This is a genomic window from Hallella seregens ATCC 51272 (assembly GCF_000518545.1).
GTDB classification, from domain to species: Bacteria; Bacteroidota; Bacteroidia; order Bacteroidales; family Bacteroidaceae; genus Prevotella; species Prevotella seregens.
The window spans coordinates 1-90,363 of sequence record NZ_KI912453.1; the positions used below are offsets into that span (position 1 = coordinate 1).

At 60.8% G+C, this 90,363-nt stretch carries 68 protein-coding genes, 2 tRNA genes and 1 other RNA gene; 36 read left to right on the top strand and 35 right to left on the bottom strand.

The window, feature by feature from the left end:
- Nucleotides 1–154: 154 nt before the first annotated feature.
- Nucleotides 155–517 carry a VOC family protein gene (locus L888_RS0112510; protein ID WP_025882206.1) on the top strand — a complete coding sequence of 121 codons (363 nt, stop codon included), beginning with the start codon at nt 155–157 and terminating at the stop codon, nt 515–517.
- A 736-nt stretch (nt 518–1,253) separates the two neighbouring features.
- Here L888_RS0112510 and L888_RS13780 read toward each other — a convergent pair.
- Together L888_RS13780 and L888_RS0112520 are read right to left on the bottom strand one after the other, a co-directional pair.
- Nucleotides 1,254–2,339: a phage integrase SAM-like domain-containing protein gene (locus L888_RS13780; protein WP_245594891.1), complete on the bottom strand. Its 1,086-nt coding sequence runs from the start codon at nt 2,337–2,339 to the stop codon at nt 1,254–1,256.
- Nucleotides 2,340–2,868: 529 nt separating this feature from the next.
- A complete protein-coding gene (locus L888_RS0112520) occupies nt 2,869–4,119 on the bottom strand; it encodes a nucleotide sugar dehydrogenase (RefSeq protein ID WP_015310435.1) in 1,251 nt (416 codons plus the stop codon).
- A gap of 252 nt (nt 4,120–4,371) precedes the next feature.
- Here L888_RS0112520 and L888_RS0112525 point away from each other — a divergent pair, with 252 nt between their 5' ends.
- The 4 genes from L888_RS0112525 to L888_RS0112540 all read left to right on the top strand — a co-directional run bounded on the left by L888_RS0112525 (nt 4,372) and on the right by L888_RS0112540 (nt 10,696).
- Nucleotides 4,372–5,655 carry a D-alanyl-D-alanine carboxypeptidase/D-alanyl-D-alanine-endopeptidase gene (locus L888_RS0112525; protein WP_156925013.1) on the top strand — a complete coding sequence of 428 codons (1,284 nt, stop codon included), beginning with the start codon at nt 4,372–4,374 and terminating at the stop codon, nt 5,653–5,655.
- 342 nt (nt 5,656–5,997) lie between these two features.
- Nucleotides 5,998–8,709, top strand: a complete 2,712-nt coding sequence (locus L888_RS0112530; protein ID WP_027953131.1) for a TonB-dependent receptor — start codon at nt 5,998–6,000, stop codon at nt 8,707–8,709.
- A gap of 82 nt (nt 8,710–8,791) precedes the next feature.
- On the top strand, nt 8,792–9,871 hold the full coding sequence (locus tag L888_RS0112535) for a DUF4249 domain-containing protein (RefSeq protein WP_027953132.1): 1,080 nt from the start codon (nt 8,792–8,794) through the stop codon (nt 9,869–9,871).
- 36 nt (nt 9,872–9,907) lie between these two features.
- Nucleotides 9,908–10,696: a FecR family protein gene (locus L888_RS0112540; protein WP_027953133.1), complete on the top strand. Its 789-nt coding sequence runs from the start codon at nt 9,908–9,910 to the stop codon at nt 10,694–10,696.
- Nucleotides 10,697–10,772: 76 nt separating this feature from the next.
- Here the strand turns inward: L888_RS0112540 and L888_RS14725 are convergent, their stop codons facing one another.
- From L888_RS14725 to L888_RS0112570, 6 genes are all read right to left on the bottom strand, one after another.
- Nucleotides 10,773–10,928, bottom strand: coding sequence for a hypothetical protein (locus L888_RS14725; protein ID WP_005846967.1), 156 nt, complete (start codon nt 10,926–10,928; stop codon nt 10,773–10,775).
- 12 nt (nt 10,929–10,940) lie between these two features.
- On the bottom strand, nt 10,941–14,048 hold the full coding sequence (locus L888_RS0112550) for a leucine-rich repeat protein (RefSeq protein ID WP_027953134.1): 3,108 nt from the start codon (nt 14,046–14,048) through the stop codon (nt 10,941–10,943).
- Nucleotides 14,049–14,345: 297 nt separating this feature from the next.
- On the bottom strand, nt 14,346–15,515 hold the full coding sequence (locus L888_RS0112555; RefSeq protein ID WP_027953135.1) for a helix-turn-helix transcriptional regulator: 1,170 nt from the start codon (nt 15,513–15,515) through the stop codon (nt 14,346–14,348).
- Nucleotides 15,488–15,664 carry a hypothetical protein gene (locus L888_RS14730; RefSeq protein WP_169732680.1) on the bottom strand — a complete coding sequence of 59 codons (177 nt, stop codon included), beginning with the start codon at nt 15,662–15,664 and terminating at the stop codon, nt 15,488–15,490. Before L888_RS14730 ends, L888_RS0112555 begins: the two co-directional genes overlap by 28 nt.
- Nucleotides 15,665–16,321: 657 nt before the next feature.
- Nucleotides 16,322–16,404, bottom strand: a tRNA-Tyr gene (locus L888_RS0112565).
- Nucleotides 16,405–16,747: 343 nt separating this feature from the next.
- On the bottom strand, nt 16,748–17,773 hold the full coding sequence (locus L888_RS0112570) for a PrsW family intramembrane metalloprotease (protein WP_027953137.1): 1,026 nt from the start codon (nt 17,771–17,773) through the stop codon (nt 16,748–16,750).
- Nucleotides 17,774–17,920: 147 nt separating this feature from the next.
- On the opposite strand from L888_RS0112570, the gene L888_RS0112575 reads away from it, so the two are divergent.
- Nucleotides 17,921–18,298, top strand: a complete 378-nt coding sequence (locus tag L888_RS0112575; RefSeq protein WP_005846979.1) for a RidA family protein — start codon at nt 17,921–17,923, stop codon at nt 18,296–18,298.
- Nucleotides 18,299–18,388: 90 nt separating this feature from the next.
- Here L888_RS0112575 and L888_RS0112580 read toward each other — a convergent pair.
- The 5 genes from L888_RS0112580 to sppA form a co-directional block, all read right to left on the bottom strand.
- A tRNA-Phe gene (locus L888_RS0112580) sits at nt 18,389–18,461 on the bottom strand.
- 256 nt (nt 18,462–18,717) lie between these two features.
- Nucleotides 18,718–19,830, bottom strand: coding sequence for a thiamine-phosphate kinase (gene thiL / locus L888_RS0112585; RefSeq protein WP_027953138.1), 1,113 nt, complete (start codon nt 19,828–19,830; stop codon nt 18,718–18,720).
- Between the two features lie 75 nt (nt 19,831–19,905).
- Nucleotides 19,906–20,715 carry a purine-nucleoside phosphorylase gene (locus L888_RS0112590; protein ID WP_075261878.1) on the bottom strand — a complete coding sequence of 270 codons (810 nt, stop codon included), beginning with the start codon at nt 20,713–20,715 and terminating at the stop codon, nt 19,906–19,908.
- Nucleotides 20,600–21,772, bottom strand: a complete 1,173-nt coding sequence (lpxK, locus tag L888_RS0112595) for a tetraacyldisaccharide 4'-kinase (protein WP_027953140.1) — start codon at nt 21,770–21,772, stop codon at nt 20,600–20,602. Before lpxK ends, L888_RS0112590 begins: the two co-directional genes overlap by 116 nt.
- A 36-nt stretch (nt 21,773–21,808) precedes the next feature.
- The gene (gene sppA / locus L888_RS0112600) at nt 21,809–23,587 is read right to left on the bottom strand and encodes a signal peptide peptidase SppA (RefSeq protein ID WP_027953141.1); all 1,779 of its coding nucleotides are present in this window, start codon (nt 23,585–23,587) and stop codon (nt 21,809–21,811) included.
- A gap of 408 nt (nt 23,588–23,995) precedes the next feature.
- On the opposite strand from sppA, the gene L888_RS0112605 reads away from it, so the two are divergent.
- The 3 genes from L888_RS0112605 (at nt 23,996) to L888_RS0112615 (ending at nt 29,853) form a co-directional block, all read left to right on the top strand.
- On the top strand, nt 23,996–25,372 hold the full coding sequence (locus tag L888_RS0112605) for a rhamnogalacturonidase (protein WP_027953142.1): 1,377 nt from the start codon (nt 23,996–23,998) through the stop codon (nt 25,370–25,372).
- A gap of 25 nt (nt 25,373–25,397) precedes the next feature.
- Nucleotides 25,398–26,657, top strand: coding sequence for a rhamnogalacturonan acetylesterase (locus L888_RS0112610; protein WP_027953143.1), 1,260 nt, complete (start codon nt 25,398–25,400; stop codon nt 26,655–26,657).
- Nucleotides 26,658–26,760: 103 nt separating this feature from the next.
- Nucleotides 26,761–29,853, top strand: coding sequence for a glycoside hydrolase family 2 protein (locus L888_RS0112615; RefSeq protein ID WP_044249477.1), 3,093 nt, complete (start codon nt 26,761–26,763; stop codon nt 29,851–29,853).
- Between the two features lie 436 nt (nt 29,854–30,289).
- Here L888_RS0112615 and L888_RS0112625 read toward each other — a convergent pair whose 3' ends face one another.
- From L888_RS0112625 to L888_RS0112645, 5 genes are all read right to left on the bottom strand, one after another.
- Nucleotides 30,290–31,891: a DUF438 domain-containing protein gene (locus L888_RS0112625; protein ID WP_027953146.1), complete on the bottom strand. Its 1,602-nt coding sequence runs from the start codon at nt 31,889–31,891 to the stop codon at nt 30,290–30,292.
- A gap of 159 nt (nt 31,892–32,050) precedes the next feature.
- Nucleotides 32,051–33,586, bottom strand: a complete 1,536-nt coding sequence (gene rny, locus L888_RS0112630) for a ribonuclease Y (RefSeq protein WP_027953147.1) — start codon at nt 33,584–33,586, stop codon at nt 32,051–32,053.
- A gap of 46 nt (nt 33,587–33,632) precedes the next feature.
- The gene (locus tag L888_RS0112635) at nt 33,633–33,938 is read right to left on the bottom strand and encodes a cell division protein ZapA (RefSeq protein WP_005847001.1); all 306 of its coding nucleotides are present in this window, start codon (nt 33,936–33,938) and stop codon (nt 33,633–33,635) included.
- Between the two features lie 7 nt (nt 33,939–33,945).
- On the bottom strand, nt 33,946–34,239 hold the full coding sequence (locus tag L888_RS0112640) for a hypothetical protein (protein ID WP_027953148.1): 294 nt from the start codon (nt 34,237–34,239) through the stop codon (nt 33,946–33,948).
- Nucleotides 34,240–34,364: 125 nt separating this feature from the next.
- The gene (locus tag L888_RS0112645) at nt 34,365–35,015 is read right to left on the bottom strand and encodes a hypothetical protein (RefSeq protein WP_027953149.1); all 651 of its coding nucleotides are present in this window, start codon (nt 35,013–35,015) and stop codon (nt 34,365–34,367) included.
- A gap of 201 nt (nt 35,016–35,216) precedes the next feature.
- Between L888_RS0112645 and L888_RS0112650 the strand changes: the two genes are divergently transcribed.
- The gene (locus L888_RS0112650) at nt 35,217–35,681 is read left to right on the top strand and encodes a hypothetical protein (protein WP_044249496.1); all 465 of its coding nucleotides are present in this window, start codon (nt 35,217–35,219) and stop codon (nt 35,679–35,681) included.
- Between the two features lie 315 nt (nt 35,682–35,996).
- Complete coding sequence (locus tag L888_RS0112655) at nt 35,997–37,025, top strand: LacI family DNA-binding transcriptional regulator (protein WP_027953151.1); 1,029 nt, start codon at nt 35,997–35,999, stop codon at nt 37,023–37,025.
- An 80-nt stretch (nt 37,026–37,105) separates the two neighbouring features.
- Here L888_RS0112655 and L888_RS0112660 read toward each other — a convergent pair whose 3' ends face one another.
- Together L888_RS0112660 and L888_RS0112665 are read right to left on the bottom strand one after the other, a co-directional pair.
- Nucleotides 37,106–37,744, bottom strand: coding sequence for a DUF4230 domain-containing protein (locus tag L888_RS0112660; RefSeq protein WP_027953152.1), 639 nt, complete (start codon nt 37,742–37,744; stop codon nt 37,106–37,108).
- Between the two features lie 2 nt (nt 37,745–37,746).
- Nucleotides 37,747–38,418 carry a DUF4230 domain-containing protein gene (locus L888_RS0112665; RefSeq protein WP_027953153.1) on the bottom strand — a complete coding sequence of 224 codons (672 nt, stop codon included), beginning with the start codon at nt 38,416–38,418 and terminating at the stop codon, nt 37,747–37,749.
- Between the two features lie 284 nt (nt 38,419–38,702).
- On the opposite strand from L888_RS0112665, the gene L888_RS0112670 reads away from it, so the two are divergent.
- Nucleotides 38,703–39,275, top strand: coding sequence for a DUF4738 domain-containing protein (locus L888_RS0112670; RefSeq protein WP_027953154.1), 573 nt, complete (start codon nt 38,703–38,705; stop codon nt 39,273–39,275).
- A gap of 126 nt (nt 39,276–39,401) precedes the next feature.
- Here L888_RS0112670 and L888_RS0112675 read toward each other — a convergent pair whose 3' ends face one another.
- Genes L888_RS0112675 through L888_RS0112685 form a run of 3 tightly spaced genes read right to left on the bottom strand, consistent with a single transcriptional unit; the run spans nt 39,402 to nt 42,107 of the window.
- Complete coding sequence (locus tag L888_RS0112675; protein ID WP_052323312.1) at nt 39,402–40,277, bottom strand: DNA-methyltransferase; 876 nt, start codon at nt 40,275–40,277, stop codon at nt 39,402–39,404.
- 35 nt (nt 40,278–40,312) lie between these two features.
- Nucleotides 40,313–41,146, bottom strand: a complete 834-nt coding sequence (locus L888_RS0112680) for a type II restriction endonuclease (RefSeq protein WP_027953156.1) — start codon at nt 41,144–41,146, stop codon at nt 40,313–40,315.
- Nucleotide 41,147: 1 nt separating this feature from the next.
- The gene (locus tag L888_RS0112685) at nt 41,148–42,107 is read right to left on the bottom strand and encodes a DNA adenine methylase (RefSeq protein ID WP_027953157.1); all 960 of its coding nucleotides are present in this window, start codon (nt 42,105–42,107) and stop codon (nt 41,148–41,150) included.
- 214 nt (nt 42,108–42,321) lie between these two features.
- Here L888_RS0112685 and L888_RS0112690 point away from each other — a divergent pair, with 214 nt between their 5' ends.
- A complete protein-coding gene (locus tag L888_RS0112690) occupies nt 42,322–44,109 on the top strand; it encodes a calcineurin-like phosphoesterase C-terminal domain-containing protein (RefSeq protein WP_027953158.1) in 1,788 nt (595 codons plus the stop codon).
- A 317-nt stretch (nt 44,110–44,426) separates the two neighbouring features.
- Here L888_RS0112690 and L888_RS0112695 read toward each other — a convergent pair whose 3' ends face one another.
- Genes L888_RS0112695 through yihA form a run of 3 tightly spaced genes read right to left on the bottom strand, consistent with a single transcriptional unit; the run spans nt 44,427 to nt 48,905 of the window.
- A complete protein-coding gene (locus tag L888_RS0112695) occupies nt 44,427–46,472 on the bottom strand; it encodes a DUF5686 family protein (RefSeq protein WP_005847022.1) in 2,046 nt (681 codons plus the stop codon).
- A 13-nt stretch (nt 46,473–46,485) separates the two neighbouring features.
- Entirely contained in the window at nt 46,486–48,291 is a 1,806-nt protein-coding gene (locus L888_RS0112700; protein ID WP_027953159.1) for an ABC-F family ATP-binding cassette domain-containing protein, read from the bottom strand.
- Nucleotides 48,291–48,905, bottom strand: a complete 615-nt coding sequence (gene yihA / locus L888_RS0112705; RefSeq protein ID WP_005847026.1) for a ribosome biogenesis GTP-binding protein YihA/YsxC — start codon at nt 48,903–48,905, stop codon at nt 48,291–48,293. Before yihA ends, L888_RS0112700 begins: the two co-directional genes overlap by 1 nt.
- Nucleotides 48,906–49,005: 100 nt before the next feature.
- Between yihA and ileS the strand changes: the two genes are divergently transcribed.
- The 5 genes from ileS to L888_RS0112730 all read left to right on the top strand — a co-directional run bounded on the left by ileS (nt 49,006) and on the right by L888_RS0112730 (nt 56,366).
- Nucleotides 49,006–52,638, top strand: a complete 3,633-nt coding sequence (gene ileS / locus L888_RS0112710) for an isoleucine--tRNA ligase (RefSeq protein WP_027953160.1) — start codon at nt 49,006–49,008, stop codon at nt 52,636–52,638.
- Between the two features lie 72 nt (nt 52,639–52,710).
- Nucleotides 52,711–53,091, top strand: a complete 381-nt coding sequence (locus L888_RS0112715) for a TraR/DksA family transcriptional regulator (protein WP_005847030.1) — start codon at nt 52,711–52,713, stop codon at nt 53,089–53,091.
- Complete coding sequence (locus L888_RS0112720; protein ID WP_027953161.1) at nt 53,088–53,774, top strand: lipoprotein signal peptidase; 687 nt, start codon at nt 53,088–53,090, stop codon at nt 53,772–53,774. The genes L888_RS0112715 and L888_RS0112720 overlap by 4 nt, the downstream gene beginning before the upstream one ends.
- Nucleotides 53,771–54,691: a DUF4296 domain-containing protein gene (locus L888_RS0112725; RefSeq protein ID WP_027953162.1), complete on the top strand. Its 921-nt coding sequence runs from the start codon at nt 53,771–53,773 to the stop codon at nt 54,689–54,691. The genes L888_RS0112720 and L888_RS0112725 overlap by 4 nt, the downstream gene beginning before the upstream one ends.
- Before the next feature lie 28 nt (nt 54,692–54,719).
- On the top strand, nt 54,720–56,366 hold the full coding sequence (locus tag L888_RS0112730) for a dipeptidase (RefSeq protein ID WP_027953163.1): 1,647 nt from the start codon (nt 54,720–54,722) through the stop codon (nt 56,364–56,366).
- 113 nt (nt 56,367–56,479) lie between these two features.
- Here L888_RS0112730 and yfcE read toward each other — a convergent pair whose 3' ends face one another.
- From yfcE to L888_RS0112745, 3 genes are read right to left on the bottom strand one after another with little or no spacing between them, the layout of a single operon-like run.
- On the bottom strand, nt 56,480–57,028 hold the full coding sequence (gene yfcE, locus L888_RS0112735; protein WP_027953164.1) for a phosphodiesterase: 549 nt from the start codon (nt 57,026–57,028) through the stop codon (nt 56,480–56,482).
- A 7-nt stretch (nt 57,029–57,035) separates the two neighbouring features.
- The gene (locus L888_RS0112740) at nt 57,036–57,761 is read right to left on the bottom strand and encodes a sigma-70 family RNA polymerase sigma factor (protein WP_027953165.1); all 726 of its coding nucleotides are present in this window, start codon (nt 57,759–57,761) and stop codon (nt 57,036–57,038) included.
- Between the two features lie 26 nt (nt 57,762–57,787).
- Nucleotides 57,788–57,988, bottom strand: a complete 201-nt coding sequence (locus L888_RS0112745) for a hypothetical protein (protein ID WP_027953166.1) — start codon at nt 57,986–57,988, stop codon at nt 57,788–57,790.
- Between the two features lie 126 nt (nt 57,989–58,114).
- Here L888_RS0112745 and L888_RS0112750 point away from each other — a divergent pair, with 126 nt between their 5' ends.
- Complete coding sequence (locus L888_RS0112750) at nt 58,115–58,366, top strand: hypothetical protein (protein WP_005847042.1); 252 nt, start codon at nt 58,115–58,117, stop codon at nt 58,364–58,366.
- A gap of 38 nt (nt 58,367–58,404) precedes the next feature.
- Here L888_RS0112750 and L888_RS0112755 read toward each other — a convergent pair whose 3' ends face one another.
- A complete protein-coding gene (locus L888_RS0112755) occupies nt 58,405–60,570 on the bottom strand; it encodes an alpha-galactosidase (protein ID WP_027953167.1) in 2,166 nt (721 codons plus the stop codon).
- Nucleotides 60,571–61,344: 774 nt separating this feature from the next.
- On the opposite strand from L888_RS0112755, the gene L888_RS0112765 reads away from it, so the two are divergent.
- The 4 genes from L888_RS0112765 (at nt 61,345) to ssrA (ending at nt 65,741) form a co-directional block, all read left to right on the top strand.
- Nucleotides 61,345–63,279, top strand: a complete 1,935-nt coding sequence (locus L888_RS0112765) for a polysaccharide biosynthesis protein (RefSeq protein WP_027953169.1) — start codon at nt 61,345–61,347, stop codon at nt 63,277–63,279.
- Between the two features lie 11 nt (nt 63,280–63,290).
- Nucleotides 63,291–64,442: a nucleotidyltransferase family protein gene (locus L888_RS0112770; protein ID WP_027953170.1), complete on the top strand. Its 1,152-nt coding sequence runs from the start codon at nt 63,291–63,293 to the stop codon at nt 64,440–64,442.
- Nucleotides 64,439–65,137 (top strand): PAQR family membrane homeostasis protein TrhA, encoded by a 699-nt coding sequence (gene trhA, locus L888_RS0112775; protein ID WP_044249484.1) that lies wholly within the window; start codon nt 64,439–64,441, stop codon nt 65,135–65,137. Before L888_RS0112770 ends, trhA begins: the two co-directional genes overlap by 4 nt.
- Before the next feature lie 205 nt (nt 65,138–65,342).
- Nucleotides 65,343–65,741: a transfer-messenger RNA gene (ssrA, locus tag L888_RS14270) on the top strand.
- 159 nt (nt 65,742–65,900) lie between these two features.
- Here the strand turns inward: ssrA and L888_RS0112780 are convergent.
- Together L888_RS0112780 and L888_RS0112785 are read right to left on the bottom strand one after the other, a co-directional pair.
- Nucleotides 65,901–68,141, bottom strand: a complete 2,241-nt coding sequence (locus L888_RS0112780; RefSeq protein WP_027953172.1) for a DUF6055 domain-containing protein — start codon at nt 68,139–68,141, stop codon at nt 65,901–65,903.
- 110 nt (nt 68,142–68,251) lie between these two features.
- A complete protein-coding gene (locus L888_RS0112785) occupies nt 68,252–68,575 on the bottom strand; it encodes a cupin domain-containing protein (protein WP_027953173.1) in 324 nt (107 codons plus the stop codon).
- Nucleotides 68,576–68,767: 192 nt separating this feature from the next.
- Between L888_RS0112785 and L888_RS0112790 the strand changes: the two genes are divergently transcribed.
- Complete coding sequence (locus tag L888_RS0112790; RefSeq protein ID WP_027953174.1) at nt 68,768–69,997, top strand: uracil-xanthine permease family protein; 1,230 nt, start codon at nt 68,768–68,770, stop codon at nt 69,995–69,997.
- A 72-nt stretch (nt 69,998–70,069) separates the two neighbouring features.
- On the opposite strand, the gene pflA is transcribed toward L888_RS0112790, so the two are convergent.
- The 3 genes from pflA to L888_RS14595 form a co-directional block, all read right to left on the bottom strand.
- Complete coding sequence (pflA, locus tag L888_RS0112795; protein WP_156925014.1) at nt 70,070–70,846, bottom strand: pyruvate formate-lyase-activating protein; 777 nt, start codon at nt 70,844–70,846, stop codon at nt 70,070–70,072.
- A gap of 308 nt (nt 70,847–71,154) precedes the next feature.
- A complete protein-coding gene (pflB, locus tag L888_RS0112800; RefSeq protein ID WP_005847057.1) occupies nt 71,155–73,401 on the bottom strand; it encodes a formate C-acetyltransferase in 2,247 nt (748 codons plus the stop codon).
- A 621-nt stretch (nt 73,402–74,022) separates the two neighbouring features.
- Nucleotides 74,023–74,280, bottom strand: coding sequence for a hypothetical protein (locus L888_RS14595; protein WP_156925015.1), 258 nt, complete (start codon nt 74,278–74,280; stop codon nt 74,023–74,025).
- A 188-nt stretch (nt 74,281–74,468) separates the two neighbouring features.
- On the opposite strand from L888_RS14595, the gene L888_RS0112805 reads away from it, so the two are divergent.
- The 12 genes from L888_RS0112805 (at nt 74,469) to fmt (ending at nt 90,173) form a co-directional block, all read left to right on the top strand.
- Nucleotides 74,469–75,905, top strand: coding sequence for a sodium:solute symporter (locus L888_RS0112805; RefSeq protein ID WP_005847060.1), 1,437 nt, complete (start codon nt 74,469–74,471; stop codon nt 75,903–75,905).
- Nucleotides 75,906–76,056: 151 nt separating this feature from the next.
- Nucleotides 76,057–76,590, top strand: coding sequence for a sigma-70 family RNA polymerase sigma factor (locus L888_RS0112810; protein WP_027953176.1), 534 nt, complete (start codon nt 76,057–76,059; stop codon nt 76,588–76,590).
- 40 nt (nt 76,591–76,630) lie between these two features.
- Nucleotides 76,631–77,665, top strand: coding sequence for a FecR family protein (locus L888_RS0112815; RefSeq protein WP_027953177.1), 1,035 nt, complete (start codon nt 76,631–76,633; stop codon nt 77,663–77,665).
- Nucleotides 77,666–77,779: 114 nt separating this feature from the next.
- Complete coding sequence (locus tag L888_RS0112820) at nt 77,780–81,337, top strand: SusC/RagA family TonB-linked outer membrane protein (RefSeq protein WP_027953178.1); 3,558 nt, start codon at nt 77,780–77,782, stop codon at nt 81,335–81,337.
- Between the two features lie 12 nt (nt 81,338–81,349).
- The gene (locus tag L888_RS0112825) at nt 81,350–82,777 is read left to right on the top strand and encodes a RagB/SusD family nutrient uptake outer membrane protein (RefSeq protein ID WP_044249487.1); all 1,428 of its coding nucleotides are present in this window, start codon (nt 81,350–81,352) and stop codon (nt 82,775–82,777) included.
- A gap of 54 nt (nt 82,778–82,831) precedes the next feature.
- Nucleotides 82,832–83,998 (top strand): TlpA family protein disulfide reductase, encoded by a 1,167-nt coding sequence (locus tag L888_RS0112830; protein ID WP_027953180.1) that lies wholly within the window; start codon nt 82,832–82,834, stop codon nt 83,996–83,998.
- Between the two features lie 75 nt (nt 83,999–84,073).
- Nucleotides 84,074–84,424, top strand: coding sequence for a type II toxin-antitoxin system RelE/ParE family toxin (locus L888_RS0112835; protein WP_027953181.1), 351 nt, complete (start codon nt 84,074–84,076; stop codon nt 84,422–84,424).
- A gap of 2 nt (nt 84,425–84,426) precedes the next feature.
- On the top strand, nt 84,427–84,738 hold the full coding sequence (locus tag L888_RS0112840; RefSeq protein WP_027953182.1) for a helix-turn-helix transcriptional regulator: 312 nt from the start codon (nt 84,427–84,429) through the stop codon (nt 84,736–84,738).
- A 373-nt stretch (nt 84,739–85,111) separates the two neighbouring features.
- Nucleotides 85,112–85,993: a glucose-1-phosphate thymidylyltransferase RfbA gene (rfbA, locus tag L888_RS0112845; protein WP_027953183.1), complete on the top strand. Its 882-nt coding sequence runs from the start codon at nt 85,112–85,114 to the stop codon at nt 85,991–85,993.
- 64 nt (nt 85,994–86,057) lie between these two features.
- Nucleotides 86,058–88,598, top strand: a complete 2,541-nt coding sequence (locus tag L888_RS0112850; RefSeq protein ID WP_027953184.1) for a GumC family protein — start codon at nt 86,058–86,060, stop codon at nt 88,596–88,598.
- A gap of 4 nt (nt 88,599–88,602) precedes the next feature.
- Nucleotides 88,603–89,034, top strand: coding sequence for a BT0820 family HAD-type phosphatase (locus L888_RS0112855; RefSeq protein ID WP_005847076.1), 432 nt, complete (start codon nt 88,603–88,605; stop codon nt 89,032–89,034).
- 158 nt (nt 89,035–89,192) lie between these two features.
- The gene (gene fmt, locus L888_RS0112860; RefSeq protein WP_027953185.1) at nt 89,193–90,173 is read left to right on the top strand and encodes a methionyl-tRNA formyltransferase; all 981 of its coding nucleotides are present in this window, start codon (nt 89,193–89,195) and stop codon (nt 90,171–90,173) included.
- Nucleotides 90,174–90,363 lie beyond the last annotated feature (190 nt).

A 90,363-nucleotide genomic window follows, 5' to 3' on the forward strand; every position in this document is an offset into this window, starting at 1 on the left:
TTTTGGCCAAAAGGGTCAATCATATTATGGCCAAGGTGAGCAATCCTGTTTGGCCAAAAGGGTCAAAGTAGAGTGGCTTTTCCACTTGTGGATATTCAAGAGATAACTTCGTTCTTCGGTCTGCTGAAAATCAAACATCAATAATATCAAAAGAATGAAACCGAGAAAGATATACGCATGTTGGATTTATGTGAGTGATTTGCAGAGATCCAAACAATTTTATCAGGACATGGGCTTTGAGGTCAAACTGATAGATAGAGATTGGATTGAATTTAATTTTGGAGAAACCTCATTTGCCATTCTTCAAAGACCGGCACACAAAGGTGATGTAGTTGCAAGCAAAACAAGAATTATGTTTGAAATTGATGACATCGAACTTATATATGAGGAATTAAAGAACAAAGGAGTAAAGACGATCGGAGAAATAAGAACAGAACCTTATGGAAAGTTACTTACCTTTGAAGACCTCGACGGGCATTGGCTGGAATTTTACCAAAGACTTCCTTTTAGTGATTAAAAGGAATATGAGTATTTGATAATGGCTTTTTGTTACTTTTGAGCCGTCTCAACTCACTGTCAAAAGTAACGAGGTGTTTCTCATCGGGATTTCTTTGCTCCGTCTGTTCTTCTTGAACGGTTACCTGTTCCATCCTTACTTCAGAATAAATCATCTTGTCTGATTTTATGCGGATTCCAGAGGAGAGGGAGTTGAGTTTCCATTTTCTTTTTACCTGCTTCTCGCATATCCGACCTTTTTTTGCGTCTTTCCGTCGGGTCGGTCGTTTTCGTTTCAGTGGCGTAAAAAGGTAGGGCTTAGGACAAACACAAGGTTTTACGGCGAGAATACTACCTGCAATGAAATGGAAGTGTGGAGATTGTCGTCTAAACGGCTTGCCGCCTCGACCTTTTTTGTCCGTAAAAGCCCAGAACTACCTTTGCCGCTGACAACGAACAACCGATCCCGACATGATATATGGGCATAAGTAGAGGATTTGCAGACAGAGAAGCAGGGCGAAAACAGAAAACGCAGCCTTCGGAGACTACATTTATCATAAGAATAGAATACCCGGAAAACAAAAAGCAGCCCCAATGGACAGCTTTACGAAAATAACTCAGAGAAAATTCTTTTTTCTCACGATATACTCTTATCTTTGCAACAAACAAAGTGGTTCTTTGAAATGGCAAAACAAGGTAGAGTATAGAAGCTCGCTGGTTTCCTTATCGTTACCTCCCTTTATTGATAAACAATATAATCAGTTGATTATTTGACATTTATAGAATTGCCTATGCTTTGCCATATGCGTGGTGAAGGGAAACGAGATACCTGCACGAAGCCGCAGGGCTTTCAGGCAGGTCTGATAGGTCTTATACCCGATGAAAGGAAGCAGCGTACCCCTTTCATCGCTGTGGAGCTTCTCCATCAGCCTTATGGCTTCGGGCATCAGTTTGACACGACAAGGCACACCTGTCTTGTGGCGGTTGAACTTCAGCCAAAGGCTACCCTCGTCGTCACGCACAAGATGGGACTTGTCCAGTTCCATCAAATCACAATATGCAGCACCTGTATAACAGGCAAAGAGGAAAACATCTCGTGCAGTTTCCATTTCCTCCTCCAAGTACTCAAAGTTGAGAGCCTTCAATTTGTCTAATGCTTCCTTGTCTAATGCTTTGGGCAGTCTCTTGTCGCCCTTGCTGATTTTGGCTTTGTCAAACAGAAGTACATCAGCCAATCCCTCACGGTAAGCCAACCTGCATACCGTCTTCAAATGCGTGGCTGCATTATAGAATGTGCTTTCTTGAAAACCACACTCACCTAAGAAATACTGCCCAAACTCATAGATAAAGTTCTCTGTGAGCTGTGAGAAAGCCAAGTCTGTTACCTTGTACTTCCGTTGAATAAACTTCTGCAAATGAATTCGGGTAGAGTGATAGCCGTGTATGGCTCCTTCCTTAATGTCTATACCAACATGGCTTTCCTTCTCCTTAATGAGCATGTCCAGCCTTTCAATGAGCATGCATCGTGTCTGTACGCTCCCTTGGAACAGCTCTTTCACATCGGCTGCATCAAATGGGCAACCTTTGGATAGCAGAGATTGATAAGCTGACTGAACAGACAACAACAGATTTTCCAATTTACCGTTTATCTCCACCGCCTCACGACTCTTGCCGTCCATTCTGCTCTCTCGTGGATTCCACAAGTCGGGGTTGCAGGAGAGTTTACAACTGAACTGCGCAATACTCCTTCCAAGTGTAATACGTCCCATGATGGGAGCCTTGCCCGACTTGTCAAGACCGCTCTTTTTGAGGTAGAGCAACACCTTCATTTTCTCTTGTTTCATACGCTTTAATTTTTATGGGCAAAGTTACCCGAATTAAAGCGTTCCTCACTTATGCAGAAAACTGCCGACCGCAGCAACAGCCACACGAGCGAAAATAATTCAGTTACCGAACATTACTTCATCGTTACCTATCTCAAAATCAGGTAACACTTTGGTAACTGAACTTCTGCCTAAATCTGCATATTCCTGCCCTATATGAACAGAGCAGTTTTATGCAAATGACTCCGTTCCCTGCTCATTATCAGTCAGTTTACACCAACTTCGATTTTTCTTCCTTTTCAAGGATTAGTTGCATTCCGAAAAACCGTTTTTCGCCACGCGATTACGCCGCCATCGCCACGCGAGAAACGAGCCGTCGCAGCGCGACAAACGGACAAACGCAACAGGGCGAATAGTTTAAGGAAACTATTCGCCCTGTTTTCGGACACACACGGGCCGTGCCCTTACAAATCGGCAACACTTCGGAGTTTTGGCACACACCCGTCGCCCGCCGCGGCGGCAACGGCGGCGGGGCGGCAGAAGGCCGGGTTCAGTCGCGACGGAAGATGTCGCGGGTGTAGACCTTCTCGCGCACGTCGTCAAGCGCGGGCTCGTAACGGTTGGCAATGATGGCCTGGCTCTGCTGCTTGAAGGCGGCCAGGTCGTTCACCACGCGACTGCCAAAGAAGGTGGTGCCGTCCTGTAGCGCGGGCTCGTAGATGATGACTTCGGCCCCCTTGGCCTTGATGCGCTTCATCACTCCCTGGATGCTGCTCTGGCGGAAATTGTCGCTCTGGCTCTTCATCGTGAGCCTGTACACGCCCACGATGCACCGCCGCTCGGCCGCCTCGCTGTAGTCGCCGCGGTTGTAGTAGTCGTAGTAGCCGGCCTTGTGGAGCACCTGGTCGGCAATGAAGTCCTTGCGCGTGCGGTTGCTCTCCACGATGGCCTGGATGAGGTTTTCGGGCACGTCGGCATAGTTGGCCAGCAGCTGCTTGGTGTCCTTGGGCAGGCAGTAGCCGCCGTAACCAAAGGAGGGGTTGTTGTAGAACGAGCCGATACGCGGGTCGAGACACACGCCGCGGATGATGTCCTGCGTGTCGAGTCCCTTCACCTCGGCGTAGGTGTCGAGCTCATTGAAGTAACTCACGCGCAGGGCAAGGTATGTATTGGCAAAGAGCTTCACGGCCTCGGCCTCGGTGAGCCCCATGAAGAGCGTCTCCACGTCGGGTTTCAGGGCGCCCTCTTTCAGCAGGTCGGCAAACACGTGGGCCGCGCGGTCGAGGCGTTCGTCGCCGGCGGGCCGGCCGATGATGATGCGGCTGGGGTAGAGATTGTCGTAGAGGGCCTTGCTCTCGCGCAGGAATTCGGGGGCGAAGATGATGTTGCGGGAGCCGTACTTGCGCCGCACGGCCTCGGTGTAGCCCACGGGAATGGTGGACTTGATGACCATCACGGCCTCGGGGTTGACGCGCTGCACCAGCCGGATGACCTCTTCCACGTGCGAGGTGTCGAAGTAGTTCTTCGCCGAGTCGTAGTTGGTCGGGGTGGCAATGACCACGAAGTCGGCCCCGCGGTAGGCCGCCTCGCCGTCGAGTGTGGCGGTGAGGTCGAGCGTTTTCTCGGCCAGGTATTTCTCGATGTACTCGTCCTGGATGGGCGACCGGCGGCGGTTGAGCATGTCTACTTTCTCTGCCACCACGTCCACGGCCGTCACCTGGTGGTGCTGGCTCAGCAGGGTGGCGATGCTCAGGCCCACATATCCCGTGCCGGCCACGGCGATGCGATATTTCTTTTCCATCATTCGGTTGTTTCTGTTTTCGGTTTGTCGGCCTACCGTTTCTCGGTAAACGCGACAAAATTAGCATTTCTTTCCGACATGGCCAATCATTTGGCGGCAAATCTGCACCCGGCGCTACCGGGGCGGGCTTCACCGCAGACAGGGTGGGCTTCATCGCAGACGGGGCGCGGCAGACCGCAAAAACCGTCATTTTTAGCCGCCAAAGGGGCCGTCAAGCCGATTTTAATGCGTAACTTTGCAAGGAAACAACGCATGCGCAAACAAAAGAACCATATCTTGAAACTCACACACACGCTCCGCCCCTGCCTCATGGGGCTGCTGCTTGCCACGCTGCTGGGCTCGTGCAGCAGCGACAATTCCAAGGGCCGCCAGCCGGCCGCCGACACTTCTTCGCAACATACTCTGCCCGTCGATCCGGCCCTGCGCCGCCGGCTGGCCGACCTGGCCGCCGCCCCGCGCCCGCAGGGCCGGCTGGGCTTCCACGTCTACGACCTCACGGCCGACCGCCCCGTCTACGGGCTGAACGAGCGCAAGGCCCTGCCCTCGGCCTCGTGCCTCAAGTTGCTCAGCGGCGTGGCCGGCCTGCACCTGCTGGGCACGCGCCACCTCTATGCCACCTCCATCTACACGCGCGGACAGATCGTGGGCGACACGCTGCGCGGCGACGTGACGTTCAGGGCCGGCCTCGACCCGCAGCTCAACGGCCCCGACCTCGGCCAGTTTGCCGCCGCCCTGCGCCGCAAGGGCATCCGCCGCATCGGCGGCCGGCTGCTGCTCGACCTGCAACTGCACGACCCCGTGCGCAGCGAGGCCCACTGGTACCCGTGGGATCTGAGTTTCTCGCACTACGGACTGCTCTACAAAGGGGCGCCGCGCGTGCAGAAAGAGCTCACGGCCGCCCTGCGCGCACGGGGCGTCAGCGTGGCCGACAGCCAGGTGGCGCTGGGCCGCACGCCGCGCGGGTCGCACTGCATCTTCCGCTTCTACCGCTCCGTGGACCGCGTTACAGAGCGCATGTGGAAGCACAGTTCCAACACCCAAGCCACGGCCCTGCTCTACACCATCGGCCATCGCGCCGACCCCGGGGCCGAGCCCACGGCGGCCGGCGTGGCCTACCTGCGCCGGTTCATGCGCGAGGAGCTGGGACTGCGCGACAGTGCACTCGTCGTGCACGACGGCTGCGGCCTCTGCACCCACAACCGGCTCTCGCCCGAAGCCCTCACCACCGTGCTGCGCTACGCCTACCGCCACAGGCCCATCTACCGGCTGCTGCTGGCCCAACTCTCCATCGCGGGCGTGGACGGCACGCTGCGCCGCGAGCTGGCCGGGCCGAAGACGCGCGGCAAAATCCGCGCCAAGACCGGCACCCTCTCCCACCCCTACGGCATCAGCTCGCTGGCCGGATACTGCCGGGGCAGCAACGGCCACCTGCTGGCGTTCGCCATTATGGACAGCGAGATGTCGGTTCTCGACGCCCGCGTGCTGCAGCGCAAGCTGGGCGAAGCCCTCGTTGCCCGCCCCGAACCCGGCCGCTGACAGAGCAACATGAGGGGTTTAGACATAGTAACATAATAACAAAAGGCTGGCGCGGTGGAGTTTAGACATAGTAACATAATAACATATTGGCTGCGCAGTGATTTTTATTCCCCTAATCTCCCCCACCGCGCCAGCCTTTTGTTATTATGTTACTATGTCTATAACTATTGCGTTAGCCTATATGTTATTATGTTACTATGTCTAAACCCTACCGCGCCAGCCAATATGTTATTATGTCGGAACACCCAAGGATGAAGAAAGAAGAAAATTTTGTCCTGCCGGCATGGGGGTATTTACGGCCCGCCACGTTATAGCGGCAGAAACTTGCACGACACAAGCAAAATGAATATCTTCAAAATCGGTCTTTCGACCTTGCTTCTCTCTGTCGCCCTGCTGGCAGCGATGCCCGCAGGTGCGCAGGGCAAGCCACACGCCAACACCATCAAACAGCAGATGGAACAGCTGCACCGGCAACACCAAGTGAACTTTGTCTACGATGCTTCCATCCCTGTGACGCGGGCCTACGACGGCCCGTCGCTCTCGCGCATGCCGCTGCGCGAGGCCCTGAACACCCTCTTTCGCGGCACCGGCATCGGCTACGAACAGAAAGGCAGCTACGTCATGCTCAAGCCGGCAAGCCCCGACAAGCCCCGACAAGCCACTCCCACCGCCTCGCCCACCCCACAAAAGCGAGAGAAAGCACGCCGCTCGCACACCGTGAGCGGCTTTGTGCGCGATGCCGACGGCGAGACATTGATCAACGCCACCGTCTACGACCACACCACCGGACAGGGCACCATGACCAATGCCTACGGTTTCTTCTCGCTCACCCTGCCCGAGGGACAGCACCGGCTGCGCTACAGCTACATCGGATTCGAGGACTACGAACAGACCCTTGACCTCACCGCCGACCAGCGGCTCGACGTCAGCCTCAAGGAGAATGCCCGGCTGGGCGAGGTGGTGGTCACGGGCGACCTCAACTCGCCGCTGCTCAACACGCAGACGGGCAAGCGGTCGCTCTCGCGCCGCGACATCCAGACGGAGTTCGCCCTGCTGAGCAGTCCCGACGTGGTGAAGACGCTCCAGCGCACCAGCGGCGTGGCCGAGGGCATGGAGCTGGCCAGCGGACTCTACGTGCATGGCGGCAACAACGACGAGAACCTCTTCCTGCTCGACGGCACGCCGCTCTACCAAATCAACCACACCATGGGCCTGTTCTCGGCTTTCAACACCGACGTGGTGAAGAACGTAGACTTCTACAAGAGCGGGTTCCCCGCCCGCTACGGCGGCCGCCTGTCGTCGGTCATTGACGTGCGCACCAGCGACGGCGACTTCGAGCACACCCACGGCAGCTACCGCATCGGGCTACTCGACGGCAGCTTCCACCTCGAAGGCCCCATCGTCAAGGGCAAGACCTCTTATAATATAGGACTGCGCCGTAGCTGGATCGACCTGCTCACGCGCCCCGCCTCGGCCATTGCCAGCCGGCTGAACGACGAGGAAAAGATCAGCTTCAACTACTTCTTCCACGACCTCAACGCCAAGGTCACCCACATTTTCAGCCCCGTCTCGCGCCTGTCGCTGAGCCTTTACTCGGGTCAGGACAAGCTCAACACCAAGGACGACTGGCGCGACACGTACAACTCCGCCACCAATCGAGACCTCACCAAGAACAAGTTCAGCTGGGGAAACCTCAATGCTGCACTCAACTGGAACCGTATCTTCTCACCCAAACTCTTTGCCAACTTCACCGCCGTCTACACCTACAACCACGCCAAACTCCACACGCTCGAGGACGACCGGATGTATCGCGACGACAAGTTGTCGTATGCGTCGCACGACGAACACCAGTACCGGTCAACGATTAACGACCTGGGTTATCGCGTGTCGTTCGACTACCGGCCCTCGCCCCACCACCACGTCCGCTTCGGTCACGACTATACCTGGCACGCGTTCAAGCCGCAGACCCGCACGCAGTACAACTTCTCCAGCGACAGTTCGCAGAAAGGCGACACCCTGCGCACGGACAGCCACAACCGCCACACGGCCCACGAGTGGAACGTCTATGCCGAAGACGAGTTCACCATCAACAGCCGCTGGAGCCTCAACGGCGGCGTCAACGCGGCCCTCTTCAGCATTGGCACCAAGACCTTTGCCACCCTCGACCCGCGCGTAGCCATGAAGTATCAGCCCGCCGAGGCCCTCTCGTTCAAGGCCTCGTTCACCACCATGACGCAGTATGTGCACAAGATTTCCAACTCCATCCTCGAGTTGCCCACCGACTACTGGGTGCCCACCACCGAACGGCTGAAGCCCATGCGCTCGTGGCAGGCGGCGGCAGGCGTCTACGTGCAGCCGGGCCGGCACTGGCTGCTCTCGCTCGAAGGCTACTACAAGCAGAGCCGCCACCTGCTGCAATATGCCAGTTGGTCGAGTCTGGAGCCGCCCGCAGAGAACTGGGATCTGCTCGTCATGGACGGCCGCGGACGGTTCTACGGCATCGAGCTCGATGCCCGGTACACCACCCACCACCTGGAACTCCAGGGTGCCTACACCCTCTCATGGAACCAGCGTCGCTACGCCGACTTCTACTCTGACTGGTACAACGACAAGTTCGACAACCGCCACAAGCTGAACCTCACGGCCCGCTGGAAGCTCACTTCCAAGATTTCGGCTTTCGCCGTCTGGAGCCTGCACAGCGGCAACCGCCTCACCATGCCCACCCAGCTCACCGCCACACCCAACGTGCCCGACGGCAGACAGGTGGATTACCGGCAGCTCATCTATGGCGACGAACGCCGCACCATGTGGGTCTACGAGCGTCCCAACAACCTCACGCTCCCCGCCTACCACCGACTCGACATCGGTTTCGACTTCCACCACACCACCAAACACGGCCACGAGCGCATCTGGAACATCAGTCTTTATAATGTGTATTGCCACCTGAACTCGCTCTGGACCGAGATACGCCAGCACAAGGACGGGCGCTTCTACATCAAGAACCACGCCTACATTCCCGTCGTGCCCTCGTTCAGCTACACCATCAAGTTCTGACGGCGGCCCGCCCGGCCACATCCCCCGGGTGCCGCCACACCGCACCATTCATCCATCACACAACCCTCATCACCCAACCATCATGATCCGAAAACTCCTCTATATGGCCGCCGTCACCCTGGCCCTCGCCTCGTGCAAGGACGAGGTGACGCTCACTACACTGTCCGACACCCCGCGTCTCGTGGTCTACTGCATGCCCACCGTGGGCGACACCACCTACATCGGCGTGAGCCGCAGCATCCCCATCAAGGCTTACAACGACTCCGTGAAGGTGACCGTCGTGTCCAATGCCCGCATCAGCTACAGCGTGGACGGCCGCCAGCTCCAGGCCGAGCCCATGGGCAAGGGCTTCTATCGCGTGGTGGGCCGCCAGCAGGCCGGCGACCGCGTGAGCCTCAGCGTCGAGGCCGACGGCATGGCTCCTGTGAGTGCCTCCACCGTCATTCCCGACACTGTAGCCGTGGGCAACCTGCAGGTGGCAGAGAACATACCCGTCTATATCCCCGACGAGGGCCAGTCGCGCCGCTTCGATCAAGTCATGGCCACGTTCACAGACGACCCTGCCACCCGCTGCTACTACGCCGTGCGGGTGCGCGTGAAGCACTATCGCGGCAGTGCCACGGGCTATACCGACGGGGGCCACTCCACCTATTACTTCTACGACTACGCCGACTACGTGCAGAAACGCGACCAGCTTTCACTCGACTCGGCTCGGGTGGAGTTCCGCGATTCCATCTATACTTACCCCGAGGTGAACACGCAGAGCGAGCCCCTGCTCATGCCGCCCACGGAGATAGACGACAACTTTGGCTTCTCCAACTCTTTCTACGGCAACCTCTATATCTTCGACGACGCCACCATCAATGGGGCCACTTACACGCTCCATCTGAACGTGACCCCTTCCAGTTCGGCATCCTATCATGACCCCGAGACCGGCTACGTCTACTCCTACGACTTTGCCCGCGCCTACCAGGTGGAGCTGCTTCGCATCACGCCCGAGTACTATCGGTTCATGCGTTCGCTCAACGAGCTCGACAATAACGAGATGGCACGCAGCGGCCTCTCGCAAATCAGGCCCATGCAGAGCAACGTCATGGGTGGGCTGGGACTCGTGGGCGGCTGGAACACGGGCCGCACCGGCTGGGTGCTCAAGCGTTCGTAGGCCGGCCGCCAGACTCATCTTTCAATCTATCATACCATGCACACTGACAACGAACGGCAATTCGTTTTCCGACATTACCTGCCCGGCCGCCTCGACACCCGGGCGGCCCTGCACCGTTTCCACGCGGCCACCGGCACCGGCCCCAACCGCCGGCTGCGCCGCTGGGCCGTGGCCGCCGTGCTGCTGGCCCTCGTGACGGGCGGGGCTTGGACGCTCTACGCCCACCGCGAGGTGACGCTCGGCACACAGCGTCAGGACGTGGCCGAGACCTACACGCTGGCCGATGGCACACGTGTCACCCTCGCCCCCTACTCCACCCTGTCCTATCGCGGCGACTGCCGCCACGTGCGCATCCGGGGCCGCGCCTATCTGGAGATACGCCACGACCCGCGCCATCCCTTCGTCATCAGCAATGCCGACTACGAGATTCGCGACATCGGCACACGCCTGCAAGTGGACGAGACCAGCCGCGGCACCACGGTCTACGTGTCCGAGGGCTCCGTGAGCTTTGCCTCCACACGCGGCCGTCACCGCGCCATCGTGCTGAGCCGGGGCATGGGTGCCCTGTTGCCCGCGGGCGGTGACAGTCCGCGTCGGCTCCCCGACATCGACGACAACAGCATGGCCTGGGCCACCGGCCGCTTCCACTTCGACAATACGCCGCTGCCCGAAGTGCTGCACCAGCTCTCGGCCAACTTCCATGTCGCCCTCTCGTGCAGCGACACACAGAAACGCCTCTCGGGCGACTTCGAGGCCACGCAGCTCGACAGCATTCTGCCCATCATCGAGCAGACGCTCGACGTGACCATAACGCGCAAGCCGTGACCACCCCTCCAGAAAAAACTGGAGCTGCACCAATAATAGCGCAGCTCCAGTTTTCTGTTATGACGTGTGACAGCCCTTACCAGGCGCAATTGCCATCTATGGCTTTGTCGTCGTCGAGATATATATCGACTTCCTCGGTCTTGGTTTCCTTAAAATTGCCACTCATGGCAATCATCTCCAGCGGGCTCATCTGTATCACCTTTATCGCTGGTCTTAAATAAATCTTCTTCATACACATGTGTTTTTATTTGACATAAACTTTCTTGCCCTTGACAATGTAGACGCCGCTTGGCAGATGGGCTCCCTCAAGCCTGTCCGCAACCCTGCGTCCATTAAGGTCGTAGACACCCTTGCCAGCCACGTCATCGATGTGCACGCGGTCGATTCCCGTCGGCTCATCGTCGGTGAAGCGTATCATCAGGCAAGATTTGGAGCCGGCCATGCTGGTGGGCACTTGCAGGTAAGCCTTCTTGGCGGCGACCTCGCCCGTGCCCGAAGCCTTGTAGAAACCTGCAACACCATTGTTCTCTCCGTAAAGGAAATTGGTGTAGCTCTCTTCGGTGGCAGGCACCACCTTGGCCGTGAGAACCGGCTTCAGCAGGTTGACGTAGTAAGAGGTTGCCGTTGCATAAGGCACTTTGTAGGTGGCACCCTCTGTTCCCACGAGGAACAATCCGGTGTTTGCCGGCACGACGTCCACCTTTGAGAGCAGCACCGTGCCATTCCGGTCGAAGCCGCTGGCAATATACGCAGCGAGCCCACTGACTTCCGAGAAGTCCAGGTCGCGGTCACAGCTGAAGGTTGCCTGGCCATGAGCCATGGTGATGAATTCCTTGGTGGAGTTCCAAGTGGCGGCGACTGTCACATTGCCACTGACGTTGCTGATGGTGTACTTGTTGTCGGCAATCTGCGATGTCACCTCAATGCCGTTTACAGTGAGGCTGGCGAGTGTAGCATCGGGATCTTCGGCAATGGTCAGCACTACATCCGTACCATGCTCGGGGGCGTTGTTGTCGGCGGTCACGCCACCACCGGTGATGGTCACGGTGTAGCGGTTGACCTGCCATGTGGCGGTGTAGGACTTGTTGCCGGTGCTGCCCTTGGCAATGGTGACGCTCATCTGTGCTTCGCCCTCGCCACTGAGTTTCCAACCCTTGAAAGTGTGGCCCACCTTGGTGGGCGCGGCAAGGACGATGTCATCGCTCTCGATGGTGTATGTGGCGGGATTCTCCGTGGCCACGGTGCCACCGGCGAGGTCGTAGGTCAGCGTGTAACTGATGGGGCCGAAGGTGGCGACGAGCGTCACGTACTCCTCGCCCTCGCTGTTGGCGCGGCTCTGGGCTGCGCCGAGGGCGGGCAGCGGCGAGACGGCGTTGCCATTGTCGGTCAAGGCAGTCGGCTCGTAGCCCGTGTCGGCCGTGAGCGTGTAAGCCACGGCGGCGGCCTTCGGCTGGCGATACTGCGCCGAGCCGTCGGTGGCCGTGGCCTTTTCGTTGGCGATGGTGCCGTGGGCCGAGGCCGTCAGGGTGACGAGCGTGCTATGGTGACTCATGGTGGTGAACTTCTTCCATATATCCGCGGCTTGATAGACTTCCTTGGTGCCGCCAGGAACCCACAGCGTGATGTTGCTGTAGTTGCCGCTGCATATATCCTCCGTCTGTTCAATGGGGGTAGTCCATGGTACGTATATGTCCGATACGTCGCCTGTTCTGGGCATCAGATAGCCCAGCGACGTAACCTTCTCGCCCAATTCCACAACTTTTGCCTGAGCGATGATGCTGTTGGTGAGTTCATCGTTGCGCACGATGTTGCGGCCCACGTAGATATGGTCAAGCGCGTAAGCCGGTGTCATGTTCGGGGTGCCGTAGTTGTAGCCGCTGGTTTCAAAGGACAGCTCTGTGTCGCTGTCGGCGACAACCATCTTTTTCAGGGCTTCATTACGATGGAACACACCTTTGCCAATCTTCTTCAACGAAGCCGGCAAGGTTATCTCCGTGAGTGCCTTGCAATCGTAAAAGGCGCCGTGGCCTATCTCCTCAAGACCTTCGGCAAGCGTTACGGTGGTCAGCGAGTAGCATTTCTCGAACGTCTCCTGCGGCAGCACCTTGAGGCAGGACGGCAGAGACACACTTGTCAGACCAGTTTCTCTGAATGCGGTGGCACCCGCTATATTTACAATACCCTCGCCGATCACGAGTGTCTTGAGCGTACTTTTACCCCTGGCGAGACTCTCTGGGATAGTGGTCATGTTGCCACCGAGGGTGAGCGTTTCTACGTCGTTGAACATCGACGTGCCCTCGGCAAACGTAAGATTGCGGCCTATGTAGAAGTTCTTGCCGGGGATGTTTGCGTTGGCATCGACAGAAAGTTCCGTCTCACTGTCGGAGATGTGAAATCCTTCTATTGGGCAGCCATGAAACACGTTTTTGCCCACCGACGTAACTGACGCTGGCAAGATGACGCTGGTAAGGCCACAATTGTAGAACGCCCATTGATCCACAGTGGTGAGCCCCTCGTGCAGCGTGACGCTTGCAAGACGGGTACATTCTTCGAACATGCTCTCGGAGAGCGTGGCGATGCTTGCGGGAATGTCAATGCCCGTGAGCGCCGAACAGCCGTAGAAACATGCTTTGCCCACCTCCGTCAGATTGCTGCCAAGGGTCACGCTGGTGAGCTGCTTGCAGTCCTTGAACATATTCTCATGCAGCTTTGTCACGTGGTTGCCCACGACGAGCGTCTGCACGGTAGGAAAGTCGGCACTTGTCGATCCCTCTATGTTGCGGTCAAGGTTGACTGTTGTGGCGGGGCAATTTCCAAATACAGCATAGCTGATATGGTCCAGCGAAACGGCGGCATTTCCGCCGCTGAAGGTAATCTCGGCCAAGGCCGTGCAACCGTAGAACGCGCCTCGACCGATGGATGTCACTGTGGACGGAATGGTGACGGTCGTGAGTTTGGCGTTGCTGCTTTCACCACTCCGCATCCAAAGCAGATAATCGCCTATGGTCTCCAACCCCTCGTTGAGGGTGATGGATGCGATGTTTTTACACTCTTCAAAGCAGGACTCGCCGGTGCTGCGCATGCTGGCAGGAAACACCACCGACGTGATGTTGGCATTGTACTTGAAACCACTCTCTGCGATAGAGGTGACGCTGTAGCTCACTCCGTCGTTCTCCACCGTGGTGGGGATGACGAGCGCGCCGCCGACTTGGCTGTTGGCCTGCTTCACCGATACGGTCTTTGCGTCGGCATCGGTCACGGTGTAGGTAAGGTCACCTGCCGTGAACGTTGTCTGCGCCCAGGCTGTCGTGGCTGCAACGGCAGACAACAAAAGGAAGAAGATTTTTTTCATACGCTTTGGTTTTTTAAATTATTTGAACTTGCACCTTACATTTTATAGGTGCACAAGTTACAGCTGTTCGTCTGAACGCGTTTTGCATATTCACAAATGTTCGTCCCATATTCACAAAAATACGTTGCAGACGTGCTTTTCTCCCTCGATTCAAAAAGAAAATTGCGCTATCCTGTGCAAGCATTAAGGTATTGTGTTGTACCGGCAACAAGCACGAAAAAAGCGCGTATGCTTTCCAGTACGCGCTCAAGGTGATGGTGAATGTGGTTCCGAAGAAAGCTGCCTGGCGGCCATATCCTATAAGGCTGCGGCATGGTCTGCGTCCTTATCATAAAGCCGGTAGTTGCGGTAGAACGTGGAGAGCGAGTTGTAGCCCGACGCCGTGGCTGCCTCGGTCATCGAAATGCCGGGGGTGTCCTTCATCAATTGCATGGCGTAGGCAATGCGGCGGCGGTTGACCAGTTCGGCGAATGACATGCCCATCTGCTTGTTCACCACCTGATAGACGTATGTGCGGTTGGTGTATGCCATGGCAGCCACGTCGTCGATTTTCAGGTTGGGCCGTAAAAAAACCTTCTCCTCGTCAAACAGCGCAAGGATGCGTTGGCAGATGGCGTCGCCCCCGGGTGTGGACGCGCCGTTGGACGATTCGGCACGCATCTCGCCACGCAGTTTCTCCAAGTCCACGATGGAATACGTGCGGTGCAGCCCCACGTAACCGAAAGCAAACAGCAGGCCGGTAAAAAGCAGCGAGGGAATGGCCAGAGCCGCAGTAGAATCGGCAAAGCAGTGGCGGCCTACAACGTTGAACACCAACGACACGCAGGATATGACGACCACGAGTAGCAAAACGTTGCGCACGCTGCGCATGGCCATGTGCTCGGTGTCGGCGAAATACTGCTCGAGGGCCTTGTCGTATTCGCGTAGCCGACGCATGGCTGTCACAAGCACATAAACCACGATCAGGGCAAAGACCACCTTGCATGCCACATGGACGCAGGCCTGCCACAACGCCGCCCCTTGAAGTCCGTCCAGACTGTTCCCATAAAGGTATGTGTCGAAGAAGACATGAGTCTCTGCCTTTGGCATAAAGGCATACAGAACTCCGACAGCAAGCGCACCCACCGCCGCCGGAGCCAGCAGCCAGTAAATGCCGTGCGAGCGATGCGCCACGGAGAGGCGGGTGACGTAGATGAGATAGAGGGGATAGACGGCAAGATTCGCAAAGACATACAGCGTGTCGGTGAGGGGCAACCATGCCTCGGCGCGCAGAAAAAAGACGTAGTGACCCGCATACAGCATGGCGCTCACGAGCATAAAGCGCAACAGCGACGGCAGTTCGCGCAATCGGCCACAGCGCAATTCCAGTGCCATGATGGCCGACATCACCAGGCAGGTCAGCATCGGCAGGTTGGCAAGTAATCCTTTCAGCATTTGTTCTAAATCGTCGTGTATGTTCTTTGCCATCTGGCCACCAGCCTGTGCTGCGCCAGACGGCTCTCTTTCATTCCCTGTGCCTTGTGTTGGCGTGCCATTCCCGTGGTCATGCCACTCCATGCCTTGACCCGTACATTTGCCATAATGGGGTAGTGCAAGTTGAACAGTGTCAAGGCCATTCTCCCTTATGATTTAACCTCAGAGGGGAGACACAGTTTTAATCATGTTTTCCAGATGAGGAGCCTTCTTGGCTTCAAAGTTACATCATTTCACACCCACCACCAAATTTTATGGCCAATTGCTGTGAGATGAGCGCCCAGTTTGCAAGGGGCATAGTCCACCTCCCACTGATATTACGGTAAGCCAAAGGCTTGTTTCCAGACCATGCCTTTGGCGTTTAGTGGCGCCCACGAAAGTCTCCCGACCTTTCCTTTGGCCTTTAGTGGCGCCCACGAAAGTCTCCCGACCTTTCCTTTGGCCTTTAGTGGCGCCCACGAAAGCCTCCCGGACATTCCTTTGGCACTTAGTGGGGCCCACGAAAGCCTCCCGGCGTTTCCTTTGGCACTTAGTGGGGCCCACGAAAGCCTCCCGGACATTCCTTTGGCACTTAGTGGGGCCCACGAAAGCCTCCCGGCGTTTCCTTTGGCCTTTAGTGGCGCCCACGAAAGCCTCCCGGACATTTCCTGCATGGATATATTTCCGTGCGGCCCGGCATCCTCCCCACACGGCGACCCCACACCAAAGCGCCCACAGCCCCGGCTGTCTGTGACGGACTGCCGGGGCTGTGGCTAAAAACAGAGCGGGGGTTGCGCCATGGCGCAACCCCCGCATGCGAGTGGGTGGTGATGGATTCGAACCACCGAAGGCAAGAGCCAGCAGATTTACAGTCTGCCCCATTTGGCCACTCTGGTAACCACCCGCGGCTTTCCTTGGGAAGCGGGTGCAAAGGTAAAGGCTTTCGGCGACAACAGCGAATTATCATCCGAGTTTTTGCATCATTTAACAACTATGAGTGCCGTGCGGAATCTCCCCTAAAACGCGTCTCTGCACACGGTTTCACGCCGAGGCGCAGAGAAAAGGAGGATGCGCACCATGACTTAGAGAACTTCCAAAAACTCCTTTGCTCCGCGCCTCTGCGTGCAATCAACCCGGCACGCACCTCCTTTTCCCTCATCTTCGCGTGCAGCCAACCGTCCGGCAGGCTCCCTGTCTCCGCGCCTCCGCATGAGAAAGAGGAGGCGCGGGCACTCCGCGAACTCTGACTACAAGCGCAGCCGCTCGCGGAAGTTGCCGCTTTTGCTGAGATAAGTCATCAGGGCCAGCACGCTGCCAAAGGCCACGAGCAGCGAAACCACATAGGCCACGCCGGCAAAGGCATCGTAAAGACCGTGGAGCGTGGCGGGGATGGCCAGGGCCAAGGCATAGAGCGACTTGCGGTAACGGGGGTAGAGATGGGCGAAGCCCACGAAGTAGCCGCAGATGCCGCCCCACAGGGCATGGAGGAAAGGCAGCGACGTGAGCCGGGCGATGTTGAGCAGGAACGCCGTGGTGTAGTCGGCCTGCACGTTGACCGTGGTCTGATACTGCACGCCCTCGAACACCCCGAAGGCGATGCCCGACATGAGTCCATAGTAGACCAGCGTCTGGGGCAGCATGGGTTCGCGGGCCCGCCGCAGCAGGATGAGCAGGGGCAAGAGCTTGACAAACTCCTCGGTGAGCCCCACGCCGAGCACGTAGCCCACGATGTTGAGCGGAAAACCGGCCTCTGTGAAGATATAGAAGAAGTTGAGCCGGTTGAGCCCCGAAAAGATGATGAACACGCCCAGTTGGGTGAGAAAGAATACCGACACCGTGGTACGGGGGTTGACCTGCCGCGTGCGGAACAGGTAATAGAAGAAGAGTCCCCAGATGACGGCGAAGTAGAGCGACACCGCATAGAACACCAAATAGCCGCCGACAGGCAGCAACATCAGCACCGAGAGCGACAGTCCCACCACGGCCAGCACCAGCAATCGCTTGTCCTGAAGCCAGCGGCGGTGGGCCATGTCGTCCTTGGGGAAGATAAATTCCGAGCCGATGGCCCGCAGTTGCTGCACCAGCGAGCCGCGATCCCTGACACGGGGGCGCAGCCCGCTGCGCTCGAGCAGCATGCCCACGGTGGTTTCTTCGCCCGTGGCGGCATCGCGGGCGCGGTCGTGCACCAGCAGTTTGCCTTCCTCAACATACCGGGCCACCACCTCTTCCGGATAAGGGCCGTAGGTGTGGCGGTTGCGTATCACGTATATCATAGCTGTTTGTCGGCCTCGGTGCACGGCGACATTGCCGGCGCGTAGCCGCGGCAAAAGTAAGCATAAATCCGCAAAAAGGGGCCCCGGAACCAAACTTTATTGCTACTTTTGCAGCCATCCATTCATTCTTTAAAACATCAACACACCATGAACGCTATCCACACCGAGCAAGCACCGGCCGCCATCGGCCCTTACAGCCAGGCCATTCACGCCGGCCGGCTGGTCTTCGTGAGCGGGCAGTTGCCCGTAGACCCTGCCACCGGCACCTTTGCCGAGGGCGGCATCAAGGAGCTCACGCGCCAAAGCCTTACCAATATGAAGCACATTCTCGAGGCCGAAGGCCTCACCATGGCACAGGTGGTGAAGACCACCGTGTTCCTTGCCGACATGGCCGACTTCGCCGAAATGAACGAGGTCTACGCCCAGTTCTTCTCGCAGCCGTTCCCGGCCCGCTCGGCCATCGCCGTCAAGACGCTGCCCAAGAACGCCCGCGTCGAGATAGAGTGCATCGCCTCAGAGGATTGAGCCAGCGTGCCCTGCACCCACGGCTCCCGGATGCAGGGCACGAAAAAGCCCGGCCTCCTTGCGGAGAAACCGGGCTGGTGAAAGGAGGAGTGGTGCCTCTTGGAGTTGAACCAAGGACACATGGATTTTCAGTCCATTGCTCTACCACCTGAGCTAAGGCACCTCTTGCTTGCCATTTCTTGGTTTTGTGAGTGCAAAGGTAGACTTTAATATTGAAAGGAAAGAACAATCGGGGGAGAATGTGTTGCGGCTTAATGTTTGTTAACACATTCTCTCCCGTCGGTATTACAGGCGGCCGACGCACGACCGCGGGCAACTGCCGGACGCTCTGACGACGACCGTCGGACGCTTCACGGACTACTGCCGGGCACCCCGCCGACGGTTGCCGGGCGGGCGACAAGGGCTTGCAGCGCGGCGTGTCAGCGCAGGGGGTTCCAGCCTTGGGCCGTGATGTCGAACTCCTGGCCGTCGCGGGCGATGAGCCGCGTGCCGAGCGACTCTTTCGTGATGTAGCCTATCTGCTTGATGCCAAGGCTCTCCAGCTCGTCGAGTTTCGCGTGGTCGCCGATGGGGCAAGTGAAGAGCAGCTCATAATCCTCGCCTCCGTTCATGGCACAGGTGGTGACGTTCATGTTGAATTCCTCGGCCATGACCGCCGTCTGATAGTCTATCGGGAGCTGCTTTTCATAGATGCGGCAGCCGCAATGGCTCTGCCGGCAGATGTGGATGAGCTCGGAGCTGAGTCCGTCGGAGATGTCCATCATGGCCGTGGGACGGATGCCCCGTTCGCGCAGCAGGGCCACCACGTCGCCGCGTGCCTCGGGCTTGAGCTGGCGTTCGAGCAGGTATTCCTTGCCCGCGAAGTCGGGTTGGAAGTCGGTGAGCCTGGCGCCCTCCTGCTGCAGATGCCTCACCAGCACGTCGTTGCCGGCTTTCTGCGCCTCGCGAATCTTGCCGTTCAGCTCGTCTATCTGCCGGTAGTACACGGTTTTCTCGCGTTCGAGCAGCTGCAGGCCCATGTAGGCCGCGCCGAGGTCGCCCGACACACACACGAGATCGGTCTCGCGGGCGCCGCTGCGATACACGATGTCGGCCTTCGGGGCATCGCCGATACAGGTGATGCTGATGGCCAGGCCAGTGAGCGACGAGGTGGTGTCGCCGCCCACGATGTCGACATTCCACTTGTCGCAGGCCGCCCGCAGACCGCGGTAGAAGGCCTCCAAGTCCTCCACCTTGAACCGCTTGCCCAGGGCCAGCGACACCGTCAGCTGGCGCGGCGTGCCGTTCATGGCAAACACGTCGGAGAGGTTTTCCATGGCCGCCTTGTAGCCGAGTTCCTGCAAAGTGATGTAGGTGAGGTCGAAATGAATGCCCTCCATGAGCATGTCGGTGGTGACAAGCACCTCCGTGTCGGGGTAGTGCATCACGGCGCAATCGTCGCCCACGCCCCGAAGCGAGGACTCGTTCTTGAGCTGTATGTCGTTGGTGAGCCGGTCTATGAGGCCGAACTCACCGAGCTTGGCGATTTCCATTCTTGGGAGTTAAAGGAGTAAAGGAGTTAAAGGAGTCAGAAAACACGCCCCAAGGAGACGGTGAAGGCAGGTTTTCTACGCCCTCCTAATCATCTCGCGCATGATTTCCGTCATCTTGGGCTGGGCGGCATTGGCGGCCCGCTGCACGTCTTCGTGGCTCACCTCGGCGGGCACGTCGAAGCCGCCCAGGTCGGTAATGATGCTGATGCCGAACACTTTGATGCCGCAGTGACAGGCCACGATGACCTCGGGCACGGTCGACATGCCCACGGCGTCGCCGCCCATGAGGCGGTACATGCGGTATTCGGCCGGCGTCTCGAACGTGGGGCCCTGCACGCCCACGTACACGCCGTGCTGCAGGCGTATGTTTTTCTCGGCCGCAATGTCGTCGGCCAGGCTGATGAGTGCGCTGTCGTAGGCCTCGTGCATGTCGGGAAAGCGCGGGCCGGCAGGGAAGTTGGGCCCGTTGAGCGGGTGCTCGGGGAAGAAGTTGATGTGGTCGGTGATGACCATGAGGTCGCCTATGGAGAAGTCGGGATTCATGCCGCCGGAGGCGTTGCTCACGAAGAGCGTCTCGATGCCCAGCTCGTGCATCACGCGGATGGGGAACGTAACCTCCTTCATGGAGTAGCCCTCATAGAAGTGGAAACGGCCCTCCATGGCCATGATGTCCTTGCCGCCGAGCCTGCCAAAGATGAGTTTTCCGGCATGTCCCTCCACCGTAGACACGGGGAAGTTGGGGATTTCCTGATACGGGAACTCGTAGGTATCAGTTATCTCTGAAGCTAATTGTCCCAGGCCGGTTCCCAGCACGATGGCCGTCTTGGGGCTTGTCGTCATCCTTTCTCTTAACCAGGATGCTGTTTCTTGAATTTTTTCGCACATAGCTTATGATTTTATTGTTGAAGTATTCCTCCTGTCCGAGCATGAAACGCACGCGGATGGGCAGCACGTAGAGGCCGGCACGCACCTCGGGGCTGAGCCCGTCAAGCCCCGCAAGACGCGCGGAATCTTTCTCGGTGGTGACGACAACCTTGGGCGAGGGCATGGCGGCGAAGGCGGCATTGAGGCGTTCCACGTCGCGCCGGCTGAAGAGATGGTGGTCGCCGAAGGCCATGGGCACGACGGAACGGCAGCGTGGCCGCAGGTCGTTGTGCATCTGCTCGGGCGAGGCTATGCCCGTGAGCAGCAGCACGTGCTTGCCCGCCAACTCCAGCCGCGGCGGGGCCCCGGCATGGACAGGACGGGGCTCGTCGTAGTCGATGCAGGTGAAGAAGAGCTCCTGGTAGGGGTAGAGGTCCATGGCTTTGGTAAGCACCCGGAACTCCATGGGCTTGAGGTCCTTGGGGCATTTGGTCACGATGACGATGTCGGCGCGGTTCTTTCCGCGCATGGGCTCGCGCAGATGGCCGGCCGGCAACAGCCGGTCGTAGATGATGAGTCGGTGATAGTCGACGAGCAGGATGTTGATGCCGGGCTTGACATAACGGTGCTGAAAGGCGTCGTCGAGCAGGATAACGTCGACGTCGCGCGTCGCCTCGTCGCCCGTGAGACGGTCTATTCCCTCGCAGCGGCTGCGGTCCACGGCCACGTAGATGCCGGGAAACTTCTGCTTCATCTGGTAGGGCTCGTCGCCGATGTCGGGCATGGGAGTGTCGGGCGAGGCCAGCACATAGCCACGGCTCTTGCGCTTGTAGCCACGCGAGAGCACGCCCACGCGCACCACGTCCTTGAGCAGCCGCACGAGGTATTCCACGTGGGGCGTCTTGCCCGACCCGCCCACGGTGATGTTGCCCACGGAGATAACGGGGATGTCGAAGGCGCGCTGCCGCAGCAGCCCCAGGTCGAAGAGCCGGTTGCGCAGCCCCACGCCCAGCCCGTAGAGCCAGCTGAGGGGCAGCAGCCAGTCGTTGATCCTGATGAGGTCGCCTTCGGTACGCATGGTGCAGGGGGTATTATATAATAAGGTGTAGCCGCCCTACCGCGCGCGCAGCAGCAGGGGCATGCGAGCCTGGAGCCACGACTGGCCCTCGGCGGCGCGCATGAGCATGAAGGGTTCGTAGAGGCTGCCGAGCGTCTGGCGCAGCTGGCCGTCGAGCACGGAGCCGGTGGACGAGCTGCCCTCGTCGAGCAGCTGCTCCCAGAAATCCTTGGGGGCGGGGTAGCCGGCGGTGTAATAGTCGTCGAGACGGGCCAGCCGGGCCGCCTTGGCCACGGCCTGGTCCACTCCGCCCAGCGCGTCGACGAGTCCCAGTTTGAGCGCGTCGCTGCCCAGGAACACGTGGCCCTGGGCCCGCTCCTCCACCTGGGCCATGGTCATGCGGCGGCCCTGCGCCACGCGGCTCTTGAAGAGCAGGTAGCCCCGATCCACGGCGGCCTGCACGTAGCCGGCCTGTTCGGGCGTCATGGGTTTCACCTCGGAGCCCATCGTGGCGTTGCGGTTGGTCTTCACTTCGTCGTACTTAAAGCCCAGCAGCCGCGTCATGAGCTCCGAGCGGTCGCGGAGGATGCCGAAGATGCCGATGCTTCCCGTGATGGTGCCGGGCTCGGCAAAGATGTAGTTGGCCCCACAGGCCATGTAGTAGCCGCCCGATGCCGCCGCGCCGCCCATGGAGACCACGACGGGCTTCTTGCTGCGCAACTTCCCGATTTGGTGCCACAGTTGCTCGGAGGCATACGAGCTGCCGCCGCCCGAGTTGATGCGAATCACGACGGCCTTCACCTGGTCGTCGTCGGCCAGCGAGGCCAGGTCGCGGCACACGTCCTTGCCCACGATGAGGTGACTGGAAGTGAAAAGGCTCTGCGTCGGAACCTCGTCCACGATCTCGCCATAGGCGTAATACACGGCCACCTCGTTGTCGCTGTCGGTGGTTTCGGGCTCGGGCACGTCGGCCATGTCGGCCACAGTGAGCTGGTTGATGTCGTCGTCGGCCTCCTGTTTCAGCAGTTTGTTCACAAGGGGCTTCACTTGGTCGTCGTAGACCAGCGCGTCGACCATCTTCAGCCGCACCATGTTCTTGGGGTCCTCGAGCGACACCACGCGGTCGGCATAGGCGTTGAGCGAGTCCACGCTGATGCCCCGGCTGCGGCCCACGGCCTGGCAGATGGTGCTCCACCAGCCGCCAAGATAGCGTTCGGTCTGCTGGCGGCTGGGCTCGCTCATGCGGTCTTCGGTGTAGGTCTCGGTGGCGCTCTTGTACTTGCCACACTTGAACGGCACCATCTTGATGCCAATCTTGGCATAGGCGTCGCGCAGGAAAGTGACCTGCCCGCCCAGTCCGTGCCAGTCCACGAGGCCCTGCGGGTTCATGTATATCTTGTTGGCGGTGGTGGCCAGATAGTAGCAGAGCTGGGAATACTCCTCGCCGTAGGCCACGATCCACTTGCCCGACTTGCGGAAATCCATCAGTGCGCCGCGCAGTTCCTCGGCCTGGGCCATGTCGGCATCCAGGTCGCCGGCCTCGATGTAGATGCCCTTGATGTCGTCGTTGGCCTTGGCCTTGCGCACGGCGGCGAGCATCTCGCGCAGCCCCTGCGGGCTGTCGCCCGTGAGTTGGTCGCGCAGCGTGCCCTCAGACTGCTCCGCGAGGGGCCCGTCGAGGGTGAGCACCAGCACCGAGTTGGAGGCCACGCTGCGCGTGCTCGAGGCGGAGGCCACCATGCCCACCACGGCCATGATGCCGATGCCGGCCACGACCACACTAAAGAGGAAGAGGCCCACCACGGTGGCGCCCACGTGTTTCAGAAAGTCTTTCATTCGTTTGTCGTTAAATCTCTCGTTGGTTGATACAATGTGCAAATATACACGATTTTTCCGAAACTTCCTGCCGTTCTGCTTGGTTTTCTTTGGCAAATTGCTTATTTTTGCCACATGAAACGCAGCCCTCGGGCCGCAGGGGCGGCTCCGGGGTGCGGCGGCAGCAGGGCGGCCCTGCGGCCGGGACATCGCCGCCACACCATAATCGCGCAGCCACCACGCCATAATCGCGCGGTCAAAACGGCGTAATCGCCACGCCGTTACGCCGCAATCGCAGGCCCGTTACGGCGCCATCGCAAGGCCCCCACGCCGCCATTGCCCGGCCCGCGTCGCGACGCCGTGCCGACCCGGGCCGGGCACGCTACCTGAATCCACTCTAAAAACAAACTCATTGATACACCAAACACTATGAAACAAATCCTCCTGGGAGCCCTCATGCTCCTCGCCTGCCTGGGCGCAGAGGCCCGGCAGAAACCGCAGCTCTGGCCCGACGGCACCCCCATCGACGCTTGGTTCGACGACACCACGGCCGTGGACGTGGCCACGCTGGGCCGCCGCTACGTGGTGACCGACTACGGCTGCCGCCCCGACACCCTGCGCGTGCAGACGCGCGCCCTGCAAGCCGTCATCGACCGCGCCGCGCGCGAGGGCGGCGGCGTGGTGGTGGTGCCGCGCGGAACATTCGTCTCGGGCAGCCTCTACTTCCGCCAGGGCACCCACCTGCTCGTCGAAGAGGGCGGATGCCTCAAGGGCTCTTCGCGCATCGAGGACTTCGATTTGAAGCAGACGCGCATCGAGGGCGAGACGTGCCGGTACTACACGGCTCTGGTCAATGCCGACTCCATCGACGGCTTTGTCATGGCCGGGCCCGGCACCATCGACGGCAACGGCTACCACTACTGGCGGCAGTTCTGGCTGCGGCGCGAGTGGAACCGGCAGTGCACCAACAAGGACGAGCAGCGGCCGCGGCTGGTCTACATCTCGCGCTGCAAGAACGTGACGGTGCAGCAGCTGCGGCTGCAGAACAGCCCGTTCTGGACCAACCACCTCTACAAATGCGAGCGCGTGAAGTACCTCGGCTGCCACATCTACTCGCCCACAGAGGGCGTGAAAGGCCCCAGCACCGATGCCATCGACATCGACGTGTGCCGCGACGTGCTCGTCAACGGCTGCTACATGAGCGTGAACGACGACGCCATCGCCCTCAAGGGAGGCAAGGGAACCTATGCCGACAAGAACCCCGACAACGGGGCCAACCGCAACATCATCGTGCAGAACTGCCGCTACGGCACCGTGCACGGCTGCATGACGCTGGGCTCGGAGAGCATCGAGAACCGCAATATCATCCTGCGCAACATCGAGGCGGGCAGCGTGAGCCGCGTGCTCTGGCTCAAGATGCGCCCCGACACACCCCAGCACTATGAATACGTGACGGTGGAAAACGTCACGGGACAGACCAAGTCGTTCCTCGTGGTGCGCCCCTGGACACAGTTCTACAAGCGCGAGGAGCGTGCCGACATGCCGCTGTCGCGCTGCAACAACATCACCCTGCGCAACGTGAACATGGCGTGCCGCAACTTCTTCGACGTGGGCACGTCGGACAAATACGCGCTGCGCGACTTCACCTTCGACCGTGTCACCGTCACCGACGAGGCCCGCGCCTTCTCGCCCACGCTCATCCCCGGCACCGTGGTCAGGGGTCTCACCGTCAACGGCGAGCGGCTGCCCGACACCCCGGCCGCCGCTGCCAAGACCCCTAAAAACCCTAAAAACACCAAACGCTGAACCCCGACCCCATCACCCATACCCCATGAAACGACTTCTCCTTTCGGCCCTCTGCCTCGCGGCCACGCTCGCGGCCGGGGCCCAACAGTTCGACTTCGACATGACGCAACCCCAGCCCGCCTACTCCGACGCGCGGGGCTACGGCTGGGACATGCTGCAATACGCCCCCGCGCCCACCGCTGCCGAGAGCCGCAACGGGCTGGGCCGCCCGGCCTATTTCTCGGTCAGGGTGCCCGATGGCAACTACCGCGTCACCCTCACCCTTGGCTCGCGGCGCAAGGCTGCCTTGACCGTGGTGCGCGCCGAGAGCCGCCGCCTCATGGCCGAGGCCACGCCCACGCGCCGCGGCGAGCTGCGCGAGCTGTGCTTTGTGGTGAACAAGCGGTCGCCCGCCATCGGCGACAACGGGCGCGTGAAGCTCAAGGAGCGCGAGCGCGACTACCTCGATTGGGACGACCGCCTCACGCTGGAGTTTAACGGCCCCGCCCCAGCCGTGAACCGGCTGCGCATCGAACGCGACACGACGGTCCGCACCGTCTTCCTCTGCGGCAACTCCACCGTGGTCGATCAAAACATGGAACCGTGGGCCAGCTGGGGGCAGATGATACCGCGATGGTTCGGTCCCGGCGTGGCCGTTTCCAACCACGCCGAGAGCGGGCTCACGGCCGGCACGTTCCTTGCAGCCAACCGTCTGGACAAGGTGCTGGACATGATGCGGCCCGGCGACTACGTGTGCTGCGAGTTCGGACACAACGATCAGAAAGAGCGCGCGGCCGGCTCGGGGGCGTGGTACAACTTCTCGTACAACCTGAAACGCTTCGTCGACCAGGTGCGCGGCCGGGGCGGGCACCTCGTCTTCCTCACGCCCACGCAACGGCGACGCTTCGAGGGCAGCCGCATCGTCGAGACCCACGGCGACTATCCCGACGCCATGCGGGCCGTGGCACGGCGCGAGGGCGTGCCCCTCATCGAGCTGCACGACATGACGCGCACGTTCTTCGAGACCCTGGGCGAGGAAGATTCCAAGCGCGCACTCGTGCACTATCCGCCCCATACCTTCCCCGGACAAGAGAAAGCACTGGCCGACAACACCCACTTCAATCCCTACGGCGCCTACGAGATTGCCAAGATGGTGGTCATGGGAATGAAGCAACTCGGGCTGCCCATGGCCTCGCAGCTGCGCCCTGACTGGCACGACTACGACCCCGCACGGCCCGACGACTGGCGGGCTTTCCGCTGGTACAACGCCCCCGTCTACCAAATCATCAAGCCCGACGGCAACTGACGCGGCAACGCCGGGCCCGAAAAGCTGCCGTTACGGGCAGTCCGGGCCACGGCAAAGCCCTTGTTTGGGCCGCATCATTCACCGTAAACAAACTCACTGAAACATGCACATCAAACACCTGCTCCTGCTGCTCGTGCTGGCTGCGGCCGGCCTGGGCACCCGCGCCGCCGGGCGGCAGAAACTCAATTTCAACAGCGGATGGCTGCTCCGGCTGGGCCCCGCCGAGGGGGCCGAGGCCCCCGACTACGACGACCACACGTGGCAGCGCGTCACGCTGCCACGTGCCTGGAACGAGGCCGAGGCCTTCCGCCGACCCATCCACCAACTCAGCGACACCACCATGTGGTACCGCAAGCACTTCCGTCTGCGGGCCGTCGCGGGCCGAAAGTTCTTTGTCGAGTTCGAGGGCGTGCGCTTCGGGGCCGAGGTCTACGTCAACGGGCATCGGCTGGGACTCACCGAAAACGGCGTGATGGCCAGCGGATGGGACCTCACGCCCTACGTGCACGAGGGCGAAAACGTCATTGCCGTGTGGGTGGACAGCTCGTGGCGGTACCACGAACGCTCCTCGGGCAGCCCCTATCAGTGGAACGACCGCAACTTCAACGCCAACTACGGCGGCATCCCCAAGAACGTGTGGCTCCACGAAACCGACCGCCTTTACCAGACGCTGCCCCTCTACAGCAACCTCCGGACCACGGGTGTCTACATCTATGGAACCGACTACGACATCGCCGGACACGCCGTGACGCTGCACGCCGAGTCGCAGGTGCGCAACGACGACGACCGTCCACGCTCGTTCACCTACCGCTGCGAGGTGGCCGACAAGGACGGCCGCACCGTGGCCCGCTTCGGCGGCCGCCGCGTCACCATGCAGCCGGGCGAGACCTGCAACGTCGCCGCCGAGGGACGGCTGACCGGCGCCCACTTCTGGAGCTGGGGCTACGGCTACCTCTATACCGTCACCACACGCCTCATGGACGACGACGGAACGCCCGTGGACGACCACGTCGTGCGCACCGGATTCCGCAAGACACGCTTCGCCGAGGGCCGCATCTGGCTCAACGACCGCATCATCATGATGCACGGTTACGCCCAGCGCACGAGCAACGAATGGCCGGGCGTGGGCATGAGTGTGCCGGCCTGGCTCTCCGACTACAGCAACCGTTTGCAGGTGGAGTCGGGCGGCAACCTGGTGCGGTGGATGCACGTCACGCCCTGGAAACAGGACGTGGAGAGCTGCGACCGCGTGGGGCTCATCCAGGCCATGCCCGCCGGCGACGCCGAGAAAGACGTGACGGGACGCCGCTGGGAACAGCGCGTGGAGCTCATGCGCGACGCTATCATCTACAACCGCAACAACCCGTCCATCCTGTTCTACGAGGGCGGCAACGAGAGCATCTCGCCCGAACACATGGCCGAGCTGCGCCGGCTGCGCGACCGCTACGACCCACACGGCGGACGGGCCATCGGCAGCCGCGAGATGCTCGACGTGGACGAGGCCGAGTATGGCGGCGAAATGCTCTACGTCAACAAGAGTAAAGGCAAGCCCTATTGGCAGATGGAATACTACCGTGACGAGGGGCTTCGCAAGTATTGGGACGACTACAGCTACCCCTTCCACCGCGAGGGCGCAGGGCCGCTCTACCGTGGCGCGCCCGCGCCCGACTACAACCACAACCAGGACCGGCTGGCCTGCGGCATGGTGGAACGCTGGCACGACTACTTCGTGGACCGGCCGGGCACGGGCCGGCGCGTGAACAGCGGCGGGGCGAAGATTGTGTTTTCGGACACGAACACTCACTTCCGAGGCGAGGCCAACTACCGCACGTCGGGCGTTACAGACGCCATGCGCATTCCCAAGGACGCGTTCTTCGCCCACCAGGTGATGTGGAACGGATGGGTGACGCCCGAGCACGACGGCACCCACATCATTGGACACTGGAACTACGAACCGGGCACGGTGAAGCCGGTCTACGTGGTCTCGACCGGCGACGACGTGGAACTGCTCGTCAACGGCCGTAGCATAGGCCACGGCCGACGCAGCCATGAGTATCTCTTCACCGTGGACAGCGTGGCCTTCGAGCCGGGCCGTCTGGAGGCCGTGAGCCGCCGCGACGGTCGGGTGGTGGCGCGCCACACCATCGAGACGGCCGGCCCCGCCGACCATCTGCGGGCCACCGTCATCGGCAATCCCCTCGGATTCAAGGCCGACGGGGCCGACATGGCCCTCGTTCAGGTGGAAGTGGTCGATGCCGAGGGCCGCCGCTGCCCACTCGACAACCGCATGGTGAACTTCAGTCTCAGCGGCGAGGGCGAGTGGCTGGGCGGCATCGCGCGCCCCGTCGGCCCCTGCACCAACGACGATGCCGCGGTTCCCGCCCACACGGCTAGCGGCCCGACGACCCGGCCCAACGGCTCCGCCGCCACCGGTCAAGGCCGGCCGGGACTGCTCGACGGGCCTGCCACCACGTCGGCCTTCGGCAATTACATCCGCGAACTCAGCCTGCCCGTGGAGTGTGGAGTGAACCGAGTGCTCGTGCGCTCCACCCCAACGCCCGGCGTCATCACCCTCCACGCCCTGGCCGACGGACTGAAACCCGTCACGCTGGAGCTGCACACCACGGCCCTCGACACCCGTGAGGGCGTGAGTTCCTACAATCCCGGGCTGGCGTTGCCGCTCTGCCTCGACCGCGGCGAGACGCCCGCCACACCGTCATGCCGCGACGTTCGCCGCACGCTCGACGTGGCCTCGGTGCAGGTGGGCTCCAACGCCGCCGACGCTCTAAAGGCCATTGACGACAACGAGCTGTCGGAATGGAAGAGTGACGGCACGCCCGCCAACGCGTGGGCCACGTTCACTCTCGCCCATCCGGCCCGTGTGGACGAGGTGGTGCTCAAGCTCACGGGCTGGCGCAACAAGGTGTATCCGCTCGCCATCTACGCCGGCCGGCAGAAGGTGTGGGAGGGCTGGACCTACGCAACACTGGGTTATGTGCACATCGACATCCCGCGGGGCGTGAAGAGCCGCAGCCTCACCATCAGGATGCTGGGGCCCAGCCGGGACAGCACGAAGTTCGGAGAAATCAAGGAACTGGCCGGCGGGGCCACGGGAGAACTCGACCGCACCGCATCGGCCAAAGGCAGGACAGAACTGCGCATCGTCGAAATCGACCTGCTGCAAAAGACAGAATAACCTCCCGCCCGGCGGTGGACAAACCAACATGCTGCGGATATGGCTGCGCGGTGGGTTTAAAGACATAGTAACAGAATAACATATTGGCTACGCGATGAGGGATTAGACAGAACTACATATTAGACATAAGGCTGCGCGGTGGGTATGAGTTTTGACGTAGGGGTCGGCCTCTGTGTCGGCCCGCATGCCCGTCAGAACATTCATCGAGCAGCACATTCTCATTGCCACGACCCATATACTGCACGGCCAGTTCCTAATATTCCCATTGTCACGACCCCTGAACGTTTGTTCCAAACGTAGGGCCGGCACAAAGGCCGACCCCTACGTCAAAACTCATACCCACCGCGCAGCGAACATGTTATTCTGTTACTATGTCTTTAAACCCACCGCGCAGCCTTATGTTTAATATGTTGTTATGTCTAAAAATCACCCTCGGTCATCGCAGCGACTCGCGGATGAGCTTGATGAGTTTGTCCTCGCCGAGGCCCGAACGCTCGGCTGCCATGCCTACCGTGACACGCTGGAGCATGAGCTTGCCCAGCGGCGAGTCGAGCATCTTGAACTGCGGAACGGCAGCCACGAGGTTCTTTTTCAGGTTGGGGTAGCGGCCGAAGAGCGTCTTCAGCCGGGTGGAACCTGTAATCTCCATGTCGTTCCCGGCGGTGTCTTCGGGGCAGGTGCCCGCGTCTTCAGGGCCAGAGGCAGTGTCGGCGGGGCCCGAAGCAGCAGTGTCGGCGGCCGCCGGAGCAGGGTCTGGGGCAGTGCCGGCCTCCCCATTGCTCCACGTGAGCAGGGTCTGCGAGCCCTGCATCTCGCGGATGCGGGTGCAGTCCTGCATCATTTCGAGCACTCCGCGGAAGCGGCCCTCCTTGTCGCGCACGGCCACGTAGACGATGTAGATGAAAAGTCCGGGCTTGTTGATCCAGAACTCCGCCTTGTCCTGCTCGCCCGAGCGGAACTTCGCGACGATCTCTTTCACCACGTGCACGCTCTTGCGCGGGTGGCAGTTCTCGACCTTTCGGCCGATGACGTTCCTTGAGCGGGGGAAGATACGGTGGTCGGTGTCCGAGTAGAACTTCACCAATTCGTTCTCGTCGACGAACGAAATATCGACTGGCAGGTGCTGGTAGATGAGGTTCACCTGCTCCAGCGAGAGCTTGCCGGTGGCCACGTCGAGCAGCTGCGTGTCGCCGCCGGCGGCGTATCCGTACTTGCCCAGCAGGGCCTGCAGGTCGCGGGCAAGGCCGTCGGGTGCGGGGGCCGCACCGTCGGCCGGGGTCGTGGAGGGGGTGGCGGCAGGTGCGGGAGCCACGGTGATGAAGGCGAAGCCTATCTCCTGGTCGCCGCTCTTCATGTCGTCGAACTCGGCCGGAGTGATGAGCGCCAGGGCCGTGGGGTAGAGAATGGTCTCCTCTTTCTCCATGAGGTCGCGGCAATGGGCCACGAGTTCCTGCTGCAGGGCGATGAAATCCTCCTCGGGCGTGTCGCCCGCGAGCAGCTGTTGCGACCGCCGTATCTCGTCGCGCACGATGTCGTCGAAGTTCCACATCGTGGTAGTGGGGCGGTCGAATCCCTTGTGCTCGAGCAGCGGGTAGAGCTGATTCTGCTTGCGGGCGTAGTGTATGGGGTAGAGCTTGAGCCGGTCGTAGAGCTCGAGCCACTGGTTCTTAATCATCGGATACTGCACCAGATCCTCCACGGCAAGCAGTAGCCGGCGCATCTCTTCGTTCTCGCTGTAGTAGTGAGTGAGCGGGTGGTCGGCGGGCAACTCCGGGCGGCTGTTGTCCATAAAGCCGTCGAGCAGCTGCATGGTCTTGCGCATATCCACGCGGATGCACTCGTCGGCGTCGCCGCTTTTGAGGTTCTGCTCCATGTAGGCCAGGTGGTAGGGGCGCAGCCTGCCCACGCGCTCGGCGAGCTGTCGGCGGGCCTCTTCGAGCGTGAGGCGGCCCGATTCGTACTGTGCTTCTATCTGGTAGAGGGCTTCCATTTTTGCCATCTCAATCTGTGGGAGATGGTCTTTCATGCTGTTTGTCATGTCTGTAGAGTTTGGATTCTGCGTACAAAGGTAGGGGTTGCGGGCCTTGCGGACGGGTAACAATTGTGCCCCGACGTGGTTAATTAATGCTAAAACCTCAGGGCCCCGCATGCAATTACATGCGGGGCCCTGAGGTTTCTGCTTGGTTCGGACCGCCGTTTACTTGGCGTAGGCCACGGAGCGGGTCTCGCGGATGACGGTGATCTTCACCTGTCCGGGGTAGGTCATCTCGTTCTGTATCTTCTCGGCGATCTCGTTGCTCAACTTCGTGCTGTCCTCATCGTTCATCTTATCTGCGCCGACAATGACGCGGAGCTCGCGCCCTGCCTGTATGGCGTAGGTCTTGGTAACGCCTGGATAGCTCATGGCGATGGCCTCAAGGTCGTTGAGCCGCTTGATGTAGGCCTCGACAATCTCGCGTCGTGCACCGGGCCGTGCGCCCGAAATGGCGTCGCACACCTGTACGATGGGGGCCAGAAGCGTCTGCATCTCCACCTCGTCGTGGTGGGCTGCGATGGCGTTCACGATGTCGGGCTTCTCCTTGTACTTCTCGGCCATCTTGCCGCCGAGCAGTGCATGGGGCAGTTCGCTCTCCTCGTCGGGCACCTTTCCGATGTCGTGGAGCAGACCGGCGCGCTTGGCTTTCTTGGGGTTGAGCCCGAGCTCGGCTGCCATGACGGCGCAGAGGTTGGCCGTTTCGCGGGCGTGCTGCAGCAGGTTCTGCCCGTAGGACGAGCGGTATTTCATCTTGCCGACGATGCGGATAAGGTCGGGGTGCAGACCGTGGATGCCCAGGTCGATGGCCGTGCGCTTGCCGGTCTCGATGATTTCATTGTCGAGTTGCTTCTTCACTTTGGTCACCACCTCCTCGATGCGGGCGGGATGGATGCGGCCATCGGCCACCAGCTGGTGCAGGGCGAGGCGGCACACCTCGCGGCGCACGGGGTCGAAAGCCGAGATAACAATGGACTCCGGCGTGTCGTCGACCACGATTTCCACGCCGGCCGCGGCCTCCAGGGCGCGGATGTTGCGGCCCTCGCGACCTATGATGCGGCCTTTCACCTCGTCGTTGTCAATGTGGAACACGCTCACAGAGTTCTCTATTGCCGTCTCCGTGGCCACGCGCTGGATGGTCTGTATCACGATTTTGCGGGCCTGTTGGGTGGCGTCGAGCTTGGCCTGGTCCATCATTTCGTTGATGTAGCTGGCAGCGTCCATCTTGGCTTTGTCCTTCATACTCTCCACGAGTCGGTTCTTGGCCTCCTCCGCACTCAGGCCCGAGAGCTCCTCGAGCTTGGCCCGTTCCTGGTCCTGCATCTTCTCGAGCTCGGCCTGTCGCGAGGCGAGGAGCTTCTTTTCATTGTCTATTCGCACCTGCTCCTGCTCCACTTCCTGCTTGTGCCGGCCCAGTTCCTCCTGCCGCTGGTTGAGGGAGATCTCGCGTTGCTTGAGTCGGTTCTCGCTCTGCTGTATCTTCTGGTTGCGCTGCTGCACCTCCTTTTCGAGCTCGCTCTTCTTGTTCAGAAACTTCTCCTTCACCTCGAGCAGCTTCTTTTCCTTGACCACGTCGGCGTCTTTTTCGGCCGCCGCCATCATCTGCCTATATTTGCCGGTCATCACATACCGAAAGAGGCCATAGCCTCCAAGGCCTCCGACAACCAGGGCTGTCAGGGCCACAATCGCTGTTGCTATCATGAATGCTGTATTGTTAGTTGGTTATTCATATTCTCTTGTTCGCGCGTCACTTCTGTGTCAGCTCGGATTCGATTTCGGACGTCAGCTTCGAGAGAATATCATCATAGGGTTTGGTGTCGTTGCGCAGGAGCTGGCGTTCCAGCCTCAACGCAAGGTCTATCATCGCAAAATAGGTAATCTCCTTGTCGCCTTTCCTGCCTTTGAAGTTGGAAAAGTAGGCGTTGAGGAGTTCATTGATGAGTTTAGTTCCCCTGCGATACAGTGCTTCCTCGTCACGGGGCACCGTGACGCTGATCTCTGTATCGTAGATATGTAACCGTATTTTGATTGTATTCGGGTCTGCTTCTGCCATCGCGCTGTTATTTTTCACTCAGCAGGGTGATGCATTTATTAACGTCTCGAATGAGCTTGGCCACTCGTTTCTTGGCCGTTTCCAAGTCGCCGTCGGTCACTTCGAGCATCTTGGCCATCTTGAGCGACGCATAATCGTTACGGGTTTGAGCCAGCTGAGCCTCCAGTTGCCTGATGCGGCCGTCGCGCTCGTCCACCATAGCGTAGAGCTCTACATTCTCCTGCTTCACCTCGTGATACTGGAGAATCATCTGCCTTACACGGGTAGCGAACGTGCTGATGAGCTTCTCATTGGCGTCCATGACGATTCAATTTTCTGCAAATTTATGTTTTTTCGGCGAGATTTGCAAGCAAAAACGCTGAAATCTTTACCCCCGGCCTACATTTTGGTACCGCATGCCAAGGGTGCGGCGGCCTGTCCCGGAACCTATCTCTTCTGGCCTTTCCGGGCGGCTTCTTCCTGTTGCTGCGCGGGGGTGGGCTCTTTCTTGGCCAGCATCACCACCCGATAGGCGAAGTTGGTGACCCACTGCTGCGAGAAGCCCAGCCGCTGGTTGTACTGCCGTATGCCCATCACCGTCTTGACGGTGCCGGCATCCGAGAAGTTGTTCTTGGTGAAAATGTCGCTCACGGTCTTCTCGGTCATGGTGTAAATCACCTTTCCGAACATGGCGGGCACGCGGAGCTTGAACTTCATCAGGTTGCCGATGAGCATCATCAAGTCCTGTGAAAAGTTCTGGAACTGCACGAGATACACCTGCGCATCCTGCAGTTTCTTGCAGTTTTTGCGGACACTTTGGTCTATCTCCTTGAAGAAGCCGTCGTCCGTGTCGTAGATTTCGTGCATCATTTTCTTGCAGTGCGCCTTCTCGCCCACACCGAGTTTGTTGTTCTGCGTGGGCACGCGGAGGGTGGTTTTAAACATGCGCAGGTCGGGCAGCATGGCCAGATTGGTGATGCCCAGCTGGGCAGCCATCGAGGCTTGGAAGTAGACACGCACGAGCGTCATGTAGTCCTGCATGCCACCGGTCTTCTCTTCCAGCTGCTTGTTGCCGAAGATTTTGGATAGTATTCCCATGTTGATTGGTCTGTTATGAAAGGCCGCAGAGGGCCGAATTTACCTGCAAAATTATAGCTTTTTGCCGAGAAACGCAAGCGAAACCGCCGAAATCACGCCGCCGGCCCCGCAGTTTGCCCGTTCCGGGAGAAAAGTTTCGCACGCCGTGCAAGGTTTTGCCGGGCCACGCGTTTACCGGATATGAACATCGATGCAAGAATCATGAGAACGGCTATGCGCCATGCCGTGGCCCTCGCCGCCCTCTGCTTGCTGTGGAGCTGCGCCTGCCACCGCACGCGAACGGCCGCTGCAGCCGGCAGCGTGGCCTACAGCGAAGCCCGCCACTACTTCTTCAACAACGACGCGCAACTGCCTTCCAGCCCCGTGGTGACCACGCAGACCGAGTTCGACCGCCTCTATGGCGCGGCCGCCGTGATGGGTTCCGACGGGCAGCCCACGCCCGTCGACTTTGCGCGGCAGTTTGTCATCGGCATCGTGTTGCCCCTCACCAACGACTACACCGAGGTGGTGCCCGGACGGCTCACACGCGAGGGCGACACCCTGACGCTGCACTACACGCTGCGCGTGGGCGAGCGCAACATGTCGTGGACCATGCGTCCCATGGCCCTCGTCGTCGTGGATCGCAGCCAGCTTGCCGCCCGCTGCGTGCTGCAGCAAGACCGATAGACGAAGGCCGCAGGGCGGCCCTGCCGCCGCCGCTTCGGCCCCGTCGCCCCCGGGCCGCCGCCCCGCGGCGCAACCAAAAAAGCCAGAACTGTCTCCCGACGGTTCTGGCTCGTTGTTTTCTTACTAACTTATTATCAACTATTCATTGTTATATACAAAATATGCTGCAAAGATAAGGCTATTCGTTGCAAATCTTGTCGCACGGCGGCGAAAAAGCAACGTAAACGTTTGCGGGGCTCCGACAATTTGCGTAAATTTGCCGAAAACTGACGGTCAAACCCAATTTTTTCATTGGTCAACCCCACTTTTTCGCCCGTGAAACAGCATCGCACATCCCTCAAAGACCTGGCCGCGGAGCTCGGCGTCAGTATGGCCACGGTGTCGCGCGCGCTTCATGGCAGCCACGAAGTGAGCCAACAGATGCAGGAACGCGTCAAGGCGCTGGCCCAGGCACGCAACTATCGGCCCAACCCCTTCGCCCAAAGCCTGCGCAAGGAGGCCCCCCGCATCATCGGAGTCATCGTTCCCAACCTCGTGACCCACTACTACGCCTCGGTGCTCGACGGCATCGAGGACTACGCTTCACGCAACGGTTACTCCGTGTTTTCGGCCAACAGCCACGAGAGCCACGTGCTCGAGGAGCGTGCCGTCGACAATTTTTTCTCGCTCCATGTGGACGGCATCATCGCCTGTCTGGCGCAGGACACCATCGACTACGCCCACTACGAGATGCTCGCCGAGGCCGACATGCCGCTCGTGTTCTTCGCCCGCACCTGTCTGCCCGACCGTTTTTCGCAGGTGGTGGGCAACGGCGATGTGGCCGCCTACGACGCCACACGGCACCTCCTCGAGGGCGGCGCGAGGCGCATTGCATTCGTCGGAGGGCCCAACCATCTGGACATGGTGAAGCGGCGCAAGCACGGCTACCTGCAGGCCCTGCGCGAGGAGCGCATCCCCATCGACCGCGAGCTCGTGGTGTGCGACAGGATAGATTTCGACGTGGCCCGCCGCGCCACCGTCGCCCTGCTGCAGCTTCCCGACCGCCCGGATGCCATTCTTGCCTTCAACGACATCCTGACCTACGCCGCCTTCGACGCCATCAAGAGCCTGGGGCTGCGCATTCCCGAGGACGTGGCCATCATCGGATTCACCGACGGCGACAACGCCGCCTTTGTCACGCCGACCCTTTCGGCCATCATGGACCAGGCCCACGAGCAGGGCGTTGCCGCCTGCGAGCTGCTCATCCGGCGCATCCGCGGCGACCGGAAAATCTACAGGAAGATTGTGCCCATGATACTGAAATACCGGGAGAGCAGCGAGAAAAAGAGAAAGGAGAAGAAGTAGCATCGCGGCGGCCGGCCATTGCCGCCGTGCCCCGCAGACCGTCCGCCCGGGCCCGGCTATGGCCGTCACTGGGCGGACGGTTATTTTTTGCCGTCGCGCGGAGCGAACCTTACGCGCACCTGCGCGAAGCCCATGGCCCGCAACAACTGGCTCATCTGCGCGGAGGCCTGCCGTTCGGCGCTGGCGATGTTGGCCGGCGTGAGGCAGCGGTCGCGCATGGCCGCCTCGGCGCGGCGCGTCAGCCGGGCGCGGTCGGCCTCGGTCCAGCGGCCGTCTTCGTAGAAAGAACGCGTGCGGGCCTCGTCGAGAAAACGCTCGTCGAGCAGGCGCACGGGCGGCAACGTCACGCTCACCGTGTCGTGATCCATCCGTATCCAGCCCTCCTGCGCCTCGCCCAGGTCGATGCCCAGGCGCAGCGTGCCGTAGTAGATGCGGGCCAGACCGTCGTCGCCGAAGAAGCCGTGGCGCACGGTGTCCACCAGTTCCTCGTCGCTGATGGAGAGAAATTCCCACTCGCCGATGCTGCGTATGCGCTCTATCTGCACGGGCGTGATGTCGATGCGGCTCGTATGCGACAGCCCCACATGTGTGCCGCGCAGCCACCAGGCGGCCGCGCCCAGCACGATGGCGACGGTCGTAGCCGTGGCCACTACGGCGATGCGCGTGGTGCGTGTCGAGGCCCAGAGGGCCCGCAGGAGTTTTCCCGGCAGTGCGGCCATGGCTATTCGGTTTTGCGGATGAGGCCCGCGAGGTCGGCGGGCGTGAACTTCTTGCGGAACGTGACGGTCACATCCTCCGGCCGCCAACCCATTCCGGCCACGATGGGGATAAGCTGGCGGGCCGCGTTCTGACGCGCATTCTCCACGATGCCCAGCCGTGGCAGCGAGCGGATAATGTCCTCCCGGCCCTGCTGTTGGATGCGTGTCAGTTCCTCGTCGGAGAAGCGGCTGCGCAGCAGCGACACCCTCTGGCGCACGGCGTCGTGGTCTATCTGCGTGGCGGTGAGCTCTATCTGCGGGTCGGGCAGCACCAGTTCGATGCGGCGTCCGCGCCGCCGAATGTCGCGCTCCGTCAGCTGCCCCATGTCCACGTAAGCCTTGACCGTGGCCGTGAGGGGGATAGCCACGCGTCGCTGGCCCACGGGCAGGTTGATCTTGAAACGATGTTGCAGCAGCGAGCCGCTCAGGGCAAGCGTGTCGCCGAAGGTGACGATCTTGTGCAGTTGGTACTCCGAACTGTAGAGCCGCGAGCACTTCTGTATCTGCATCACCAGTATCGGCACGGTGTCTGTGGCCGCCGGCGCGCCCTCCCGGCCGGAGCCGTCGCCACACCGGCTGCAGGCGGTGAGCAGCAGCAGGGCCGGCAGAGCGAGGAGGAGGAGACGGTGGAACATGGGCGGATGGCGGTTTGCGGGTTTGCTTAAATGTGCTGCAAAGTTAGTAAAAAAACGCAGAATCTTCCGTCGTCGTCCCATTTTTTAACTCCGGCCGGGCCTTTTCGCGGCGCGTGCGGCCTGCCGGGGGAGGAGTGTGCCTTGCACTTTGATGTCCGTACTTTCAGCTTTCGCGGCGCGTGCAGCCTGAACCGTGCATGCCTTTTTGCCGTTTTCGCGGCCCGTTTTCAATCTTTTTGCTTAACTTTGCACACATCCCGCCTGGGAAACACAACGAAAACGCAATGAAAAGACTACTCGCAATAGGCCTCATGGGCCTCACCCTCGTCATGGTTTCCTCCTGTGCCAAGAAGAAGACCGACACCATCATCATCACCAAAAAGCCGGCCCCTGCGGCCCGCAAGCCCACTATCCACAAGATGGGCGACTACACGCAGACGCGCCCCGTGGCGTGGATGGGCAACAAATACACCGTGGAGTCGAGCCTCGCGGCCGACGACTCGCTGCCCCTGGCCAGCGACGGCGCAACGCGTTACTACGATAACCGCATCCGTCTGCGCATCGTCCGGGCCGACGGCTCCGAGTTTTTCAGCCGCTCGTTCACCAAGAGTTTCTTCCGCGACTACGTGGACGACGCCAGCTATCGCGACGGCGCCCTGCTGGGCATTGTCTTTGTTCGGGCCAGCGGCAACCGTCTGCTCTTCGCCGCGAGCGTGGGCAACCCCGACAAGTCGAGCGACGAATACGTGCCCTTGGTGCTGCGCATCGACAACTTCGGCAACGTCACCGTGTTCAAAGACACGCGGCTCGACACCGAGTCGGACACGCAGCAAGAAGAGGACGACGACGGGGTGTAGCATGGCGGCCTCCCGGCCCTCGCCCTGCGATTGCGCCGTGACGGCCTTGCGTTTGCGCCGTTTTCACGCTGCGATTACGGCGTCATGGCAACGCGTTTACGGCGTGATGATTTGGTGAAGAAGGGGTTATCGTGTGAAAGGCAGATAGCCGCCGCATGGTGTGTCTTCGCAAACAAGGTGGTCAAGGATGCATTCCCGGAGGTCGGGAATGTGCCTGACAAGGTTGTTTCTGGCCTCCAGCATGTCTATTTCCTCACGTCTTGCCCTGGACATCTGGCAGAACTCTTCCTCCTGCTCTATGCCCGCAAACCGTCGTCCGCAGAGATTGGCAGCGATGCCCGTGGTGGAACTGCCGCTGAAAGGGTCAAGTACCCAGTCGCCGGGCTGGGTGGATGCCAGGACGATGCGCGTGAGCAGGCTCAGCGGTTTCTGGGTAGGATGCTTGCCCTGCGACTTTTCCCACCGGCCGATGGCCGGGAGCCGCCACACATCTGTCATCTGTTTGTCGCCGTTAATATGCTTCATCAGTTCGTAGTTGAACCGATGCGGCTTCTTGGGCCACTTGCGTGCCCACACGATGAACTCCGTGGAATGGGTGAAAAAGCGGCATGAGATGTTGACTGGAGGATTGGTCTTTTGCCACGTTACCACATTCAGAATCTTGTAGCCAAGAGCGGTCAGACTGTTGGCCACGGAGAAGATATTGTGGTACGTCCCGCTAATCCAGATGGTGCCGTTGTCCGTGAGTTTGTCGCGGCAGAGCCGCAGCCACTCCATGTTGAAAGCCGTCATCTCTTCGGGGGTGCGGCCTTTGTCCCAGTCGCCCTTGTCCACGCACACCACTTTTCCGCTCTGCAACGAGATGCCCCCGTTGGAGAGAAAGTAGGGCGGGTCGGCAAAAATCATGTCGAATTTAAAGTTGAACGCCTTGAGCAATTCAAGGCTGTCGCCTTGGGCCAAGAGAAAATCGCTGGTCCGGGATTTGTAGAATGGGACTATCATAAACGTGTGCAGGCTGGTGTTGTGGCTGTGTGCCGCTATGGGTTGGACGTGGAGAGCTGGCGAATGAAGTCGGCCATGTTGGTCAGATTGTAGATGTGTGGAATGATGCCGTAGGCCTCCTGCAACTTGTTTCGGGCCGACTTCCAGCCCACACCGTCCGTAATCCAGACAAACTCGAAGCCCGGCACGGCATTGATCTTGGGTGCAATGTCAGAATAGGAACGGGCTACTTCGTTCAGTTTGGATCCGCCACTGCTGTAGAAGTTTACCTCGATGAGATAGGTCACAGCCTGGGTTTCGACCACGAAGTCGAATCGTTTCTCGTCGTCGCCCAGTGCTTTGGTGATGTCGGGCCACTCGCTGGAGTAGACCTCCTGGCGGAAGTTGATGTGGTTTTGTCCTAACAAATCGGCCACCCTCCGTTCCATCACGTGCCCGCTTCTGTTCTTGCGGGCGTTGGTGTCAAGGCCTGTTTCGATGCCGAACACATAGTCCACGAGGTCCTTAATCACCCCGTCCATGAAGATACGGGCCAGTCCGGTGCCTTCCAGAAATGCCATAACACCGTCCACGCTCTCAAAGAAACGTTCGACAACCACGCACTGTCCCCGTGCATCCAGCACAACTTTCCCGCCTCCGCTGCGCACGGCTATCAGGATGTCCATGACGGCAAAGGCCGACTTGTCGCGCTTCCAGATGGTCTCAACGCTCTTGCGAAGATCCTTGCTGCCGATGAGACTGTTCAGCATGCAGAGGCTCAATTTGATGTCGTCAACGTTGCGGGCAATCTTCTTGAAGTCGCAGAAGAAGTCCAGCGTCTGGTTAGTCTCTTGAAGCTGAGACATGAAAAGAGAAAAATCCTTGGCCATATTATGCAATGTGATTGGAGACATAGGGAGACGGCCGTCCGAAGGATTCTCCGTGGGCCATAGCTCTTGTCTGCCGGTAATTGTGGACCAGTATCTCCGTCAGTCTGCCCCTCTTGCTGGGATTGGCATTGACACTGCGCGCGGCCCATACCCTTTCAATCTGGTATCGGGCGTACAGGATGTCGAAGAAGCCGGTGGTTTCGTCCTGCCCTTTGCTGTCCGAATTGCTGAGCATGAAGTGGAATCCGGCAACGTCCACCTTGTCGCAGAATAGCTTGAGGCGTATCTGGGCGTCGTCGTTGAATGCTTCTTTGGTGTAGTCGTTGAAGCTGGACGTGTCGCTCAACGGCCGGTAAGGAGGGTCGAAATAGAACAGCGTGTGTCCTTGGGCAGCCTCGAAAGTTTGCTCAAAGTCGGTATTGCATATCTCCACACGTTGCAAAAGCTGGCTGTCTTCCCGGATGGTGCCGGCATCGCAGATGGTGGGATGCGCATAGCGGCCGAATGGAACGTTGAAGGCCCCCGACTTGTTCACGCGGTACAGACCGTTGAAGCAGGTATGGTTCAGGAAGATGAAGCATGCCGTGTTGGCTACGGGAGAGAGGCCTTTTTGGTTGTATCGTGCCCGGATGTCCAGGTAATAGGCCTTGCGTTCGGCCTCGTCTGGCAAGGCCAGATAGGCCGTTTCGATGGCTTGCAGGGCGGCAATCAGGGCTTCCGGCTCGTCGCGCACGGTGCAATAGCATGTGGAAAGATCGGGGTTGATGTCGTTCACGATGGCGCGCCCGATATTGGGATAGCGTTGTAGCATATAGAAAAGCATGGCCCCGCCCCCCACGAAGGGCTCGATGTACGTCACGTCGGCCCAGCGGTCAAAGCCCGCCGGAAGCAGCTTGTCCAGTTGCCCGATGAGCTGTCCCTTGCCGCCCACCCACTTGATAAAGGGTTTCGCTTTTGCCATAAATCTCTTTTGCTCGATGAATCTATATGTTAACAGCCCACAAAAATAGCATTTTTATTTGTGAACCACGCGTTTTCGGCCCAATCATTTATAGATTTTGTGGGATATTCTAAAAAGATATGGCAGTCTGTCGAGCGTCTCGGAATAAATTCATAATTTTGTTGCGGATGAAGTCCGGGGGCGTTCCCGAATCTGGATTCCAATCATTTTTCGCATGCAAGACATTAAACCGAACAAGATATATTTGGCTGCCACGCTGCTCGTGGTGCTGGCCCTCGCGAGCATGGGCGTGGTCTCGATGGTGGAACAGGGGCGGCGCAAGGCGGCGCAGGCACGGGCCGACTCCATCGCCCGCCGCGTGGCCCTGGCCGATTCGGCGGCACGCGCCCGCTTCGTGGCCGACTCGCTGCGCCGCGTGCGCACCCTGGCCGTGGACTCGATACGCGGCACGCTCACCGACTCCACCGGCACGCCGATGCCCGGCGTGGTGGTGAGCGACAGCTACGAATGCACACTCACCGACTCGATGGGCCGCTACGCTCTGCGCCGCAAGCCCAAGGCGCGCTTTGTTTACTACACCGTTCCGGCCGACTGCCGCGTGCCCACCCACTCGGACGCCGACCGCACGGCGTGCTGCTACCGGCCGATTGTGGAGGGCGACTCGGTGTACGACTTCACGCTCACCCGCCTGCCCGGCGGCAAGGAGACGGCCTATCGCATGATCGTCATCGGCGACCCGCAGGTGACCAACGCTTTCAGCCCCTACTATACAGGCCCCGACGACAACCCGGTGAAGAAGAGCGACGTGGCGCGGTTCACCGACGAGACGATGGCCGACATCCGCCAGACGCTCGCCGAACTGCCCCCGGGCACGCCCGTCTACGGCCTCTCGATGGGCGACGACGTGCAGTATTACGGCGGCTACAACGCCTCGCTGGAGCGCCAGATACGCACGGCGCTGGGGTCGGCAGACATGACCGTGTTCTCCGTCATCGGCAACCACGACCAGGACGGCAAGCGGGTGTACAAGCAAAAATGGGAGGAAAACTGGGGCCCCACGGACTACAGCTTCGACCGCGGCGAGGAGCACTACGTGTGCTTCAACGACTGCAACTTCTACCACGGCAGCCTCTACTACCAGCCCGGAGAGCTCTCAGACGCGCAGATGGAGTGGCTGCGGCAGGACCTGGAGCTGGCCGACAAGCGCAAAAAGGTGGTGCTCTGCTACCACATCCCCCTCACCTTGGGCAACCGGCCCGCCGAGGGGGCGCAGCCGCTGGGCATCGCGACGGAGCAGGGCCACTACTCCTCGTCGCGCCTCGGGGAGCTGTTGCAGCTGGTCGACGGCTTCGAGGGCGGCGCGGAACTCTTCTGCGGGCACACCCACTTCGCCCTCAACCACGAGATTGACTACGAGGGCCGCCACCTCATGGAGCACTGCCACGCGGCGGCCTGCGGCAACATCTGGCAGTCGAACATCAACATCTGCGGCACGCCCAACGGCTACTACGTCTACAGTTTCGAGGGCACGGCCCTGGCCAATGCCTATTACAAGGGCACGCGCTGGGAGCGCACGCGGCAGATGTCGCTCTTCCGCGCCGGCACAAACTTCAACGAAGAGAGCTACGCCGCCGACTGGAACCTGGCGCGTGGGGCGGGCGTGCTGGTGGCCAATGTGTTCAATGCCGACTCGCGCTGGCGGGTGGTGGCCATGGAAAACGGCGTGGAACACCCCATGACGCGCATCAGTTCGCTGGGCCAGGACGCCTTTGCCACGGGCTATCACCACCGTTACAGCCAGTCGGTGAGCTACTGGTTCGTGAGCAAGAAGAACGGCTACCTCATCATGAACCACCTTTATTATTATGTGCCGCGGCGTGCGTCGTCGGTGGTCTTCGTCAAGGCCGTCGACCCTTACGGCAATACTTATACGGCCAGCAGCACCGACACCGTGACCCAGCCTTTCTTCAACTACGCCCATTTCTATGGCCGCCAACCGTAGTTGGGACAGGGCAACAGAGAGATAGACATGGTAACATGCTTTGGATGTGGCTGCGCAGTGGGTTTTTAGACAGAACAACATATTGAACATAAGGCTGGCGCGGTGGGTTTAAAGACATAGTAACAGAATAACAAATAAGCTTCGCGGTGGAAGTTATTCCCTTTGCGAGTAGGGCAGTTGCGGAGCGCAGCCATGTGTTCAATATGTTGTTATGTCTAAAAACCCACCACGAAGCCTATTTGTTATTCTGTTACTATGTCTAAAAACCCTCTGCGAAGCCACATCCAAAGCATGTTGTTTTGTCTGAAACCACGCCCTTACCACCGCCGGAAGAGCTCGAAGCCGAACTTGCAACCGAAGACGCGGCTACCCTGTCCGCTGCCTACAAAGACACCGCAGGAGAAGAGGCGGGTGGTGAATCCGTAGCCCAGCTCGACGTAAGGATGCACCGACTTGACGTCGAGCACCGACACATACACGCGCTCCATCTCCATGTAATGGCCCAGCCAAGGCAGCCAACTGAGCAGCAGCAGCGGACTCTCGTAGGTGGCGTTGGCCCGCACGTAGTAGGCCGAAGTGTTGTAGATGTCGCTGCGCAGCAGCTCGAACTCGCCGCTCCAGTCGTCGTTCCAGCCGCCGGGGATGTTGTTCTCGCGGAAGTTTTCGTAGTCGAGGAAGTAGCCGCGCGCGTCCTTGCGCGTGTAGAAGCCCGTGCCCACGCGCATCTGCCACGACTGCAGGCGGTTGAGTCGGTGGATGTATTCACCGTTGAACTCCATGCGCTCGTAGTCCGTGTTGGAGCCCATGACGCCGCGAATACCTCGGTCGTAGTCGGCCGTGAACACGGCACCCCGCCAGCCCCAGGGCCGGTATTGCAGCTCCACGATGGGGGCGAACGAGTGGTAGACGCCCGCGCGGCCCAGACGACGGAAGGCTTCGCGGTGGACGGCCTCGCGCCGCTGGAACAGGGTGCCGAGCTGGAAGCCCAGGCGGTCGGACAGGTTGATGTTGACCATCAGCCGGGTGTCGGTCTGCCGGAACTCGTGGAGCAGCCCGAAATCGGGCAGCCCCAGGCCCGCCGTGTCGGGATACTGCCGCTCGATGTCGCGGCGCACGGAGAGCGATCGGATGTGGTTTCCGTTGCCCACCTCGAGCTTGAAGTAGCTGTTGCGTCGCTTATCGAAGTAATAGTAAAGGGGCAGCCGGAAGTAAAACTGCTTCTGCCTGAAAGCGTAGCCCGCCTTGAGCCGGGTGGAGAGTTCGCTGTTGGGGCCGAACTGATAGCTCATGCGCAGGTCGAATTTATAGGTGAATCCGCGGTGGTGGTCGTAGCCCATGTAGAGCGGATTGAGGATGGGGTTGAGACGGATGTAGCCCTGATTGTTGATGCCGAAGTTGCTTTTCACGCGGTTGAGCATGTTGTCGCCGATGATGTCCCACAGGATTTTGCGGGCCAGATTGGGTCGGCGGGCCTCGGGCGGACGGCGGGCGAGGGCCGAGTCGCGGGCCATGCGGCGGGCGGCCATGGTGCCGTAGAGCGCGAGGGCGTCGTAGTCGAGCGTGTCAGGGCGCACGCGGCACATCAGCTCCATGTCGTCCTCGTTGGCGATGGTGTCGGTCAACACGCGGGGCAGGCCGTAGAAAGCCGTGAAGCGGCCGCTCACCTTGCTGCGGATAAAGCGGAAGCGCGTGCGCAGGTCGCAGCGGGCGGGCAGTAGCGTGCGCCAACCCTCGGCGCCCATTTGTAGGGTGATCCAGAAGTTGACCATGTCGTATTCGCCCGTGAGCGAGCAACGGATGATGCGCCCCGTGTAGTAGTCCACGAGGGCCTGGCCGCCCACGAGCTGCGTGTTGCGGCGGCGGGGCGTGAAATTGACGCGGGCCGTGCCGTTGAGCAGAAAGGTGACCCGGTAGCGGTAGAACCGGCGGTTGGCGCGGTGGAAGGGCGAGAGCAGCGCGTTCTCGAAGAGCGTCTCGCCGTAGACGTGGGGGGTGAGGTAGCGCAGCATCGTGGTCATCGTGCGGTGGCGGCGGGGCACGGTGGTGACGTGCAGCAACTGCTGCGACTCGTAGCGGCCGAAGCTGGGCATGGTGATGCGGCTGTAGGTCTCGCCCACGTACTGCCGCTGGCCGCTGTGCGCGATGGCATAGACGGTGGGAACGAGCATCAGCGTGGGGTTCTTGCGGTCCACGCTGAGGCGGAAGCGCGTGTAGGCATACTCGGCCGTGTCGGCCGCACGGGTGGTGTCGACGGTGGCGGCATAGTCGAAGATGCGGTGCAGCAGGGCCGTGTCGGGGCGTTCGCGGCCCGCGGCGGCGAGCGTTAGGGCCAGGGCCAGGAGGAGTAGAGACGTGCGTGCCATGCCGTCGGGGTGATTAAGCCAGCTCGTCGAGCTCCAGCCAGCGCATGCCCTTCTCGTCGAGGGCTTCCTTGACCTGGGGCAGCCTGCGGCTCATGTCGGTGATCTGTTCCACGGTGAGCGTGCCACTGCAGAGCGCGTCCTCGATTTGCTTCTGCTCGGCCTCGAGGGCCTCGATGTCGCGCGAGAGCTGCTCGTACTCGCGCTTCTCCTTGAACGTCAGCTTGCGGCGCGCGTCTTGGCAGCGCTCTCTCCGCTCTTCGCCGGCCGGGGCCTTGGAGGGCTTGGGGGCCTTGGCGGCCTCGGCCGCGTCGGCTTGGCTCTGCAGCGCCTTCCACTCGCGGTACTGCGTGTAATTGCCCGGGAAGTCCTGCACCGCGCCTTCGCCTTGGAACACCAGCAGGTGGTCCACCACCTTGTCCATGAAATAACGGTCGTGGCTCACCACGATGACGCAGCCCGGAAAGTCTTGCAGATACTCCTCGAGCACCTGCAGCGTCTGGATGTCGAGGTCGTTGGTGGGTTCGTCGAGCACCAGAAAGTTGGGGTTGCGCATGAGCACGGTGCACAAGTAGAGCTTGCGCCGCTCGCCTCCGCTGAGTTTATAGATGTAGTTGTGCTGCTGTTCGGGCTCGAACATGAAGTGGTTGAGGAACTGCGAAGCCGTCATTTTGCGGCCGCCGCCCAGGTCGATGTAGTCGGCAATGTCGGTGACGGCGTCGATCACCCTGTCGTTTTCGTCGAACTTCATGCCCTCCTGCGAGAAGTATCCGAAGCGCACGGTCTCGCCAATGTCGAAGCGTCCGCCGTCGGGGGGCACGATGCCGAGCAGCATCTTCACGAAGGTGGACTTGCCCGTGCCGTTGTTTCCCACGATGCCCATCTTCTCGAACCGGGCAAAGTTGTAGTAAAAATTGTCCAGTATCACCTTGTCGTCGCCACCCGGGTTGTCGAATTTCTTGGACACATACTGGCACTCGAATATCTTCGACCCGATGTAGACGCCGCCCGCCTTGAGCCTCAGCTGCCGGTCTTCGATGCGCTGCGTGGCCTTGGCCTGCAGCTCGTAGAAGGCCTCCTCGCGGTAGCGCGCCTTGTGCCCGCGGGCCTGGGGCATGCGCCTCATCCACTCCAGCTCGGTGCGGTAGAGGTTGTTGGCGCGCTGAACCTCGGCCCGCCGGTTGTCAATGCGCTCCTGCCGCTTCTCCAGGTAGTAGCTGTAGTTGCCGCGGTAGGTGTAGATGGTGTGGTCGTCGAGCTCAAGGATGAGGTTGCACACACGGTCAAGGAAGTAGCGGTCGTGGGTCACCATGAGCAGCGTGAGCGTGGAGCGCGAGAGGTATCCCTCGAGCCAAACAATCATCTCCAGGTCGAGATGGTTGGTGGGTTCGTCCAAAATGAGGAAGTCGGGTTCGGTTATCAGGGCGTTGGCCAGGGCCACGCGCTTCTGCTGTCCGCCGCTCAATTCGCGCATGGGCTGGTCGAGTCGGGTGATGTGCAGCTGGGTGAGGATCTGGCGTGCGCGGAGCACCCGCTCGGGGTCGCCCCGGTGGTTGAAGCACGCGTCAATGACACTCTCGTCGGGATCGAAGCGTGGAGTCTGGTCGAGATAGCCCATCCGGATGTTGTTGCGGAAGATGATGGCACCCCCGTCATAGCCCTCGTGGCCGGCGATTATCTCGAGCAAGGTGGACTTTCCCGTGCCGTTTCGCGCCACGAGCCCCACCTTTTGGCCCTCGCCCACCGAGAAGTTGATACCCTCGAAAAGCACCTGCGCGCCAAAGGTTTTCGTCAGATTCTGTACGTCCAAATAGGGTGCCATCACATCGTCTTTGGGTTGCTCACGTCGCGGATGACGCCCTCGATGTAGTCGAGCACCTCGTCGCGGCCGGTCTTCTTCTCCGAACTGGTGATGAAATAAGGCGGCAGCTCCTCCCAGGTGCTGTGCAGCAACTTCATCCATGCCTCGGCATTGTCGCGCGCCTTGACGCGGCCCAGCTTGTCGGCCTTGGTGAAGATGATGGCAAAGGGCACGCCGCTGGCCCCCAGCCAGTCCACAAATTCGCGGTCCACGAGCTGCTGCTCGTGGCGCACGTCAACGAGCACAAAGACGCAAGTGAGCTGCTCGCGCTGCAGCATGTACGAGTGTATCATCCGGTCCAACTGCTGCTGCACGGTCTTGGAACGCTTGGCATAGCCGTAGCCGGGCAGGTCCACGAGGTACCACTCGCCGTTGATGATGAAGTGATTGATGAGCAGCGTCTTGCCCGGTGTAGCCGAAGTCTTGGCCAATCCCTTGTGATTGCACAGCATATTGATGAGGCTCGACTTGCCCACATTGCTGCGGCCGATGAATGCGAACTCGGGTTTCGTATCGCCGGGACACTTCGACACCGTCGGGGCGGAGACGACAAATTGTGCTTGCTTGATGTTCATGGGCTTGCGTTTACGGTGCAAAGGTAGTTAAAAATTTGTAGAATCTATATTTTTTGATTACCTTTGCGCAAAATTTTAATCAGGTAAAGAAAGACAAATTATGGCTAAGAAGTTTGCCGAACATCAGGGTCTTGACCTCACCCGGACAAACGAAGAAGTGTTGGCAGAATGGAGGAGGAACGACGTCTTCCTCAAAAGTATAAGCGAACGGGAGGGCTGCCCGCAGTTCATTTTCTTTGAAGGCCCGCCCTCTGCCAACGGACACCCGGGCATTCACCACGTTCTTGCCCGAGCCATCAAGGACACATTCAACCGATACAAGACGATGCAGGGCTTCCAGGTGAAGCGCAAAGCCGGCTGGGACACCCACGGACTGCCCGTGGAGCTGGGCGTGGAAAAGGAGCTTGGAATCACCAAGAAAGATATTGACAACCGCCAGTCGGACAAGTATATCTCCGTGGAGGAGTACAACCGACGCTGCCGCGAGAACGTGATGAAGTTCACCGCCGAGTGGCGCGAGCTCACGGAGAAGATGGGTTACTTCGTTGATCTGGACCATCCCTACATCACTTACGACAACAAATACATTGAGACGCTGTGGTGGCTGCTCAAGCAACTCTACACCAAGGGGCTGCTCTACAAGGGCTATACCATCCAGCCTTACTCGCCCGCAGCCGGCACCGGGCTGTCCAGCCACGAGCTGAACCAACCGGGTTGCTACCGTGATGTGAAAGACACGACGGTGACGGCGCAGTTCCTCGTCCGCAATCCCAGGGCTGCCTGGACGCGCCATGGCCGCCCCTGCTTCGTGGCCTGGACCACCACGCCCTGGACTTTGCCCTCGAACGTGGCCCTCTGCGTGGGCCCGAAAATCGACTACGTGGCCGTCGAGACCTACAACCTCTACGACGGTTCGCCCGTGACGCTCATCATGGCCGAGGGCCGCGTGAGCGCCTATCTCGACCCCGCACAGGAGTGTCGGGAGGGCCAGCTGCCGCCCTTCGACAAGGAGAAGAAGCTGTGCCCCTGGCGCATCGTCGACCGTATGAAGGGCGCCGAGCTCGAGGGCATGCACTACGAGCAGCTCATGCCCTGGGTGAAGGCCTGTGAAAAGACGGGCGACTTCGCCCCCGCTTTCGTCAATGCCTACGCCGAGGCCCACCCCGAGAAGGTGTTCCGGGGCGAAGACGGCCGCGACAGCTTCGTGGAAATGAACGACGAAGCCTTCCGCATCATCCTCGGAGACTACGTTACCACCGACGACGGTACCGGCATCGTGCACATCGCTCCGACCTTTGGCGCCGACGACGCCAAGGTGGCACGCGACGCCCATGTGCCCGCCCTCTACATGATTTCTCACCGCGGCGAGACCCGCCCCATGGTGGACTTGCAGGGCAAATACTATGCCGTCGACGAGCTCGACACCCATTTTGTGGAGCACTGCGTCGCCCTCGAGGCCTACGGACGACACGCCGGCGACTACGTGAAAAACGCCTACGACCCGCGGTTCAACCCCGACGGAGTGTGGGACTCCAAGGCCTCGGAGAAGGCCGAAGACCTGAATGTGGTGCTCTGTATGGAGATGAAACAGGAGGGCACGGCATTCAAAATCGAGAAGCATGTACACAGTTATCCCCACTGTTGGCGCACGGACAAGCCCGTGCTCTACTACCCGCTCGACAGCTGGTTCATCCGCGACACAGCCCGCAAGGAGCGTATGGTGGAGCTCAACAAGACCATCCGCTGGCAGCCGGAATCCACCGGAACGGGCCGCTTCGGCAACTGGCTGGAGAACCTGAACGACTGGAACCTCTCGCGGTCGCGCTTCTGGGGCACGCCGCTGCCCATCTGGCGCGACGAAGACCGCCACGAGAAGTGCATCGGTTCGGTGGAGGAACTCTATGCCGAAATAGAGAAAGCCGTGGGCGCCGGCGTGATGCAGTCCAACCCGCTCAAGGACAAAGGCTTCGTGCCCGGCGACTATTCGCAGGAGAATTACGACCGCATCGACCTGCACCGACCCTATATAGACTACATCGTTCTCGTGAGCGACGAGGGCAAACCCATGCGTCGCGAGAGCGATTTGATCGACGTTTGGTTCGACAGTGGCTCCATGCCCTACGCCCAACAACACTATCCTTTCGAGGGCGAAATCGAAGCCAAGGGGCTGGCTGCAACGGGTCGCACCGAGGCCGAGTACCGGGCGTCGCTGGTGCACGGCACCTACGAGGGCACGCCGGTGCCGCCCGCTTTCTTCCCCGCCGACTTCATCAACGAGGGCGTCGACCAGACGCGCGGCTGGTTCTTCACGCTCCATGCCATCGCCACGATGGTGTTCGACTCGGTGGCTTTCCGCAATGTCATCTCCACAGGACTGGTTCTTGATGCCAAGGGCAACAAGATGAGCAAGCACGTGGGCAACGTCACCGACCCGTTTGAAATGATTGGAAAGTACGGCGCCGACCCCGTAAGGTTCTACATGATGACCAACAGCGAGCCCTGGGACAACCTGAAATTCGACCCCAACGGCGTGGACGAGGTGCGCCGAAAGTTCTTCGGAACGCTCTACAACACCTACAGCTTCTTCGCCCTCTACGCCAACGTGGACGGCTACGACCCCGTTGCGGCACCCGCCGGCGAGGCCCTGACGGAGATCGATCGCTGGATTCTCTCGAGCCTGAATACGCTCGTTGCCGGCGTGACGCGCGAGTTGGAGAACTACGACCCCACGCGTGCCGGCCGTCTGATCGACGGTTTTGTGAACGACGATCTCAGCAACTGGTACGTGCGGCTCAACCGCAAACGCTTCTGGGGCAAGGACATGAGCCCCGACAAGCTCGCCGCCTACAACACGCTTTATACCTGTCTCACCACGGTGGCCAGGCTGTTGGCGCCGTTCGCCCCGTTCTTTGCCGACCAGCTTTACCACGACCTTGGCGGCCGGATGGCCTCGGTACATCTGGAGCGGTTCCCCGTGGCCGACGCCTCGCTGGTGGACAGCGGCCTGGAAGAGCGCATGGGCATGGCCCAGAAAATCACGTCGATGGTGCTGGCCCTGCGCCGCAAGGTGAACATCAAGGTGCGCCAGCCGCTGCAGCAAATCATGGTGCCCGCCGTCGATGCAGCCCAGCGCGCCCACATCGAGGCCGTGCAGGACCTCATCATGAACGAGGTGAACGTCAAGGAGCTACGCTTTGCCGAGGGCCAGGGCATCCTGGTGAAGAAAGTGAAATGCAACTTCCGCGTCATGGGAAAGAAGTTCGGCAAGCTCATGAAAGACGTGGCCTCCACCATGTCCGCCCTGTCGCAGGAAGACATTGCCACGCTCGAACAGACCGGCAGCTACAGCTTCGAGCTGGGCGGCCAGACGGTCTGCGTGGAAGCTGCCGACGTGGAAATCATCTCCGAAGACATTCCCGGATGGCTCGTGAGCAACGAGGGCAACCTCACCGTGGCCCTCGAAGTGGAGCTCACCGACGAGCTGCGGCAGGAGGGCATGGCCCGCGAACTCATCAACCGCATCCAGAATCTGCGCAAGGACACGGGGCTGGACATCACCGACCGCATCCGCGTGACGGTGGCTCCCAACGCCCAGACCGACGCCGCCGTGGCCTCCTTCGGCGACTATATCAAGGCGCAGGTGCTGGCCGACGAGCTTGCCATCGCCCCCAACGACGGCGAAGAGACCGACTTCGACGAGTTCAAGCTCAACATCAAAGTCGAGAAAAACTAACCCGCAAAAGGCCCGTCCCCGCTGCCCCATCCCCGGGACGCAGGGCCGGGCCTCTGCTTTCACATCCCCACCATGGAAACCAAGACACGCTATTCCGACGAGGAGCTCGAAGAGTTCCGCACGATTATCAACGAGAAACTCCGGCTCACGCGCGCCAGCTACAGCGACGCCATGCGCCGGCTGATGAATGCCGACAGCAACTCCGACGACGACACGGCCCCCACCTACAAGGTGCTCGAGGAAGGCACACAGGCCATGGAGCGCGAAAACCTCATCCAAATGGCCCAGCGCCAGCAGAAATTCATCCAAGGACTGGAGGCCGCACTCATCCGCATCGACAAGAAAACTTACGGCATCGATCGGCTCACGGGGGAGCTCATTCCCAAGGAGAGGCTGCGCGTGGTGCCCCACGCCACACTCAGCGTAGCGTCCAAAAACGCCAGAAAGAAATGACGATGAAGAAGAAAGCAAGGGAGTTTATGACCGACGGCCGCATGGCCTGGCTGCTCGTGGTGGCCATCATCGTCATAGACCAGATTATCAAAATCGAGGTGAAGACCACGATGACGCTGGGCGAATCCATCCGCATCACCGACTGGTTCTACATCAATTTCATCGAGAACATCGGCATGGCCTACGGCATGACCTTTGTCAACAAGCTCCTTTTGAGCGTGACACGGCTCGTGGCCATCGCGGTCATCGGTTGGTATATCCACCGCATGGTGAGGCGCGGGGCCCGCACGCGCTACGTGGTGTTCCTGTCCTTGATTGTGGCAGGAGCCGCCGGCAACGTCTTCGACTCCATGTTCTACGGGCTCGTTTTCAGTGCCTCCTCACCTTATTATATATCTTACGTGGTGCCTTTCGGCACCGGCTACTCCAGCTTCCTCATGGGCAAGGTGGTGGATATGTTCTATTTTCCCATCATCCAGACCCAGTGGCCGGCGTGGGTTCCCGTGCTGGGCGGCGACCCATTCATCTTTTTCTCGCCCGTGTTCAACTTTGCCGACGCCTGCATCACGGTGGGCGTGGTCTGCCTGTTCCTCTTTTGCCGCAAGGACATGGAGCTGACGGGGGGCTGGAGAAAGCGGAAGGACGACCCGGCCGCGGCCGGCAACGACGGAGGCAACCCATGAAAACGCTGCTCGTGGCCGCCGTCGCGGCATGGGTGTGTGTGCTGGCACTGGCCCTCGCGGGCTGCAAGCCCGGCGTGCCGTCCACGTTCATCCAGGAGGACGACATGGAGGATTTGCTCTACGACTACCACCTGGCCGACGCCATGGCACGCGACGCCAAAGGCGACTATAACGAGAACATCATGGCCTACCGCGCCGCCGTGTTGCGCAAGTACGGCGTGAGCCAGGCCGAGTTCGACACGTCGATGGTCTACTACATGCGCCACACCGACCGCCTGCACGCCATCTACGAGCACGTGGCCCAGCGCATGCAGGACGACGCCCGCGAGCTGGGCTCGTCGTCGGACGACCTTGCAGCCCTCGCGACAACCAGCGCAACGGGCGACACGGCCGACATCTGGAGGGGCGAACGGAGCATTGCCCTCATCCCCAACCAGCCCTACAACGTCTACAGCTTCGCCCACACGGCCGACTCCTCGTTCCGCCGCGGCGACGCGTTCATCCTCTCGCTGCAGAGCGACTTCATCTTCCAGGACGGCGCGCGCGACGGCGTAGCGGCCCTGGCCGTGGTCTACGCCAACGACAGCGTGGCCTCGCGCGTCGTGCATATCTCCGCGGCCGGTCCCTTGACACTCACGCTCGACAACCCCGACAGCCTGGCCGTGAAGGCCGTGCGGGGCTTCTTCCTGCTCAACAAGGACAACCAGGCCAACGCCTCCGCCACCACGCTCCACCTCATGGCACTAAGCCGCATCCGCCTCTTCCGCTGCCATCCCAAGCCCAAGGCCGCAGCCGCCATGCAGCCGGGAGCGGCCGCGGGGCAGCCCGCCGACACCATGCCCCGCCCCGACGGCTCCGTGCCCCTGCCGCCGCCCGGGCACACCGGCGCACCGCAACTCCGGCAACCCACGCGATAACACCCCCAAACCCATCAACACATATAGCATGAAAAAACAAATCACACTGGCCCTGCTGCTCCTCGCCGCCGTGGCGGCACCGGCCTGCACCAATTTCATCGTGGGCAAGAAAGCCTCGGCCGACGGCTCCGTCATCTGCTCCTACAACGCCGACGACTACGGCATGTTCACCGGTCTGTGCCACTATCCCGCCGCCCACCACGCCAAAGGCGCGATGCGCGACATTGTGAACTGGGACACACACCGGTTCATCGGCCGCATCCCCGAGGCGGCAGAGACCTACAACGTCATCGGCAACATCAACGAATACCAGGTCTCCATCGGCGAGACCACCTACGGCGGGCGCGAGGAAATGGTCGATCCCCAGGGCGGAATAGACTACGGTTCGCTCATCTACCTGGGTCTGCAACGCTCCAAGACGGCCCGCGAGGCCATCCGCGTGATGACCACACTGGCCGAGACCCACGGCTACTGCTCCGAGGGCGAGACCTTCACCATCTGCGATCCCAACGAGGCTTGGGTGATGGAAATGATGGGCAAGGGCCCCGGCTCCAAGGGCGTGGTGTGGGTGGCACAGCGCATTCCCGACAACGCCATCTGCGGACACGCCAACCAGAGCCGCATCGGCAAGTTCGACATGCGCGACAAAGAAAACGTGATCTACTCCCGCGACGTGGTGAAGTTCGCACGGCAGAAGGGCTGGTTCACGGGCAAGGACGCCGACTTCAGCTGGAAAGCCGTCTACGCCCGTCCCGACTTTTCGGGCCGGCGCATCTGCGACGCCCGCGTGTGGGCCTTCTTCAACCGCTTCGCCAAGGGCATGGACCGCTACCTGCCTTGGGTTCTGGGCAAGGACGCAACGGCCGAGGACATGCCCCTCTGGGTGGTGCCCGACCGCAAATTGAGCGTGCACGACGTGGAGACGGCCATGCGCGACCACTACGAGGGCACGCCCATGGCCATGGACAGTGCCGACATGGGGGGCGGCGTCTGGCAGATGCCCTACCGCCCCACACCGCTCTTTTTCAACGTGGACGGCAAGAAATACTTCAACGAGCGACCCACGAGCACGCAGCAGACGGCCTTTAGCTACGTGGCCCAGCTGCGCAGTTGGCTGCCCCGCCAGGTGGGCGGCGTGCTGTGGTTTGGCAACGACGACGGCAACATGGTGGCCTACACGCCCGTCTATTGCGGCAACACCGTGCAACCCGAGTGCTACAACACGCCCGGCGCCGACGCCCTGACGTTCTCGATGGACAACGCCTACTGGGTGTGCAACTGGGTGAGCAACATGGTCTACCCGCGCTACTCGCTGCTCTTCCCCAGCCTCGAAGCCGTGCGCGACTCGCTGGAGCAGAGCTACTTTGCCCAGCAGCCCGAGGTGGAGCAGCGCGCCGCCGCCCTCTGTGCCACCGACGAGGCCGCGGCCGTGAAGCTGCTCAACGCCTACAGCAACGAGAAAGCCCAGCAGATGCTGGCCCGCTGGAAGCAGCTGGGAACCTATCTCATCGTGAAGTTCAACGACATGGCCGTGAAGCCCGAAACGGGCGGAGCCTTCGAGCGCACGCCCGAGGGGCTCGGCGCGGCCGTGAAGCGGCCCGGCTATCCCGAGGCCTTCCGCAAGAAATTGGTGGAGCAGACGGGCGACCGCTACCGCTGCCCGGAGGGCTTTTAGCCCGCCGGGGCAAGGATGCGAAAGGAGGAAAAAAGGATGTGAAAGGAGGAAAAGGAAAGGATTGGGGACAGAACCCACACAAGCAAAAGGCTTGCCGCGATTGCGGCAAGCCTTTATTGGTTGAGGTCGAGCGAGGCCAGCGGGTTGCCGTCGAGCGTGTACATGGTGACCACGCCGCCGTCCATCACGCCCAGCGTGGGCGGGTTGCCGCCCTTGGGAAAGGTGATGGAGCCGGTGTTGCAACAGGCAGGGCTGTCGTCGCCCCGGCGCAACTCCCACAGATGGGTGTGGCCCGAAACCACCAGGTCGAAGCGGCCGGGCGGCAATTGGGCCGGGCCGTAAACGTGGCCGTGGGTGAGCAGCACGCGCCGCCCCTCGTCCACGAGCAGCGCATAGTCGGCCATCATGGGGAAGCGGAGCAGCATCTGATCCACCTCGGAGTCGCAGTTGCCGCGCACGGCCACGATGTCGGCGGCCATGTCGTTGAGCAGGGCCGCCACGCCCTGGCCGTCGATGCCCTCGGGAATGCGGTTGCGCGGGCCGTAATTGATGACATCGCCCAGCAGGAGCAGCATGTCGCACCGCTGCGCGCGGTAGAAGTCGAGGGCGTGCTGCAACCTTGGCAGCGACCCGTGGATGTCGGAAAGGAGCAGGTATTTCATGGGCGCGTCACTGCTTGAGGTAGTCGCGCAGCTCCGTGCTGCGCGTGAGCCGGCACACCCGGCGCACGGCCTTGTCGCGAATCTGGCGCACGCGCTCGCGCTTGAGCCCCATCTCCCGCCCTATCTCGGCCATGGTGAGGTGGGGCGTGCCGAGGCCGTAGAAGCGTTCCACCACCTGCCGTTCGCGCGGCTCGAGGCGGGCCACGAGCTGTTGCAGCTCGGCCAGCAGGGTGCCCTGCTCGAGCTGCCGGTCGGGGTCGGGCGCGTCGGCGTCGGCAATGATGCGGCCCAGGCTCAGCTCCTGGCTGCCTCCCACGGGTGCGTCGATGGAGAGGGGGTGGCTGCGTTTCTTCTCCAGCCGCGTGTCGGCCACGTTGCGCGGCACGCGGTAGAGGCCTCCCTGCTGCTCCACGGCCTGCTCCATGGCCTGGCGAATATAGGGTGCGGCAAAGGCGACGAAGCGTTTGCCCTGCCGCCCGTCGAACCTGGCGGCGGCGCGAAGCATGCCGATGTTGCCCTCGCTGATGAGGTCTTCGGCGGGCAGTCCGCGGTCTTGATACTGGCGGGCCATCGCCACCACGAAGGTGAGGTTGGCCGAAACGAGCCGGTCGGTGGCCCGTTGGTCGCCGGCCTGTATGCGGTCGGCGAGCTGCCGCTCCTCCTCGTCGGTGAGGAGCCGCTGCTGGCCTATCTCGTCGAGATAGGCGTGGAGTGCGTTCTTGTCCTTGTCCATGATGTGTGGTTTGCGGGGGCGGGCGTTCAGGCCAGGCCCGATTCGAGCAGCAGCTCGGCCACCTCCTCGGGGGTGTTGAAGTCCATGCCGGCCCTCAGGTCTTCGTTGGTCAGCTCGCCCATGAGCTGCCGGGCCTGCCGCTCGGTGAGGCGGGGCTGGCCGTCGGGGCCGGTGGTCTGGAGCAGAAGCCGGAGTATGCGGCTGCGGTATTCGGTGATGTCGTCCATGCGTCGTGGGTTGATGTTTGCGGGGTAAAGGTACGCATAAAAAACGAAAACGCCCTGCTTTTTAAGCATCATTCACGTGCGGGCCTCGGTTTTTTTACTTACTTTTGCCGGCAAAAACCCCTACCCATGATTAGCAAGGACAGCATTGAACAGACCTACGCCTTTCTGCACCAGAAGTGGCGCGTCTATGCGCACTCGCCAAGCGCGCGGCAAAAGGACGAAATCGAGTATGCCATCAGCTCGTATGTGGAGCAGATGAACCCCGCGCTCTACGCCCTTCTGGCCGCGGGCCGGCCCGACTACCTGCTGGCCCACGCCACCTTTGCCGCCGACATGGCCGAAGCCGTGGAGCGGTTGGAGCGGATGGCGTTGGGATAGGTACAGCCGGAGCGGCCCCTGCGGCCGGCCCCGTCGCCTCACTCGAGCAGCAGCACGCGGCTGGCCCAGGCCGTGCCCGTGTCGTGGGTGTAGGGCATTTCGAGGCCGTGCTCCATGAGATAGGTGCCGCTGTACTGCCTCCCCTCGCACGCCAGAGGCTTGCGGTCCACGCGGTTCAGCTCGCGCACGGTGTACGTGCGCGCCGGGTCGAGGCCGGCCATGGGGATGCGCGGCAGGTGCTGGTTGACGAAGGTCTCCGTCTTCCACCAGTACCACACGGCCTTGTCCCTGGCCTCCGTGACATACATCAGCGAGGCCACGCCCTTGTTGTCGTAGGGGCTCTGCAGCCGATAGATATTGCCCAGCTGCACGATAGGCCGTATCTGCTTGTACTCGCCAATGGCCTTGCGGCAGAGGTCGCGCTCCGCATCGGTCATGTTGCGGGGCTGTATCTCCATGCCCAGGCGGCCACTCATGGCCACGTCGATGCGGTATTTGAGGGGGATGACGCGGGCCGTCTGGTGGTTGGGGGCGGCCGAGATGTGCGAAGCCATGGCCATGGCCGGGAAGAAATAGCTGGTGCCCCACTGCATGTAGACGCGCTGCAGGGCGTCGGTGTCGTCGCTTACCCAGAACTCGTCGAAGTAGGGCAGCACGCCCCAGTTGGCCCTGGCGCCGCCGCTGGCGCATGCCTGCATCACGAGGTCGGGGTATTTGGCGCGGATGCGCCGGAAGACGCGCTCCAGTCCGCGGTGGTAAGCGATGTTGAGGTGGCTCTGGTCGGCCATGGGCAGATACTGCGAACCGTGGTTCATCACCGGCATGTTGGCGTCCCACTTGATGTAGGCGATGTCGGGATGGGCCGTCATGAGCCGGTCGACGACGGAGAAGACGAAGTCCTGCACCTGCGGGTTGCCCAGGTCGAGTACCAGCTGCGTGCCGCCGCGTCCCGTCACGGCGTCGCGCCGCGGAGCCTTGACAACCCAGTCGGGATGCTTCTCGTAGAGCTCGCTGCGGGTGTTGGTCATCTCGGGTTCTATCCAGATACCGAACTTCACGCCGTGCCGGCGCGCGTCGCGCAACAGGCCGTCGATGCCCTCGGGCAGCTTCTCACGGTCCACCACCCAGTCGCCCAGCGCGGTGTCGTCGCGCTTGCGCGGATACTTTTGGCCGAACCATCCGTCGTCCATCACGAAGAGCTCGCCGCCCAGGTCGGCCAGGTCGGCCATCATCTGGTCCATGCCTTTCTGGTTCACGTCCATGTAGACGCCCTCCCACGAGTTGAGCAGCACCATGCGTTCGCGGTCGCCGTGCATGAGCCGGTACCGGCGCCCCCACCTGTGGAAGTTGCGGCTCGCGCCCGAAAGGCCCTCGCGCGAGAAGGTGAGGGCCAGGCAGGGCGTGGCGAAGGTCTCGCCGCGGCGCAGGTGGTACTCGGAGTTTTGCTCGTCGATGCCGGCCATGAGGTAGTGGTAGTCGCTGTCGTCGGTGATGGCGCGGAGGCGGTAGTTGCCGCTGTAGCACAGGGCGGCGCCGATGACGCGGCCGCTGTTCTCGCGGGCCTTGCCGTCGAGCGAGAACATCAGCTCGGCGTGGGCGGTGGCCGAGTTGCGCACGCCGTCGCGGTTGGCCACCACGATTTCGCCGGGCCGCAGCGGCTCCTCGGCCACGCGCCCCTCGTTGCCCCACGAGCCGTAGAGGTGGCTCATCCACACGTCGCCGCGGCGGATGGGGAGCGTGGCCGAGGCAAAGCCGGTGAGCGTCACCGTGGCTTTCTCGCCATTGGTGATTTCGGCCCAGGCCTCAATCATGTCCACGTCGGCCAGCGCACGGTATTTCAGATCCACGCGCAGGTCGTACACCGGGTCCCTGAGCCGCACGGTGGTGAGGTCGCCCTGCTGCGACGTGCCGGTTACGACGAGCTGCGTGCTCAGGTTGCCGTCGGCGTGGCGGCAGGCCAGCGCGGCCGGGGCCGGACAGTTGAGGCCGTAGGCCGGGTAGGCGTCCATGCGGCCGCCCCGCGGCACGGGCAGGGCCCGGCTCTCGGCGTCGCTGAGCCGCGAGCCGAAATAGACATACTCGGGTTGCCGTCCCTCGTCGGCACTGACCACCAGCGAGAGGTTGCGCGTGCAGATGTTCAGCCGGTCGGCATGGGCTGCCAGCGAACAAGTCACGGCGAGCGTAGTGAGAAGTTTGCAATACATATAGCGTTTAGGTTTAAAATGATTTGTCGTTGCGCGGCCCGCCGACGGGTGCTGCCGCTGCGGGCGCGGCCCGCGGGCGTTGCCTTCACGCCGCCATCGCCGCGCGTCTACGGTGCCATCGCACGCCCGTTACGGCGCAATCGCCAGGCCTTTGCGGTGCAATCGCGCGGCCTCAAGGCCGTCATCGCGCAGCCCCGGCGGCGGCAGGGCGTGCGTGCGGCTGGGGCAGGGGCAAGACTCTGCGGCCGCAAGGCCGACCCACAGCCGGGTCGTGACGGGGCCACCGAGGCGCGGGGCATGGTGCAAAGATAGCCTTTTTTTGTCGCACGGCCACCCCGCGCGGCTTGTTTTTATGGCCCGGAGACCCTTTGCAAAACTTTTGCCACAACAAAAAACAAAGCCGGCCATCCATCACGGATAGCCGGCTCGTAAAGTCAGTACTTATTAATGTAAGAAATCTAATAAAATAATATATAAACATGAAACAAAAGACGGCCCTCGCGGGTGGCCTGATTTTCGACTCACAAAGGTAAGTAAACTGCCCGGGAAACGAATGTGTGGGCACACAAATTTACACCTTTTTAACGCGCATTCTTGCGGTGGCGGCCCCTGCTGCGCGGGCATCCGGAGGATGAAAGGCCGGAAAACGCAGATTTAACACTCCGCAATGGTCTTTATCCCGCAAAATGTAGTACCTTTGTCCCGCTTTGCACACACGGTTGCGCAGTGCATCCAGTCAGTAAAAAAGATTGTAAGACCATCGACTGAAAACACATGAGAATATTTCATAAAATAGCCAATTGGTACTTCACCAAGAACGCATTGCCCTACTGGACGGTGCTCGCCATCGACTGCCTCATCTGTTACCTCTCCGGAATCCTCGTGTTCTGGCTCTACTACCGCGGGGCCGTCACGCTGGGCAACATCGTTCTTCTGTCCAAGACCATCCTGATCTACATGTGCTTCAACCTCATCGGGTTCCGCGTGTTCCACACCTACAGCGGCGTCGTGCGCTACTCCTCGTTCGTCGACCTGCAGCGCGTGGCCTATGCCATGGCCCTGAGCTGCGCCATCGCCGAGGTAGCCCACTACGGGGTGTACTACCTTGACCTGCACTTCGTGAGACTGGAAGGGCGGCAGATTTTTCTGATGTACTTCATCGCTACCATCCTCATGTGGGCCGTTCGCATCATTGTAAAGACGCTCTACGACGTGGCCTTCAGCTCGGATCGAGGCGTTCGCACCATGGTCTACGGCGCGCGCGAGGGCGGCGTGGCCATGGCCAAGATGATGCGAAACATGAAGCCCTCGCCCTACCAGCTCAAGGGATTCATCACCCACGAACCCACGCTCAGGGGGCGCATCATCCTGGGAGTCAAGGTCTACGAGGCCGACGACGGGCTGCCCTCGCTGCTCAAAGCCATGAACATCCAAGCCGTGCTCGTGTCGCCGTTGCAGACGGCAAAGTTCCGCGAAGACCAGTCGCTGCAAGATGCTCTCATTGATGCAGGCATCCACATTTACATGATGCCCGAGTCGCAAGTGTGGCGTCCCGGCGACAAGATGGAGGCGGAACAGCTCAAGGAAATCAACATCGAAGACCTGCTGCCACGCGACCAAATCCAAGTGGACATGGACGCCATCGGCGCCATGCTCCGCGACACCCGCGTGATGATTACCGGTGCCGCGGGCAGCATCGGCTCGGAAATGGTGCGCCAGGTGGCCGTCTACAAGCCCGCACGGCTCATCCTCATCGACCAGGCCGAGACGCCGCAGCACGACATCCGCCTGATGATGGCCCACGAGCATCCCGACATTCCCTGCGAGACCATCGTGGCCAGCATCACCCAGCAGGAGCGCATGGAAGAGATATTCGCCCGCTTCCGTCCTGACTTCCTCTTCCACGCGGCCGCCTACAAGCACGTGCCCATGATGGAAGACAACCCCGGAGAGGCTATATATAATAATGTGTACGGCACGAAAGTCATTGCCGATCTCAGCGTGAAATACGGCGTGAGGAAGTTCGTCATGATTTCCACCGACAAGGCTGTGAACCCTACCAACGTGATGGGCTGCTCCAAACGTATCTGCGAAATCTACTGCCAGAGTCTCAGCCGGGCCATTGCCGGCGGCACCGTCAACGACGGCGAGGGGCGCCAAGCCGCCACGCAGTTTGTCACCACACGCTTTGGCAACGTGCTGGGATCGAACGGTTCGGTCATCCCCCTCTTCGAGAAACAGATCAAAGCCGGCGGTCCCGTCACCGTCACCGACCCCAACATCATCCGCTTCTTCATGCTCATCCCCGAGGCCTGCAAGCTGGTGCTCGAGGCCGGCACTCACGGACAGGGCGGCCAAATCTTCGTGTTCGACATGGGACAGCCGGTAAAGATAGCCGACCTGGCCCGCCGCATGATACGCCTGAGCGGCGTGACGGGCGTGAAAATAGAATACACCGGGCTGCGCGCCGGCGAGAAACTCTACGAGGAAATGCTCGCCAACACGGAGGAGACGTTGCCCAGCTTCCACCCCAAAATACGCATCTCGAAAGTGCGCGAGTACGACTTGGCCGACGTGCAGCGGCAGATGGAGCGGCTCTTTGCCGTGGCCCACAACTTCGACGACATGGAGATTGTGCACACCATGAAACAGATAGTGCCCGAGTATCACCCCAACAACACGGTCTATTCCGTGCTCGACAAATCCTGAACACCCGCCCCGTGGAAGAGAAATACAAGCACTACCTGGCTTTCCTGCGGTTTGCCATCGACGAGGAGGCCCCCGTGCCGCCCTGCCTCGGGCAGATAGACTGGAACGATATGCTGAAGTTTTCACGCAAGCAGGGCATCGTGGGCGTGATGTATCACGGCTTGCGCCGCCTGCCCGCCGACCAGCCCGGCGGGCCCGACAAGTATGTGGCTGCCGCCTGGTTTGCAGCCGACGGGAAGAATGCCGCCAAGGCCCGACGGGCCGACCGCGACACGGCACTGCTCGTCAGCCGGCTCCACCACGAGGGCCACATCGAGGCATGCGTGCTCAAAGGGCAGGGCAACGCCCTGATGTATCCCGACCCACACATGCGGTCGCCGGGCGACGTGGACCTCTGGACCGACCAGGACACCCTCTCGCTGCTCTGCTTCGTCAAGACCAACGCCCCCCGCGCCGAGATAGGCTACCACCACGTGGACTTCTCGGGATTCACCCGAACGCCGGCCGAAATCCACTTCTTCCCCTCGTTCATGGGCAACCTGCTCCACGAATACCGGCTGCGATGCTACTTCAACCGCGTACGGGCCGAGCAGTTTGCCCGGCGCGTGAGGCTGCCCGGCGCGGCGGGAAGCGTCCCCGTGCCCACCGACGACTTCAACCGCATCTTCCAACTGTCGCACATCATGCACCACTTCTTCTTCGAGGGTATAGGTCTGCGGCAGCTCATAGACTATTATTACCTGCTGCGCCGCGGCTTCACGTCTGAGGAGCAGCGGGCCGACGCGCAGCTGCTGCGCCATACAGGCATGCTCAAGTTCAGCCGCGGCGTGATGTGGCTGCTGCACGAGGTGCTGGGGCTACCCGGCCGCTACATGCTCGTGGAGCCCAACGAGCGCGTGGGGCGGCTGTTGCTGCGCGAGGTGCTGCTGGCCGGAAACTTCGGCCATCACGACAAACGGTACAACTTCAAGGGCAAGTCGGTCTACACGCAGTACTTCATCGAGACCTGGCGCAACCTGCACTTCGCCCTCGAATTTCCCAGCGAAACCATCTGGGGGCGCCCCGTTTCGCGCTGGTGGCACATGGCCTACAAGGCTTATCTGAGGCGGCGCGTGGCCCGAAAAATCGCCAACGCCCGCACTCATCCCCACCGCCCGTCATGACCTCGCCCGATTCCCGCCACCGCCACACGCCCTCGCGCCTGCGCGACCGGCTCTTCTTCAGCCACCGCGAGGAGCTGTGGAACGCCTGGAGCCACGCCGGAGGCATCGTCATGGGCGTGGCCGCGGGGGCGGTGTTCCTCCTGTGGTGCTTCCGTGTGCGCAACGGCTGGGCCACGGCCGGCGTGGCGCTCTACCTCTTTGGCATGCTCGGCTCCTACGCGGCAAGCACCCTTTACCACGCCCTCAGCGCGCGCAGCGTATGGAAGGAGCGGCTGCGACGCTGGGACCATGCCGCCATCTACTGGCACATCGCCGGCTCGTACTCACCCATCACGCTCATCGCCCTGCGCCAGCAAGGCTGGTGGGGGTGGTCGCTCTTTGGCTTCGTGTGGCTGTGTGCAACCGTGGGAACGGTGCTCTCGTTCCGTCGGCTCAAGGGCCACAGCAACGTGGAGACGCTCTGCTACGTGGGCATGGGGCTCAGCGTGCTGGTGGCTTTCAAGCCGCTCATGGCCGCCGTGAGCGCGGGAACGGTGGCGTGGATCGTGGCCGAGGGCGTGGCCTACATCGCCGGGGCCCTGTTCTACACGCTCCACCGCCGCCGCTACATGCACACGGTGTTCCACTTCTTCGTGCTCCTCGGCTCCGTCTGCCACCTCGTTGCCGTGTGGGATATCCTCATGCAATACCTCTGATCCCTCCTCCTCCCCTCCCCCGAAAACAAACCTCGGATGGTCGGCCGAAAATAAATTCGGCCGAAAACATGGCACTTTCAAAAAATAATGGTATCTTTGCCGCCGATAGCGGATTATCCGGCAAGGCCCGCAACCCTGCGCCCCGCCCCCCGGCATCCGCCGCCGTCACCTGGCATCGACAGACGGGCATGGCCCGAAAACGCTGGGGGCTGACTGGATTTGACAGCAGGATGAGACGGTATGTAAGCACGCGGAGGCTCGTTGGCTACCTCCTTAAACTGAGTGAACAACAATTTAATTGGCGAAAACAATTACGCTCTCGCTGCCTGATCGAAGCATAGTAGATCACTGGCTTTATCGCGTCACCAGGTGATGCGACGAGACATCGCTCCAAGGATGTGGTTCCGAATCCAAGGATTCAGCGGTGCAGGAAAATCGGAAATAGCGCGGGCAAGCCTCGTTGCCCGTGTGAAATTCAGAGGATAAGGTGCCGGTTGGTGGTCCAGGTCTTGCCGTCACACGAAAACAAAAGGCTGGAATAAGCGTGTAGAAAGCGTATGGTTTCCCTGTTTGGACGTGGGTTCGAATCCCACCAGCTCCACACTCGAGGGCTTTGGACAAGAGCCTGGGGAAGAAGATTGAGAAACGTCATTGCCGCAACTCCTCGGAGTTGCGGCAATGATTTGTTCTGGGCCAACCCTACACGGGCTCACTTGCAGGGAGCGGCCATTCCTGACGGGAGCCCGTTTCGGCGGCGTATGGACTACCTGCGGCCGCGCGAAACGCACTTGCGGCCGTTCACAATATAGACTCCGGCCGGAAGCTGCTCCACGCTTTTCGCCGTGATGCGCTGGCCGCCCAGCGTGTAAATGTAGGGGGCAGGGGTGACGGGAACCGAGGCGGGCTTGCTGATGCCGGTGCTCACCTTCACTGATTTTTCCGTTCCCAGCGTCACATGGAAGACGAAAGTGGCCACCGCCTCCTTGTTGTGGTTATCGCGGTAACGGAGGGCCTGCCGGATGGTGTACTTGTCGCCCAGGCGGCATGTGCCCGGTTTCTGACCGATGCTGAATGTCAGAGCATTGGCATTGAACTCGGAAAACACCCTGGCATTGCCGTCGTAGAACCCACAACGAAACCCATGAATGTCATACCAATGGCCGTAGCCATTGGCCGTGGAGCCCGCATCGTTGAGCCTTCCGTTGGGATTGACCGCGTAGAACATGATTTTGCCGGTGGCCGGCCCGCCCTTGGCCCATGCGGTCATTCGACCGCCTATGTCGGCGGGGAGCAGCTGGAAGGCGGTGCCCAACGCCGCGGCGGCCTGACCTGAAAGCGTGACGGTGCAGCCGGAATAGTCGCCCGACGAGGCCGACGTGGCGGGGAAGGTCAGGTCGTAAGTGATGGTTGTGTTGCTGATTTCCCGGCCGTCGAGGGTCGGGTTGACGTAGACATTGGCCGCATCGCCGAGAGTTGTGCCGTCGATGGAGAAGCGATAGGGCCACTGATCGTCGTCGGCGGGCTCGTCGTTCCACTGATGCTGGTAGTAAACAGTGGGTGCCGGAACGACGACAAACCAGAGTTTGGCCGTGTTGTCGGGTACGGTCATGGTTGCTTCTTCGGTCGATTCCTTTTTGCCTGTGCATACGACGTTGTCCTGCTGGAAGTATTTCCGGGTGCCGTCTTTCAGCAAAGCCACGAAGCCGAGCCGGAATCCGCGGAACCGGGGGTTGACTTTATTGTTGTAATGGCGTTCTCCGGCCGGTAGCGTTGCATAGTCGTTGATGCCCTTCATGTACTGTCCGGGGTCGCTTTCGGCCAGCGGACTTCCGGCGGGCAACGCTGTGAAACGCACCGTAACGGGCGTGCCGGCCTCGGGAACTTCCAGGGGAATCACATTGAATCCGGTGGATTGCGGACAGCTGCGCATGGCCACCTGATAGCTTCCGTCGCCCGCAAGGGCGCAGTTGTACTGGAAATCGCCTATATATTTGTCGCGGTAGGGGCTGCAAGCATCGAAGTCCCAGGTGACGCAGCGCAGGGCATAGTCGAAGTATAGCTTGTACAAATCGGCCGACTTGAGCTTTTTCAGGGCCATGAGCGACTGGTTGAAGTCCACCGCCCCGTTCATAGGCTGGTTCCAAACATCGGCTACTGTTCTGATGTCGTTGTAGTGCTGGCAGAGATAAAAGAGGAACCAATAGCTCTGGTAGCGGTGTATCTCATGCGTGAAGGCCAGTGTGTGGGTGCTGCGGAAGGCGTTGATGCTCTCGTCGAACATGCTCGCCGGATAGCATTGGCAGGCCTGCCACTGTGCGGTTTGCTCCCATATCGTCGCGCCTTTTCCCACGGGCAGGTGGAAGCCTGTCCCTATCGTGGAGGAGGAAACGGGGTTGTTGCCGGAGGCGTCAGCGTAGCACATGTAGTGAAAAGCATGCCCAACCTCGTGCGCCACCGAGAAGCCCACAGGCTTGCAAGTGGCCGGATTGAGCCACAAAGCGTTCACTACAAAGTCGTATCCCGCGCCAAAGCATGTCCAATCCCTGGTATGACAGAGGCACACAATGGTCTTATACTTGTTCAAACTGGTGGTCGCAGGGTTCACAAAACCCAGCTTGTTGTAGTAGAGATTGTAGAATTGCTGGCACTTATTAAGCAGGTCTTCGAGGTCGACATAGAAGAAATCGTCTTTCCTCAAGTCGGACGGCTTGGTGTCTCCATAGCCTTTATCCCAGTAGATTATGATGTCGTCGTTCTCGATGGAACGCGACTTCGACCAAGTGTACTCGTTTCTTGGATCCTGTTCTGCATACAGTTTGTTGGCACCTTGGTTGCGCCATTCCAAGGGAATGTAGATGGATTTCTGGGCCTTGCCGGGGTTTGCCGCGGCGGAGGCAGAGCTTGTTGGGGAGGCGGCACGGGTTGTTGGGGCGGCCCAAACGCCGGCAGACGTGCCAAACAACAGAATGGACAAAAGGGCAATTAGTAGATTTCGCTTCATCATGGTTTATTTTAAGTGATGGGGCAAAGGTAACGAATTATTCCGTATGGCAGCCCATTCCCGCAGGTTTTTTCCCGCCATGACGTAAAAATACACCCAAAAGCCCCCGCCGCTTACCCGCGAATCATCGTAATCATCATCTTGAACCGGCGGCCGGCATGCACCGAATGGGGCGCGCCCGAGGGAATGACGAAGCACCGGCCGGCCGTCACCACATGCCTCACACCGCTCACGGTGAGCTCCATCTCGCCGTCGAGCACCTGCAACAAGGCATCGAACGGCGCCGCGTGCTCGCTCAACCCCTGACCGGCATCGAACGAAAACAGGGTGACCGAACCGGCATCGTTGTGCACAAGTTCCTTGCTTACCACGCCGTCCTCGGCATAATCCACCAACTCACCGGCCTGAAATGTCTGGCCTTTCTCGAATTTTTTCATGATTGCATCTCTTTGATTAAACATATTTTGCTACCGTTCGCCCTGCAAACACCGTGCCCGGGGCCAATCACAGACGCATCGGGCACAAATGTGACGGGCGTCTTGCCCATCTCGCAAATTCTTTTTACCTTTGCGCGGCAATGGCAAAGCCTTGACCTCTATTTACCCAACACATTCCATTTTCACCATCCCATGGACAACGCAACCCTCTCTCCGGCCAAGAAAACGATACTGGGCGTCCAGTTTCTGTTCATCGCTTTCGGCTCCACCGTGCTTGTACCGCTGCTCGTCGGCCTCGATCCGGCCACGTCGTTAATGACTGCCGGCATCGGCACTTTCATCTTCCACTTCGTCACCAAAGGGCGCGTACCCATCTTTTTGGGCAGCAGCTTCGCCTTCATCGCCCCCATCATTGCGGCCAGCAAGCAGTGGGGCATGCCCGGCACACTGGCCGGCATCATCGGCGTTTCGCTGGTCTATTTTGTCATGTCGGCCCTCATCCGGTGGCAGGGCAAGCGTCTGCTCGACCGCCTCTTCCCGCCGGTGGTCATCGGTCCGGTCATCATTCTCATCGGCTTGTCGCTCTCCACGGCGGCCGTCGACATGGCCAAGACCCACTGGCTGCTGGCTTTTGTGGCCCTCGCCACGGCCGTGCTGGTGCTCTCGCTGGCCCGCGGACTCCTCAAGTTGGTGCCCGTCATCTGCGGCATCATCGTGGGCTACGTGGCGGCTCTGGCCATGGGACTGGTCGACCTCACGGCCGTAGAGGCCGCCCCCTGGTTCGCCTTGCCGCCCTCGATTGTCCACTTCCACCTGCCCGAGTTCGCGTGGGAGCCGTTCCTCTACATGATTCCCGTGGCCATTGCCCCGGTGATTGAGCACATCGGCGACGTGTACGTGGTGAGCGCCGTGGCCCACAAGGACTTCGTGGCCAACCCCGGACTGCACCGCACCATGCTGGGCGACGGGCTCGCCTGCCTGGCAGCCAGCTTCCTCGGAGGGCCTCCTGTGACCACCTACTCCGAGGTAACGGGGGCCATGAGCATCACGAAGGTGACCAGTCCGCAGGTCATCCGCATCTCGGCGGCCACGGCCATTGTGTTCTCGGTCATCGGCAAACTGTCGGCGTTGCTCCAGAGCATTCCCTCCGCCGTGCTGGGCGGCATCATGCTGCTGCTCTTCGGAACCATCGCCACCGTGGGCATCCAGAACCTCATTCACCACCATGTGAAGATGGGCGAGACGCGCAATATGATTATCGTCTCCGTAACCTTGACGCTGGGCATCGGCGGCGCCGTGCTCAGCTGGGGCAGCTTTGCCATCAGCGGCATCGGCCTGAGCGCGCTGGCCGGCGTGGTGCTCAACCTCTGTCTGCCCCACGACAAAAAGGCGGACAAGGAGAAATCCTCGCCCGCCCAATAGGCGCCGGCTATGGCTGCGGCCGCCACGGACGCGCCGGCCGCAACCCGTTTCTTCAACCCGCTGCGGGCCGAGCTACTCTCCCGACCGCAGGATGCGCGTGGCATTTTCCACGCGTTCCGGCGTGGGCGAGCCGATGCTCCGGAGCGGATAGTCCATTCCCAGCTTCTCATATTTATATACACCGAGCGTGTGATAGGGCAGCACCTCGACGCGTTCCACGTTGTTGAGCGTGCCGATGAAGCGTGCCAGCTCGTGGAGCAGCGCGTCGTCGTCGGTGATGCCGGGCACGAGCACGTGGCGTATCCACACGGGCTTGCCCGTGTCCGACAGGTAGCGGGCGCAATCCAGAATGTTGCGGTTGGTGTGGCCGGTGAGCCGCCGGTGGCCGTCGTCGCGGATATGCTTGAGGTCGAGCAGCACGGTGTCGGTGTGTCGCATCAGTTCTTCAAACTTCGAGAACCACGGCTCGCGCCGCGTGAAGGGCTGCGCCGAGGTGTCGAGACAGGTGTTGATGCCGCGCTTGTGGGCCTTGGCGAAGAGCTCGATGAGGAAATCCATCTGCAGCAGGGCCTCTCCCCCGCTCACGGTGATGCCGCCCTCGCGGCCCCAGTAGGCACGGAAACGTTCGGCGCGGTCGAGCAGCTGGTCGGCCGTCATGCGCTGCGCGCCCTCCGTCGACCAGCTGTCGGGGTTGTGGCAGAACTGGCAACGCATGGGGCAGCCTTTGAGAAAGATGATGAAGCGCACGCCCGGCCCGTCGACGGAGCCGAAAGATTCGATGGAGTGGACAAGGCCCTCGCCGCCGCCGCCGGGGGCAGAAGTGGAGAGCGTGTCTTGGGTATTCATCATGTTTTTGTTCCTTTCATTGTATGGTTTGCACCTTGCAGGGTGCCGTTGGTTTCCTCCTTTTTCACATTTTCCTCCGTCCGCAGCGTTTCCTTTCTCCCTGCATCACAGACAAGGAAACAGGAGGATGGAGGGGAAAGAAAGGGGCCCCGCCTCGTGCCACAGCACAGGACGAGGCCCCTTTTGTGGATATTCGTGAGCGGCACACCCCGCGGGTGTCCGCCTTTCAGCGGTCTGCCCCCGCCATTTCAGCGCGCAGGCGGACACGCATGGGGCGTGTGCCTACACCAGCGAAAGGGGGATCCAGGGGGTTACAGCCGCTCGTGCGCCTGCCGAGCAATCACATCCTCCTGCTGTTCGCGCGTCAGGTCGATGAACTTCACGGCGTAGCCGCTCACGCGGATGGTGAAGTTCTGGTACTCTTCCTTCTCGGGATGCTCCATGGCGTCGCGCAGCTTGTCCACGCCGAAGACGTTGACGTTGAGGTGATGTGCGCCCTGACCGAAGTAGCCGTCCATGACATGCACCAGCGTCGAGGCGCGCTCCGCGTCGTCGTGGCCCAGTGCCGAGGGGCTGATGGTCTGTGTATTGGAGATGCCGTCGAGAGCATACTCGTAGGGCAGCTTGGCCACCGAGTTGAGCGAGGCCAGCAGTCCGGCCTTCTCTGCGCCGTAGCTGGGGTTGGCTCCCGGGGCGAGCGGCGTGCCGGCCTTGCGTCCGTCGGGCATGTTGGAGGTGTACTTGCCGTAGACCACGTTGGAAGTGATGGTCAGGATAGACGTGGTGGGCTCGGAGTTGCGGTAGGTGTGGTGCTTCTTAATCATGGTGATGAAGGTCTTGAGCAGCCACACGGCAATCTCGTCGGCCCGCTCGTCGTCGTTGCCGTAGCGGGGGAAGTCGCCCTCGGTCTTGAACTCCAGCGGGAAGCCCGTCTCGTCGCGGATGATGTTGACACGGGCATACTTGATGGCCGAGATCGAGTCGACCACATGCGAGAAGCCGGCGATGCCGGTGGCAAAGGTGCGTCGCACGTCGGTGTCGATGAGGGCCATCTCGGCCGACTCATAGAAATACTTGTCGTGCATGTAGTGTATCAGGTTGAGCGTCTTCACGTAGACGGCGGCCAGCCACTCCATCATGTCCATGAAACGGGGCATGAACTCGTCGTAGGTCACCACATCGCCCTCGATGGGGCGCAGGGCCGGGCCGCACTGCTCGCGGCTCTTCGAGTCGACGCCGCCCGAGATGGCGTAGGTGAGACACTTGGCCAAGTTGGCGCGTGCGCCGAAGAACTGCATCTCCTTGCCCGTCTGCGTGGCCGAGACGCAGCAGCAGATCGAATAGTCGTCACCCCACACAGGCCGCATCACCTCGTCGTTTTCGTATTGGATGGAACTGGTCTTCACCGAGATCCAGGCGGCGTAACGCTTGAACGCCTCCGGCAGACGCGGGCTGTAGAGCACCGTGAGGTTGGGTTCGGGCGACGGGCCCATGTTGATGAGGGTGTGGAGGAAACGGAAGTCGCTCTTGGTCACCATCGAGCGGCCGTCCATGCCCATGCCGGCCACTTCGAGCGTGGCCCACACGGGGTCGCCCGAGAAAAGCTGGTTGTACGACGGGATGCGGGCGAACTTCACCATGCGGAACTTCATCACCAGATGGTCGATAAGCTCCTGCACGTCCTGCTCGGTGAGGGTGCCTTCGGCCAGGTCGCGCTCGAAGTAGATGTCGAGGAAGGTCGACACGCGGCCCACCGACATGGCGGCTCCGTTCTGTGTCTTCACTGCGCCGAGGTAGCCGAAGTAGAGCCACTGCACCGCCTCGCGGCCGTTGCTGGCGGGCTGCGAGATGTCGAAACCGTAGGCGGCGGCCATCTCCTTGAGCTGTCCGAGGGCGCGAATCTGCATCGACACCTCCTCGCGCAGGCGTATCACGTCGTCCACCATCTCGCGGTCGCCGATGTTGTCAAGGTCGCGCTTCTTCTCTTCGATGAGGAAATCCACGCCGTAGAGGGCCACACGGCGGTAGTCGCCCACGATGCGACCGCGGCCGTAAGTGTCGGGCAGACCCGTGAGGATGTGGTTGTGGCGCACGCGTTTCATCTCGCTCGTGTAGGCGTCGAACACCCCGTCGTTGTGGGTCTTGCTATACTTGGTGAAGATTTCGTGGAGTTTCTCGGACGGCGTGTAGCCGTAAGTGGTGCAGGCCTGTTCGGCCATCTTGATGCCGCCGTAGGGCATGAAGGCCCGCTTGAGCGGCTTGTCGGTCTGCAGGCCCACCACTTTCTCCAGCTCGCGGGTGCCCTCACCGATGTAGCCGGGCTTGTAGGCCGTGAGCGACGACACCACCTCGGTCTCCATGTCGAGCACGCCACCCTTGGCGCGCTCCTGCCGCTGCAGCTCCCTGAGCATGCCCCAGAGCGTGTCGGTAGCCTGGGTAGGCCCTGCCAGGAAGGCCTCGTCGCCCTCGTAGCTGGTGTAGTTGTTCTGGATGAAATCGCGCAGATTGACCTCAGACTGCCACTTGTTTCCTTTGAAACCTCTCCATTCTGTTCTCATAATTGTCGTTGTTTAATGAATAATTGACGATGCCTTGAGGCACCTTTCATCCGGCGTTGCGATGAACGGGAGTGCAAAGTTACACATTTTCCAATTAATTCCACCATCCCCGCACCGCGTTCTTCGCGAAATACCCAACAATGATGATGCCACCTCCATGCGCGGGCACAAATGTGACCACCGGGTGATTTCAGACAGAGCAACGTGAGGGGTTAGACAGAATAAGGGGTGGTTTTAGACAGAACAACATATTAAACATATAGCTGCGCGGTGGAGGGGCTCACAGATTCCACAGATTTCACAGATGCTGCGCCGTGGCTTTGTGGACGGAACAACATTGCATGACATTCCAATAGTGCGGGCGACGGGCATATTTGGTATGCCGAATGGTCTGTCCCAAAGACAACCAACAACAACGATAAACAACAAACGGCCCCGTCTTCACGCCGCAAACACGCGGCGACGACCCCGTAAACGCACGGCCGTTACGGCGCAAACGCGCGGCGATTGCGCCGCAATGCAAAGCCCGTCTCCCCAAGCACCACCGCGCAGCATCTGTGAAATCTGTGGAATCTGTGAGCCCCTCCACCGCGCAGCTATATGTTTAATATGTTGTTCTGTCTAAAAACCAACGCCGTTCTGTCCTAAAGACAACGAACAACAACGATGAACAACAAGCCTTTCCTCCCAAGCAACACCGCGCAGCATCTGTGAAATCTGTGGAATCTGTGAGACCCTCCACCGCGCAGCTATATGTTTAATATGTTGTTCTGTCTGAAAACCAACGCCGTTCTGTCCTAAAGACAACACGAAACAACGGTCAACAACAAGCCTTTCCTCCCAAGCAACACCGCGCAGCATCTGTGAAATCTGTGCCATCTGTGAGAACTTTTCACCGTGCAGCTATATGTTTAATATGTTGTTCTGTCTAAAAACCAACGCGGTTCTGTCCAAAAAGCCACGTCGTTCTGCCCGGAAACGCACGCGATTCTGCGCAGAATGTTGTAATTTTGCAGTCGAAAAGAGCGGCAGGACAGCCTGTCGCCCTGTCACCACAAGCTATTCGGATGGTCATTCTTCTCACGGTTCTCGCCTATTTTGCCGCCCTGCTGGCCTACAGTCGGCTCGTCACCCGGCGCACGGACAACGATACCTTTTTTCGCGGCAACCGGCAGTCGCCCTGGTACCTGGTGGCTTTCGGCATGGTGGGCGCCAGCATCTCGGGCATCACTTTCGTGTCGGTGCCGGGCATGGTGACGCAGACCGACATGACCTATCTGCAGATGTGCCTCGGCTTTGTGGGCGGCTACGCCGTGGTGGCGTTCGGTCTTCTGCCCCTGTACTACCGGCTGCGGCTCACCACCATCTATGCCTGGCTCGACCGTCGGCTGGGCCCCAGGAGCTACCGCACGGGGGCCTCGTTCTTCCTGCTGTCGAAGATGACGGGTGCCGCCGTGCGTTTCTACGTGGTGTGTTTCATCCTGCACCGCTACGTGCTGCAGCCCCTCGGCGTGCCCTTTGCCGTGACGGCGGTAGGCATGGTGGCCCTCATCTGGCTCTACACACGCCGCGGCGGCATCAGGACGCTGGTGTGGACCGACACCCTCCAGACGCTCTGCATGCTCACGGCGCTGGCTCTCATCATCCTGCATGTCACCGCCGAGCTGCACCTTTCGCTGCCCCAGGCCGCGGCTGCCGTGGCCTCCGACAGCCACAGCCGCGTGTTCGAGTGGAGCAATTGGGTGAGCCGACAGAACTTCTGGAAGCAGCTGTTGAGCGGCGTATTCGTCACCATCGTGATGACCGGACTGGACCAAGACATGATGCAGAAGAACCTGACGTGCAAGACGCTGCGCGACGCGCAGAAAGACATGTGCTGCTACGGGCTGGCCTTCGTGCCGGTGAACCTGCTGTTTCTCTCGCTCGGCGTGCTGCTCATGATGCTGGCCCACCGGCAGGGCATCGCCCTGCCCGCCGCCGGCGACGAGCTGCTGCCCCTCTTTGCCGCCACCGGACGGCTGGGCACGGCGGTGACGGTGCTGTTCACCATCGGCGTGCTGGCCGCCGCCTTCTCCTCGGCCGACTCGGCCCTGACGGCCCTCACCACCAGCTTCTGCGTGGACCTGGCCCGCCGGCCCGACGACGAACGCCTGCGCCGCCGCGTGCACGCGACCATGGCCGTGGCGTTCGCCTTGCTGATATGCGGCTTCCGCGCCGTCAACTCCACGAGCGTGCTCGATGCCATCTACATCCTCTGCTCCTACACCTACGGGCCGCTGCTGGGCCTCTTTGCCTACGGCCTGCTCACCCGCCAGCCGGTGGCCGACCGCCGGGTGCCCTGGATATGCGTGGCCTCGCCCCTGCTCTGCCTGGCCCTCGACACCCTTACCGCGGCCACTACGGGCTACCGTTTCGGCTACGAACTGCTGATGCTCAACGGCGCCCTCACGGCCACCCTCCTCTATCTGTCGCGCCCCACAGCCGCCCCTGCCCGGGTCTTGTAATCCCCTATCACCTCTTATCCCCCTCCCTATCCCGCCCTATTCCCCCCTCCTTATCAAGTCCTATCCCCTCCTATAACTTCCTATCCCCCTCCTATAACCTCCTGTCAAGTCCTGTCATCTCCCACCATTCCTCCCCCCACCGCCGCCGCCCATGCCCCTCTCCACCCGTTCCGACCAGCAGTTTGCCCGCCTCTTCCGCGCGCAGTATGCCCGGCTCTACTACTACGCCGTGCAGCTGACCCACGACCGCGAGGCCGCGCGCGACATCGTGAGCGACACCTTCGCCCACGTGTGGAGCCTGTGGGACACGGTGGACGACACGCGCGCCGCCACGCTGCTCACGGTGGCCGTGAGGCGCAGGTGCATGGACTTGCTGCGCCACCGCCAGGTCGAGGCGCGCTATGCCGACTACTACGTGCACGCCGTGGACGAGGCCTGGAACGACGCCCCAGAGTCGCTGCGCCGCCAACGGCTGGCCGACCGCCTCATGGCGACCCTCTCCGAGCCTACCCGCACCATCATGCGCATGTGCTATCTGGAGCACCGCCGATACAACGAGGTGGCCGCCACGCTGGGCGTGCACCACGACACGGTGAAGCGGCACGTCATGCGCGCCCTGAAGTTGCTGCGCGCACGCTTCGGCGAAAAATCGCCCGACGAGGTTGCCACCGAAAGCGAAACCTGAACGTATCCATGATGCAACAACCCTTCAGACCCCATAACGCATGAAAGACAAAGACCTGCACCGCCTCACGGCAGCCCTCCAAGCCATGAAGGCCACCGAGCCGGGGGCCTCCCTCACCCCCGACGAGGAGGCCCTGCTGGCCCACGACGCCGAGACCCGCGTCCAGCTGCAGGCTCTGGCCCGGGCCCAGCGCGCCCTCACGGAGCAGGGCGTGCCCCTGCCCGACGTGGAGCGCGAGCTGCAGCGCGTCACCGCCAACAGCCGGCAATCCGCGCGCACGGCCCGCCTCGCGGCCCTGCGCCCCCATCTGCTGGGCGCCCTCGCGGGGGCGGCGGCCATGTGGATAGCCGTGATGGCCATCGGCCGATGGCTGCCCGGCACCAGAGGGGACACCGCAGCCCCGACTGCCCGCCATGCCGCCACGGCCGACACCACGCTGGCCCATGTGGCCACGGCCGAGGACGAAACGCTGACCCTCCACATGGCCGACGGCACCCAGGTGACGCTCAATGCCAACAGCCGACTCGACTATCCGCGCCGCATGCGTAGCGGCCGGCGCACAGTGTGGCTGCGCGGCGAGGCCCTATTCAGGGTGAGCAAAGACCGCCGCCGGCCCTTCCTGGTGCACACCACGGGGCTCACCACCCGTGTGCTCGGCACCACGTTCGACGTGCGCGCCTACCCCGGCCAGCGGCCCAGCGTGGCCCTGGTGGAGGGCCGTGTGCAGGTGACCGCCCGCGGCAGCCGCCACGCCCTCACCATGGTGCCCGGCCAGAAAGTGGAGGCAGGCCCCGCCGGCACCCTCGTGGCCACCACGGCCAACACCGACGAGGAGACGGCATGGAGCGACGGACAGTTCTACTTTGACAACCGGCGGCTTGAGGACATCATGGCCGAGCTGGGCCGGTGGTACGGCGTGGACGTGGTGTTCGGCACGCCCGCGCTACGCGACCTGCGCCTCAACTTCGCCACCTCGCGCCGCAGCACGGCCGCCGAGACCGTGGAACTGCTCAACAGCATGCACCATTTCCACGCGCGGCTGCAAAACCAACAGATTGTCATCGAGCAGCCCTGAAAAAGTGAAGAAACCGTGTTTTTCCCACTTTTCTGCTTTCAGCCTGCCACCACCTGCCGGCCCTCCACGTATCTAAGGCAAAGCAACAAATCATCAACTAAAAACCAACGTCGTATGAGAGACAGACTACATGGCATCCTGGGGCTGGCCGTCGCCCTGACCGTGGCCGCCGCCCTGCCACAGCCCCTGCCGGCACAGACGGCCGGTAAGCCCACCGTGACCCTCACGCTCCGGGGCGAACCCATGGCCAAGGCCCTGCGGCAGATTCAGAAACAGTCGGGATGGAAGATCCTTTTCGTCGTCGACGACGTGAAAGTCTACACCGTCACGGCCAGCCTCGCGGGCCTCACGCCCCAGCAGGCCGTGGCCCGCGTGCTCGAGGGCAAGCCCCTGGACTACACGGTGAACGGCCGCTACATCAGCATTGCACGCAAGGCCGCCACTGCCAAGGACGCGCCGACCGGCCCCCAGGGCAAGCCCGCCGCACCGAAAGACAAGGCCGACCTGAAGCGCATTGCCGGCACCGTCACCGACGAGCAGGGCGAGCCCCTCGTGGGTGCAGCCGTGAGCGTGCCGGGCTCGCCCTACGGCACGGTGACCGATGTGGACGGCCGATACGAACTGCTGATACCCGGCGACTGCACGGAAGTGCAGCTCAGCTACGTGGGCATGAAGACCAAGAAGATGCTGGTGGGCCGCCACGAGACCAACAACTACGTGCTCTCAGAAGACAAGACCATGCTCGACGAGGTGCTCGTCACCGGTTACCAGACCATCTCCAAGGAGCGCGCCACGGGCTCCTTTGCCAAGCTCACGGCCAAAGACCTGGAGACCAAGCGCATGAACTCCATCACCTCGCTGCTCGAGGGCCAGGTGGCGGGCTACACCGACGGCACCATACGCGGCCTGTCCACCATGTACGGCGAGAAAGTTCCGCTCTATGTCATCGACGGTTTCCCCGTAGAGAACCAGACCATGGACTGGCAGGGCTACGTATCGACCCAGCTGCCCGACCTCAATATGGACGACATCGAGGACATTACCATCCTCAAAGATGCCGCCGCGGCCAGCATCTACGGCGCGCGTGCGGCCAACGGCGTGATTGTGATCACCACCAAGCGCGGCTCGCGCAACGAGCAGCTGGAGGTGGGCTTCAACGCCTCGCTGGCCTGGAAGCCCTACGGGCTCTACACGGGCAACCTGGCCTCGAGCGCCGACATGGTGGCGCTGGAGCGCGAGTGGGCCGCGGCCAACACCTCGCTGCACGGCGCCGACGCCCAGGCCTACGCCCGGACGGCACTGGCCGAGAACCACTATCCCAACGCCGGCATACGCGCCATACTGAACCACTACGCCGGCAACACCACCGAAGCAGAGATGAATGCCACGCTCGACAGGCTGGCCACGCGCGGATACAACTACTACGACCAGGTGGCCCGCCACGCCAAACGCGACGAGCTGCAGCAGCAATACAACCTGAACCTGGCCAAGACCACGGCCGCCAACCGGTTTAAAGCCTCGGTGACTTACAAGCACAACGCCTACGAAGACCGCTACTCCAAGGACCAATCGGTGGGCATCAACCTGGCCAACACCACGCGCCTGACGCGCTGGATGGAGCTGGAGACGGGGGCTTACCTGCAGTTTGCCGACGCCGACGAGCAGACCTACAACCCGCTCTTGCCGGGCTACACGGTGCTGCCCTACGACGACCTGCTCAACGCCGACGGCTCACCCTGCACCCGGCCGGCCGCCCTGCTCTACGGCTCGACCCACCAGGCGGCCCTCAAGCAATACGGGCTCTACAGCGAAGACATCACGCCGATGGCCAATCTGGACAAGGGAGTGGGCAACACCAAGACGCTGAACCTGCGCACTTTTGCCCGACTCAACGTCGAGTTGACGCCCTGGCTCAGGTACGCGGCCTCGTTCCAGTATGAGCGCGGCTCGGCCAAATACCGGCAGATACAGCAGGCCGGGTCGTATGAAGTGAACCGGCTGGTGAACAGTTTTGCCACGCAAGAGGGCGGCGTCGTGGTCTACAACCTGCCCTACGGCGACGTGCTCAACACGCGCGACCAGTACCGCAAGTCGTACAACTTCCGCCAGCAGCTCTCGTTCGACCACACCGTGGCCGGGCGTCACAACGTCTCGGCCATCGTCGGCACCGAGACACGCGAGAACAAACTCGAGATGCACCGCAACGCTTACTACAACTACAACGACCGGGCGCTCACCTCGGGGGCCGTGAACGAGGCCATGCTCATCGAGGGACTGACCAATGTCTTCGGCGACTACAGCTCGGCCTCGAACCCCGCCGCCTTCTACGAGACGAAGAACCGGTACGTTTCGGTCTATGGCAATGCGTCGTACACCTACGACAGCCGCCTCTCGGCCACGTTCTCCATGCGCTGGGACCGCTCCAACCTCTGGGGCACAAGCAACCAGTATCAGAACAAGCCCATCTGGTCGGTGGGCGGTTCGTGGAACCTCTCGAACGAGCCGTTCATGAAACGCCACACGTGGGTGAACATGCTGAAACTGCGTGCCACCTACGGCATCACGGGCAACGTGAACCCCACCTACTCGCCCTACCTCGTGACTTACTCGGGCACCGACTACAACACGGGCCAGCCCTACCAGTACGTGGCCACGCGCCCCAACAGCGATCTGTCGTGGGAAAAGACCAAGGTGACCAACATCGGGCTGGACTTTGCCCTGCTCAAAAACCGGCTACGCGGCACCATCGACTACTACAACAAGTATGGCGAGCGGCTGCTGGCCACCACGCAAGGCGTGCCCACCGAGGGCTACGGCTACTCGTCGTATGCCATCAACAACGGCGAAATGCGCAACCGCGGCCTCGAAATCACGCTGCAGGGCGACGTGCTGCGCACCGAGGAACTCACATGGACGCTCAACGGCATGCTCGCGCTGAACCAGAACCGCGTGATGTATGTCAACGTGAAGGCTCCGGTCTACTTCCTTGCCCTCGACCACTCCACGGCCTATCCCACCATCGGCGACCAGTATGGGGCGCTCTACGGCTACGCCTGGGGCGGGCTCAACAGCGAGGGACTGCCGCAGGTCTACGACGAGCAGGGACGGCTCACGACCACCGCACCCACCTCGCTCGACGCCATCCGCTGCATCGGCAACGCCATGCCCACCTACAGCGGGTCGTTTGGAACCACGGTGTCGTGGCGCGGATTCGACCTGTCGCTGCTCTTCACCTATGAGGGCAACTACAAGCAGCGCAACGCCAACATGCCGTTCCTGAACTATGGCTACGCCAGCGGCATAGGCTATGTGTCGCGTCTGTCGAAGCTGGGCAGCGGCATTGCCGCCCGATGGCGACAGGCCGGCGACGAGCGCACCACCGAGGTGCCGCGGGCCGCCTTTGCCGAAGCCGGGCTGCCGCTGACAAGCCTCTACTCCACCTATTATTATTCGTCGGCCAACCTGCTCGACGCCTCGCACGTGAGGCTGAGCAACGTTGCGCTGGCCTACCGCCTGCCCCGGACCCTCGTGCGCAAGGCATGGCTCAGCAGCGCACGCGTGCAACTCAACATCGAGAACCCCTGCCTCTGGGCCAAGAGCAGCCAGGCCAAGTACCAGCTGGGCGGATACAACGCCACGACCTACGTGCTGGGCGTATTTCTGAACTTCTAATTCCGCAACCCCATGAACAAGCATATCCACACTTCCACCTGCCGCACGCTGGGCCTCGTGCTCGCGGGCGTGCTCGCACTGAGCGCGTGCAACGACTATCTGAACGAGAAACCCAAGGGCAAGAACATCCCGGAGACGCTGGCCGACTATGCCCAACTGCTCAACTATGAGAACGGCGCACACCGCTACGACGTGACCCAGGCCGAGAACCTGCTGGGCGACCGCTATGTGTCGGCCTACTACCTCACGGGCTCCAACCCGCTGTATCAGGCCAACTACAACTGGGACACGAGCATCGACCGCGCCGAATGGAACAAGTCGGACGAGACCACCTACTATCAAGGCTACGCCAACATCGCCGTGGCCAACCTGGTGATGGAGAACGCCATGACGGCTACTGACGCCACCGACGCCGAACGCCACACGGTGTATGCCGAGGCCCAGGCGCTGCGGGCCATGGCTTATTATCAGCTGGCCAACTTCTACGCCGACACCTACAACCCCGCCACGGCCCAAACCACACGCTGCGTGCCCATCATCACTAGCTCGGCCGTGAACGCGCCCTACGAGCAGGGTAGCGTGCAACAGGTGTACGACCTCATCATCGCCGACGTGGAGGCGGCCCTGCCCTACCTGCCCGACATGGGGCAAAACATCCTGCTGCCGGGCAAGGGGGCGTGCTACGCGTTCCTGGCCCGCGTGTATCTCACGATGATGAACTACGACCAAGCCTCGGCCTATGCCGACAGGGCGCTGGCCGTGAACCGCAAGCTCTACGACTGGACAGCCTTCTACGAGGCCAACAAGACGGCCATCGAGACACCCGACGTGTGGACGCGCGCCACCTCGCCCATGGGTTTTGACTATTGTGAGAACTACGACTTCAAGCATGGCGACATGAGCCGCGCCGAGGGAATCACGGGTGTGCCACAGTGGCGCAGCCAGACGGTGGAGGACGGCGACGCCAAGTTCTATGCCAACTGGAAGCTGCGCGACTATGGCGGCGGCACCGTCTACTACTACGGTATGACGACAGGCTACTTCAATATGGGCGGCTGCCGCACGGCCGAGCAGTATCTCATCAAGGCCGAGTGCGAGGCCCGCAAGGGCAACCTCACGGCCGCCATGGACTGGCTCAACCAGCTGCGCCGCACGCGTATCCTGCCCGACAAGTACCTGCCCGTCGTGGCCACGACGGCCAACGAGGCCATGGCCGCCATCTGCCGGACGAAGTTCAACGAGCTGATTGGCTCCATTGTTCCCTTCGCCGACATCCGAAGGCTCAACGCCGAGGGCAAATTCCCCTACACGCTCACCCGCACACACAACGGCAAGACCGAGTCGCTCGCCGGCGACTCCTACCTCTGGACCATGGTATTTCCCCTCGGAGCCATCAGCAATCCCGGCGGTGGCACCCTGCAATACAATGCCACGCGGTAGCCGTGGCCCGACATGTAGCCTGCATTTTCCATCAGCACTAACACCTTATTATATATGAAGAAGATAATATTCACCCTCGCTCTGCTGGCCGCCACCCTGCTGGCCGGCGCACAATCCACCGTATCGCTCACCATCGCCGGGCTTCCCGACGGCACGGTCATCGAGGCCGCGCTGGGCAGCACCCATGCCGACGAACCGCCGTTGGCCTCGGCCACCCTCACGGGCGGCAAGGCCACGCTGACCGTGCCCGTCGCCGAGCCCCGCATGATCGACTTTAGGGCCAAGGGCGTGCCCGGCACCCTGCTCCACCTCATGACCGGGCAGGGCGAGCGTGTCACGGCCTCGGTGGCTGCGGACAGCACCGAAAGCGACGGCGTCACCTACTATATGGGCAAAGGAGAGCAGGTCTACGACAGTCCGCTGCACGCCCAGTACATGATGAAGCTCGGGGCTTTCAAGAAGTTTCTGGAGATCTACAACGGCGCGTACCACGACGCATACCGCGACATCAACCGGCAGATCAGCGCAGCCTATGCCGCCAAAGACTCGGCCAAGATGGCCCGGCTGCGGGCCTCCGAGGCGTGGAAGGAGTTTATGGCATGCGATGCCCAGTTCTTCAATCTCATAGAGAAGCGGTACAACGAGCTCTTTGCCGAGAACGACAGTACGTGGTGGGGACCGTTCATGCGGCTTGACGTGTATTCCTATTTCACGCCCGAGAACAAGGCCGACTACGAGTGTCTCTCCGCCTCGGCCCAGTCGTCCTACTACGGCCGGCTGCTCAAGGAGCTCGTAGACCCCAAGGGACTCAAGGAGCAGGACTATCCCCGCTTCAGCGTGCTTGATGCCAACGGCAAGACCACACCGTCTGACAAGATTGCCAAAGGCAGGAAATACCTGCTCGTCGACTTTTGGGCTTCGTGGTGCAAGCCCTGCCGCAACGAGATTCCGAACCTCAAGGCATGCTACGACCAATACAAGAACAAGGGGCTGCAAATCGTCAGTATCTCCCTCGACCGCAGCGATGCGGCCTGGAAGAAAGCCCTCAAGGAGGAGCAGCTGCCCTGGCCCAACGGTGTGGACAGGTCGCGCATTGCCGATGCCTACAAGGTGCAGTCCATCCCTGCCATGTTCCTCGTGGACGTGAAGACCGGCAAAATCATCGCCGAGGGACTGCACGGCCAGCTGCTTCGAGACAAACTTGCCGAGCTCATGAAGTAGCCATCGGACAAGCACTATGTAATAAAAGTCTTCCAAATATTTGGTAATATGGAATAAATTACCTACATTTGCGGCATGGAGACAGAACAAAGGGAAATCTTTTATTCGCCGGAATACGAAGACTATTACGGTGGATTACCGAAGAAAGTGCAACAAAAGTACGACTACGTGGAGCAAATCATCCGAACACAGAGGGTGGTCAATCAGAAGTTTGTCAAGCACTTGGAGAACACTTTTCTATACGAAGCCCGTGTGTCAACTGGCGGAAACGAGTACAGAACCATTGTGTTTGCCATAGACTCCCGCAGCCTTGTCGAGAGCCGCAGCGTTCTTTTCCTGAATTCTTTCCTCAAGAAAGACACCAAGCAATACGGCAAAGAGATTGATACCGCCATCAGAATATTAAACAGATATACGGAGGACTGACCATGATAAAACTGAATGAAGAGAAACTCGAGACACTGCACACATCATCGCAGCACCTCGAACAAAAGTACGGGCCCAAGGGATCTGCTGCGCGCGAGGAGTTTGAGGCGCGGGCAAACACCTACTATTATGCCGAGTTGCTGAAAGAACAGCGCAAGCTGCAAAAGCTGACGCAACAACAACTGGCCGACCGCATCGGCAAGAAGCGGGAGTATATCTCCACCATCGAGCGGGGCAACTGCGACATGCAGCTCTCCACGTTCATGTTAATAGCCAATGCGCTGGGGCTCCGCTTCTCGCTCGTCGTGGGTTGAGCCCACGGCAACACCTCCTGCATGCAGCAAGGAGGAGCAACACCAATAACCAAGATTGATACGTAGGGACACACCCCGTGTGTGTCCATTTACGTCTCTCGGTTTTTGAACATACAGGGCGTATGTCCCTATGGCTTGGCTGTAATCCGAAGCTCTGCCCCACCCTCCTTTCATGTGCAAAAGTGAGAGAAACTTGCATACAGCCGTGTAAATTCCTGATTAAAAACACATCTATCTCGATTTTAATTGCTACCTTTGCACGGTAATGTAAAGGACAGTTCAACGATTCAACCCTCTTCTGCGCCTAAACCCTATGAAGAATGCCTGTACGTAGATGTTTGAAGTTGAAAGAATAACAAAACAAAAATAGCACATGAAAGGTATCGTATTGGCCGGCGGCTCCGGCACCAGACTCTATCCGATTACCAAAGGAATCAGCAAACAGCTCATTCCCATCTTCGACAAACCGATGATTTACTATCCGGTGTCGGTACTTATGCTTGCGGGCATCCGCGACATCCTGATTATCTCCACCCCTTTCGACCTGCCGGGGTTCCGTCGTCTGCTGGGCGACGGCCATGAGTTGGGCGTGCATTTCGAGTATGCCGAGCAGCCCAGCCCCGACGGACTGGCCCAGGCTTTCATCATCGGCGAGCAGTTCATCGGTGACGACAGCGTGTGCCTGGTTCTGGGCGACAACATCTTCTACGGCTCCGGCTTCTCCCGTCTGCTCCGCGAAAGTGTGCGCCAAGCCGAGGCCGAGGGCAACGCCACGGTGTTCGGCTATTACGTGAACGACCCCGAACGCTACGGTGTGGCCGAGTTCGACAACCACGGCAACTGCCTCAGCATCGAGGAAAAGCCCCGCCATCCCAAGAGCAATTACGCTGTGGTGGGCCTCTATTTCTACCCCAACAGCGTGGTGGAGATAGCCCGCAACATCAAGCCCAGCCCCCGCGGCGAGCTCGAAATCACCACCGTCAACCAGGAATACCTGGCCCAGCAGAAGCTGAAGGTGCAGACACTGCAGCGCGGCTTCGCCTGGCTCGACACCGGAACCCACGACAGCCTCTCGGAAGCCAGCACTTTCATCGAGGTGATTGAGAAGCGGCAGGGACTCAAAGTGGCCTGTCTTGAGGAGATCGCCTACAAGCGCGGCTGGATCAGCCGCGACCAACTCGCCGAACAGGCACGGCCCATGGCCAAGAACGACTACGGCAAATACCTGCTCCAACTGGCCGAGGCACAAGACTAACGCTCTCCCGCACGGCACCCGGAGCATTCATCAACACAGAACAATATCCCTTTATTCATAAACAATGGAAGAAAACAAAACACTGGACGTGGAGCAGACAACCGCGCCAATGGAGGAGGACAAGTCGTCCTTTGACTTTGCCGCGATCTACACCACGCTGATTCTTAACTGGAAGTGGTTCATACTTTCCTTGATTATCTGCTTGGGCACGGCGGCCATTTATCTCCGCTACAAGACCCCCATCTACCAGTCGTCGGCCAAGCTGCTGATTAAGGACAACGACCAATCCAGCAATCGCGCCAACAGCATGCTGAGCACAGCCACGCTCGGTATGATTTCAAACTCCAACGGTATAGACAACGAAATGGAGATCCTTACCTCGCATTCGCTGGCCGAACAGACCGTGCGCGACCTAAAACTCTACGTGGATTATTACCGCGTGGGCAAGGTAAAGGATCAGTTGGTGTACAAAACCCAGCCCATCAGCGTCGATATTGACGCTGCCCATCTGGAGAAACTCAACACCACCATCGAGCTGCTCATCAAGCGTGAGGGCAGCGCATACCGCGTCACCGGCACCTACTACGTGCCCGTCAACGAGAACGAGGCCGACGGTCCCTACGCCATTGACAAGACCATCAAACGGCTGCCCGTCACCATCGGCACGCGTGCCGGCATCCTCACCCTGACGGCAAACACACTCAATCCAATGGACGAGGGAGAGAAAATGCACATCTTTGTGCGCTCGCCCAAGTATGCCGCATATAAATATGTGAACGAGTTGAGCGTGTCGCAGACCAGCAAGACCACAACCATCGCCCAGCTGGTCATCAACGACGAAGACCCGCAACGCTCGGTCGATTACCTGAAACAGCTGGCCGTCTGCTACAACCGGCAGGCCAACGAGGATAAGAACGAGATAGCCTTACGCACCGAAGACTTCATCAACAGCCGTCTGGACAAGATCAACTCCGAGCTGGGCAACACCGAAGGACAGCTTGAAACCTACAAGAGGAACAACCGCATGGTGGAGCTCAAGCTCAATGCCGGCCAGGCTGTGCAGAACGCAGACGCCTACTCGCAGAAAGTGGTCGAGGCCGGAACACAGGTGGCTCTGCTCGACGAGATGCGCAGCTACATCGACAATCCCGCCAACCGCTACCAGCCGCTGCCCTCCAACGTGGGTCTGACCGACCAGTCGGCCACGTCGCTCATCAACAACTACAACACCCTTGTGCAGCGTCGCAACCTGCTGTTGCAGAGCGCCAGCGAGAGCTCTCCCTCCGTCATCCCCCTCACCAGCCAGCTCGACGACTTGCAGAACTCCATCCGCCGCGCCCTCGCACAGGCGCGCCGCAACCTGCAAATCCAGCGTCGCTCCATCTTCTCGCAGTACAACAAATACGAAGGCCAAGTGGGCGAGACACCCGAGCAGGAGCGCATGCTCACCCAGATTGGCCGCCAGCAGGAAGTGAAGTCGGGGCTCTACCTGATGCTTCTGCAGAAGCGTGAGGAGAACTCCATCTCGCTCGCAGCCACGGCCGACAAGGGCAAGCTCATCGACAATCCCGCTATCGGCGGGCAGATCAGTCCCAAGAAGCCGATGATTATGCTCATCGCCCTCATCATTGCACTGTCTATTCCCGCCTTGGTGCTGTTCCTCATCCAGTTCTTCCACTACAAGATCGAGGGCCATGCCGACGTGGTGCGCCTCACCAGTCTGCCCATCTTGGCCGACGTGGCCGTGGCCTCCGAGGTGGCCAAGACCAAGGCCGACATCGTGGTTCACGAGAACAAGAACAACATGATGGAGGAAATCTTCCGCTCCATGCGCACCAACCTGCAGTTCATGCTCGAGGAAAACGAGAAGGTCATCATGTTCACCTCCACCAATTCGGGCGAGGGAAAGACCTTCATCGCCGCCAACCTCTCGGTGTCGTTCGCTCTGCTGGGCATGCGTGTGCTGCTCGTAGGTCTCGACATCCGCAAGCCGCGCCTGGCCGAACTCTTCGAGCTCCCCGACAAACAGCACGGCATCACCAACCTGCTTGTCAAGGACAAGCCCGAGTGGGAAGCCATCCAGAGCCAGATCGTTCCGTCGGGCATCAACGCCAACCTCGACCTGCTCATGGCCGGTCCGGTGCCGCCCAACCCCGCCGAGCTCGTGTCGCGCCGCAGCCTTGAGGACATCTTCGCCCTGCTGCGCGAGCACTACGACTACATCCTTGTCGACACGGCGCCCGTGGGTCTGGTGACCGACACGCTGCAGATAGGCCGCGTCTGCGACACCTCCGTCTACATGTGCCGCGCCGACTACACCGCCAAGGAGAGCTTCGACCTCATCAACGGCCTCTCGACCACCAAGAAACTGCCCAAGATGAGCATCGTCATCAACGGTATAGACATGTCGAAGAAGAAGTACGGCTACTACTACGGCTACGGCAAATACGGCAAATACGGCAGGTATGCCCGCTACAGCATCTACAGCAAGTACAGCAGTTACGGGTCTTACGGCCGTTACGGCAGCTACGGCAACTACGGTGCTTACGGCAATTACAGCAACAGTCACTACAGCGACGGCAACGACAACTCCATCAAGCGATAAGCCCATGGCCACCATAGCAGTAGACTTTGACGGAACCATCGTGGAGCACCGCTACCCCGAAATCGGCGAGGAGCTCCCCTTTGCCACCGAAACCCTGCGCATGCTCATCAAGGATCAGCACCGCCTCATCCTCTGGAGCGTGCGCGAGGGCAAGCTCCTGCAGGATGCCGTGGACTGGTGCCATGAGCGCGGCGTCGACTTCTGGGCCGTCAACCGCGACTATCCTGAAGAGGAAGAAGACAAGAACAATCACTTCAGCCGCAAGCTCAAAGCCGACTGGTTCATCGACGATCGCGGCATCGGCGGGCTGCCCGACTGGGGCGAAATCTATAAAATCATCCACGACCACAAGTCGTATGCCGACGTGATTCGCGAAAGCATGGGGCACACCGCCGTGGAAGATATTCCCCGCAAAAAGCACTGGTGGCAGTTCTAATCCCGCCACCCCCCACCTCTCAACACCGGGGCAGACCTCTCCACGAGCGTCTGCCCCGCTGCATTCCGGGGGACATGCGCCGGCGCACAGTCACCGATGGCCCGCGCCACACACCGTCGCCCCCGCACCAACCATCAAGAAAGCAATCAAAAACAACTATGGAAAAGAAAGATCTCCGCATCGTATTCATGGGCACGCCCGAGTTTGCCGTAGGCACGCTGAGCCGCCTCGTGGACCAAGGCTACCGCGTGGTGGCCGTGGTCACCCAGCCCGACAAGCCCGTGGGGCGGCACCAGGACCAGCTGCAACCCTCCGAAGTGAAGAAGTATGCGCTGGCCCACGGCATCCCCGTGCTCCAGCCCGTCAAGATGAAAGACCCCGACTTCGTGGCCGAACTGGCCAGTTTCCAGGCCGACCTGCAGGTGGTGGTGGCCTTTCGCATGCTGCCCGAGGTGGTGTGGGCCATGCCCCGGTTCGGCACTTTCAACGTGCACGCCGCCCTGCTGCCGCAGTATCGCGGTGCGGCACCCATCAACTGGGCCATCATCAACGGCGAGACCAAGACGGGTGTGACCACCTTTTTCCTCGACCACAACATCGACACGGGCCGCATTATCCTGCAAAAACGCTTCGCCCTGCCCGACGAGGCCGACGCGGAATACGTCTACAACGGACTGATGCACCTCGGCGCCGACATCGCCGTGGAGACCATCGACCTGGTGCTGGCCGGCAACGGCCGCGTGGCCTCCACCGACCAGCAGGGACAGCTGCCGGCCGGCACCGTGCTGCACCCAGCCCCCAAAATCTTCAAAGACAGCTGCCGCATCGACTGGCGCCAGCCGGCCAAGCGCGTCTACGACTTTGTGCGCGGCCTCTCGCCCTACCCCGGCGCATGGACGACCGTCACCTGCGGCGGCCCGCTCTCCACGCTCAAGCTGTTCCGCACCCGCAAGACGGGCGAGGAGTGCGCAGGGCTGAGGCCGGGCTCGCTACGGCTGGAAAGGGGGCGGCTCCTCGTGGCTTGCGCTGACGAGTGGCTCGAAATCCTCTCGCTCCAGCTGGCAGGCAAGCGGCGCATGGAGGCCCGCGAGTTCCTCAACGGCCTGCATCAATCGGAGCTGCTGAGCATCGAAGAATAAGAGCATCCGCCTCCATGTTCGCGTGGAGCGCTTCGTTCTTTCACGCGGAGCACATCAGTTTTTCACGCAGAGGCGCGGAGAAAAAGAGGCTGCGCCCCGATTTTTTCCACGAAAAAAGATGTGGACTTTCTCCTGCCAACCATCATTCTTTCACGCTGTTCGCGCTGGTCTTTCACACAGAACCCGTTGA

Bases quoted from the DNA above. Each gene is read 5' to 3' on its own strand.
- L888_RS0112510 (WP_025882206.1), top strand. From the start codon at position 155: ATGAAACCGAGAAAGATATACGCATGTTGGATTTATGTGAGTGATTTG.
- L888_RS13780 (WP_245594891.1), bottom strand. From the start codon at position 2,339: ATGAAACAAGAGAAAATGAAGGTGTTGCTCTACCTCAAAAAGAGCGGT.
- L888_RS0112520 (WP_015310435.1), bottom strand. From the start codon at position 4,119: ATGGAAAAGAAATATCGCATCGCCGTGGCCGGCACGGGATATGTGGGC.
- L888_RS0112525 (WP_156925013.1), top strand. From the start codon at position 4,372: ATGCGCAAACAAAAGAACCATATCTTGAAACTCACACACACGCTCCGC.
- L888_RS0112530 (WP_027953131.1), top strand. From the start codon at position 5,998: ATGAATATCTTCAAAATCGGTCTTTCGACCTTGCTTCTCTCTGTCGCC.
- L888_RS0112535 (WP_027953132.1), top strand. From the start codon at position 8,792: ATGATCCGAAAACTCCTCTATATGGCCGCCGTCACCCTGGCCCTCGCC.
- L888_RS0112540 (WP_027953133.1), top strand. From the start codon at position 9,908: ATGCACACTGACAACGAACGGCAATTCGTTTTCCGACATTACCTGCCC.
- L888_RS14725 (WP_005846967.1), bottom strand. From the start codon at position 10,928: ATGAAGAAGATTTATTTAAGACCAGCGATAAAGGTGATACAGATGAGC.
- L888_RS0112550 (WP_027953134.1), bottom strand. From the start codon at position 14,048: ATGAAAAAAATCTTCTTCCTTTTGTTGTCTGCCGTTGCAGCCACGACA.
- L888_RS0112555 (WP_027953135.1), bottom strand. From the start codon at position 15,515: ATGGCAAAGAACATACACGACGATTTAGAACAAATGCTGAAAGGATTA.
- L888_RS14730 (WP_169732680.1), bottom strand. From the start codon at position 15,664: ATGGCCTTGACACTGTTCAACTTGCACTACCCCATTATGGCAAATGTA.
- L888_RS0112570 (WP_027953137.1), bottom strand. From the start codon at position 17,773: ATGATATACGTGATACGCAACCGCCACACCTACGGCCCTTATCCGGAA.
- L888_RS0112575 (WP_005846979.1), top strand. From the start codon at position 17,921: ATGAACGCTATCCACACCGAGCAAGCACCGGCCGCCATCGGCCCTTAC.
- thiL (WP_027953138.1), bottom strand. From the start codon at position 19,830: ATGGAAATCGCCAAGCTCGGTGAGTTCGGCCTCATAGACCGGCTCACC.
- L888_RS0112590 (WP_075261878.1), bottom strand. From the start codon at position 20,715: ATGTGCGAAAAAATTCAAGAAACAGCATCCTGGTTAAGAGAAAGGATG.
- lpxK (WP_027953140.1), bottom strand. From the start codon at position 21,772: ATGCGTACCGAAGGCGACCTCATCAGGATCAACGACTGGCTGCTGCCC.
- sppA (WP_027953141.1), bottom strand. From the start codon at position 23,587: ATGAAAGACTTTCTGAAACACGTGGGCGCCACCGTGGTGGGCCTCTTC.
- L888_RS0112605 (WP_027953142.1), top strand. From the start codon at position 23,996: ATGAAACAAATCCTCCTGGGAGCCCTCATGCTCCTCGCCTGCCTGGGC.
- L888_RS0112610 (WP_027953143.1), top strand. From the start codon at position 25,398: ATGAAACGACTTCTCCTTTCGGCCCTCTGCCTCGCGGCCACGCTCGCG.
- L888_RS0112615 (WP_044249477.1), top strand. From the start codon at position 26,761: ATGCACATCAAACACCTGCTCCTGCTGCTCGTGCTGGCTGCGGCCGGC.
- L888_RS0112625 (WP_027953146.1), bottom strand. From the start codon at position 31,891: ATGACAAACAGCATGAAAGACCATCTCCCACAGATTGAGATGGCAAAA.
- rny (WP_027953147.1), bottom strand. From the start codon at position 33,586: ATGATAGCAACAGCGATTGTGGCCCTGACAGCCCTGGTTGTCGGAGGC.
- L888_RS0112635 (WP_005847001.1), bottom strand. From the start codon at position 33,938: ATGGCAGAAGCAGACCCGAATACAATCAAAATACGGTTACATATCTAC.
- L888_RS0112640 (WP_027953148.1), bottom strand. From the start codon at position 34,239: ATGGACGCCAATGAGAAGCTCATCAGCACGTTCGCTACCCGTGTAAGG.
- L888_RS0112645 (WP_027953149.1), bottom strand. From the start codon at position 35,015: ATGGGAATACTATCCAAAATCTTCGGCAACAAGCAGCTGGAAGAGAAG.
- L888_RS0112650 (WP_044249496.1), top strand. From the start codon at position 35,217: ATGAGAACGGCTATGCGCCATGCCGTGGCCCTCGCCGCCCTCTGCTTG.
- L888_RS0112660 (WP_027953152.1), bottom strand. From the start codon at position 37,744: ATGGCCGCACTGCCGGGAAAACTCCTGCGGGCCCTCTGGGCCTCGACA.
- L888_RS0112665 (WP_027953153.1), bottom strand. From the start codon at position 38,418: ATGTTCCACCGTCTCCTCCTCCTCGCTCTGCCGGCCCTGCTGCTGCTC.
- L888_RS0112670 (WP_027953154.1), top strand. From the start codon at position 38,703: ATGAAAAGACTACTCGCAATAGGCCTCATGGGCCTCACCCTCGTCATG.
- L888_RS0112675 (WP_052323312.1), bottom strand. From the start codon at position 40,277: ATGATAGTCCCATTCTACAAATCCCGGACCAGCGATTTTCTCTTGGCC.
- L888_RS0112680 (WP_027953156.1), bottom strand. From the start codon at position 41,146: ATGGCCAAGGATTTTTCTCTTTTCATGTCTCAGCTTCAAGAGACTAAC.
- L888_RS0112685 (WP_027953157.1), bottom strand. From the start codon at position 42,107: ATGGCAAAAGCGAAACCCTTTATCAAGTGGGTGGGCGGCAAGGGACAG.
- L888_RS0112690 (WP_027953158.1), top strand. From the start codon at position 42,322: ATGCAAGACATTAAACCGAACAAGATATATTTGGCTGCCACGCTGCTC.
- L888_RS0112695 (WP_005847022.1), bottom strand. From the start codon at position 46,472: ATGGCACGCACGTCTCTACTCCTCCTGGCCCTGGCCCTAACGCTCGCC.
- L888_RS0112700 (WP_027953159.1), bottom strand. From the start codon at position 48,291: ATGGCACCCTATTTGGACGTACAGAATCTGACGAAAACCTTTGGCGCG.
- yihA (WP_005847026.1), bottom strand. From the start codon at position 48,905: ATGAACATCAAGCAAGCACAATTTGTCGTCTCCGCCCCGACGGTGTCG.
- ileS (WP_027953160.1), top strand. From the start codon at position 49,006: ATGGCTAAGAAGTTTGCCGAACATCAGGGTCTTGACCTCACCCGGACA.
- L888_RS0112715 (WP_005847030.1), top strand. From the start codon at position 52,711: ATGGAAACCAAGACACGCTATTCCGACGAGGAGCTCGAAGAGTTCCGC.
- L888_RS0112720 (WP_027953161.1), top strand. From the start codon at position 53,088: ATGACGATGAAGAAGAAAGCAAGGGAGTTTATGACCGACGGCCGCATG.
- L888_RS0112725 (WP_027953162.1), top strand. From the start codon at position 53,771: ATGAAAACGCTGCTCGTGGCCGCCGTCGCGGCATGGGTGTGTGTGCTG.
- L888_RS0112730 (WP_027953163.1), top strand. From the start codon at position 54,720: ATGAAAAAACAAATCACACTGGCCCTGCTGCTCCTCGCCGCCGTGGCG.
- yfcE (WP_027953164.1), bottom strand. From the start codon at position 57,028: ATGAAATACCTGCTCCTTTCCGACATCCACGGGTCGCTGCCAAGGTTG.
- L888_RS0112740 (WP_027953165.1), bottom strand. From the start codon at position 57,761: ATGGACAAGGACAAGAACGCACTCCACGCCTATCTCGACGAGATAGGC.
- L888_RS0112745 (WP_027953166.1), bottom strand. From the start codon at position 57,988: ATGGACGACATCACCGAATACCGCAGCCGCATACTCCGGCTTCTGCTC.
- L888_RS0112750 (WP_005847042.1), top strand. From the start codon at position 58,115: ATGATTAGCAAGGACAGCATTGAACAGACCTACGCCTTTCTGCACCAG.
- L888_RS0112755 (WP_027953167.1), bottom strand. From the start codon at position 60,570: ATGTATTGCAAACTTCTCACTACGCTCGCCGTGACTTGTTCGCTGGCA.
- L888_RS0112765 (WP_027953169.1), top strand. From the start codon at position 61,345: ATGAGAATATTTCATAAAATAGCCAATTGGTACTTCACCAAGAACGCA.
- trhA (WP_044249484.1), top strand. From the start codon at position 64,439: ATGACCTCGCCCGATTCCCGCCACCGCCACACGCCCTCGCGCCTGCGC.
- L888_RS0112780 (WP_027953172.1), bottom strand. From the start codon at position 68,141: ATGATGAAGCGAAATCTACTAATTGCCCTTTTGTCCATTCTGTTGTTT.
- L888_RS0112785 (WP_027953173.1), bottom strand. From the start codon at position 68,575: ATGAAAAAATTCGAGAAAGGCCAGACATTTCAGGCCGGTGAGTTGGTG.
- L888_RS0112790 (WP_027953174.1), top strand. From the start codon at position 68,768: ATGGACAACGCAACCCTCTCTCCGGCCAAGAAAACGATACTGGGCGTC.
- pflA (WP_156925014.1), bottom strand. From the start codon at position 70,846: ATGATGAATACCCAAGACACGCTCTCCACTTCTGCCCCCGGCGGCGGC.
- pflB (WP_005847057.1), bottom strand. From the start codon at position 73,401: ATGAGAACAGAATGGAGAGGTTTCAAAGGAAACAAGTGGCAGTCTGAG.
- L888_RS14595 (WP_156925015.1), bottom strand. From the start codon at position 74,280: ATGGCACAGATTTCACAGATGCTGCGCGGTGTTGCTTGGGAGGAAAGG.
- L888_RS0112805 (WP_005847060.1), top strand. From the start codon at position 74,469: ATGGTCATTCTTCTCACGGTTCTCGCCTATTTTGCCGCCCTGCTGGCC.
- L888_RS0112810 (WP_027953176.1), top strand. From the start codon at position 76,057: ATGCCCCTCTCCACCCGTTCCGACCAGCAGTTTGCCCGCCTCTTCCGC.
- L888_RS0112815 (WP_027953177.1), top strand. From the start codon at position 76,631: ATGAAAGACAAAGACCTGCACCGCCTCACGGCAGCCCTCCAAGCCATG.
- L888_RS0112820 (WP_027953178.1), top strand. From the start codon at position 77,780: ATGAGAGACAGACTACATGGCATCCTGGGGCTGGCCGTCGCCCTGACC.
- L888_RS0112825 (WP_044249487.1), top strand. From the start codon at position 81,350: ATGAACAAGCATATCCACACTTCCACCTGCCGCACGCTGGGCCTCGTG.
- L888_RS0112830 (WP_027953180.1), top strand. From the start codon at position 82,832: ATGAAGAAGATAATATTCACCCTCGCTCTGCTGGCCGCCACCCTGCTG.
- L888_RS0112835 (WP_027953181.1), top strand. From the start codon at position 84,074: ATGGAGACAGAACAAAGGGAAATCTTTTATTCGCCGGAATACGAAGAC.
- L888_RS0112840 (WP_027953182.1), top strand. From the start codon at position 84,427: ATGATAAAACTGAATGAAGAGAAACTCGAGACACTGCACACATCATCG.
- rfbA (WP_027953183.1), top strand. From the start codon at position 85,112: ATGAAAGGTATCGTATTGGCCGGCGGCTCCGGCACCAGACTCTATCCG.
- L888_RS0112850 (WP_027953184.1), top strand. From the start codon at position 86,058: ATGGAAGAAAACAAAACACTGGACGTGGAGCAGACAACCGCGCCAATG.
- L888_RS0112855 (WP_005847076.1), top strand. From the start codon at position 88,603: ATGGCCACCATAGCAGTAGACTTTGACGGAACCATCGTGGAGCACCGC.
- fmt (WP_027953185.1), top strand. From the start codon at position 89,193: ATGGAAAAGAAAGATCTCCGCATCGTATTCATGGGCACGCCCGAGTTT.